Annotated in this window: 97 protein-coding genes and 8 pseudogenes (1 of these 105 running past the window's edge); 39 read left to right on the plus strand and 66 right to left on the minus strand. The window is 59.6% G+C overall.

The features are described from left to right. Window positions 1–671: 671 nt before the first annotated feature. Window positions 672–1,922, minus strand: a complete 1,251-nt coding sequence (locus NKI18_RS17780; protein WP_352619648.1) for a caspase family protein — start codon at window positions 1,920–1,922, stop codon at window positions 672–674. 11 nt (window positions 1,923–1,933) lie between these two features. Further along, window positions 1,934–3,043 carry an OmpA family protein gene (locus NKI18_RS17785; protein ID WP_352619649.1) on the minus strand — a complete coding sequence of 370 codons (1,110 nt, stop codon included), beginning with the start codon at window positions 3,041–3,043 and terminating at the stop codon, window positions 1,934–1,936. Window positions 3,044–3,176: 133 nt separating this feature from the next. Here NKI18_RS17785 and NKI18_RS33415 point away from each other — a divergent pair, with 133 nt between their 5' ends. From NKI18_RS33415 to NKI18_RS17805, 4 genes are all read left to right on the plus strand, one after another. After that, window positions 3,177–3,692 (plus strand): hypothetical protein, encoded by a 516-nt coding sequence (locus tag NKI18_RS33415; protein ID WP_502900715.1) that lies wholly within the window; start codon window positions 3,177–3,179, stop codon window positions 3,690–3,692. A 33-nt stretch (window positions 3,693–3,725) separates the two neighbouring features. Continuing rightward, the gene (locus tag NKI18_RS17795; RefSeq protein WP_352619651.1) at window positions 3,726–4,043 is read left to right on the plus strand and encodes a hypothetical protein; all 318 of its coding nucleotides are present in this window, start codon (window positions 3,726–3,728) and stop codon (window positions 4,041–4,043) included. A 418-nt stretch (window positions 4,044–4,461) separates the two neighbouring features. Next, window positions 4,462–5,163, plus strand: a complete 702-nt coding sequence (locus NKI18_RS17800) for a sensor histidine kinase (RefSeq protein WP_352619652.1) — start codon at window positions 4,462–4,464, stop codon at window positions 5,161–5,163. A gap of 402 nt (window positions 5,164–5,565) precedes the next feature. Next, the gene (locus NKI18_RS17805; protein WP_352619653.1) at window positions 5,566–5,763 is read left to right on the plus strand and encodes a hypothetical protein; all 198 of its coding nucleotides are present in this window, start codon (window positions 5,566–5,568) and stop codon (window positions 5,761–5,763) included. Window positions 5,764–6,214: 451 nt separating this feature from the next. On the opposite strand, the gene NKI18_RS17810 is transcribed toward NKI18_RS17805, so the two are convergent. Both NKI18_RS17810 and tnpC read right to left on the minus strand, forming a co-directional pair. After that, complete coding sequence (locus NKI18_RS17810; RefSeq protein ID WP_352619654.1) at window positions 6,215–6,448, minus strand: hypothetical protein; 234 nt, start codon at window positions 6,446–6,448, stop codon at window positions 6,215–6,217. Window positions 6,449–6,450: 2 nt separating this feature from the next. Then, window positions 6,451–8,021, minus strand: a protein-coding gene (tnpC, locus tag NKI18_RS17815) for an IS66 family transposase (RefSeq protein ID WP_352619682.1) whose coding sequence is annotated in 2 segments (ribosomal slippage) — window positions 6,451–7,925 and window positions 7,925–8,021 — 1,572 coding nt in all. Because the reading frame shifts where the segments join, the coding sequence is not laid out codon by codon here. On the opposite strand from tnpC, the gene NKI18_RS17820 reads away from it, so the two are divergent. Next, window positions 7,956–8,138, plus strand: coding sequence for a hypothetical protein (locus tag NKI18_RS17820; protein WP_352619684.1), 183 nt, complete (start codon window positions 7,956–7,958; stop codon window positions 8,136–8,138). The genes tnpC and NKI18_RS17820 overlap by 66 nt on opposite strands. A 54-nt stretch (window positions 8,139–8,192) precedes the next feature. Here NKI18_RS17820 and tnpB read toward each other — a convergent pair whose 3' ends face one another. Together tnpB and tnpA are read right to left on the minus strand one after the other, a co-directional pair. After that, window positions 8,193–8,519: an IS66 family insertion sequence element accessory protein TnpB gene (gene tnpB / locus NKI18_RS17825; RefSeq protein ID WP_352619655.1), complete on the minus strand. Its 327-nt coding sequence runs from the start codon at window positions 8,517–8,519 to the stop codon at window positions 8,193–8,195. 17 nt (window positions 8,520–8,536) lie between these two features. Continuing rightward, complete coding sequence (gene tnpA, locus NKI18_RS17830; RefSeq protein ID WP_352619656.1) at window positions 8,537–8,890, minus strand: IS66-like element accessory protein TnpA; 354 nt, start codon at window positions 8,888–8,890, stop codon at window positions 8,537–8,539. A 55-nt stretch (window positions 8,891–8,945) separates the two neighbouring features. On the opposite strand from tnpA, the gene NKI18_RS17835 reads away from it, so the two are divergent. Next, window positions 8,946–9,215 (plus strand): DUF982 domain-containing protein, encoded by a 270-nt coding sequence (locus tag NKI18_RS17835; RefSeq protein WP_352619657.1) that lies wholly within the window; start codon window positions 8,946–8,948, stop codon window positions 9,213–9,215. Between the two features lie 463 nt (window positions 9,216–9,678). On the opposite strand, the gene NKI18_RS17840 is transcribed toward NKI18_RS17835, so the two are convergent. Then, entirely contained in the window at window positions 9,679–10,044 is a 366-nt protein-coding gene (locus NKI18_RS17840) for a low affinity iron permease family protein (protein ID WP_352619658.1), read from the minus strand. Between the two features lie 766 nt (window positions 10,045–10,810). Between NKI18_RS17840 and NKI18_RS17845 the strand changes: the two genes are divergently transcribed. From NKI18_RS17845 to NKI18_RS17860, 4 genes are all read left to right on the plus strand, one after another. After that, the gene (locus NKI18_RS17845; RefSeq protein WP_502900716.1) at window positions 10,811–10,972 is read left to right on the plus strand and encodes a DUF2269 family protein; all 162 of its coding nucleotides are present in this window, start codon (window positions 10,811–10,813) and stop codon (window positions 10,970–10,972) included. Window positions 10,973–11,216: 244 nt separating this feature from the next. Beyond that, window positions 11,217–11,945: a hypothetical protein gene (locus NKI18_RS17850; protein ID WP_352619659.1), complete on the plus strand. Its 729-nt coding sequence runs from the start codon at window positions 11,217–11,219 to the stop codon at window positions 11,943–11,945. After that, window positions 11,942–12,337: a phage holin family protein gene (locus NKI18_RS17855; protein WP_352619660.1), complete on the plus strand. Its 396-nt coding sequence runs from the start codon at window positions 11,942–11,944 to the stop codon at window positions 12,335–12,337. Before NKI18_RS17850 ends, NKI18_RS17855 begins: the two co-directional genes overlap by 4 nt. Then, window positions 12,334–13,248: a hypothetical protein gene (locus NKI18_RS17860; RefSeq protein ID WP_352619661.1), complete on the plus strand. Its 915-nt coding sequence runs from the start codon at window positions 12,334–12,336 to the stop codon at window positions 13,246–13,248. The genes NKI18_RS17855 and NKI18_RS17860 overlap by 4 nt, the downstream gene beginning before the upstream one ends. A gap of 147 nt (window positions 13,249–13,395) precedes the next feature. On the opposite strand, the gene NKI18_RS17865 is transcribed toward NKI18_RS17860, so the two are convergent. Beyond that, on the minus strand, window positions 13,396–15,033 hold the full coding sequence (locus NKI18_RS17865; protein ID WP_352619662.1) for a M20/M25/M40 family metallo-hydrolase: 1,638 nt from the start codon (window positions 15,031–15,033) through the stop codon (window positions 13,396–13,398). A 283-nt stretch (window positions 15,034–15,316) separates the two neighbouring features. Here NKI18_RS17865 and NKI18_RS17870 point away from each other — a divergent pair, with 283 nt between their 5' ends. From NKI18_RS17870 to NKI18_RS17885, 4 genes and pseudogenes are all read left to right on the plus strand, one after another. Beyond that, on the plus strand, window positions 15,317–15,709 hold the full coding sequence (locus NKI18_RS17870; protein ID WP_352619663.1) for a GFA family protein: 393 nt from the start codon (window positions 15,317–15,319) through the stop codon (window positions 15,707–15,709). Window positions 15,710–16,279: 570 nt separating this feature from the next. After that, window positions 16,280–16,504 carry an alpha/beta fold hydrolase gene (locus NKI18_RS17875; RefSeq protein ID WP_352619664.1) on the plus strand — a complete coding sequence of 75 codons (225 nt, stop codon included), beginning with the start codon at window positions 16,280–16,282 and terminating at the stop codon, window positions 16,502–16,504. A 232-nt stretch (window positions 16,505–16,736) separates the two neighbouring features. Beyond that, a complete protein-coding gene (locus NKI18_RS17880; RefSeq protein ID WP_352619665.1) occupies window positions 16,737–17,447 on the plus strand; it encodes an MBL fold metallo-hydrolase in 711 nt (236 codons plus the stop codon). Window positions 17,448–17,804: 357 nt separating this feature from the next. Next, window positions 17,805–18,875, plus strand: a pseudogene (locus NKI18_RS17885) (IS630 family transposase). A gap of 336 nt (window positions 18,876–19,211) precedes the next feature. Here NKI18_RS17885 and NKI18_RS17895 read toward each other — a convergent pair. The 7 genes and pseudogenes from NKI18_RS17895 to NKI18_RS17925 form a co-directional block, all read right to left on the minus strand. Next, window positions 19,212–20,285 carry an aminopeptidase gene (locus tag NKI18_RS17895; RefSeq protein WP_352619666.1) on the minus strand — a complete coding sequence of 358 codons (1,074 nt, stop codon included), beginning with the start codon at window positions 20,283–20,285 and terminating at the stop codon, window positions 19,212–19,214. 601 nt (window positions 20,286–20,886) lie between these two features. Beyond that, window positions 20,887–21,969 carry a sensor histidine kinase gene (locus NKI18_RS17900; protein ID WP_352619667.1) on the minus strand — a complete coding sequence of 361 codons (1,083 nt, stop codon included), beginning with the start codon at window positions 21,967–21,969 and terminating at the stop codon, window positions 20,887–20,889. Between the two features lie 404 nt (window positions 21,970–22,373). Beyond that, window positions 22,374–22,881: pseudogene (gene nadE / locus NKI18_RS17905) on the minus strand (NAD(+) synthase). 34 nt (window positions 22,882–22,915) lie between these two features. Then, window positions 22,916–23,287 (minus strand): cysteine hydrolase family protein, encoded by a 372-nt coding sequence (locus NKI18_RS17910; RefSeq protein ID WP_502900717.1) that lies wholly within the window; start codon window positions 23,285–23,287, stop codon window positions 22,916–22,918. Between the two features lie 249 nt (window positions 23,288–23,536). Further along, entirely contained in the window at window positions 23,537–23,824 is a 288-nt protein-coding gene (locus tag NKI18_RS17915) for a hypothetical protein (protein WP_352619668.1), read from the minus strand. Between the two features lie 15 nt (window positions 23,825–23,839). Continuing rightward, complete coding sequence (gene xth / locus NKI18_RS17920; RefSeq protein ID WP_352619669.1) at window positions 23,840–24,616, minus strand: exodeoxyribonuclease III; 777 nt, start codon at window positions 24,614–24,616, stop codon at window positions 23,840–23,842. Window positions 24,617–24,737: 121 nt separating this feature from the next. After that, on the minus strand, window positions 24,738–24,920 hold the full coding sequence (locus tag NKI18_RS17925) for a DUF3606 domain-containing protein (RefSeq protein WP_352619670.1): 183 nt from the start codon (window positions 24,918–24,920) through the stop codon (window positions 24,738–24,740). Between the two features lie 451 nt (window positions 24,921–25,371). On the opposite strand from NKI18_RS17925, the gene NKI18_RS17930 reads away from it, so the two are divergent. Continuing rightward, window positions 25,372–25,575 (plus strand): CsbD family protein, encoded by a 204-nt coding sequence (locus NKI18_RS17930; RefSeq protein ID WP_352478587.1) that lies wholly within the window; start codon window positions 25,372–25,374, stop codon window positions 25,573–25,575. Between the two features lie 590 nt (window positions 25,576–26,165). Here NKI18_RS17930 and NKI18_RS17935 read toward each other — a convergent pair. The 6 genes and pseudogenes from NKI18_RS17935 to NKI18_RS17965 all read right to left on the minus strand — a co-directional run. Further along, window positions 26,166–26,423 (minus strand): annotated as a pseudogene (locus NKI18_RS17935) (transposase); the annotation flags it as partial. A 9-nt stretch (window positions 26,424–26,432) separates the two neighbouring features. Continuing rightward, window positions 26,433–26,752: pseudogene (locus NKI18_RS17940) on the minus strand (hypothetical protein); the annotation flags it as partial. A gap of 724 nt (window positions 26,753–27,476) precedes the next feature. Then, entirely contained in the window at window positions 27,477–28,724 is a 1,248-nt protein-coding gene (locus NKI18_RS17950; protein ID WP_352619672.1) for a coiled-coil domain-containing protein, read from the minus strand. A gap of 474 nt (window positions 28,725–29,198) precedes the next feature. Further along, the gene (locus tag NKI18_RS17955; protein ID WP_352619673.1) at window positions 29,199–29,501 is read right to left on the minus strand and encodes a hypothetical protein; all 303 of its coding nucleotides are present in this window, start codon (window positions 29,499–29,501) and stop codon (window positions 29,199–29,201) included. 14 nt (window positions 29,502–29,515) lie between these two features. After that, window positions 29,516–32,065, minus strand: a complete 2,550-nt coding sequence (locus NKI18_RS17960) for a caspase family protein (protein WP_353020130.1) — start codon at window positions 32,063–32,065, stop codon at window positions 29,516–29,518. 712 nt (window positions 32,066–32,777) lie between these two features. Continuing rightward, window positions 32,778–34,226 carry a caspase family protein gene (locus NKI18_RS17965; RefSeq protein WP_352619675.1) on the minus strand — a complete coding sequence of 483 codons (1,449 nt, stop codon included), beginning with the start codon at window positions 34,224–34,226 and terminating at the stop codon, window positions 32,778–32,780. Between the two features lie 422 nt (window positions 34,227–34,648). On the opposite strand from NKI18_RS17965, the gene NKI18_RS17970 reads away from it, so the two are divergent. The 5 genes and pseudogenes from NKI18_RS17970 to NKI18_RS17990 all read left to right on the plus strand — a co-directional run bounded on the left by NKI18_RS17970 (window position 34,649) and on the right by NKI18_RS17990 (window position 39,192). Then, window positions 34,649–35,743: an autotransporter outer membrane beta-barrel domain-containing protein gene (locus tag NKI18_RS17970; protein ID WP_352619676.1), complete on the plus strand. Its 1,095-nt coding sequence runs from the start codon at window positions 34,649–34,651 to the stop codon at window positions 35,741–35,743. 288 nt (window positions 35,744–36,031) lie between these two features. Beyond that, window positions 36,032–36,283: a helix-turn-helix domain-containing protein gene (locus NKI18_RS17975; RefSeq protein WP_352619683.1), complete on the plus strand. Its 252-nt coding sequence runs from the start codon at window positions 36,032–36,034 to the stop codon at window positions 36,281–36,283. Window positions 36,284–36,342: 59 nt separating this feature from the next. Continuing rightward, window positions 36,343–36,645 (plus strand): annotated as a pseudogene (locus tag NKI18_RS17980) (transposase); the annotation flags it as partial. A gap of 149 nt (window positions 36,646–36,794) precedes the next feature. Next, window positions 36,795–37,499 carry a Crp/Fnr family transcriptional regulator gene (locus tag NKI18_RS17985; protein ID WP_352619745.1) on the plus strand — a complete coding sequence of 235 codons (705 nt, stop codon included), beginning with the start codon at window positions 36,795–36,797 and terminating at the stop codon, window positions 37,497–37,499. Between the two features lie 925 nt (window positions 37,500–38,424). Next, window positions 38,425–39,192: a response regulator transcription factor gene (locus NKI18_RS17990; RefSeq protein WP_352619746.1), complete on the plus strand. Its 768-nt coding sequence runs from the start codon at window positions 38,425–38,427 to the stop codon at window positions 39,190–39,192. A 645-nt stretch (window positions 39,193–39,837) separates the two neighbouring features. On the opposite strand, the gene NKI18_RS17995 is transcribed toward NKI18_RS17990, so the two are convergent. The 3 genes from NKI18_RS17995 to NKI18_RS18005 form a co-directional block, all read right to left on the minus strand. Continuing rightward, complete coding sequence (locus NKI18_RS17995; protein ID WP_352619747.1) at window positions 39,838–40,272, minus strand: hypothetical protein; 435 nt, start codon at window positions 40,270–40,272, stop codon at window positions 39,838–39,840. Between the two features lie 837 nt (window positions 40,273–41,109). Beyond that, window positions 41,110–41,943: a LuxR C-terminal-related transcriptional regulator gene (locus tag NKI18_RS18000; protein ID WP_352619748.1), complete on the minus strand. Its 834-nt coding sequence runs from the start codon at window positions 41,941–41,943 to the stop codon at window positions 41,110–41,112. Window positions 41,944–42,814: 871 nt separating this feature from the next. Continuing rightward, window positions 42,815–42,985 carry a hypothetical protein gene (locus NKI18_RS18005; protein WP_352619749.1) on the minus strand — a complete coding sequence of 57 codons (171 nt, stop codon included), beginning with the start codon at window positions 42,983–42,985 and terminating at the stop codon, window positions 42,815–42,817. A gap of 201 nt (window positions 42,986–43,186) precedes the next feature. Between NKI18_RS18005 and NKI18_RS18010 the strand changes: the two genes are divergently transcribed. Together NKI18_RS18010 and NKI18_RS18015 are read left to right on the plus strand one after the other, a co-directional pair. After that, window positions 43,187–45,184 carry a polysaccharide biosynthesis/export family protein gene (locus NKI18_RS18010; protein ID WP_352619750.1) on the plus strand — a complete coding sequence of 666 codons (1,998 nt, stop codon included), beginning with the start codon at window positions 43,187–43,189 and terminating at the stop codon, window positions 45,182–45,184. A gap of 329 nt (window positions 45,185–45,513) precedes the next feature. Then, complete coding sequence (locus NKI18_RS18015) at window positions 45,514–46,197, plus strand: methyltransferase domain-containing protein (protein ID WP_352619751.1); 684 nt, start codon at window positions 45,514–45,516, stop codon at window positions 46,195–46,197. A 15-nt stretch (window positions 46,198–46,212) separates the two neighbouring features. Here NKI18_RS18015 and NKI18_RS18020 read toward each other — a convergent pair whose 3' ends face one another. The 10 genes from NKI18_RS18020 to NKI18_RS18065 form a co-directional block, all read right to left on the minus strand. Beyond that, the gene (locus NKI18_RS18020) at window positions 46,213–47,319 is read right to left on the minus strand and encodes an acyltransferase family protein (RefSeq protein WP_352619752.1); all 1,107 of its coding nucleotides are present in this window, start codon (window positions 47,317–47,319) and stop codon (window positions 46,213–46,215) included. A 13-nt stretch (window positions 47,320–47,332) separates the two neighbouring features. After that, a complete protein-coding gene (locus NKI18_RS18025) occupies window positions 47,333–48,667 on the minus strand; it encodes a lipopolysaccharide biosynthesis protein (protein WP_352619753.1) in 1,335 nt (444 codons plus the stop codon). Further along, complete coding sequence (locus NKI18_RS18030) at window positions 48,658–49,935, minus strand: glycosyltransferase family 4 protein (protein WP_352619754.1); 1,278 nt, start codon at window positions 49,933–49,935, stop codon at window positions 48,658–48,660. Before NKI18_RS18030 ends, NKI18_RS18025 begins: the two co-directional genes overlap by 10 nt. A 14-nt stretch (window positions 49,936–49,949) precedes the next feature. Next, a complete protein-coding gene (locus NKI18_RS18035) occupies window positions 49,950–50,591 on the minus strand; it encodes a hypothetical protein (protein ID WP_352619755.1) in 642 nt (213 codons plus the stop codon). A gap of 100 nt (window positions 50,592–50,691) precedes the next feature. Beyond that, window positions 50,692–52,662 (minus strand): putative glycosyltransferase family protein, encoded by a 1,971-nt coding sequence (locus NKI18_RS18040; protein ID WP_353020134.1) that lies wholly within the window; start codon window positions 52,660–52,662, stop codon window positions 50,692–50,694. A gap of 5 nt (window positions 52,663–52,667) precedes the next feature. After that, window positions 52,668–53,813, minus strand: a complete 1,146-nt coding sequence (locus NKI18_RS18045; RefSeq protein ID WP_352619757.1) for a glycosyltransferase family 4 protein — start codon at window positions 53,811–53,813, stop codon at window positions 52,668–52,670. 5 nt (window positions 53,814–53,818) lie between these two features. Beyond that, window positions 53,819–54,097: a hypothetical protein gene (locus tag NKI18_RS18050; RefSeq protein WP_352619758.1), complete on the minus strand. Its 279-nt coding sequence runs from the start codon at window positions 54,095–54,097 to the stop codon at window positions 53,819–53,821. Next, window positions 54,094–55,350, minus strand: a complete 1,257-nt coding sequence (locus NKI18_RS18055; protein WP_352619759.1) for an NAD(P)-binding domain-containing protein — start codon at window positions 55,348–55,350, stop codon at window positions 54,094–54,096. Before NKI18_RS18055 ends, NKI18_RS18050 begins: the two co-directional genes overlap by 4 nt. Before the next feature lie 1,344 nt (window positions 55,351–56,694). Next, entirely contained in the window at window positions 56,695–57,240 is a 546-nt protein-coding gene (locus NKI18_RS18060; protein WP_352619760.1) for a hypothetical protein, read from the minus strand. Window positions 57,241–57,599: 359 nt separating this feature from the next. Then, window positions 57,600–58,610 (minus strand): glycosyltransferase family 2 protein, encoded by a 1,011-nt coding sequence (locus NKI18_RS18065; protein ID WP_352619761.1) that lies wholly within the window; start codon window positions 58,608–58,610, stop codon window positions 57,600–57,602. Window positions 58,611–59,555: 945 nt separating this feature from the next. On the opposite strand from NKI18_RS18065, the gene NKI18_RS18070 reads away from it, so the two are divergent. Both NKI18_RS18070 and NKI18_RS18075 read left to right on the plus strand, forming a co-directional pair. Further along, complete coding sequence (locus tag NKI18_RS18070; protein WP_502900718.1) at window positions 59,556–60,797, plus strand: glycosyltransferase family 2 protein; 1,242 nt, start codon at window positions 59,556–59,558, stop codon at window positions 60,795–60,797. 75 nt (window positions 60,798–60,872) lie between these two features. Next, complete coding sequence (locus NKI18_RS18075) at window positions 60,873–62,210, plus strand: DUF4832 domain-containing protein (RefSeq protein WP_352619814.1); 1,338 nt, start codon at window positions 60,873–60,875, stop codon at window positions 62,208–62,210. 534 nt (window positions 62,211–62,744) lie between these two features. Here NKI18_RS18075 and NKI18_RS18080 read toward each other — a convergent pair. Both NKI18_RS18080 and NKI18_RS18085 read right to left on the minus strand, forming a co-directional pair. Beyond that, window positions 62,745–64,367 (minus strand): glucosamine inositolphosphorylceramide transferase family protein, encoded by a 1,623-nt coding sequence (locus tag NKI18_RS18080; protein ID WP_352619762.1) that lies wholly within the window; start codon window positions 64,365–64,367, stop codon window positions 62,745–62,747. 19 nt (window positions 64,368–64,386) lie between these two features. After that, on the minus strand, window positions 64,387–65,640 hold the full coding sequence (locus NKI18_RS18085; protein WP_353020137.1) for a carboxylate--amine ligase: 1,254 nt from the start codon (window positions 65,638–65,640) through the stop codon (window positions 64,387–64,389). A 221-nt stretch (window positions 65,641–65,861) separates the two neighbouring features. On the opposite strand from NKI18_RS18085, the gene NKI18_RS18090 reads away from it, so the two are divergent. The 12 genes and pseudogenes from NKI18_RS18090 to NKI18_RS18145 all read left to right on the plus strand — a co-directional run bounded on the left by NKI18_RS18090 (window position 65,862) and on the right by NKI18_RS18145 (window position 78,528). Next, window positions 65,862–66,137, plus strand: coding sequence for a hypothetical protein (locus tag NKI18_RS18090; protein WP_352619764.1), 276 nt, complete (start codon window positions 65,862–65,864; stop codon window positions 66,135–66,137). A gap of 41 nt (window positions 66,138–66,178) precedes the next feature. Continuing rightward, window positions 66,179–66,484: a glycoside hydrolase 5 family protein gene (locus NKI18_RS18095; RefSeq protein ID WP_352619765.1), complete on the plus strand. Its 306-nt coding sequence runs from the start codon at window positions 66,179–66,181 to the stop codon at window positions 66,482–66,484. 40 nt (window positions 66,485–66,524) lie between these two features. Beyond that, window positions 66,525–67,115 carry a glycoside hydrolase 5 family protein gene (locus NKI18_RS18100; RefSeq protein WP_352619766.1) on the plus strand — a complete coding sequence of 197 codons (591 nt, stop codon included), beginning with the start codon at window positions 66,525–66,527 and terminating at the stop codon, window positions 67,113–67,115. Continuing rightward, on the plus strand, window positions 67,012–67,644 hold the full coding sequence (locus NKI18_RS18105) for a glycosyltransferase family 2 protein (protein WP_352619767.1): 633 nt from the start codon (window positions 67,012–67,014) through the stop codon (window positions 67,642–67,644). The genes NKI18_RS18100 and NKI18_RS18105 overlap by 104 nt, the downstream gene beginning before the upstream one ends. 1,408 nt (window positions 67,645–69,052) lie before the next feature. After that, the gene (locus NKI18_RS18110) at window positions 69,053–70,609 is read left to right on the plus strand and encodes a family 16 glycosylhydrolase (RefSeq protein ID WP_352619768.1); all 1,557 of its coding nucleotides are present in this window, start codon (window positions 69,053–69,055) and stop codon (window positions 70,607–70,609) included. 1,029 nt (window positions 70,610–71,638) lie between these two features. Further along, complete coding sequence (locus NKI18_RS18115) at window positions 71,639–72,550, plus strand: metallophosphoesterase (RefSeq protein ID WP_352619815.1); 912 nt, start codon at window positions 71,639–71,641, stop codon at window positions 72,548–72,550. A 469-nt stretch (window positions 72,551–73,019) separates the two neighbouring features. Further along, complete coding sequence (locus NKI18_RS18120) at window positions 73,020–73,205, plus strand: hypothetical protein (protein WP_352619769.1); 186 nt, start codon at window positions 73,020–73,022, stop codon at window positions 73,203–73,205. 42 nt (window positions 73,206–73,247) lie between these two features. Next, window positions 73,248–73,779, plus strand: a pseudogene (locus tag NKI18_RS18125) (phosphomannomutase/phosphoglucomutase); the annotation flags it as partial. Between the two features lie 12 nt (window positions 73,780–73,791). Then, a pseudogene (locus NKI18_RS18130) lies at window positions 73,792–76,096 on the plus strand (AGE family epimerase/isomerase). A 74-nt stretch (window positions 76,097–76,170) separates the two neighbouring features. Next, the gene (locus tag NKI18_RS18135) at window positions 76,171–76,485 is read left to right on the plus strand and encodes a GYD domain-containing protein (RefSeq protein WP_352619770.1); all 315 of its coding nucleotides are present in this window, start codon (window positions 76,171–76,173) and stop codon (window positions 76,483–76,485) included. 425 nt (window positions 76,486–76,910) lie between these two features. Then, window positions 76,911–77,855, plus strand: a complete 945-nt coding sequence (locus tag NKI18_RS18140; protein WP_353020140.1) for a PA3715 family protein — start codon at window positions 76,911–76,913, stop codon at window positions 77,853–77,855. 124 nt (window positions 77,856–77,979) lie between these two features. Next, window positions 77,980–78,528 (plus strand): class I SAM-dependent methyltransferase, encoded by a 549-nt coding sequence (locus NKI18_RS18145; protein WP_353020142.1) that lies wholly within the window; start codon window positions 77,980–77,982, stop codon window positions 78,526–78,528. 304 nt (window positions 78,529–78,832) lie between these two features. On the opposite strand, the gene NKI18_RS18150 is transcribed toward NKI18_RS18145, so the two are convergent. Together NKI18_RS18150 and NKI18_RS18155 are read right to left on the minus strand one after the other, a co-directional pair. Further along, complete coding sequence (locus tag NKI18_RS18150) at window positions 78,833–79,066, minus strand: DUF6429 family protein (RefSeq protein WP_353020144.1); 234 nt, start codon at window positions 79,064–79,066, stop codon at window positions 78,833–78,835. A 166-nt stretch (window positions 79,067–79,232) separates the two neighbouring features. Continuing rightward, window positions 79,233–79,427, minus strand: a pseudogene (locus tag NKI18_RS18155) (3'(2'),5'-bisphosphate nucleotidase CysQ); the annotation flags it as partial. Window positions 79,428–79,743: 316 nt separating this feature from the next. Here NKI18_RS18155 and NKI18_RS18160 point away from each other — a divergent pair. After that, entirely contained in the window at window positions 79,744–81,330 is a 1,587-nt protein-coding gene (locus tag NKI18_RS18160) for an adenylate/guanylate cyclase domain-containing protein (protein WP_353020145.1), read from the plus strand. Window positions 81,331–81,428: 98 nt separating this feature from the next. Here the strand turns inward: NKI18_RS18160 and NKI18_RS18165 are convergent, their stop codons facing one another. From NKI18_RS18165 to NKI18_RS18230, 14 genes are all read right to left on the minus strand, one after another. Continuing rightward, window positions 81,429–81,722 (minus strand): type II toxin-antitoxin system VapB family antitoxin, encoded by a 294-nt coding sequence (locus tag NKI18_RS18165; protein ID WP_353020210.1) that lies wholly within the window; start codon window positions 81,720–81,722, stop codon window positions 81,429–81,431. 232 nt (window positions 81,723–81,954) lie between these two features. Further along, window positions 81,955–82,743 carry a 3'(2'),5'-bisphosphate nucleotidase CysQ gene (gene cysQ, locus NKI18_RS18170; RefSeq protein WP_353020212.1) on the minus strand — a complete coding sequence of 263 codons (789 nt, stop codon included), beginning with the start codon at window positions 82,741–82,743 and terminating at the stop codon, window positions 81,955–81,957. A gap of 10 nt (window positions 82,744–82,753) precedes the next feature. Then, window positions 82,754–84,691 carry a sulfate adenylyltransferase subunit CysN gene (gene cysN / locus NKI18_RS18175; RefSeq protein WP_353020147.1) on the minus strand — a complete coding sequence of 646 codons (1,938 nt, stop codon included), beginning with the start codon at window positions 84,689–84,691 and terminating at the stop codon, window positions 82,754–82,756. A gap of 2 nt (window positions 84,692–84,693) precedes the next feature. Next, entirely contained in the window at window positions 84,694–85,599 is a 906-nt protein-coding gene (cysD, locus tag NKI18_RS18180; RefSeq protein ID WP_352464033.1) for a sulfate adenylyltransferase subunit CysD, read from the minus strand. A 383-nt stretch (window positions 85,600–85,982) separates the two neighbouring features. After that, window positions 85,983–87,299 (minus strand): O-antigen ligase family protein, encoded by a 1,317-nt coding sequence (locus NKI18_RS18185; RefSeq protein ID WP_353020149.1) that lies wholly within the window; start codon window positions 87,297–87,299, stop codon window positions 85,983–85,985. Next, a complete protein-coding gene (locus NKI18_RS18190; RefSeq protein ID WP_353020151.1) occupies window positions 87,296–88,555 on the minus strand; it encodes a tetratricopeptide repeat protein in 1,260 nt (419 codons plus the stop codon). Before NKI18_RS18190 ends, NKI18_RS18185 begins: the two co-directional genes overlap by 4 nt. Next, entirely contained in the window at window positions 88,443–90,827 is a 2,385-nt protein-coding gene (locus NKI18_RS18195) for a GumC family protein (RefSeq protein ID WP_353020153.1), read from the minus strand. Before NKI18_RS18195 ends, NKI18_RS18190 begins: the two co-directional genes overlap by 113 nt. A gap of 55 nt (window positions 90,828–90,882) precedes the next feature. Next, window positions 90,883–91,671 (minus strand): polysaccharide biosynthesis/export family protein, encoded by a 789-nt coding sequence (locus NKI18_RS18200; protein WP_352451746.1) that lies wholly within the window; start codon window positions 91,669–91,671, stop codon window positions 90,883–90,885. After that, window positions 91,671–92,480 (minus strand): tyrosine-protein phosphatase, encoded by an 810-nt coding sequence (locus NKI18_RS18205; protein ID WP_352451745.1) that lies wholly within the window; start codon window positions 92,478–92,480, stop codon window positions 91,671–91,673. The genes NKI18_RS18200 and NKI18_RS18205 overlap by 1 nt, the downstream gene beginning before the upstream one ends. A 527-nt stretch (window positions 92,481–93,007) precedes the next feature. Beyond that, window positions 93,008–93,496, minus strand: coding sequence for a hypothetical protein (locus tag NKI18_RS18210; RefSeq protein WP_353001166.1), 489 nt, complete (start codon window positions 93,494–93,496; stop codon window positions 93,008–93,010). Between the two features lie 327 nt (window positions 93,497–93,823). Next, window positions 93,824–94,297, minus strand: coding sequence for a hypothetical protein (locus NKI18_RS18215; RefSeq protein ID WP_352637054.1), 474 nt, complete (start codon window positions 94,295–94,297; stop codon window positions 93,824–93,826). Window positions 94,298–94,320: 23 nt separating this feature from the next. Then, window positions 94,321–95,496: a glycosyltransferase gene (locus NKI18_RS18220; RefSeq protein WP_353020156.1), complete on the minus strand. Its 1,176-nt coding sequence runs from the start codon at window positions 95,494–95,496 to the stop codon at window positions 94,321–94,323. Further along, window positions 95,493–96,467 (minus strand): NAD-dependent epimerase/dehydratase family protein, encoded by a 975-nt coding sequence (locus NKI18_RS18225; RefSeq protein WP_353020157.1) that lies wholly within the window; start codon window positions 96,465–96,467, stop codon window positions 95,493–95,495. The genes NKI18_RS18220 and NKI18_RS18225 overlap by 4 nt, the downstream gene beginning before the upstream one ends. Before the next feature lie 4 nt (window positions 96,468–96,471). Further along, the gene (locus NKI18_RS18230) at window positions 96,472–97,311 is read right to left on the minus strand and encodes a class I SAM-dependent methyltransferase (RefSeq protein ID WP_353020159.1); all 840 of its coding nucleotides are present in this window, start codon (window positions 97,309–97,311) and stop codon (window positions 96,472–96,474) included. A gap of 349 nt (window positions 97,312–97,660) precedes the next feature. Here NKI18_RS18230 and NKI18_RS18235 point away from each other — a divergent pair, with 349 nt between their 5' ends. Continuing rightward, on the plus strand, window positions 97,661–98,521 hold the full coding sequence (locus NKI18_RS18235; protein WP_353020161.1) for a hypothetical protein: 861 nt from the start codon (window positions 97,661–97,663) through the stop codon (window positions 98,519–98,521). Window positions 98,522–98,592: 71 nt separating this feature from the next. Here the strand turns inward: NKI18_RS18235 and NKI18_RS18240 are convergent, their stop codons facing one another. The 14 genes from NKI18_RS18240 to NKI18_RS18305 all read right to left on the minus strand — a co-directional run bounded on the left by NKI18_RS18240 (window position 98,593) and on the right by NKI18_RS18305 (window position 115,105). Beyond that, the gene (locus NKI18_RS18240) at window positions 98,593–99,669 is read right to left on the minus strand and encodes a glycosyltransferase family protein (protein WP_353020163.1); all 1,077 of its coding nucleotides are present in this window, start codon (window positions 99,667–99,669) and stop codon (window positions 98,593–98,595) included. A gap of 210 nt (window positions 99,670–99,879) precedes the next feature. Beyond that, entirely contained in the window at window positions 99,880–101,172 is a 1,293-nt protein-coding gene (locus tag NKI18_RS18245; RefSeq protein ID WP_353020165.1) for an O-antigen ligase family protein, read from the minus strand. A 285-nt stretch (window positions 101,173–101,457) separates the two neighbouring features. Beyond that, a complete protein-coding gene (locus NKI18_RS18250; protein WP_353020167.1) occupies window positions 101,458–102,630 on the minus strand; it encodes a glycosyltransferase in 1,173 nt (390 codons plus the stop codon). Continuing rightward, window positions 102,627–103,970, minus strand: coding sequence for a polysaccharide pyruvyl transferase family protein (locus tag NKI18_RS18255; protein WP_353020168.1), 1,344 nt, complete (start codon window positions 103,968–103,970; stop codon window positions 102,627–102,629). Before NKI18_RS18255 ends, NKI18_RS18250 begins: the two co-directional genes overlap by 4 nt. A gap of 4 nt (window positions 103,971–103,974) precedes the next feature. Then, a complete protein-coding gene (locus NKI18_RS18260; RefSeq protein ID WP_353020170.1) occupies window positions 103,975–105,519 on the minus strand; it encodes a lipopolysaccharide biosynthesis protein in 1,545 nt (514 codons plus the stop codon). Window positions 105,520–105,697: 178 nt separating this feature from the next. Beyond that, a complete protein-coding gene (locus tag NKI18_RS18265) occupies window positions 105,698–106,294 on the minus strand; it encodes an acyltransferase (protein WP_353020172.1) in 597 nt (198 codons plus the stop codon). Further along, on the minus strand, window positions 106,294–107,466 hold the full coding sequence (locus tag NKI18_RS18270) for a glycosyltransferase family 4 protein (RefSeq protein ID WP_353020173.1): 1,173 nt from the start codon (window positions 107,464–107,466) through the stop codon (window positions 106,294–106,296). The genes NKI18_RS18265 and NKI18_RS18270 overlap by 1 nt, the downstream gene beginning before the upstream one ends. 55 nt (window positions 107,467–107,521) lie before the next feature. After that, entirely contained in the window at window positions 107,522–108,631 is a 1,110-nt protein-coding gene (locus NKI18_RS18275; RefSeq protein WP_353020174.1) for a hypothetical protein, read from the minus strand. A gap of 63 nt (window positions 108,632–108,694) precedes the next feature. Further along, a complete protein-coding gene (locus tag NKI18_RS18280) occupies window positions 108,695–109,462 on the minus strand; it encodes a glycosyltransferase family 2 protein (RefSeq protein ID WP_353020176.1) in 768 nt (255 codons plus the stop codon). A 20-nt stretch (window positions 109,463–109,482) separates the two neighbouring features. Next, a complete protein-coding gene (gmd, locus tag NKI18_RS18285) occupies window positions 109,483–110,577 on the minus strand; it encodes a GDP-mannose 4,6-dehydratase (RefSeq protein ID WP_353020178.1) in 1,095 nt (364 codons plus the stop codon). A 98-nt stretch (window positions 110,578–110,675) separates the two neighbouring features. Further along, complete coding sequence (locus NKI18_RS18290) at window positions 110,676–111,881, minus strand: sugar transferase (protein WP_352451729.1); 1,206 nt, start codon at window positions 111,879–111,881, stop codon at window positions 110,676–110,678. 200 nt (window positions 111,882–112,081) lie between these two features. Further along, a complete protein-coding gene (locus tag NKI18_RS18295; protein WP_353020180.1) occupies window positions 112,082–113,401 on the minus strand; it encodes a UDP-glucose dehydrogenase family protein in 1,320 nt (439 codons plus the stop codon). A gap of 147 nt (window positions 113,402–113,548) precedes the next feature. Next, window positions 113,549–114,139, minus strand: coding sequence for a transcription termination/antitermination protein NusG (nusG, locus tag NKI18_RS18300; protein WP_352456046.1), 591 nt, complete (start codon window positions 114,137–114,139; stop codon window positions 113,549–113,551). A 375-nt stretch (window positions 114,140–114,514) separates the two neighbouring features. Continuing rightward, window positions 114,515–115,105 (minus strand): biotin transporter BioY, encoded by a 591-nt coding sequence (locus tag NKI18_RS18305; protein WP_352692391.1) that lies wholly within the window; start codon window positions 115,103–115,105, stop codon window positions 114,515–114,517. A 114-nt stretch (window positions 115,106–115,219) separates the two neighbouring features. Between NKI18_RS18305 and NKI18_RS18310 the strand changes: the two genes are divergently transcribed. Next, window positions 115,220–115,343, plus strand: the beginning of a protein-coding gene (locus NKI18_RS18310) for an MBL fold metallo-hydrolase (protein WP_353020182.1). Its footprint extends 785 nt past the window's final position; the window shows 124 of its 909 coding nt (coding positions 1–124); its start codon is at window positions 115,220–115,222; its stop codon lies off the right edge, out of view.

Consider the following 115,343-nt stretch of genomic DNA (forward strand, 5'->3'; position numbering starts at 1 on the left):
TCGCGTCATCCGATGCTGGCCTCCACTCCAGCCAGCATCTTGAATCACAAAACCGACTGATCCGGAATCCCCTTCGATTCCGTCAAATCAGGAACCGCTCTAGAACGTGCGTAGTCGGGATACGTTGCGTTGGGGGAGCCCTTGGGTTCGCAGCTATTCTCATCCGGCTCGCTCAGAAGTCTTGCAACGGAATGGCAATTCTTGTCGGCGGAACGCCGTAACCGGCATCGTTAAGGGCGTTCACGTTGAAGATGCGATGGTGGTCATTCCTCACCTCAAGCCGATCCGTCGATTTGCAACCCCGCCGCTGCGCCCCAGGCGCCCCAGCCTCAAACCACCGCGGGTAGCTCTCCCGCGCATAGCTCGAGCACCAGCCCTCGGCGGGCCAACAATGGCGACATGATTAGATCGTTCCAGTTCCGCAAGCGGGTATGGCGCGGGCACTTTCGGTGCAGACCGTCGAGCGTAGCGCGCCCTTCAACATCCGCCACATATAAGCCTCCTTAGAAGGCTTCGTGCAGAAAGGAATGTTGTTCATCTCGATCATGAGGGTGCGCGCCAACACGCTGTTGTGGAGCTCATCCGTGGCTCTTCGCACACGACGAATGTCTAGGCGGGGATTGGCCCCATCGCCTGTTTGACCAGGAATTTTCGAATCGAAGGTCCAGATCCTACTTGCAGCCGCCTTGCGCCCACTTAGCCAGCGCCACCTTGAAGCGCGTCCCGAGCGGATGTTGCAGGCGCAGCACGGAGACATCGTTGGCCGCGAAACTCTTCGCCTGTTCGCACAGCCGAACCTCATCCCACTCATGGCAGCCATTGCAGTGCTTGCCCTGCCACACCGCTTTGTCGAGCCCTTCCACGGGAGCAAAGAGCGGCTTGCCCGTGATCAGCTCGGCGATACTCTTGCCGTCGATCTTTGGATCCCCAAAATCGACAGGTCGGTCGAAAAAGATCGGATCGTCCGAAGCCAGTTTCGGGATTTTCTGACGCAGCACATTGAGCGCAAGCTGGGCATCGTCAGCGCCAGACGGATTTGCGGCGGCGTTGCGCCCGCCCGAGCCGCCTTGCGGTTGTTGCGGAGCGGTCGCCTCACCGACGATCAGTGGCGCGTTCAGATCCACCTTGTGCAGCACGACCTCGGTGGTGAGCGAGACATTGATCCACGGGCGCTGTTTGCCGGCCGTTGCTTTGAACACGTCGGCGGTAACCCTGTTCATTGCGTCAGTGATGGAGACGTTCGAGGCCCCGATATGGGCTAGCAGCGCCGACGTGAACGGCGAATGTTCGCTCGATCCGTCATAGGCAACCTGATTGGGACTGGTGGAAAAGGCGACCAGTGTACCCGCACCGCCATTCTCGATCGGGATTTCGGCAAGCCCGCTTCTCGCTCCCTTGACGCCTGCGGTCTTTGCCAACACCTCGGCCAAGGGATTGTCGCGACAGGCGTCGAGGAAAATCAGCCTTATGCTGGTCTCGCGCGACATTTGCCGCAAAACGAAATCCACCGGCACCGCTTCGAAGTCGAGCGAGGTCTCGTCTTCCAGTGCGGCATCGACCGGAAGCAGGTAGTTGCTGCCTGAAACTTGCAAGCCGTGGCCGGCGTAAAAGAAAAGGGCAATGTCGGCGCCGCGAACCTGCTTTGCGAACTTCGCAATGGTCGTCTGGGTCTGCAATTTGGTCAGATCGAAACCCGAGACGACTTCAAAGTCCAACTTCGCAAGGCGGTCGGCAACAGCCTGCGCGTCCCGGACCGGGTTGGTCAGCGCCGGCCCATGCTGGTACTGGGAGTTGCCGAGGACCAGAGCAACACGGCGTTCCGCATTGGCCGCCGTCAATGTCAATAACAGTGAGAGCGTCGCCAGCATCGCGCGCGGGGCACTGCCAAAACAGGCAATCAGATGGAAGCCCCACCGGAACAAGAGGTCCTTCCTCAGTTGACGAGCTTGGTGGCGGAAAACTCGATCCGCCGGTTGAGCGCCTTGTTCTTCGGCGTATCGTTAGCCGCAACAGGCCGCTCCTCGCCATACCCGGTTGCCGTGATCTGCGTTCGTGCAATACCCGCGGCGACGATGGCATTGGCAACGGCCTGGGCTCTGCGCTCCGACAGCAGCTTATTGGCGGCAGGCGAACCATCGGAATCGGTATGGCCGGAAACCTCTACCTTCAGGCCTGGGCACTTGCCGACCACGCCAACCACCTCCGCCAGCAGCGGGCGGCTTTGGTTGTCGAGCCGCGCGCTCGCCGACCGAAAGTAGACCGCCCCAGTGCGGGAGAGCACCGCGAACCGGTTGAGGCACTCCTCGTCGCTGAAGTTCGCTTTCGCGGCATCGGTGGCGACGGGTCCGACGTCGGCAGTACTTGCCGCGACTGTCTGGACGGCCGCGGGCTTGCTGCCGCCGGCGTTGAACACGAAATCGAACGATACCGAAGCGGTCGGAACAATGTTGGTCACATTGGCGGCCTGCTGCAGTTTGTCGACATTCGGCAGCAGTCCGAAGTCCTCGACATGCACCGCCACAGGCGCCTCCGAAGCGACGGAGACCATGCTGTCGCTGATCATCGTCACTACGACATTGGCCTCGAGATCCTTGTCGACCCCGTGCAGGTTGAGGCGAAATGGCAGCACTGCCTTCACCCTTCGCTTGGTCGCCAGGTCTGCAAATGCGGCAGGGTCCACTTTTGCGGTCAGTTCGGCGGACGGATACTTGAACGTCTCAAAGAAAAGGAACCGCATGCGGACATTGCGAAGGTCGACACCCGTGTCGACGGAGTTAAGGTCAACGGTGATCTTGGCCTCACCCGTCGAAGAAAGAGTGCCGGCTATGTTCCTGATCTTGTTGGTTTCGACGATCGTGTTCTTCTTGACCGACTGGTAGGTGAGCACGGAGGCCGTCGGGTCGAGTGTCCAGTTCGTCTGTGCATTGGCGCTTTCCAGCCCAGGTAACAACAGCACCGATAGAGCGACGATTAAGCCAAGGATGTTTAGGGCGAAGCAGCTTCTCGAGCCCGTTTTCCACCAGTCTCCGACGAATTCGAACATGGACCCCCCACAGGACAACAGCCTTCCGTGTCGCAATCACGACCATGCCGTGCCAACGAGAGCATAGAACAATTGTTGAGGCTTGGCGAGCACCGGCGAATCGATCGCAAACATCGGACCGACCGAACACGCAATGAAAAAGGCGTTGTTCATGCGCACTTTCACTCAGGATCTCACCGTGCTGATTACCGATCCATCCGAGCTGTCCCCGGACAAGCGTAGCAAACTCAAAAGGGCCGGGATCAAGATCAGCGTATGCAGACCCAATGCCGTTTGCGCCACGGGCCGGGAGACCGCAGTGGAACTCATCGACGGCGGAACGCTCTCGTTTGATACCATCTACCCTGCGATGGACTCGACCATCCGCTCGAAGCTTGCGGTCGACCTTGGTTTGCATGCTGTGATAAAGCGGGCAATCTCGTCGTGGATTCGCGCCAGCGCACCGCGGTCCCCGGACTTTATGCAGCCGGAGATGTGGTCAACGAGATCAATCAGCTTGCCGTCGCATTCGGCCACGCAGCGGTCGCTGCAACCGACATGCACAACTATCTTGCAAATGGCGACGGCGAACATTGGTCCCAAGCCGAACACGGCCCACGGTGACACCAAGCGCACGGCGCCCGGCGCCGACCCCGAAAACAAAGCATGAGGAACGAAGAGGCACGGCGACCGTTCGTGATCATTGAGTTTCATCATGTATCTTTTTCAAATCCTGCTACCTCGCGCGGACAATTCCGGCAGACCGTTCCCCAAACAGGAATTCGACCGGCTCAAAGAAGAACTGGCCCAGCAGTTCGCCGGCGTCACGGCCTTTTTGCAGGCACCTGCCGAAGGGCTGTGGCGGCAAGGCGGCGAGTGCGGCAATGATGAAATCGTCATCTTCGAGGTGATGACGGAGGAGATTGATCTGCGAGCCTGGCGAACACGCCGTGCTGACCTTGAGCGACGCTTTCGTCAGGACGAGGTGATCATCCGTTACTCATCGATCGGCGTCGTGTAAGATGCGGAGAGGTTCGGTTCCAGCGGCGGGCAGGTTCGACACAGGTTGACCAGAGCGGCCAAGGTCCGGCGCTGAAGTCCGTCACACGATGCAAATCAGCTCGCGGCGATCAGCAACTCTTTTTAATTTCGGGTTTGTGACGGAATCTCTGTAGTAAGGCCCGCGTCTTCGGAGGGACGAAAGACGCGGGCCTCGACCGGCTTCACCGATCCTGCAGCCGTAAGGAGTGAACTTGCCGCCAGCACCGAACCTTCGGGGTGGCTCGGTTGTTCCCGCTAGTGGAATAAAAAGCCCGCCGCACATGAAGCACGGCGGGACTGATCGAAGGCTGTTTCACCAAGCTGGGGCTTAGGGGTCGGGCTTGCGAGGTGCGCACGGACCATTGCCTATACTTAGGCGAAACGAGCATCGCATCCGCATGCTGATGCGTGAGGTCAACCATCGCGTCAAGAACCAGTATTCGGTCATCCTTTCGATGATCCGCGAGACTAACAAGCGGGCCCAAACCCCCGCCGACTTCGAACGAGAGGTTCGCGAGCGGATCATGGCCCTGTCGCGCTCGCACGATCTGCTCGTGATGGGCGACTGGAAAGGTGTCACTGTTTTCGAACTCCTATTGTCGCAGGCGAAATCCTTCGGCAATGAGGAGCGAATTTCGATGTCCGGACCGTCCATCATCCTTAGCCCAAATGCAGTCCAATATCTCGGCATTGCCTTTCACGAACTCGCGACCAATTCGGCCAAATACGGCGTGCTTTCAGGGGACGAGGGCCAGATTTCGGTCACGTGGAACACCAGGGGTTCCGGTGCCTCGAGAGTCTTCCACCTCACCTGGGCCGAAACCGATGGCCCTCATGTCCAGACCGTCGGACAGGGCGGCTTTGGAACCGTGGTGCTGAAGCGAGTTGCTCCCGAGGCAGTCGGAGGGAGAGGAAATCTCCAATACGGCCCGCATGGATCACCTGGAGCTTGGAATCCCGTTGGCCGCCGTCGAGACATCGCTGGTGAGCGAACTGTAAAGGACTATCAGTTTCGAGCGGTTAGTGGGAACGCGGGGGAGCATCTTGCCACTGACATGCGGAAACATGATTGGCCCGGCCGGCTCATGCTCACCCGCTAAATATGGCTGGCCAATCGTACGCCCCCGTTGACTCAAATTTCGCAGGGAACATTTTTGACTTTCAGCCGCGCTAAGGGCTGGCGCTGATGCGGGGGTCAGGGACGTTGCGCCGTTCAAACCAGCCTTGACCCCGCCGACCTAGGTTTGTGCCAACGCGTACTTCAACGGCTCTGCACCGACGAAACGTCGACCCCTCGCCCTTGGATGGCGACGTCTCGCATCTCGCATTTTGAGGGGCAAAAGCACGAGGGCGAGCTCCTCGAACTTCTTAGATCGAAATGATAAATACTGTTCTTCCCGGCGCCGAATGCAACGAAAGCTGTTACCGAGCGTTGCGATGCAAGTAACTCGAGAAACGAGCATACGGCGGCCGACACACGCAAGCGTGGCGGGGAGTTCACTGTGGACGACGACAAGAGCGATCATGACCGCCTCAAAAGTCTCGTAGCGAAGTCTGTTGCGAAGGAAACGGGCATAACGGAGGCCCAGGCGCTGGATTTGATAAACATGATCGGCACGGACCGCCCGTCATTGCTACGCGAAGCGCGCATGCTGAAGGCCCGCCAGCGGCCGGCCGAGGAGTCGCAGTCGCCGCGCTAGGCACCGAAACGGACAGCCCGGAAGCACCACGGTGGAACGTTTCAGAGCCGCCGTAATTCCGATTTACGGCCTGCCCACGGCGATCATCGTGCCCATGGTTCGTAAACCGCGCCATGGAGCTTGTCGGCGAATTTGTTCGCTTCAGAATTCCGGCGACCCGCCAACGGGCGTTATTTGAGTTTAGGATTGCCCCGAGAAGAGCCTGTTTAGTCTCAATTGCATGGTGTAGCGGGGCTTAGAATCGCGAAGATGCGCGTTCATGCAACCTCCGCCCTCTCTTCGCGTTTAGCCCCGTTCAATCCTGGCGAGCGAGAAGATGCCGGCGTTCATTCCGATTACAATCTACCTGAATTGCAAGCCGATGGTGGTTGCATCAATAGTATCCATCCGGTGAAGACCGCAGGACGTGCGTATCCTGTGGCCATGAGCACCTGAGCACCGCGGTGCCGGGTCAAGCTTTCGATGGGGAGACGCGATGATATTCTACGAGGAGGAGTTTGACCTCCTCGATGCCTTCATCGGTGAAGGCCAAGATCCCGTCGTCATCGTTGGCGCCGTACACCCAGATGACGCCGTCCTCGGGCTCGAGACCGAGGGTCAGGTCCTGGATGAGCGCTTCGCTGACGCCGAGGTCCCTGGCGACACGTTCGACGGTGTAGACGTGATGCACCTTATTGCGCTGCATGATCAGGCCGCCGCTGGTTGGGTCCGCAGTTTTGCGGATCTCCCATTCCACGGCAGCAAATCATCGATCCGATGGGCTGGGTGGGCTGCGATGCGCGCCAGGATATCGGCGAGCCAGGCCTGAGGGTCGACGTCATTCAACTTGGCGCTGACGATCAGGCTGTAGAGAACGGCAGCGCGCTGTCCGCCGCGATCGGAACCGCAGAACAGCCAGGACTTTCTGCCGAGAGCGATGCCGCGCAGGGCTCGCTCGGCTGCATTGTTCGATAGGCAGATCCGCCCGTCGTCGAGGAACCGGGTGAAAGATGACCGGCGGCGCAGCATGTAGTTGAAGGCCTTGGTCAGATCGTGTCCGCGCGAGAGCTTGTCGCGCGTCTCGATCATCCAGCGCTCGAGCTCGGTGACCAGCGGCGCGCTCCGCTCCTGGCGCACGGCGTGGCGTTGGGCCGGCGACAGGCCGTTGATCTCGCGCTCGATATCGAACAGGGCATCGATGCGCTTCACGGCTTCAACCGCTAGCGGATAGACCAGGTTGGGCTTCTCGCCGTGCGCCTTCTTGCGCGCCGCCGCTTCGACATCGGCCAGCTCGAACACTTTGCGTCGGCTGTGGGCCCAGCAGCTGGCTTCCAGAACAGGCGCCGGCTGACGGCCCGTCGCATAGAGATCGCCATAACCGCCATAGGCATCGGCCTGCAGAATGCCGCTCCAGCCGGCGAGATGCGCCGCGGGATGTTCGCCTCGGCGATCGCGGGAATAGTAGAACACCGCCGCCGGCGGATCGGCGCCGCCGAACGGTCGGTCATCGCGCACATAGGTCCATAATCGGCCGGTATCGGTCTTGCCCTTGGCCAGGACCTGCACCGTCGTGTCGTCGCCGTGCAGACGTGACGCGGCCAGCACATGGGCTTCGAGTCGCTTGAACAGCGGCATCAGCGCCGCGGCGCCGGCGCCGACCTGGTCGGCGAGCGTCGACAGGCTGAGCGGCACGCCTTCGCGGGCATAGCGTTCAGCCTGGCGGTTGAGTGGCTGATGCTGTCCGAACTTCTCGAACAGGATCATCGCCAGCAGGCCGGGACCGGCCCAGCCGCGCGGGGTGGCGTGGAACGGCGCCGGAGCCTGGCTGATCGCCTCGCAGTCGCGGCAGGTGAACTTCTCCCGCACGTGTTGGATCACCTTCCATTGCCGCGGCACCACCTCCAGGGTCTCGGTGATATCCTCACCCAGCCTGCGCAGCCGATGACCGCCGCAGCAGTGGCAAGCGGTCGGCGCCGGCTCGACCACGCGTTCGCGCGGCAGATGCTCGGGAAATGGCTGGCGCGCCGGTCGTTTGCGCACATAAGGCGCCACCTCGGTGGTCCGGGCCGCGGCCTGTTCGGCGGCGATCTCGTCTTCCGTTGCCGTGCTCTCGAGTTCCTCGAAGGTGAGCTCCATCTGATCGTGCAGGCGGGCTGAGCGTTCAGAACTCTGACCATGCAGCGCCGCTGCAGCTTCCGGATCGTCAGATCCTGATGGGCGATCAGCGCCGCATCATCCGATGCCTTGGCCCTGGCGACCGCCAGTTCGGCCTCGACCAGCGCAGCGCGCGCGGCCTCGTCTTCGGCTCTGGCCAGCGCCGCGCTCAGCGCTGCTCTCAGCGCGCCGATATCGTCCGGAACAGCATCCAGGGTGGTGGCAACCATGCCCTGAAGTGAATCATAAAACGCGTCCGCTGACTCGCGGAAAATGGCGCAAACTCAAAGAAAAACTCAGCCCGCGCGCTGCGGGCGGAACGTGTGACGCGGGTTGCGCCAATCGATCCCGTCGAGCATGTAGGCGAGCTGCGCCGGTGATATGGAAACCGTGCCGTCCGCCGGCGACGGCCAGAGAAACCGGCCCTTCTCGAGCCGTTTTGCATACAGCGACATGCCGAGCCCATCATGCCAGATAATCTTGATCAGATTGCCGCTGCGGCCGCGGAAGACATAAAGATCGCCGGCATGCGGATCCCGGCCCAACGTCTCCTGAACCTGCAGAGCGAGCCCTTGCATCCCGCGACGCATATCGGTCCGGCCGACCGCCAGCCAGATCCGCACCTGGCTCGGAACCGGGATCATGAAACGCCCAGCGCCTTCACCATCGCCGCCGCCAGTGTCGGCGGCGTGGTCAGCGGAATCCGCAGCCGCACCTTGCCGGCGATCTCCAGCTCGATCACCGCTGGGGGCGTCGCCGGCACCGAAACGGCGACAGACTCATCGGGAACCACGACAACTTCGGCAAAGCCCGTCTCGCGGGCTCTCAGCGTGCGGCGCCACTTATAGATCAGGCTGGTCGCGACATCGTACTGACGCGCCACCGCCGCCACTGTGGCCCCGGGCGCGAATGCCGCGGCCAGTATCCGGCACTGATCCTCTTCACGCCAACGACGACGACGCTCAGGCCCGGTCAATAACGTCACATGGCTCATGCTGTGCTGCTAACTACGCTCGTAAGGACGACCTTAAGAGTGCAGCCTCGCTTCCGTGCCATGCTCGCGCAAGGCGGCCCTCGCCGGAGGCGTACCATCAATATCCGACGCTGCGAAAGCGCTTGAACAACCATGGCCATACGTGGCCAAGCCGCGGCGGCTCGAAGCCGTCCGAATGATCAGGGAATGCTTGGCCGGTCATTGCAACCAACAAGCTGCGATCGATGCCTTCAAGGCAGCCGCAATCGAACAGGGACTTCTTACGCAAAGGCCTTCGAGCGTAGGCCTCACGAAATTAGATGCGGTTGTTAGAGACGTGGTGTGAGCTCATACCGCTCTCGCCATCTGGACCGGAGGGAGGCTTCGGCAGCGGATGCCTTCCGCGGCGTCGACGTTCCCTGGAGAAAGCGGCAGCGCTCGACGGCGGTGTGCTTCCACATAACGCGGTCAAAGCCGGGAGACCTGCCCATAGCTTGGAAGTGCTTCCACCAGCTCTGCGAAAAGATGCACTCCCACGGAATACGATAGGCCGCAATGATTCCGACCGAGGCACAAACAGTCCTCGAGCTCCCCCCTAGCTGCAAGTCCGGCGAGCCCGCTCGCGTCCATCCCGGTTTGCAACGGCCAGTCTTCTTGCCGACTACCACAGTGCGCATACGTTAGATTAGCCATTCTCCGCTTATAAGCTTACCGCTGCCGCGTCTCGTCGCGCTTGGCCGCCGCTGGCGGGACCTTGAGCGACCGCCTCGTGCCGGACTCAGCTTGCCATGATGGCTTTTGAGTAGCGCTCACGCGTCAGAGACTCCCCCGTGCTTGGTTTCTCGATCAGCCGCCGCCGCTTCCATTTCGAGCCGCGCCAAATGGGCCTTAATTTCCTCAGGCTCGGCGTGCTCCAGCCCGACGACATTGTTGCTCGTTTCCTTCAATGCAACAATAATTTCATCGAGCTTGGCATGGATGGCAGCAGTGTCGCGATAACCCTGGATCAGAACAACGCCGGTAATCACAATCGCAGCTACTGAAAGCGCGTAGGTGATTACGCTTGTCAGGCCGAAAGGGACCATCGCAGTGCAGGCTATCATGGCCACGATGATTAGATAAAAGCCGGGCGGCCGGGACAGAAAATCAGCAATTACAAAGAGAAATCGGTTCATGTGAATCCCCAACCAAATGATGTAATCCGATTGGGGCTCGTTTTTTGGGTGCTCGTCAATGCGGTCCGAAATGCGGACGGCTCTCGCCTATGAGCCAGCGGAATAAGGATCCTGGACTGTGCATGAAAGGTTGCTGTGCAGTCGTCCTTACTTTTTCCGCTGATGCGGGAATGTGGCGTCCCATCATCCTCTCCGGATAGGACGCGAGGGTTGGCGCTAGAGACGCCGTCGTTCGGTCCCCCTTTTTGGTTCTTCTCGGACTGGCCCCTGGCGTCCGCCTCTGGTTGCGGCTTGCCGGCCAGCTCTCTTTCAAAACAGGTGTTTTTCGACATGACTCTCTCTCCATTGAGAAACGCCAACTCGATATGAGGAGCAAAGCTCCGCGGCCGGAACCAACCTCGTGCAGGTTACTTAGTCACCTGCTTCCGCTGTACTTCGTGCCTAGAGGCGGTGATTACCGGCAGTTGCCGGGATCGGCTGGAACTCAGCGGGAAACACACCCCTTCAGGACGGCCTCGACTTCGCAAGGCCGCGTCGGAGCGCGCGCTGGATAGCGTCAGAATGAGGAAGCTGTCGACCTCATCGCTGCTGGCATGCCGGAAATTCGACGGCGGAATCATGAAACCCCTATTCCATGTTCTCATTCTGTTTACGACCGGGTCGATCCCGGACCTTGGTTCCTTCGTGAAGAGGAGCTTTAGGTCAGGACAATCGGGATGTGGCCATTCTTCACAGGAAAAGGGCTGGTCGCCAGCGGTGCCATAAGATGCGCAAGCTGGCATCGCAAGCCGCCGCTGCAGGCGCGCCGTTGCATCGGCTCTTCTGGCTGTGGTTCGCCTTCGGCTTCCCAACCTTCGCTGCCGTACTCGGGATTCTGTGGCTGATGATCGCGCGGCCTCAGATCGAGTGGCAGGTCGCAGGCAGATAATGCCCAGTCAAAGCACTGCGGAAAAATTCCGGCCCATGCAGCGCGAATATCTGCCGGAGCGGACCTGCGCCTCGACCTGTAAGTCGTACCGGAGCCCGGTCTCGTATCATTTCCAACCGCGCGCTCACCGCCATCGGCACAGGACAATCCCGTCTTGAGGCTGGTTAGGCTTCGCTTACCAAAAAAGATGACGCCTGAGGGGAACACGGGAAGCACAGGCAAGTTCGGTGCGCAGTGGAGGAGATTGCGCCATGAACAGTGTTATTTATCTCATCGGCCTTGTCGTCGTCGTGCTTGCAATCCTCTCCTTCCTCGGATTCCACTAGGAGACACCATGCAGGACCAGGACGATCAGGGCCGTCAGACGGCCGATTTCGAGACCGCCAGAAGCGAGCTTTCGGAAAGACTACAACGGGAAAAGCAGACCGCGACGGAAGCGCTCCACGATGCGCGTGACGAGATCACCAGGAAAGCCGGAGATTACGCATCGGAAGCAAAGCAAGCGTTGTTCAACAAGGCTGAGGGAACGCAGCGCGACGTGAGCGCCAATCTCAAGGCCTTCGGCGGCGCATTGCGCGCGGCAAGCGAGCATCTTGCCAATAATGATCAACGGACTGCTTCGAAATTCGCCCTTGACGCCGCAGGCGGGCTCGAGCGGCTTTCCTCGTCCCTGAAGGATAAACCGTTCGACGAGGTGCTTGGCGAAATTCAGTCGTTCGGCCGTGAAAACTCGGGGGCGCTGATCGCCGGTTCGGTATTGGCAGGCCTGGCGTTGGGGCGGTTCATCAAGAGCTCGCCACCCTCTGCCCAAACCGGAGCACCGGGCCAGTCGGGAACAGGCCGGGCGCCCGAGACGGGTCCTAGCTCGAATGAGTCGGGATGGCGATCGGCAGAGGCAGTTGAGCCGGCCCCGCTAGGATCCGATCAGTCCGGCGATGACTGGGCCAATGCAAGCCTGGAGCGAAACCCATGACTGACAATCAGGACACTCGCAGCCTGACAACCCTTGTCAGCGATCTGGCACAGCAGGTCACAACACTGCTTCAAACCGAAAGCAGGCTGTTGCGGGCTGAAATGTCGGAAAAGGTAAGCAAGGCCGGCGCCGGCGCCGTGGAGGTAATGGGAGGCGCCATTTGCCTGCTCGCCGGCCTGATGGTGCTTTTGCAGGCGCTGGTGATTGCCTTGGCGAGCGCCGGGCTGGGAGCCGGATGGTCCTCGCTGCTCGTCGGCGTCGTGGTGGCAGTACTGGGCGTCATACTCTTGCGCTCCGGCAAGGCAAGCATGGCTCCCTCAGAGTTGACCCCCGACCGGACACAAGACCAACTTAAACGCGACGCACGCGTGATCAAGGAACAGATAAGATGACCGACAAATCCGCAGCCGAGTTGGAACGCGATGCTGATATTGCGCGCGCCAGAGTGGCAGATACCGCAGACTCGATCCGCAGCAAGATGACACCGGGCCAACTGATCGACGAATTCACCGGGATGTTCAGCGGCGAGGAATCCGCCATGCTCAGCAATCTTAAGACTCAGGTCAGGGACAATCCGTTGCCGCTTACATTGGTCGGCGCGGGCCTGGCCTGGCTGATGCTTGGCAAGGGCACGTCGGTAGACAGTTCAGCACCTGGTGCGTATTCGACCGGCAGGGAACCTGACGGCAGCCGAAACGTCTCTGACGAGCGGAGCTTGGGCGGGGCCTGGCAGGACTCACGCGGCGATGAGTACGGTGCCGAGAGCGAAGATTCCGCCGGCTCCATGCTCTCCGATGCCGCTCGTTCGGTTGCTTCCGTGGCAGGCGGTGCGACTGAGGCTGTCGCAGACGTTGCGAGCGGCGCCAAAGAAAGATTGAGAAGCACGGCCGGGCAGTTCGGCTCGAGCGCCAACGATATGGCGGGGCGGGTGCGGCAGTCGACGCAGGACCTGTTCCAGCGCGAACCTCTGGCCATGGCCGCGGTGGGCCTTGCCGTGGGCACCGCCATCGGCGTGATGCTGCCTCACACAGCCGCGGAAGACGCGCAACTCGGCCCATACCGCGACAAGCTTCGTGACAGTGCCGAGGAAGTCTTTGAGGAAGGCGTGGAGCAAGCCAAGCAGGTCGCCGCCGAAGCATATGAGACTGTAAAGGAAGAGGCTGACCGACAGGGTTCCAGCGGCGACGCCGAGACGTTGGTCGACCGCGTCGAGAAAGTCGTGAAAAAGACGGCAAGCAAAACCGAGGAAGCTATTCGCGATCGTTTGCCGGACTCGGACGAGCCTCCCAAAACTTCGTCATAGCGCTACCGCCGGTTTTCGTGGTGCGCTGGCGAAGCTGTTCTTGAGAATCTCTTCACGGCGGACGGAATGCCTCGGGATTGATCTGGCATGCAACCTCGGCTTTGCAGATTTGCTCCTGGCGAGGTATCGAGTTGCTGCTTCCGTGCGCTACGCCTGCTTTGCAAGAAGCGCCGCACAAACATCGCTCGCGACTTGCGGCAAGACATCGAAAGCATAGCCGATGTGAAGCCGCTCGAGCGGGGTATGGTAGTCTCGTCCCCACGGGCCGATATTGATGGTGGGAATGTTGGCCAGCCCGCCTGACTTCGGCCAGCGAATGCCGTCGCGCCACATCGGCGTGTTGCGGGCGACGACGTTGAGACCGGATTCGGTAGCCTCGCCAAAGAAGCTCATATCCGAGATGCCGGCGAAATAATCCGCACAGCCGATCGCCGAGCCATAGCGGGCGGTTGCGCCGGCTGCGATGTCCAAGGCAATCGCGCGCAACCTCGCCGCTGCCGGCCTGTCCGAAAGGTTCGTCGGCAGATAGGGTATCGAGCCGAAGCCGGTGACGATTGCCGGTCCCGGCAAGCGGCTCAATCGCCATGCCTCTTCAGTAACCAGCCGGCATTGCTCGGGCAGCGGGAGATCGCCGGCGGCAAGAGACGCGCCGAGGGTGCCAAGCCTTGATCTTGCTTCCGCATCGAGACGGTCCAGCAGTGCCTCGTAGCGATGCAGGGGAATTGTTTCGACGAGATCGATCGCGGCGCTGCCGTGCTGGCAATGCCGCCGCTGCTTCAGCTCCGCCAGGCAGGCAAAAGCAGCATCGGCGCAAAGCCGGTCAAAGCGATCAAGCACCTCGTCCGGGCTCCGTCGATAGCTCAGCACGTTAAAGCTGGCGAAGGCCGTAGCCGGCGTTGTTACGTCATAGCGGGACTTGCCGTCGCGAATATTGAGCAAGCTCGGCGGTGTGCCCGGAACGGACTGGGCATTGTCGGTAAGCTCAGAGGCCCATTCCACCCGGGCGGCTATGGCAGCGGCAACAGTCGCGGCATTCAGCCCATTCAGGGGAAAACCGCTATGCGCGGGAACGCCGACGACATGGGCCGTCGGAAGCAGCTTGCCGACCGTTCCAAGCGCGATGACGCGACCCTTGCTGCCGTCACCGTCGTCGGCGATCGCATCGAGATTGATCGCCGCCAGAATATCGAGCCCGCGCTCGCCAGCAATCGCCGGCAGCGCCTGTGCCGCCTTGCGCGCTCCGGCAGAATTGTTCTCTTCGTCGGGGACGGCGATGAACAGAAGATTTCCCGCCGCGTTAGTGCTTTCGGCGAATGCGGCGCAGACCGCCAGCCCGGCGGCGAGACCGGCCTTCATGTCGAGCAGGCCGCGCCCTGCGAGAAAATCTCCCGACGCGAAATCGTCCCGCGCCCGCCTCGCGGCAGGCGCATCTGCCAAGGCCAAGGTTTTGCCCAGCGCCTGCGTGAGTTGTTGCGGCCGAGTTGCCATGTCCTCCAGCTCGCCATAGTCGCTCGTCATAACAGTGTCGTAGTGGCCGGTCAGCACGACGGTTGCGTGGCCAGTACCGCGGACCAGCATCGCCACGCAGTGGCGCCCATCCCCCGGCTCGACTTCTATGGTCCAGATTTCCGCGCGGCGAAATGCCGTCTCGTGGCGCAACGCGTCGGCTAGCCATGGGCCGAACGAGGCTTCGCCATCCGTCCCGGTGACGCTTTTCCGTTCCGTTAGCGCGATGGCCCAGCGTCTGGTCCGGCCGGCCAGGCCGCTCTTTGCCCCACTGTTCATCATTCTCCTCGACGCACGTGAAAGAGCCTGAGCTTAGTGCCTCCGGCAACCTTCTCAAGGGCGGCCCGGGGTGGGCGGAGTTGACGGCTGGAACCAACCCTCCTTGCCACTCGTTGCCGGGCAAAGGAGATTACGCCATGTGCCTTCCCATGGGACCCCAACCGGAAGAGCCGCCATTAGACGCGCCAATGTGGACGCCGGATCCCGATGTGCTGCCGTATGAGTCTTCTGTTCCGAATCCAGACGAGAGCTGCGATCTCTTTATGCGAGCGGTGTCGATATGATGGACGAGCAAGTTCGCACAGGTGGCTGCCTTTGCGGAGCTGCTAGCATCCGGCTCAAAGGGCAGCCGACGAGGGTTGGTATATGCCACTGCCATGACTGCAGGCGAACGAGCGGGAGCGCCTTCGTCTGCTTCGCGGTTTGGCCCAGATCGAGCTACGAAGGCACTGGCAATCTCCACACCTTTGCCGGGCGAAGCTTCTGCCCAACCTGTGGTTCGCGCCTCGTAAGCCTTCGGGACGACGAGGCAGAGGTGATGATCGGCAGTCTGGATCAAGCTCCGAGCAATCTTATACCAGATTATGAGCTGTGGATCGGGCGACGGGAGTCATGGCTGTTGAACCTGGAATGGGCCGAGCAGTTCGAGCACGATTGGGAGCCGAGGAAAAATTGAGACCCAATGGAGACGGCGTTGTCTGAGCCGGTTCAGCACCCCGATCCACCGGTCTGACATGCTTAACGGTCGCTGCGGTGCGCGCCGGTCATCTCGGGACCCTTTCAAAGCAGCGGCGTCAAGCGCTCTAACCTGCGTTCCCATTGCAAAGTTCCGGCGAGCGGAAACCAGCAGAGCCTTCTTCCAGGAGCAACCGACGATCAGGCGGGTTGGGGCAACCAAACAGGGAGAGCAAAGATGGACTCTGTAAGCCACGCGCCGACACGCGCGGCAGTTCGGCAGCAGCATCAAGGCATTTCAAGAGCGGTCACGCCTGTCCACTTTGCGTGCGGCGGCCGCTAGTGGCCCGCCGGACGAACAAGACAACAGCAGCCGCCGTCCCGCTTGGCGCCGGGTTGACCAGCCTGGCGCTGTACAACAGCGCTCGTGCCAGACGCGCGCTTTTCCCGCACGGGTCGGGGCGCTTTATCGGGATGGCGGGGGTGCGCCTGCACCTCCTTGAGCAGGGCAGCGGGACGCCGTTGATCCTGCTCCAAGGAAACGGGGGCCGAGGATTTCAAGACCAGCGGCATGCTCGATAAAGCCGCCGGCAAATACCGGGTGGTCGCCTTTGACCGGCCCGGCTTCGGCAGGAGCACGCGGCCGCGAGGCAAATGGTGGACGGCGGCCGCGCAAGCCGATCTCATTCATGCCGCCGTCGCGCAGCTTGGGATCGATAGATATCTCGTTCTGGGTCATTCCTGGGGCGCGTCGGTGGCTCTCCAACTCTCGCGCAGGCACGTTACTAGTGGTTAAGATCTAACGATTGGTACCCGATCGCAAGCGCGGCCACATCGCGAGCGCCTCCGTCTTCCTATCGGAAGAAATGTCTGACGCCATCTTGCCGCAAATGTTATCTTTGTACCCGATCGCAAGCGCGGCCACATCGCGAGCGCCTCCGTCTTCCTATCGGAAGAAATGTCTGACGCCATCTTGCCGCAAATGTTATCTTTAGCGATCCGTCCTCGATCGAAGAAGGATCGCATCAATGGACGATTGGAGAATCGGGAATATCTGGGTAACCAGAATTCTGGAGATGTGCGACCCTCTGGGGACGCCGTCGGAATGGTTCCCCGACTGCACCGACGAAGCACTCGAACCGCATCTTCATTGGCTCACGCCCCGATTGATATCGCCGGCAACCGGCCGGCTTATTCTTCCCATCCAGAGTTTTCTGGTTCGTACCGGCCACCACACCATTCTGGTCGACAGTTGCGTCGGCAACGACAAGACGTGCGCATACTTCCCGCATTGGCATCGCCGCAATGACGGCACCTTTTTGGCGCGCCTGGCGAATGCAGGTGTTGCTCCCGAGCAGATCGACTATGTGCTCTGCACCCATCTTCATATCGACCATTGCGGCTGGAACACACGATTGGTGGACGGGCGTTGGATACCGACATTCCCGAACGCCCGCTACATCATGGCGCGGCGCGAGTTCGAGGCCGCACAGGCCGCCTCCGGCGATGCCGACGAACGGACCTATCAGGACAATGTGCTGCCAATCGTCGAGGCTGGTCGGGCTGTGCTTGTCGGATGGCGAAGTGTGGCTGGAGCCGACGCCGGGCCACACCCCGGGGCACGTAGCCATCGGCCTGAGATCTCGAGGCGTAGGGGCAGTGTTTTCCGGCGATCTCATGCATTGGCCGATGCAATGCATATACCCCGACTGGAGCTTTCGGTACGACACGGACCCTGACCAGGCACGTCGGACGCGGTGGGCATTCCTGGAGGCTTGCTCGGACAATGGACGTATCGTCATGACATCGCATTTTCCCTTGCCGTCGGTGGGAACTATCTCGCGACGCCAGTCATCATTCTGGTTCGAGGATCATCAGCCGCCGTAATCGCCGAGGACGCCGACCACGCGAACCCGAACGGCGGGGGCGATCGCGCTCGGCATGTCCGGCGCGCGGATCGCCGGGAGGGCCGCGCTGGAGGCTTAGCAACTGCAAGGCTGGCTCGCGCTCGCCACGATGTGCATCGGCGTCGGACAGGGCGTGACATAAGAGTGGGGTGGGATTCCTTTTCACGAGTGCGCATGTGAGTCTGTTGCATGCGCGCAGGAATATCGTTCACCGTTTCGCCAACCGATCGCCAGCGACTGACGGCGCTTATCCGGGATCGCAACACGCCGCAGAAGCATGTCTGGCGCGCCGAGATCATCCTGCTGAGCGTCAACGGCACCGGCACCGTCGAGATCATGCGGCAAACCGGCAAATCGAAGACCTGCGTGTGGCGCTGGCAGGAGCGCTTCGCCACTGAAGGCTTCGAGGGGCTGTTGCGCGACAAGACGCGGCCCTCGCGCATTCCGCCTCTCGGACCCGAGGTGGCCGAGCGCGTGGTGGCGCTGACGCTTGCCAAGCTGCCGGGCGAGACGACGCACTGGACCGCCGACATGATGGCGCAAGCGGCTGGCATCAGCGCAAGCGCTGTGCGTCGCATCTGGAAGGCGCACGGGCTGCAGCCCAACCGCTGGCGCCAGTTCAAGCTCTCCAACGATCCCCAGTTCGTCAACAAGCTGCGCGACGTCGTCGGCCTCTATGTCGATCCGCCGGCTCACGCCATCGTGCTGTCGGTCGACGAGAAGAGCCAGATCCAGGCGCTCGACCGCACCCAGCCCGGCCTGCCCATGAAGAAGGGAAGGCTCGGCACCATGATCCACGACTACAAGCGGCATGGCACGACCACCCTGTTTGCCGCCCTCAACGTGCTCGACGGCACCGTTATCGGCAAGAACATGCAGCGGCATCGCCATCAGGAGTTCATCCGCTTCCTCAACGCCATCAAGGCGCAAATGCCGGCCAGCAAGGCCGTCCACGTCGTCCTCGACAACTACGCCGCCCACAAGCACCCCAAGGTGCGCGCTTAGCTCGACCGCCATCAGCGCTTCACCTTCCATTTCACGCCGAGGTCGTGCTCGTGGCTCAACGCGGTCGAGGGTTTCTTCGCCAAGTTGTCGAAGCGTCACGGCGTCTTCCATTCCGTTGTCGACCTCCAAGCGGCAATCAACCGCTTCCTCGCAGAGCACAACCAGCAACCCAAACCCTTCTCTTGGATCGCCGACCCCGACAAGATCATTGCCGCCGTCAAACGCGGGCACCAAGCGTTAGATTCCATCCACTAGATCGGTATTCTCATCGTTCTCGAAAGGCCTTTCCTGGCCTCAAGCCTGGCCAATTCGGTGAGGTCGGCGTTGCGTGCGCGTGCACGCCAGCTCGAGGTCAAGTCCCACCTTGAACAGAAACAGGAGGTCGCAGACCGTCAGGAGCTCTTGATCCGCGAGCTTCATGACCGGGTCAATTAGGTAGATATTTGCTGCGCAGAATAATTCGCCAGTCCCGCCGAGCGACCGGGCCGGGTGAACAGAACACTGCCCTGGCGACTTGGTGTCCACGATCGCTGTGCATCCGCTCGAAACCTCCGAGTCAGTTCACGCCCAATAATGTCACCGGTTCGGCCGTCAGGTTTGAATGGCTCCATAACATTTGTCTGCCCCCGCAAGCGCTTCGGCGCGGCGAGCCTTATCTAACGCGCCGAGCCTTTGAACCGATGCATAGAACCGTGAATAGTCGCCCGAACACAAGTCGAACACACGGAGAAAGGCCGGCACCCTATCGCTGTAGACAGAAGTCGCGGCGAGCTTTGCGTTATTGATCGGAGCATCGAACCAGGCGTCATATCCGCCGTATCCACCCCAGCGCCTGTCGCGCATCTGACGGTAGCGCGTCCTCAGCCGTTCGATCGCGGCCGTCTTTGCGGCCCGCTTCTGCTCAGAAGTACCATCGTCGTGATAGACATGCCTTAGCTCGTCCCGGGTCTGCGACACCAGCGCGAGAAATTCAGCTTTGCGCCTCCGGTCGGTTTCGTAACGGCGCAATCCGACAGTATCGCCGGTCGCGCGCAGCCATTTTCTCACACCCGTTGTTTCGACAGCGACAGCGAACGCCTCGTTGAACGCGGAATCGTTATGCACGTAGACGCGCTGGTGGGCCAGTTCATGGAATACCAGCCCTGCGAGGTACGTTCCATCTTGGGTGAGGATCGTGCTTAGCAGCGGGTCACTCGACCAGCCAAGCGTGGAATATGCAGTGACGCCCGTTACATAGACGTCGAGGCCCTGTCTTTGAAGTTCGGCGGCGGTTTCAGTCGCAGACTTTTCGGAGAAATATCCCCGGTAGGGAACACAGCCGAAAACCGGAAAGCACCATGTTCGTGGTGTCAGCGAGAATTCCGGCGCGGCGAAGACGGCCCATGTCACGGAGTCGCGACCAACATCGACATAGCTGCGGTAGCTGTTATTGTCGGGCAGCGCCAGTTCATCGATAGCAAACTGTCGTATGGCGTTCGCCGATGCCATTCGGGCGCGCAATATCTCAGGGGTCGAAGGATCGTCGATCAGTTTTCCGACGTCTTGGCGCGCCGCCATGATCTGCATATGGCCCTGCAAAGATTGCGCGTAGTAGGAAATACTGGTGCAACTGGCCACGCCTGGCGTCAGGATAATCGCAGCAACCAATCGAACGAATGCACGCATCACGGTTTGCCTACAGCACTGCTTTCATGTCCCGATAGCGCAATTTCGCGGTTACCTCCGACCACGAACAGTCGGACCAATTTGATGTGTAGGTTAGACCTTCGTCCTCGGCAAGATTGGCCAATGCAATGACTCGCTGCTGAATTGCCAGCCCGCGCGTGATGAGCGCAAAGGCGTCAGGTGCCCCCGCCATCATGGCGGAGCGATGAAGCTCGCGGTAAACGCGCAGAGCGTTTCAGCTTCCAGCGGACACCACCGGCGCCTCCAGTGAGATCGGGCAGGCCGCTGCAGGCGCATTCGCGGCAAAGGGTTATGACATGTTCTCGTGACGCGTGAGCCGGCGCGTGCCGAGTGCGCGGCGTCCGACTGCTGGTAACTCGGAGCGCGCGTGTTTTATGGGGCACCGATCCTACAAATCGCTCTGAAGTCGAGCGCATGGGCGATACCATCGTCGCGGAGTTCGGGCGGATCGACGTTTGGGTGAGTTGCGCCGCAATACTCCTTCTCGACCGCCGAAGGGCGTCCGGGGCGTGTTTGCAGTCACCTGCTCAAAGCGGCGACGTGAGCCAGCCTCCGGCCTGCTATGTTCGACGGCAATCGTTCAGCTTGTTGCCGCCGACCGCTTGAAAACGATGGTCACCTTCGTCCCTTTGTTGGTGCTGGACTCGACGGCTAGCTGCGCCTTGGCGTTCTCGGTCAGCGATCGCGCGATCAGCGCTCCGAGCTTGCCTGGCTTGGGCCACATCTCGCCTTCCGGCAGGCCGATTCCGTTGTCCGCCACAATAACCCGGCAGCCGTCGCCATCGACGATGCTGTGCAGCGTTATCGTGCCGCCATCGCGGCCCCGGAACGCATGCTTAAGCGAATTGGTCAGCAATTCGTTTACGACCAGTCCCGCCGGCATGGCGACGTTTATTGACACCGGATATGTATCCACCTTCATATCCAGCCGGATTCCCTCGACCGCATGCGAGCTCATGACCGCGGACGCGATCTGGCTGAGATATACACCAAGGTCGACCTCCTCCTTCGGCTCGTCGGCCGTTAGCGTCTGGTAGAGGATCGCCAATGCGTCGACGCGACCGGCGAGCCGCTCAAACCGTCTCCGGTCGGCCTCGGTAGCGTTGCGGCTTTCCAGCCGGATCAGTGCGGTGATCATCTGCAGGTTGTTCTTCACCCTGTGCTGCAGTTCGCGAAGCCGTGTGTCTTTCTCGTTGACACGCTCCTCGGCCGAGCGCTGATCTCCCGCCTCGCCGTGAGCCGATACGTCGACCAGGGCCACCAGTCGGAAACAGACCTTGCCGTTGTCGTCCTCTATCTCGTTGGAATAAACGTCGACGATCGCGGGTATATCCTCGCTGCGCTCCAGCCTGAAGGTGCCGACCAAATCGGATTCCTCGACCACAGCCTCGGCTAGCGGCCTGTCCTTTTGCTGATGGAGGCCTGTGCCTAAAAGGGCCGCCCAGTTTTTTCGGGTAAGCCTGGCGGCTGTCAGGCCTGACAGTTTCTCGAATTCCGGATTGGCGTAGACCACGCGCTCTTCACCGGTAAGGTCCGAAACGGCTATGGCGATCGGCACCTGGTCGAGGAATTTCTTGAACTGTTCGCTTTCGAGTGCTGTTGCAAGGTCAGGTGTATCAAGCAACTGCTCGACCGCCTCAGCCTTCTCTGAATCCGATGTCATTTGCGCGCCTGTTCTGTGCGGATGATATCAACAATGCGGCGCGCCTGCCATCGCCAAAACTGAGCTGCATCTCACGTTTTGCATCACGCATCTGACAACCAGCCCTGCATCGCTAACGGCAGTACGTCTAACATTGCGACCGGCCGAAGGAGAGCGGCAAGGACCGGCTGCAATCCAGGTGCCTGGAATGTTGAGGCGGCCGGTCAAGTGGGTACGCTGCGGAAGATCAAGAGAGCGGGCCTTCAGTGAGGAATGAAGTTCGTGTGCCGGCCTCGGCCATACGCGCCGACACTGTCGACCGCATGGCCGCGTGCGCCCTGAGAGGGCAATGCATCGCTCCAGCGGTAGTTCCGGCCGTTAGCTGCCTATCTGCGGCAAGCCCATCAATCGTGTATGTTGAGACACTATTGCCGATGCCTAGATGTCGAACCCGTCATGGCAATCGTTGTGACGGGAAGCGCTCGCTTATGGGCTGTGCTGGAATGCGCATGAAGTACGCGCCTGCGCGCCGCTTCGTTGATCTCTCGACCTTCGAGGAAGTCGTCAATCTGATCGTATGTGAGACCATATGCATCTTCGTCAGGCCGAAGCGGGACGAGGTTCTCCAGGTCGGCGGTCGGGATCTTGTCAACAAGATCGGACGGAGCGCCCAGATGTGCTGCCAAGGCGCGAACCCTGCGCTTGTTCAGCCCGGAAAGAGGAAGAATGTCTGCCGCACCCCTTTCATTCGCAGTTCCTCGACGGCGCGTTGAGCCAGAAGGGCGGCGGCAAGCGAATCCACTCCCCCACTGATTCCCAGCACATAAGTGTTTAGGCCGGATGCACGCAGATAGGTGCTGAGAAGTCCATGCGCCGGCGGGCTTCCAGCGCGACTTCGAAGCTCGCCGTGACGCCCAACGCGTCGATAATCATTCCTGTTCTGCCCTGCGCAAGGGTGCTCCCGATGTCACAACATTCCGTCCAGTCGAGCGGCCAGGAGGTCGGCGGTGGTCACTGTCTCGACCTGCATGCCGTAGCGGCTTTCATAGATCGCCAGCATGGCATCGTGGGTCGAGTCAGCTCCGGAACATACCGCGTCGGCGACGATGATCACCCGGTAGCCGAAATCGATGGCTCCCATCACACAGGCGAGCACACAGACCTCCGTCTCCGCGCCCGACACGATCAGTGAATTAATTCCCGCAGACCGCAGGCGAGCATGCAGTGACCCGTGCCAAGCCGACATGACAAGTTTGTCCTCCAACAAAGCGGGCGGCACGAACCGCGCCAGTTCCGGAACAAGATCAATCAGCTGCGGATCAAGCCTATCACGGGTCATCGTCTCCCACTTTTGATAGTAGCGTCTCCAGGCGCCGCCTGCGTCGTTAGGAGATTGAGGGGGGAATAAACCGGGTGAAGATCGTCCGCGCGGGGTCAAGTTCGACGAGGGCGACGACATTGGGCAATACACGCTCCATCCACGGCGTGTGCCACTCCGTCGTTTCGGCAAACATCCGTTGCATGTCGACGCAAAGGTGGACCCAGCGCTCACGAAGCGGTCCAAACCGCAGGCCTTGGTCCAATTTCGTCAATGCCGGACCGCTTTCCTGGCAGTGCTCTGCGCCTTGGACTGGTCCAGACCAGCCACGATCTTTGCTTCCTTGCCATCCGTGCCTTGGCCGCGGGGGAATAACTCCCCGATGTTCCAAAGCTTGTTCAGTGGCATGTCGGCGAACGCATATAGTGGATGATCCTGGTGCAGCAGGAGCGGAGCTGCCCCAAGGTCATCGTGTTTGGCGGTTCCCCCGCTCGACTCCTCCCGCCGGCCACACACAAAGAGATTTTGTTGATCGACGTGGTCATCCAATTCGACCATCTGCATTCCTTCCAGTCAATTGAGCTCGATCCAGGCCGGCACATGGTCGCTTGGCTTCTCCCACCCGCGAAGCTCGACTTCCACGCCGGCATCGCGCAGCCGGTCGGACGCGGAGGGGCTCACCAAGAGATGGTCCATTCGCAGACCGGAACTCCGATCGTAGCCACCACGGTAGGAGAAATTCCAATAGGTGTAGATGCCCTTCTCCGGATGGATGCGCCGCACGGCATCTATCCAGCCAGCTTGGAGCATTTTGGCATAGGCTTGCCTGCTCTGCGGGAAATAGACCGCATCGCCCAGCCATCGGCTCGGCACCACGGCGTCGATCGGGGTTGGAACGACGTTAAAGTCGCCGCACAGAACGCTTGGCGTCCGGTTTTGGAGCAAATGCTGGCCGTAGCTGATGAGACGATCGAACCAGCGCAGCTTGTAGTCGAACTTTGGGCCGGGCGCAGGATTGCCATTGGGCAGGTAGAGACAGCCCACGACGATGCCACCCACGTCGGCCTCAATATAGCGGCTGTGGGTATCGTCAGGATCCCCGGGCAGGCCGCGTCGACGTTCCACCGGCTCGATCCCGCGGGCGAGGATTGCGACACCGTTGTAGGATTTCTGACCGTGCCAGATCGCGCCGTAGCCCGCCTCCCTGATCGCGTCGGCAGGAAACTTGTCGTCCGACGTCTTCAATTCCTGCAGGCACACGATGTCGCAGTCGCTTTCGCCCAACCACTTCAGGAGCACCGGCAGTCGGCCGTTTACACCGTTCACATTGAAGGTAGCGATGCGGGTCATGTGCACGGCCCTCGCATGAGGACCTCCCGGCAGTCGGTCATAGGGCAATTTGGCCTGCCTCCGCGCTGAACCTCGAGCTCTTGATATCGCCAACGTGGTCGGCGTCCTGTGCGGGCGAGGCTCACTGCCTGCCCAGCTTGGCTTCGACCTTCTTGCGACTGTTGCCGACCGACTTCACCGCCGACTTGACGTCAGCTTTGCTGGCGCCGGTCTTGCTCGCCTCATATTTCATCTCATGGTCCTGCCCACCAGCGACCCTTGCCCGGTCCTGGTTGCGTCCACGCGTTGTGCCAGTGTTCGCCATTTTTCTATCTCCAACAATCGCCATTCCAGTCACCAGACAACGCGGCCGGACTCTTCGGGTTCAATCCGGCGACGCGCGTGGCATGGAGCCGGCTCCCAGGCAGCAGTAGCCCATGTATTCGGATCCGGCATGTCGCTACCGCGGGGCGGGCCTAGCGGCCCGAAGCCAGGGAGGGCTTTTCGACATGAATGATCTTGCGCAGGACAGCCGTGCTCCTCTCGCTGACACGTCACGCTCCGCTCGTTGTTTGCGTTCGCCTACGGCACCGCATCGCCTGTCGATGTGTAGCAAGGGCCTTCGTCGGGGAGGTCGACGCGCCCCCAAAGGCCCACCATCTCCTAATTGGCGCCGTCACCTTCCCAACTGGAAACGTGAACATCAGAGGTCTTCGTCCCGGAACTCCCAGGCCGGACGACCGTTTCGCCGTATGTAAAACAATGGAGGATACGTCATGGACTGGAACCGGGTCGAAGGAAACTGGAAGCAGGTCAAGGGTAAGATCAAGGAACAGTGGGGCAAACTTACCGATGATGATCTTGATCGCATCGCTGGCAATCGCGATCAGCTCGAAGGCAAGATCCAGGAACGATATGGTATCGAAAAGGACCGTGTTCGGCAGGACATTGACGACTGGTACGATCGGCAAGTCTGGTAGGATCGCATCAGGCTGTCATTTACAAGAAGAGGCGCTGCTTACTTAACGGCGCTCATTGGGTGGGCTGGCAGTCGCAAAGCCATAGCCAGCCCGTGCGGTCTGACCCACTGTTGCACGTAAGCGCAGACGGACCGGCGTGTCAGGGTATGCACTGACCGGCTGCCGTCCGGCCTTCCGCGATAGCGCCATAGGCGCGAGCGTGGCCGCTGTTAAGTTCTCTCGGCGGCGGACCTGATGTCCGCTCGGCGGGCGCCTCCCCGCCCCCAAGCTCCCAAACGGGCGCCGGCCAACCTCGCCCAGGCGGCAGCGAAACTAGTTGCACCGATAACATGCAGCCAAATCCAGCATCGACAGCATGTAGCCCAGCAGCCTTCACCAACACCTTTTGGGAGTTCTCGCAGAAGTGGTTGACCTCTCCTCGAAGCTCAAGTTCGCCGCGATCGAATAGGAAGGAGGCTGTCCTGGGCTATTTTCGAGCTTGCTCGACCGTCAAATCACCGGACTTCCGGATCGCGGGCTTACGGCGGACGCCGGCTTGGTCCGGCATTGCAGCATGAAGATCCTGCGCCCGGCGGGCGTGACTCGCCCACGATGAAAGCGAACCTCGTATCACTTCGCTCGCGAAGTAGGCTTTTTAAGATGTCGCGCTCCGCCCTCGGCTTCGCGACTTCCTTGCGCAATCCGTCAATCTCCAGCTGTTCGGGTTTCATTTGGCGTGGCCAGGAAACGCATCGGCGGATCGCCCGCTAGATCGCGCACCGATTTGTGCAGCGCAGCCAGGCGACCGCAACACCTCGATCCTTCACGTATCTCGCCGCCTTGAGCTTGAACTCGCGGCTGAACTTCATTCTCTGCGTTTCGAGTTGAGCCCCCTTGTCTTTGGCCATGACGATCACCTGGCCCCCTTTTGCCGAGCGCGCTGCCAACGCCCGCCGCACCGCAGAACCCGTCACTTCTCGAGCGCGGCGTAGGTGGCGCACGGTACCTTTGCAATACGTCTCGGAGGCGCCGAAGGCGAGGTCGCCCGAAATTCCGCGAACCGATATGGGACAAGGGCGACCATGAAGGTCAGCGTGCCCTCACCTCCGCCATCGCCGAAGAAGGCCGCTTTGTAGATGGAAAAGCGGATCGTGCCGCTGTCGGTGTGCGCAGGCTGGCAAATCAGGCTTGGCGCTATATTATTGCAGTGACCCTGCCCGACGCATCGAGACGACAACTGACTTGCGCCTGCCGGACTTCGATGCCGCCTTTTCTTGCATAGTCTATTCGCACCTCGATCGGCGCCGTGAGTGCACCCCGACGTTGATCCAAGGCGCCTGCGCTTGCCGCGTGGACACGGACGGCCCCAAGCGGCATCGCAGCGGCCATGATCGCCGCGCGGCAGGCTCGCACGATCACAATCGGCGTACCGGGTTTCGCTGTCAGTGGTCCCAGAGATACAAAGGGATATCCCTTGGTGGAGTCACCGTCACCGACTTTGGAAGGTCTGAGGACGGGTGGCAGGACGATGGATTGCCCAGCGGTCTTGGCAGAAGCAGGGGCCGTCGCTGCAGTCGAACTGTCGGGTGCGGTTGCCGCTTCGCTTTCGGCGGACGGATCGTCGCCCACACTGGTACTTGTGCTTGTGTCACCAACGTTGCCGCTGGCACCAACGCCTGCGTCGACTGATGCACCGACCGAAGCTCCAACATTTGCTCCGCCTACGCCGTCGACGCTCGTGCCCGCCCCCACAGATACGCCTTGCGAACCGGCGCTCACCCCAGCACCGACCCCGACACCGCCCGCCCTACCGCCCACGCCTGCTTCAAGCGCTGAGGCAGGCCCAACTGTGATCCCGATCGTCAAAGCGGCCGCGACATACTTCTTCATTCTCGTCTCTCCTGCGGCATACATTTCGCTCACTAGTTTTCACTGGCGCGACTCGAGCTTTTTGATGGCCGTGTTGGAAGCAATGCTGCGGGAAGAGGTATGGTTGCCAGCAGAACGGTTTGCGGCGGCTTTTGGACCTTCACTTTCTGTTTTTCCGGCAAGCCCGGTTTACGGGCTGGTTGGGCGCCCGAACGCGATAACCTACTTGCAAGTGCACTCGCGGGGGTACGTCCTTTTGGCGCGCGCTCCACAGCCGCAGTGCGACGCTTACCCTTGGCAACATCAATTGCCTCGCGCGCGGCACTGTGGCTGCGGGCTAGACCGATAGCCCTTTCACGCTCTTGGTCGAGCGCCGCACTCAATTCTACCGAGTTCTGCTTTAAAGCATCGCGTTCCTGGCGAACAATATCGAGGTCACGTACAGCTGAATCTGCTCGTTCGCATCCCAGCTCGAGTGTTTCTCGAGCCTGCTTTAGAGCGGCCTCGGCCACCTGTCGCTCCCTTATGGCGTTGGCCTGCTCGACGGCTGCCAGATTTGCGCCTGCCTTAAGAGCATCGATAGTTTGGCGAGCCGTGGCAAGTTCTTGCTCCAAGAGCTCGACCTTGTGCCGCTCGTCATCAAGCGTTCGCTTCGCAGCAAGCTGGGAGGCGTCCTTAGAGGGGGGTGCTCCAGGCGCGGCAGCCTCCTCACTGTTCCAGAGACTGGCTTCGGCCCTGTAGCTTTCGATAACGCGCTGCGCCGTCTCCAGATCGAGCCCGAGCGCTTCCTCTGTTCGTTGCTGCTCTTTTAGGGCTTGTGCTTGCTCAGCCACCGTGTCTGCCAGCACGTGTGCTTGGGCGCTTAGATCACGTACGCCGCGCTGCATAACGTCTAGCTCCGCTCGTGCTGCGGCCAACTCGCGGCGTAAAGCCACTTCATGCTCGCCGAGCGGCGTTAGCGCGCCCTTGTTGAGTGCCTGTGTTTCGCTGAGCACCATCTCACTAGGTTTATGGGATCCGAGCGTGCTCGGTTGTGGCTTGCCGGATTCTTTGCCGACCTCGGTGTGTTCGGAGACCACGACCGACGAGCTGTCGTTAGCCGTAGCAAGCGCTGGCGCTTCGGGCACGAACTGAGCATTTGCCGGAGATGTCAACAGCAGAACGAGGCATAGCGGGATGAGGGATGGCATGGCGTTACACCCCCTGCCGCGTATCTCGTGAAGTAAAATCAAGGGCTGTCGTTTAATAAAGGTGAAGTCACAGCGGAGACATTTTGACGTGGTGCTCTGCACACGATTCATCACTGAACCTCGCCGATCGCGGCCCTCACCGCTATTGCATTCTCCACTTACTGCACGCAGCAGCGCCGGGGTGCCGCACCAAAAAGATCAATGCTAGTGAAGCACCCTCGGCAACGCCAAAGCACGGAATAACGCGCGAAGGCTATCCCCTATTTCCTAAGTTGTCATCGTTCGAACGAACGGGACTTTCGTTCATTTACTCTGGAACTTGTCTGAAACTCCGGAAGGCTGCCCTGCTCATGCGGCATGCTCCCCTGTCTGGTCACTCCAGACCCTCCAAGATAGACCTGTGAAGCCCTGCCCTGCGACCCGGCGTGGATCGTCCGAGTCGAGACCTATCGAGCTTGCTGTGCCGGAGCAGCAAAGTAGCGATATTCGAAATGCGCATGCTGACGAGCGCAGCTGAAGGCAGTCAGGTCTCATGGTTCAAAAGCAGCACGGAAGACGGGCCAGCCTCGTCCCGTTCTGACCTGATCATCCTCCCCAGCCGCCGCCCCCGCTTCCACCGCCGCTTCCGCCACCGCCCCCAGAAGGAATGACAGGCGCGGGAACAGGTTCGTCCTCAACCGGTATAATCACCTTCTTCGCGGTCTTTTGTTTGCGTGCGGGCTTGACGACTTTCGGCGGAGGCACCCGGCGGAGGATCTTCGGCTGGGGCGTTTCGACCAGCGGCGTCGGCTCAACTTTCGGAACCAGGGAAGTGCAGCCCATGAGGCCCGCCACGAAACCGGATAACGCTGTTCCAAGTATTGCTTGTTTCAATACTCTGCCCGCCATTGTCTCCTCCTTGGTCAAAACAAGTCCCGACGCGGATTGGCTTCTTCCCAGACTCGTCTGGCCGCGTTAACCAGTTGGGTGTCTTGTGAACCGGAACCGGGAAGCTTCGATTTCAGTTCCTGTCGCAATTGCTTCAACGCCGCTGTTTTTGGCTTCGGTCCGAACTTCGCAAGCGTCCTCTGGGCGTCCGGCAGTTCCTTGCGCACGTCAAGTGCGGCCGCAAGCGCAAGGAAGCGCACGGCAAGGGCCTGATCGGCCTTGTCGCCCTTTTGCATCTCGAGGGCCGCGCGATCGTAAGCTGCGAACGGATCACCCCGCGAGATCCCAATTTCGAACAATCTTTGCGCTTCTGCGAGGCTTCGTTCCACACCGACACCGTCCCGATACATGCGTGCGAGGCTCCCAGGCGCATAGGGCTGGCCGAGATCGATTGCCTGCTGAAATAACGCTAGCGCCGTTTTGGGATCCTCCTCAACGCCCTGCCCGGACAAGTAATTTCGCCCGAGCAGGTTCATGGAATACATGTCCTGCCGCTGGACACCGGCTTGCAGGAAGGCAACAGCGCGGGCCGGGTCAGCGGTTACGCCGTTGCGGCCCTCGGTGAAGATCGCGGCGAGATCGTTCATTGCATAGGTGTGCCCCATAGCGGCCGCCTTGAGCAGCAGGTCCAATCCCTTGCTGGTGTCGGGCTTGACGCCATAGCCATTGAACAAGGCGCGACCCCACGACGTCATCCCGTAGGGATCGCCTTTGTCGGCGGCCGCCGCGTAGAGGGCATTGGCCTGGGTGCGGTCCAGGGCCACCCCGGTTCCGGTCGCATACATGTAGCCGAGTTCGAACACCGCGCGTACATGTCCCTTCCTGGCCGCCTCCTCGATGGCTGTCTTGGCTTCTTCGACCTTGCCTGCCGCAAGCAGCGCCCGCCCCAGTTCATAGCGGAAGCGCGGGACTTCCGGATAAGTCTTTACCGCGGCCTCGCAAAGCTCCACCGCGCTAGCGCCAATTTCGTTCGGCAGCAGGCCGGGGGTGACGCCTTGCAGATCGAGAGGTTCGCCGGCAGCCGTGTCGCACGGATCGATCGTCGGCGACAATTTCATCGTGGCCGGCTTTGATGAGCTGCTGTCCGCCCGGATTTCGAAGCCAACCTCGACCGTGGCTTCGGCGCCGATCTGGGGTTCGTAGCGCAGCCGGTCGATCTCCCCGGCCATCAGGCTCGACTGCGGCGACAGGGTTCGATCGGGCAGCGAGAGCGTTCCCGTTGCCGGATAACTCGATACTTTCAGGCTGACGGCGGGATCATCGGTCGGGAAATCCAGATTCAGCGCAACTGGACCCACGCCCACGGGAACATCGATGTCGCGGTTTTCGATCGCCTCGGCCGCACCGGTGATATGAATGCCACGCTCCAGCACCTGCTGCTTCTGCTCGGCCTCGAGCGAAGCCATGATCTGTTCGCCTTGCGCGCCTTCGCCGCTCTTGACCCGGAACACGACGATGCCTTGGGTCTGACCGCCCCAGTTGTCATGCGTCGCATAGGCCAGCATGTCGACCTCTTCCTGCGGGGCGACTCCCTTGGGAACATCCATCTGCAGACGCGGCAAATCCTTGCCCTGGATCGGCACGCCCAACTCGACAGGCTTGCCGTCCAGCATCAAACGCCCCAGGGCGGGCGGTCTTTCGATGCTCAGGGTAATCGTACCGCCATCGACATCGACCGGTTCAGGCAGCCCCAAGTCGACGGGTCCGACTCCTGACAGCACGACCTTCTCCAGTACGGGCGGCAGCGATGGTCGATTGCTGCGGCGCATCAAGACGACTTCGTCGATCAGCGATGAGTTCTCCCAGGGAACCTGGAGGCCGTTTGTGGCCTCGACAACATCGCGGCGCACCGCTGCCATCACGGTGCGGATCTCCTGGTTCGGGGCCAGCGCGCGACGGGAAAACGCCGCCGAAAACGGGCTGAGTTCGCCGGCGCCGTCATAAGCCGCCGCCCCGGGTTCGGTGGCAAAGGCGATCAAGGTATTGAGCGAGCTTCTCACCTGTGCGAGCCCGGTATTGCCGGCAGTGATGAGCTGGTCTCTCAGCCAGTAATTCTTGCGTGGAAACGGATTGTTGCGGCAGGCATCGAGTATGATCACCTGGATCTTTGATTTCGAGCGTAACTGTTCCAGCACATCGTTGAGCTTGATGGCCTGGACTTCGATATCCGGCGCCTGCTTCAAGGAGGCATCGACCGGGATCAGAAAATTTTCGCCGCCGATCTGGAAACCGTGGCCGGAGTAGTAGACGACGGCCAGTTCCGCGCCGTCTGCGGCGGCAAGATAGTTGCGGAACTGCTCCTCGAATTGCAGCTTCGTCAGATCGCTTGCGACAAAGACCTCGAACCCTGCCAGTCGGAACGTTTTGGACACGTCCTCGGCATCCTTGGCCGGGTTTTTGAGTGCCGGGAATTGTCGGTACTCCGAGTTGCCGATGACAAAGGCGACCCTTCGGTCGGCGCAAGCGTCAAAGGTCGTGAAGCTCGCGAGGAGGAAGGCTGCGACGATTCCGCAAAGTCGGAGCATGGCAATTCCCTTGAACGCTATTGCCTCGCCCACAAGAACACGGCATGTGCTAGCAAGGTCCGTCAGAGAGCATGCAATCTGCCGAGACAGAAAGAGAGAAAAGCCGTCGCGACAGCGGATATTCCTCACTTGATCGAATGCTAAATTACATCAGGGACGGAGTGTCTGCAACGTCTGTCACACCTCCAGGCGTGCTCGTCCGATCCCTGGCGCTCTGCTCGGTCGGCCACGCGCAACTTACGAGCCTGCCAGTTCAACGACAGCGACGATCAAATCCGGGTCACGAAACAGTTCACGGCGACACAGAGCTGGACCCGCGCCCGCGCCAAACCATATCTCGGCTAGTACAGTCGACCGGACTGAGCACTGCGGCGGCCGTCGTAAGCAAACTCGTTTCCGTTGCCCAGCGAAGCTGCATTTGACGATTCTCCAGGCAGTTTGAATTGAAAAGCCCGGCGGTTCTGCGCGGTTCGTGCACCATCGAGCCGCAGCAAGATTGTTGGGTCCGAGTGTATGGCGGCGGGGGGAGGAACTCGTATCCAACCTTCTCCGCTCCGGAAGACCTCACCAGACAATCGCGTTCATATACGCGGAACGGATCGCCGGAACAGCGATCGGTACGAGCCAGGTTGTTTAGCTGCGGCAGGCGGGCCCAAATCACGCCATGCTGTGGTCGCGTGCCAAGAAGGGTACGCGTGGAACAATGGCTTCTCTAGAAAACGCCGCCAATCCCAATTCCGCCATTGATATCGGGAGGAGCAGCTGCGGGAGGCGAGGATTGCGGCTGCGAGTTTCTGGCATTTTTTCGGCTGGGAGCACCCTTTTTCCGCACGGGCGCGACATCTGAGGCGACACTTGCTCGCCTGGGCCTCTGCGATACGGTCACAGGGTCTTTGCAGACGCGGCCGGAGTGCAAAAAGAGCTCCCCCAGAAGTTCAACGGTTGGCTCGGTGGCCGACGGTATTCGCTTGGTGTTCATGTAATACGTGCTGAGAGCATGGTGCGAGCCCTTGCCCCAATCTCCGTCGACGGTCATGCGATAACAACCTAGGCGGCGCAATTCTGTCTGGACACTGCGTACGAGCTCGGCTTGTTTTTCAGGCTTCGTTGCACCAGCCTGCGTGCCAACGATCAATGTTTCAAGACCGGAGATCACACTTTTCCGGGCCCCTTCGAGGCTCGCAATCTCCGTACCGACCGCATCGGCTGAAGCGCCGGATGGCGCCGAAGCGTCCACCGATCGTAAAGTCTGTCCCACGATAATCACCGCAGTCTGCAAGTCGTTGGAAGCAAGTTCTACCTGCAGTCTTTGCTTCGCGACAGGATCCGACAGGATACGCGACAAGCTGGCGCTCAACTGAGCCGGGTCGAGCACTTGCTGCTCGGTGAAGTAAAACTGCTCGCGAAGGTTGGACTGATCCCACGGGACCTGACGACCGACAGTGAGTGCTTCAGTCTCGTTGCGCACGCGGATCATCATGTCCGAAATGCTGAGCCCTGGGATCTCGACATTCTTCAACAGGGCTGTAGTGAACGGGCTGTTGTCTCCCGAGCCGTCCGCCGTGATGTTGCCTGGCTGGGTTGCAAAGGCAACAAACGTGTTTTCGCCCACTTCGACCTGCGCAAGCCCATCCATTACGCTTGGGCCTTTGCCCATCGGGTTGTTTCGGCACGCGTCGAGGAAAATGAAGGTCTGCCGTTCCCGACTTGAGAATCGTGCGATCAGGTCGTTGAGCTTGATTGCTTTCGCAGTCAGTTCCCCGATGGTTTCAGGATCGGGCGTATCGACCGGCAGCAGGTAATTCTCGCCCTGAAGCTGCACGCCATGGCCGGCGTAGAAAATCAGCACCGCGCTGGCGCCCACAAGCTTGCCATCGGCCTGGCGAAAAAGCTTGCCGAAGCCGGCAAGGGAGAGATCCACTCCCGTCAGCACATCAAAATTCAGCCTCCTCAGGCTTTCGGAAAGCCTTGTGGCGTCGTTTACCGCATTGGGCAAGTGTGGGAGACGAGCACTGTGGTAATCGGAGTTGCCGATGACAATGGCGAGCCGCTTGCTTGACTGTGGCATTGGTTCATCTTCGACCGCCGCTTCAGCACGTACCGATCCAACCAGTGCCACCAGCAGAACCATTATGATGCGCAGGAAGGGACTGTAGGTCATGTAACGGGCTCGTTTCAGCATGCGACAATCTCGGAGTCGTCGAAGCGTCGAACCGGCTCACGCTACTCTTGCGCGTGAAACTTATGTCTCGGAGTGCAACGGCATTTTTACACCAGAAATCCCCTCAAAGAAAGCGCAAGGGTGGTGCCAGCCCGCTTTCTTGACGCAGTGCTCATCCGAAAGAGTACCGCTGGTGCGTGCAATCGACAGATCCGGTCGGCGAGCTCCGCCGCAGTTCCTAGCAAGCAGAAATCGAGCACTTTACGAAACCCATATCCTGAACGGCGAGAACCTGCTACACTCTTGCGAGCGCCGGTGCAATATGTTGCACCCCCGCTGCCACAGCCAGATATTGCATTGAGAATCTTCTGCGTATCGCATCCCTTATTACATTAGCTTTGTAGTTAAGAGGGGAAAGGACAATGAAGGAAAGCTTCGCTCGGCGCTTGTGCGCAGCGGGCATGTTCTCGTTTGCCGCTGCATTGATTTTACTGCCTTCTAAGGCAAACGCCTGCATTGTCGACAGTGAGGGCACCTTTCTGGACACGAACTGCTATCTTGGAGGTGCGACCAACAGCGTGATTGTCGACACATCTCTGGGGGCACTTGGTGATGTTGTTCATAACGTAGTCGAGGCGGACGTCGGCCTCGCGAACGGAGTTCCGCTCGCTCAGTCGACGCCGTTCGGTGTTTTCGCTTCCGGTCAGTTGGCCCGCACGGAACATGACGGCTTCTCGATTTCGAATAGCTTGGGCGTCCTTGATGGACCGAGCTTCAGCGTAGATGAATTCTCCGCTGCCATCAGCGTCGACTTCAATGCCGCAAAGCATTTTGGATTCGGCAGCGAGCATGGACTGAACCTCGGCGTGTTCGCCGGGTATGCCTCGGCCAAAGTCGATTCCGATGCATTCGGGTTCATTGGCGAGGGTGAAGCAACCAACAGAAGTGGGATGTTCGGCGGCTACGGGCTCATTCGACGCGGCACGAGTTATGCGCTCGTGGCAGCATCTGCGTTTCTTGGGAACACCGACATCGAAAGGGCTGGGCACACTTTCGGCAGCTACGACACACAGGGATATGCACTGACAGGCTCAATTGGTCGCATCTTCAACCTGACCGATCGGGTGCGATTCGACATCCGCGGCGGATTGTTGGGCGTCATCTTTACCGGCGACGAATACACAGACAGCTTTGACACTGTCTATGGAAAGAGCCGGTTGTCGTTTGGCGCAGCCAAATTCGAACCTGGAGTTTACGCTGATTTTCTGCTCGGCAATGGCATGGTGATCAGCCCCTATGCGCGATTGGATATCCAGGAGCGCTTCGGCTATTCCAACACGGCAAGCGCCGACGGTAGAGAGAGTGACTTTGACGACGCAGACTTTTCGGCTGCACTGTCGTCCGGCTTCAACCTGAAAATGTCTCAATCGACAATGCTCAGCAGCGAAATTCGCGGTAAGTGGTCTCAAGACAGTTCAACCGTCAGCGGCAAGCTGGGTGTGAAGATCGCCTTTTGAATTCTAGGGGATCCTCGTAATTGGGCTGGCCGGCAAAAGAGCTGATCATTGCCACTGCGTATCGGCTATTCAGCGGCAGGATGCTTCGTATGCGGCTGGGTCATTAGCGCGGGCGATGACCCGGGGAGCGGTCCAGCAGGGTGTCTAAGCGCGGATGGTGGCCTGCTGGTGATGAAATGCAGCTTGGCGAATCTTCGTCATCGCTTCAGTCGCTCTGCTCGGTCGGCCACGCGAAACCTACGAGCCAACCAGTCTGAACCACTCACAATTTAAGTGATCAGCGAGGCGGTGCGCGCATCCCCTCGACAAGTCGAACGCTTGGCGAAGTCATACTTTCATATGCCTCCCACTCGCTACTACTTGAAAATAAGACTAGAGAAAGCTCAAGCTTTACTGGGAAAAACGAACATGAAAGTGCTCGATGTTGCATTAGCAACGGGGTTTAAGTCTCACTCTTACTTATCGCATTGCTATGGAAACGAATTCGACGCGATTCCATCGGACGCACGCAGAGCCGCTTGTCTAGCGCGCCTAGTCTAGTACTACAGTTGCGGATCATTTGATTTTCTGATTCACTTCGGCAGGTTATGGAGGGTACCATGTCTGTCGCTTCGTGGTCAGGGTCGTTGTTGGCTTGGGAGCAGGAGCTCACAGCGCTGAAGGCGCGGGTTGGGCGGGTGCTTCCTCGTCGTGAGTTGCGGGAGACGGGCGCAGATTTCCTTGACGGCCTTCTTTCCGGCATTGAGCGCAAGACAGGCTGGCTGATGGCTGAGCAGTCCGGAGCGGAGCGGCCCTATCGGATGCAGTCGCTGTTGGGGCGCAGCCACTGGGACGCTGATCGGCTCCGAGACGAGGTTCGCGATTATGTGGTGGAGGCGTTGGGCGATGAGGATGGTGACTTGACCGCCTGAACGCTTGCAACCCCTTGATTCAAACGCAGTCTACCTCATTCAAACAGACGAGGACAGTAGGCCATCCTGCCTCTACCGTAGGTGGTCCTTCTGTCGAACTCGTGCGGGAGCAATGTAGGTTGTGCGGAAATTGAAGCAACATGCAAACACTGTTGCAGTTCATACACTCGCATCCCGTAGGGGGGACATTCTCGAAGGACGATTGGGGTAACAACGATTTTCTCGGTGTGACCGCAAGAATTTACAAACCCCATTCGGTGATATGCCGCCAGGATGACAACAACGATGGGATATTCATCGTAAAATCGGGTTGGGCCCTCCTTTACCGCGGACTACTGGACGGAGAACGGCAGATCATCGACACTCCTCTGCGGGGGGACATTGTCGGGTTCCGTTCCGTGGACGGACCCCGTTTAGCGTCCCTGGCGTCCATAACCGAACTAGCTGTTTATGAAATTTCCAGCAAGAAACTGTTAGAGGCCATCTTGTCGGAAGGCCACCTCGGCAAGACTATCGCCTGCTCCCTGGCCCGCCTGAACGCCATCCTTGCCGAACATCTCATGAATGCCGGGCGGCGGAACGCGATGAGCCGCACCGCCCATTTCCTGCTCGAGTTGGAGGAGAGGCTCTCGATCGTTGGCCTGTCGGCCCATGGAAGATATGAGTGTCCCCTTACCCAGCATGAATTGGCTGACATCCTCGGAATGACCACCGTTCACCTCAACCGGACATTGAGGGAACTCCGCAAGGCCGATGTCGTCGCTTTCAAGGCAGGCCATGTAGAGGTGATCAACCGCAAGAAGCTGGTCAAAACAGCCGGATTCGACAGCGAGTACCTCAGGTAGAGCTTATTCCCTCTAGCTCGGGTTCAACCGTCTCTAGCGGGTCGTTCGCGAAGCCCCCTGCGGCGCGGTGCTGGGCGCCAGCGCATAGGCCATCAGCAAAATTTCTCGACAGTGCGCCGTCGCTGGAGCAGTTCCAGACGATGTTTTCCGGGCTGGTAGTGCGCGGCTTACTTGGCGGGGCCGCAGTCTATCTTGACGAGGGCAGCCGCAAAGGCCCGATTATCATGTCCGACGGCAACCATGGCCTATCACATGAGGAGAACGTGCTGCCGAAACACGTGCAAGCTGCCCATACACTACGGCAGATACAGCCGGATGTTCTCGGACCTAAAACGCTGGGCCAAGGATGCCACGAACTGCGCCCTGGTCATGCCAATATCCACCTTCAGGAATTCTCGTCTACAATCGCGAGGAACTACCGATCCTCCCTCGAATGGCTGCTCGGGTTGGGGTTGGCTAAGCGGTCCCATTCCTGAGAATGGCATCATAGCCAACCCGGCTGATCAACCTCGCAGAGCTATCCCACTCCTTGGCATTCCTTGAGCGGTCGGGAATCGTTTCAACGGTTGGCACATGGCCAAAGAGATTGAATCTGACCGGACCCGCGCGTCACGATCGAACTCGCGGGAGCTTCAAGGCTGGGTGACGCGGTCTCAACACATGCCCTCAGGCGACCGTCGACGCGAAATTTTCGAAAAATTAACTTATGTTAGAGAACGCTTATAAATAGACGATACGCTGCACAAGCTGTTCTCGGCTAGGGGCGAAGAACTGCTGGGTGAGCCTCACGCTTTCACAAGGGCTGGGTGTTCGATCACAAGCGCATTCAAACACAGGGCAGCGTATTCAAGCTTTCAGATTGCGAAGAATGAGGGGTGTTTTGGCAGCCGCAACGCGGCTTGTGCGAAAAGATGTGGGGATTGACATGGGTTCCACAGCAGGACGGCATAAACACACGGCCAATCGGTCAGGAGTGCTGTCCAGCGGAACGGAAAGTCTCCACGGCCAAGGAGGCAGGGGATGCCTCCTCATCCTCGACGGAAGGGCTCTAGGCCGCGAGTGTCTCGCATCGGCTCTCGCCGACCACGAACTCGGCATGGAGATCGCCGCCATGGGTTCGATCGATGAATGGCGCGTGAAGAAGGGCTCGGCACCTCCCCTTGCAGCCATACTCTTCAACCTTGGCGGCCGGAAGGTCACCGATCATGGTATTGCAGACGAGATTAGACATATTTCGTCCGAATTCAAATCAGTCCCTGTGGTTATCCTGGCCGACACCGAAGATCTTGCACATATACTGACCGCTCTCGAATGCGGCGCACGCGGCTACATTCCAACCTCGGTCGAAATCGACGTCTGTGTCGAGGCTATCAACCTTGCGGCAGCGGGAGGCATCTTCGTCCCTGCGAGCAGTGTCCTTTGCATGCGCCACCTGATAGGTTCGGACAGCCCCGACACGCAGCCTTTGAAAGGCATGTTCACGCTCAGGCAGGCCGAGGTCGCCCAAGCGCTCCGGCGCGGAAAGGCGAACAAGATCATCGCCTACGAACTGAACCTGCGCGAAAGCACCGTGAAGGTCCACATCCGAAATATCATGAAGAAGCTGAAGGCGACCAACCGCACGGAAGTCGCCTACAAAGTCAACGATCTCTTCGCGGAAGGAACTTTTGCCGAAGCGTATCCCAAGCAATAAGACGGCCAGCCTCGGGTGAATCCCGGCGGGCCGTCTTAGTGAAAGTCGGGGATCTCCGTTGCAGTGAATGGCATCCGGGAGCGGCCCGAGATACAGCGGCCCCCCGCCCCGGTGGGTCCGTTGCCCGAGCTTTCTGATAATATGCTGTAGGGGATTTTGGCGGGGTGCTCCGAAGCGCCCGGCTTCGTCGCGATGATCTTGTTCTGCAGTCCTCTGGAAAGCTGTTCGAGGGGGCGGTGTCAGAGGCAGTGGTCCGCATGCGGCCGCAGAAGCTCTCGGCGCTCGACCCGACGGCAAGCCGGCGTAGACATACCGTCCCGTGTTCCTGCCGGACATTCAGGCGTGGGTGCTCATCCCGCTCTCGTCGTCAGCTACACCGCGACGAGGCGGCTGTCATGAAGATGATAGCGGCCGCCGACGGTGACTGGCGGTGATGAGCACGACCTCACTTCGGTTGCGGACCAATAAGGTGACGGCCGTCTGACAAACGGGTCTAGGTGTCGCCGAAGGGCTTCGCTGGGACCCGCTCAGGGCGGCACGCAAAGCCAAGAAGATTCCAGCCGACAGGAAACTGGCCTGGAGGACGACCGCTTGAAAAGGGAAATGCGCGACTTCCGCCAGCTCGGAAGCTGACCGCGATTCGGGTTAACTTCCTGCCGCTGAATCCGCCGATGCATCTGAAGTGTCAGGGAAAGTGTGTCTGGCCACCCATCTTATGGCTTCTTCGATCGTATCGAAATTCTTGTGCTGCCCGCTCAGCAGCCCGAAGCCTGTCTCGAGGAACCATTTGCCCTTCGTGGAGTAGGCTTCCTCGTCGATCTGAGTAAGGACCGCGACCAGTTGGTCCCATTTCCACACGAGAACCCCGGATTCTCCGCCCTCGACCGTTCCGATCCGGGCTTTCTTGAACGAAAATCCAGGAGCAATTTTTGTCTTGCCCACTTTGATAAATCCCTCAACTTCAAAATGGATAGTAAAAACGGTCGGCTTGAAGGCTAGTTCTGTACTGTCTTTCCTTGTAGATGTCTTTTTGCCGGACCGCCGTAGACGAATAGTTAGCAGATCGCCCGATGAGTTCAAGGCCCACTCCATTTTTCGATGGCGCCCCGTAAGTTTTTTGCGAGAGAATGTGTGCAAACTGCTAAAGAATTTTGGCCTTCCGGAGCGTGAAAGCCCCGGCGAAATGCTGGGGTGCCCGGCATTCCATTGCGCGCAATCTCGCAAGCGCAGCGAGTGTCTGGCGGTCGAACCAGTCCTTGGAGCGCTGCGTTCCGAAGTGCTTGTCGAGGGGCTCATCTTGCGTTCCAGCACGTCGGCCGTGAGCGGCACGATAGGCATTGGGCTGGCAAAGGTCGCCGTCCCATTTCGGGGCGGCATTCGAGCACCAGATGATCGCGGAAGACGTTCCAGGTCAGTTGGTTGACCTCCCGCTGGTCCTGATGGACGTCGAACCTGGCCTGGGTTAACACCACGTCGGGATGAACCCGTGATCTTACATCCGTCAGCCACTGATTTATCGATCGGCTGTGGGCGGGGAAGTAGCTGTCCTCGAAATCCGCGACGGCAACCACAAAAGGCCGGGTCGTGGTCCCATTGGCGGGGTCCACCTCAGCGCCCATTGCGATCCCGTCTCTACTGCACCCTCCTTACGCTACCATCGCCGGCGGTGATTTGAACCTACGCGTTCTTGATCGCGGAACCTCGTATCAGGACGTAGCTTTGGAAAGTGCATCGTAGAAAGGTGTGGTTGCGGGGACCTGAGCTCAAAATTGCAGTTTTCAGCATCGGCATCTACTGTGCTGGGTAGGTGGTCGCATCGTTCGACCGGGGTCTTCTTCGTGCGGCAGCATAATGCGCAGCATAATGCAGCGTATAGGTCACCAGCCCGAAGGACGATATGTCAAGACGCGGAGACGGTCACATCGGATGAGTGTTCTTGAGAAGGTGGTACTCCTTTTGTGCTTCAAGTAGCTCTTGCGGATGGTGAGAAGGCTGAGTAGCCGTCTTTTCGGTCCCTGACGGGCCAGTGCCAGGAGCGGACGTGAGCATACCATGGTTCATCGCCCAAACTGCAGCCTGGGTGCGGTTGCCGACCCGAATCTTTCGAAGGATGGCCTTCACGTGCACCTTCACCGTAGCTTCGGCGATGTTAATCTTGCGCGCGATTGTTTTGTTAGATTCCCCTCCGATCAAGCAACGTATAATACAATCTTCCCGAGTTGACAACACTGATGGTTCTCGACCAGTGTTCTCCATTGTAACAGCCACATTTGTAAAATCATGTACCGCATCATGTTTCAGACCATGTCTTATGTCTTGAATAAACGTCGAAGTTTCTGCAGGTAGCACCGTCTGACCTAGCATAACCAATTCGAGAGCTTTGATGAAGGTGTCGTGAGCGGCAATTTTTGTCAAATACGCGTCAGCTCCCGCACGAAGGGCTGAAACTATATCGTTCGGTCGACAGTGATCGGCTAGCGCAACGACATGGCTGGTCGGATAAATCCCTTTAAATTCTGAAATTTGTGCGAATCCAGCATCCGCATCAGTACCGTCGAGATCCATGATGAGCAAGATGGACCGGTGCTTGGGTAGCGGCTTCTGCAGAAGGTCGTGAACACAAGCCGCAGAGAAAAGAATGCGAAACTTTGCTGCATCGAGAATTAGAACAAGGCCCTCTCGGAGTAACTCGCTTTGGCTGACAAGCACTGTCATAAAAGACTTTGTGGTCACCAAGGATTTCGTTGTCATCGTAGCCTCCCCTGACGCGATTGAGGTACGCGCGTCTCGCAAGGCGCTCCTCGCATAGTTTCTTTTTTGACGTTTCTTTTTTGACCGTGTTACCTTACGCTAGGAAAACCCTAGACAAGAACACCCTCTTTAGGCGTAGGGTAGCTTCGTCGAGGGGTACCCCGGATTCTCAAGCCTGAGGTCTTGGTGAGGAGTGCGGGCCCTGGGTTTCAGCCGCTCCGGGCGGCAGCCGGCACCATCGTGGCGCCCCGTACGCGGGCCGCGAGAGTTGCCGGGCTTGGTCTCCCTGGGGCGTGGGTGGTTCCGCCGGTCTGGCGCGGGGCGGCGCGGCGTCTCAGGCGGGAGAACCGCGGGCCAAGGGGCCGCGCCGCGACCAGCCGCCATTTTGGGATGACGGCGCAGGCCGGGAAGAAGGCGATCTTGACGCGGCGCGCGCTGATCCTGACCAGCGCCCGAGCTTCACCAGCTTGAGGAGCAACGTGCCACAGCTGGCGTGGCGACTGGGTGTGGGCCAGGGCGATGAGCCGCAGCCCGCACAGCAGCACGGATACCTTCCGGGCATCGAAATGGGCGATGGTCTGCCGAGCCGCTCCTTGCGTTGCACCTGCGGTGAGCAATAGAGGAGTTGCCTGGCGCGGCCCCTGGGGGGGTCCATATCGGGGCAGCGCTGTGCCGGGGAAGTCCCGTGGCTGAGGCCGAAATTCGAGCCTGGTGAGATCCGGCGAGAGAAATGATGAGGCGGGCCAGTTCTGCTATTGCTACCTCGATAGGGTTGCCAAGATTGCGGCTTCATCGAGGTCGCCTCTTCATTCATCAGGCGAGTCAAGCCGTCGATCAGGTGATTGACATAGCAGAATGATCGGGTTTGCGACTAGGAGCCGGAGATCGTGATCGGCTCGTTCTTCAGGGCCTGGACGACGAAGTTGGAGACGGCCCAGCCATTCTGCGAACGCATGTTGGGCCGCAGGGGTTCGAGACGCTGCGTCGGACCACTATTTCCGGCTCTTCGTTGCGTTCGATCGCCTTTGTCCGGTTTTGCCATCAAAGAGGTTCTCCTTCAGCGGCAGCAATCTGCTCATTGGACGAGTTCGCCGGAGGGGGTGTTTATCCGGAAGGAGTGCCTACAAAGGGATAGTTGTGCCGCTGGCGGTGAAGGGTCACGATAAGGCAGAGCCTTCCTCGTCGACCGATGCTCGCCAGTTCGGGACGGGCTGGCTACCATTGAAAGTGAAAGCCACGCGCCATGGCCATGGATGCAAAATACAATTCCGAGCCCGTCACTCCCTCGTCACAGGCGGCCCGCCGCAGGGGAATGAAGGCCGTCCTGCTTGTCTTGGGGGTCTCCGGGGTCGCCGTCCTGGGAGCGGGAGCGGTCAGAAACTGGGAGCCCATCGAGGTTGTTTCCAGAGCCGTGGCGCAGAAGGTCGAGGCTGCCTCCGGAGCCGTGATGCAGAAGGTCGAGGATGTCTCCGGAGCCGTGGTGCAGAAGGTCGAGGATGTCTCCGGAGCCGTAATGGAGAAGGTCGAAGATGCCTCCGCACCCGTGGGGCAGAAGGTCAAGGACGCCTCTGCAGCCGTGGCGCAGAAGGTCGAGCATGTCTCCGGAACCGTGGTGCAGAAGGTCGAGGATTTCTCCGGAACCGTGGCGCAGGAGGTCCAGGATGTCTCCGGAGCCGTGGTGCAGAGGGTGTCTGCTGCTATCGATAGCTGGCAAGAACAACCGGTCGACGCCACGGCCGAACCCTCCCGCGCGATCGTGTCGGGACCGGATACGTCGGCTATAGCCTCGGTCGAACGGAGCGCCGTCCCTGGAGTCCCCACTAGTGCCGAGCCCCCCCAAACCCTCACCACGGGACCGGATGCATCGGCCGCGGCGTCGGTCGAGCGGAGCGTCGTCCCTGCCGTCCCCACCAGTGCCGAGCGCCCCAAAACCCTCAGCAAGGCGCCAGGCATGTCAACCGGAGCCCTGTTTGGCGTCGGCGACCGCCTCAAGGTCGCATTCTACGAGCGCGTCGACATCGAGGAAGACAAGTGGGGGGGCGCGTCCTCGGCCTCGGCCCTGCGCGGCATCCTGCAGCGTCCGGAACTGAGCGGCGAATATATTGTCCAAGAGGACGGCACGATTTCCGTGCCCTTGCTCGGCTCCATTCCGGTCGCCAACCGGTCGACGCAACAGGTACAGGCCGACCTGGTGGAAACCTTCGATCAATTGCTGGGCCGCAAGGGGCTGGTCAACATCCTGTCGCTGGAGCGCTCGCCGATTTACGTACTGGGGCCGGTCAAGAATCCAGGCTCGTTCAAGTACGCGCCCGGCATGACGATCCTGCACGCCATCGCGCTGGCCGGCGGACTCGACCGGGGCGCAAGCGAGCCGTGGCAGAAGATCGAAGCCGTGCGTGAAACCCAGAAGCGGAGCGGGGCGATCGATGCCATGTTGAAGTTGCTCGCGCGCGCGGCGGTGCTGAAGGCCGAGCGCGACGGTACGGCGCCCGAGATCCCGCCCCAGTTGCTGGAGCTGGCGGGCGCGACCGAAGCCGCTAACCTCGTCAACGAGCAGAGCGACCGGCGCAAGGCCGTCGCCATGGCCCGCAAATATCGCGAGCGCGCGACCCTGAATGCGCTGGAGGGGGCCAAGCAGGATGTTGTCGCGTATGGGCGCATGGAGTCGCTCGACGAACTTGTCAAGCTGCGCGAGGAGCGCGTCAAAAGCATGCGCACGCTCGTGGACCGCAAAGTTCTCAGCATGACGGTGATGAATCAGGTCCAGAGCGAGTTGTCCGACGCAGAACAGCGTCGGAGGGACGCCCTGAACCAGTACGCGACGGCCAAGCAGCGCCTCGCTTCGCTGGAGTCTGAGGCGTTGCAGACCCGGGCCGATCTCAGGAACGATCTGGAGGTCGAGATTGAGACCATGGAGAACCAGATCGCGGCCAATGTGCGCGAGTTGAACGCCAGCGAAGGCGTCCTGTACACGTTGCCGGTGACTCGCGCCCAGTTTGGGAAGGACGCAAACAGGCTAACCTATCGAATCGTGCGGCAATCGGCAGCCGGGCCGGTCAGCATCGAGTCCGGCGGGATGACCCTGTTGCAGCCAGGCGACCTCGTCAACATCATCGTGGACGAGAGCGAGCCAAGAGAGCCGGCCGGTTCACCGGTCCCGACTTCGTCGCCGACCGGCGAGAGCTTGCCGGCCGCGTCCAACTCCAACGATGTCGAACCCTCCCGCGTGGTGAGGGAGTAGAGGATCGGTCTGAATTGATGCCCACAGCAAGGGTGATTGTTCTGCACGGGAGGGCCCTTGCGCTGGGCCGCTCAGCTGCCGGGTCGACCTCGCCAGCCGGTCGCCAGGATCTCATCGGACTCGGCCCCAAGAAGCGGCCAAATCGAATGGGGGCACGTGTTGACAAAGTTGAAGCCTGACTATGTTGCGATCCAGCGGCGCTGGAAGGATACACGGCAGCCTGAGCGCCTGATCGCGCACTACGAACTGGAACGCCGGCTCGCGGATCGGCTGCGGGCCGCCTCCCGCGACGAGCGCGCTTTCGACTCTATGCCGCGGTGTATTCGGAATTGTTCAACAGCCTGCCGGACCATCCGCAAAAAGCCGCCGTCACCTCGCGCCCGAACCGGGTCGCGAAACAGATCAGGGCCCTCAAGCCTCTAATGGGGCGCGGCGACGTGTACCTTGAGATCGGCTGCGGTGACTCCTCCCTGCCCTTCGCGCTATCCGGGACCACTCGTGAGGTGCTGGGCCTCGATGTCACGGACGCCTTGGTGGATTTCGCGGCCGCTCCGACCAATTTCCGCTTCCTGAAGACCGACGGGGTCGATATCCCACTCGCGGACAGCTCCGTCGATCTGGCGCATTCGGACCAGCTCATGGAGCATCTGCACGTGGAGGACGCCGAGGCCCAGCTCCGGGAGATTCACCGGGTGCTAAGGCCCGGCGGGCACTATGTGTGCACGACCCCGAGCAGCGTCACGGGGCCGCACGATGTGTCGGTGTTTTTCGACGAGGTGGCGACGGGCATGCACATGCGGGAATACGACTACCGTTCACTGCGCACCCTGATGCTCCAGGCGGGCTTTTGCCGGATCAAGTTCCCGCTGGTGGTCGCCGGATATTGGCTCGCCACGCCGCCCTACCGGCTCCTGCACGGCATCGAACGGGCTCTGCAATGGCTTCCAGCTCGGTTGCGGCGCAATCAATGGGCCGGCGTCCTGATGGGAATCACGGCAGTCGCCACCAAATAACAGCGCCGGACTTTTTCAGGGTGCGGGCGCGGCCGGGACCTTTAGGGCCTTGTCCTTCGACCTCACTCGCACCAGGGCGGGACCCCCGTCCAACAGGCGTTCCTTGAGCTTGAGTAGCGGTGACTCCATCAGGTACCACGAGGTCGCTGGAACCGCGACGCTCAGGACCAGGACGCAGATGCCCTGAGCCCAGACCGGGACGGATCCCATGCGCTCGATCACGGCGCTCGACTCGAAGATCCTCGGGAAGAACGCGTGTGTGAGATAGATGCCGTAGCTGATCTTGCCAATGAAGCGGACGAACGCGAACCCGCTGAACCACGCTAGCAGGCCAGGCAGGCCGGCATCGGCCACCACCACCAACCATGCGAAAAAGATCCCGACCGTCAGATTGAAAGTGAGGTGCCGCAGGATGCCGTCGCCCGCGAGGTACCACGCGACGCACTGGAACGCGAGGCATGCTAGGCCGACCCACCACCAGCCCAGACCGGCTCGGAGACGACGCCCTCCCCTCGACGCGGCATAGGATAACGCACCGATGAGGACACCAAACCCCAGGATCTCGAATTTGCCGAAGATCGAGAGCTCGAAGGCAAACCGGTCGATCGGGGTGGCCAGAACCAACGTGCGCAACAGGAAGCCGGTGCCGATCAGGAATACCCCCACTCGCACGGCATGGCGCCCGGACAGCAGAACCAGCATGGGCAGCAACAGGTAGAATTGCTCCTCTACGGCGAGGGACCAAAAGACCAGGAGTGGGCCTCCGGTCGCCGCGAGGTAATTGCTTGTGTAGGTGAGATGCCAGACAATGAAGTCGTGAACCTCGGGCACGCCCAGCACGAACAGGACCAGCAGGGTCAAATAGTAGGCCGGCATCAGCCGAACCGCGCGGCCGATGTAGAACCTGCGGATGACTTCGCCAGCAGGGGCTTGCTCCAGTCTGAACAGCAAGTTGCGCGTGATCAGGAAGCCGCTCAGGACGAAGAACAGTTGGACCCCCAGCGCTCCCGCCCCGATGGGGAAGTGCGTTCTGACCCACGGCCCGCCGAAGTGCTCCACGCCGACGAGTCCGATCGCGATGGCCCGCAGGCCATCCAATTGCGGTCGATAACCCTGCGCCATGATTGGTGTCTCCTCAAGTCTGGAGCGGCGATGCGGTCGGTCGGTCGTGCGCCGGGCCGGCGGCAGACCCCAGTTTCATCGCGAAGGCCAAAATCAGGGCCGCACACGCACCCTCGATGCTGATGGCGAGCGTCCAGCCTAGGACCAGGCCTTGAAGTCCATGAAGCTTCGCCCCCGCGACCGCGAAGCACAGTTCCATTAATCCGCCAAGGGTGAACCAGCGAGATGCCTTGCGCATCTTACCGCTCAGCCGCGCCAGCGTGCAGGCATGAAATTTGAGCGTTGATCCTAGCAAGCTAAAGCCTAGGAAGCGCAGGCTCGAACTGGCGATCTTCGGATAGGCCGGATTGAAGAGCGCAAGGATCTCCTGCGAATAGGTGAAGACGAAGGCGGCGCAGACCAGCGAGAAGAGCAATGACGTCGTGAGCGAGACAATGATGTTGTGCCTGAATTGTTTCGGGCTTGCTCTGATCACTGGGAACAGGACCGTGGTCATGGTTGCGGGCATCAACGAGGCCACGGAGACCAGCATCCACAACGACACGAAGGCGGCATTGATGGAGGGAGACAGCAGAACCAGCACAAGGTAGGGCATGATGACGCTCGGGGCCTGCACAGTCACATCGAGCGCGTAGTGGTCGAAGACCTTGCGTCGTAGCGCATGAAGCAGCTGGAAATCGGGGGCGGCAACGAGGCGACGCGCACCGCCACGGGTCAAGAGATCGACGCCGATCCAGGACGCCAGCAGGCCGGCCACCCAGGTCATAAGAATCGTGGCATTGGAGGCGTAGCCGGCGGCGGCCGCGCCGCCGATCAGCATCAGCTTGAACGTTGAGAACAGGACTTGCCGGATCATCCTGCCGGTGCTGCGCAGGCTGCCTAGGAACGCCTGATCGCCCACGAAGCTGAGTACGGTCAGGGCGCAGCCGAGGACGAACGCAGCGCCCTCGAACCACCCGTGGATCGGCCTTGTCGAGCTGTTGCGGGACGCCTCGCCCAAGACAAACAGCAAGGCCAAGCCGACCGCCAGCGCTACCCCGACGCACGCTGCTGCGGCCACGAGGCCGCGCTCCCTGCCGGGATGCCGGACGAGTTCGCCTATCAGCAGGGTCCCGAGCCCGGCCTCCCCCAGCAGACCGACGAACCCCATCACGGACAGGAGGGCGGCGGCGTTGCCGATCACCTCCGGCGGAAACAGCCGGGCGGCGAGCCACCAATAGACAAACCCAAGACCGGCCATTGCTATCGTTCCGATCGCCAGAGCGCCGGAATTCGTGACGAGCGTGGCGCTGTCCTGAAGCGCCCGCCGCACGATGACGATCGCCGTCCCGGCGAGGTCTACCGGCATGGTGGCTCTCCTGAATCCTGATGCGCCGGCATCGCGGACCTGCGGGCAGCTGGGCGCAGGACATCCCGGTAGACCTGCTCGATCCGGATCACAACCGCTCCGGCCTTGAGGCGCCCCACCCTGGCGAGGCTTGTCGCCTCCAGGCGGGCCAGCAGAGCGCGGTCGTCCAGAAGTGTTTGCATCGCGTGGGCCAGGGCATGCGCGTCACCGGGCGGCACGAGAAGGCCTGTTTCGCCATGATCGACGAGATCCGGCATGCCGCCGACGTCGGTTGCGACGACTGCCTTGCCGGACGCCATCGCTTCCATGATGACCGTCGCGCAGGCCTCGGGTCCGACCGACGGCAGCACGCCGAACAGTGAGTGCCGCCATGCATGCATGATGGCGGAATGCGGCCACGTATTGAACACGCGGACGTTCGGCGGAAACTCGGTTGGCGTATCGGCGAGCCGGCGCCCGATCAGGACCAACTGCGGCGCCCGCTTCAAGCCGGCATAGGCGTGCAGAAGGACGTCAATGCCCTTGAGGCGCATCATGTCGCCGACGAACAGGATGAATCCATCCCCGGGTAGCTCCCGCAGGCAGGGATCTTCCGGGCCAAGCACCCCGACATCGTCGGGCACGAAGTTGGGGATGACCTCATAGGGGGCGCGGCCTTGGGCGAGTCCGGTGTGACGCGCCACCGCGTGGCTCACCGCGATGAAGCGGTCCACCACGCGCCGAGCGGCGAAGCTCGACGCCCAGTTGCCCAACGTGGTCGCTGCTGCCTTCACGGCCCCGTAATGCCCTGTGGCGCAGGATAGGCACTTGGCCGGCGCGGGGCCATAGCAAAGATGGGTGCCCAAGTGCATGAAGTTTTTCTTGGCGCAGACAAGGCCGTAGTCGTGGAGCGTTACCACGAGGCGTGCCCCATTCAGAACTTTGAGCGGCAGGAAGGACGCGTAGATCCAGTTATGGGCATGGACGATGTCCGGCCTCTCCTGGGCGACCAGCCGCTTCAGGGCTAGCACCAGTTCGGGATCTGGGAAGGGCGGTGCATGGTGGCGCTCGGGATCGGTGTGGAGGCCTGACAGACGCTGGAGCGTGCCGCGCAGGCGATGCACGCGGACCGCGCCGTCCAGCTCGGTTTCCGGCGATCCGGGATGCATCAAGGTACCAACGCTCACATGATGGCCCCGCTGCGCCAACGCCGCGCCGAGATTGCGGACGTGCCGCTCCTCTCCCCCCAATACCGGAGGATAAAACTGCGACAGCAGCAGGATGCGCATGGTCGAGTCTCGTTTCAAATGGGTGGCACCAGTGTCGAAACGCTGCGATAGAGTAGGTCATTGTCCGGCCGATAGAGCCGCGCCTCGGCCGTCTGGCGAGTTGCCAAGACGGGCACCGGCATTTCCCGCACCCAGGTGTCGCCCGGCGCGACGGTGAGTGATCGGAAGATGGCGAACGTTTGCCCGTCGAGGGTGATTTCCAGATCGAATCGCTCAGCTTGGGTCTCGGCGTTTCTGATGCCGACGGTAAGTTTGCCGGGCTCGCCATTGGGCGATGGCAATATCCAGAACTCGGTGTATTTGAATTGCCGGTAGGTCGCTTCGTCCCGGACGGCCAGCGCATAAGCTCCGGTCGCCACCAGCACCGCTAGGGTCAGTGCGGCCCCCTGCCAGAGCCGGAGCCGCGGCGGAGCCGGCCAGGGTGGCCGATCGGGGGCGTCGCGGCGGACGGCCACCAGCGCCGCGGCGGCCGTCACGGCCCAGAACCACACCGCCCAGCCGAGCGGCGTGAGCAAGCCTGCGGCGTTCAGGGCAAAGCCCCCGGCGATACCGGCAGCCAGGCTTGCTCCGACCGCGTAGACGAGGTGTTCCGACACGGAGGTGGTCCTCATGCCAAGGGCCCGCAGCACCGCGTGGCCCGAGACGAGGAACACCATGGGCGCGCCCAGGAGGGTACGGAGGAGCAAGCTGTCGCTGACCGCAACGGCCGCCACCGTGGCCCCTGCCCACAGGCAGGCGGCCGGAAGGTCCCGGTTGCTAGGAATTCCCATGTAATCCCCTCACGTCGTAGATGATGATCCAGCCGTTGTCGTAGATGCGGGTGACACCCTGGATGTCATCGAACTTGAGCAGCTCTGCGCCCGAGATCGGCGTTCCCGCCTGCGGTTGCCACGGCTCAAAATAGAAGCCGAGCACCGGGGGGGCAGTGGACAGGCGCAGATCCACCAACAGGAAATCGATGTCACTCCTCGCCAGGGCGTAAAGCTCGTCGGGCCCGAGTTCCTCGCCCTCGAATATGCGCGCGCTATAGATGCCTTCGGCGATCTTGATCCTGGCGTCCTGCCGCCCGTAGGAAGCGAGCAGCAGGCGATTGATACGGTCGGCGGTGAAGCGGTTGCCGGCACCGAGCCATTCCTTGGTCCAGCGTGCGGTTTCGATCCCCATGGGTTCGATTGATTCCTGATCGGCCGCCACCCTATAGCGCCCATGGATCGGATTAAGCGAAGAGGTTGTGACGCCGCCTAGAACGATGACCGTCAGAGCAACGGCCGGTGCGATGCGGCGCCACCCGCGCGGCGTGCGGCCCTGCCAGAAGTGGACAATTCCCACTGCTACGACCAGCCCGACAGCGATGAACACGAACGTTCCCATGCGGTTGCCGATTTCCCATCCGGCGTTGGTCAGCCGGAAGGCCACCGAGACCGGGAATCCGAAGGCCAGCAAGGTAAGAAGTACGATCCGGCTGTCGCGCCAGTTCCGTCTGAGGATGTCCTGGATTGGACGCCGACCTGCCCGCGCGCCACTCGGCGCTGCCATGGCCAGCGACCGAAAGAAACCCGTCGCCAGTCCGAGTGACAATAGCAGGATCGCGAGCAAGGTGGTCAGCCGCATGCCGACGGGCTGGGTCAGCGCTCCAAGGTGCTCCGACCGTGGGGTGGGCGCGCCCAGGATCTTTCCGATCAATGTCTTGAAGCCCGTTTCGACCACCGGGCCGAGATAGCCTGTGAGAGTGTTGCCATGAGCCCGTACCCATAGGAGTGGCAGCGCTATGGCCAGGAGCGCCGTGAGGCCCACCACGGTCCTCGCATGAGTCCTCAGGGGGCCGTGCCGGCGCAGAGCCTCGAGTGCCGCCAGCGCTCCGAAATAGATGGCGGCGAAGCCGGCCGAGAGATGATGCGTGACCGCGAGGCTCGCCAACAATAAGGCAATCAGCCCGAGCGCCTTCAGCCTGGGTCGCCGGACGAGATCCTTGGACGCTGCTTCAACCGCGAAAGCCAGCACGCACAGCACGATGCCGAGGCTCTCGTACGAGAACATCGACTCGAAGATGACGAAGGTCGAGCAGCCCATATAGGTAAGACAGGCGATGGCCGCGATGCGCGGCGATCCGGTGATGCTTTCGAAGAACAGAAACAGGGCGCCGATGAATGTGCCCTTGAGGATGGCTAACAAAAGCGTCCCCGCCACAAACAATGGCAATCCTGTCAGATTGACGATCGCCATCGCCAGGACTTCCAGGCCGGGATAGGTAGGCCCGATCGGGAGAAGGGGGTTGGACAGGAATAGCCGGCGGGCCGTGATCAGGTCATCGGCTGCGATCCCGTGCAAGAACTCGTCGAAAGCAATGAAGCCTGTCGGGGAATAGACCACCTTGCAGTAGAACAGGGCTTCGGCAAGCAGGAAAAGGAGGAAGAGGCGCTCACCCCGCGCTAGCATCGGCTGAGCGACGCGAAGGGTGATCGGGACGACCAGGAGGATGACACCGGACCAGAAGAACAGCGGCGCCACCTCATAGTCCCGGCGCCCGGCCGCGTGCCCGGCCACCACCAGGAGCAGAGCCGTGGCGACTGTCAGACACAGAACCGCAATCCATCCGGAGTTCGCCTGTTGCGGCGGGGCATCGGCGCTGCCGCCGCTTAGGTCGGGACCAATAACGGCCCAGGCGAATCGTATTGCGGTCTGGAGCGGGTTGATTTTAGTTCGCGCAATGAAATGAGCCGTCATCATCAGCCTCATGCCTCCGTGGCAGGAGGCCACGACATCACGGCGTCGGGCGATAAATTGATCGTGGATCGGCTGCCCAGGACATCACGGTAAACATCGCTCAGCGCTTGCGCGCAGGCATCCCAGTCCGGTAGCGCTAAATCTGGGATCTCCCGATGGGCCTCCAGTTCCTCGGCCATGGCAGCGGCCAGCTCTTCCGGCCCGGCATTGCGCGCAATCGCCCGGCACAGGCCATTGGCGGCCAGCTCCCCCAGACCGGACGTGTCGCTGACGAGGACCGGACGGCGCAGCGACAGGGCTTCCATCACGGCGATCGGATGGGCTTCGTATTCGCTGAACAGCACGAATAGCGCGGCGCTCGCCAGGAGGTCAGCCATTTTCTGCCGCTCGGATCCGGGAATGCTGGCGATAGTGACCCGCTGCTCGAGGCCGAGTGTCGCGACGAGGCGCCGCAATTCTCCCTCGTACGGGCCTGTTCCGACGATGTGCAGTCGCGCGTCTGGCACCCGGCGGATCAGTTCGGGCAAGGCCGCGATCGCCCGGTGATGGCCCTTGTAGCGCTCCAGCCTGCCGCCCGAGACGATCAGGTGCGGATCGACCTTAACGCTGGGGCTCGCGGCGGGCATTGCGGCGCCGTTCGGGATGACGACAAACCGTTCGCGCGGCACGCGCATCCTGGCGCTGAAGAAGTTGGCCTCGAATTCGGAAACGCCGATCAGCCGCGCGGCCCGGGCCACCAGCGGTCGAAGCAGCGCGTGCTGGGTGCCGCGCACGGCCTTGCGCAGCCGGGAGGAATGCCCGCCGCTGTGAAAGGTCAGGATGAACGGCAGGTCCTCGCGGACGGCTGCGAGCAGCCCGATCGGCGCCACGAACGTGTTGTAACCTTGGAAATGGATCAGATCCCAAGCCCCGCGACGGATCGCGGTAAAGATGCTGGGCGCTATATAGAAATCCAACTCCTTCGGCCAGGCCGGCACGCGCTGCACGCGCATGCCACGGACTTCCTCCTCAACCGGCAACTCGCCTGAGGGATCGGTGGTGAGCACGTCGACGGCGTGGCCACGCGCCACCAAGCGGGGACCGACCTCCTGGATGTGAGTTTCGATGCCGCCCATGAAGGGGTAGCAGCGAGCGGCAACCATCAGGATTCGCATCGGGTCTATCCAGCACCATAAGCTTTCGCATTCTGCCTGTGCCGTTCGCCCAGCCTCTCGCGCAGGATGGTCTTGAGAAGGCGCAAGCCGTCCGGGATAGCGCGCAGATGGCTCACACCGATGATGCGCGGCAGAAGCCAAGGGAGGTTGTCGGCTTCATTGAGCGTCGGGATGATGAAGCTGACTCGGGGTAGAGTCAGCGATCGCCGCAGCCCGACATTGATTGGGTCAGGCGGCAATACGGCGCCGACCCGGGCGAGAATGCTGGAGACAGGCGCATTCATGGCAGCGCCTCAAGGTCGAGCGATGGCACCCGGGGAGCGGGCTGGAAGCGCGCCAGGGCTGCCGATAGGTGTCGGGCGAGATGACGGGCCGGGTGATAGGTCCCGTATACGAACCGACACACCGGGCCGAAGCTGTTCGCGGCGGCGGGACCGATGAAATGCAAGCCAGGCACCGACGTCTCGTAATGGGCCGACAGCTGCGGCGCGCCCTCAACCAAGCGGATCTGGCGCAACAGCGTTGAGTTCAGGAAACCTAGCCGGCCCACATCAATCTTGTACCCGGTTGCGAAGATGACGTGGTCGGCCCGCATCGAATGCCCCGCGCCGCTGGCGTCCATCAAAGCGAGTAGCACCTTGCCGTCGCGTGTTTCGATGCTCTGAAGGGTGCGACCGAGCCACACAGGCACTCTCCCGATAACCCGGTCCTTCATGAAAGCGCCGCCAAGGGGCCCCAGCGCCCTGATGTTGGCGAGTTGGACTCGCAGATCCTTCGACAGAAGCCGGATCAATTGCGGAAATTTGGCGCAGGTCGCCAAGGTCCAGCCGTGGCCGATGCCGTTCATCGGAGCGGTAATGCGCTCGAACTGGGTTCGGGGGTGAGGGTAGCCGGCAAAATCCAGCTGCGGTCGGCGCACAACGAGCGAAACCGAGACCCCGCGTTCGTAGAGCAGCGCCGCCAGATCGGACGCCGATGATCCGGATCCAACCACGATGATTTCCTTGCCGTCCAGCGGCTGCAGAGAGCCATACTCACCGCTGTGCGAGCATAGATCGGCGGGCAGATGCACGGCCTGGTGCGGCAAGCGTTTGAACGGATGTAGGCCGACGGCTACGACCACGCGGCGCGCATGGACTATCTCGCCGTCATCGAAAGTGGCATGAAAGCAGCCGGCACCGGGCTCCAGCGCCACCAAAGTCTTGCGCTCAACCACAGGGATGTAACGCCTCTGAAAGGCTTCGCCGTACTCGATAAACCGGCTGAGCGAGAGCGGAAGCAGCTCGTCATGATAGGCCAGGGCGCGTTCGGCGCAGAACGTCTTCAGGGCGAATTCAGACCGCGGATCCGACAGGCTCGACGCCCAGGGATAGGATTTGAGCAGCATACCGGGCGGCATGTTGTGCCTCCATGACCCCATGAGCTCCCCGAAAATCCGGTGCTCCACGCCGCGCGCCCGCAAATGCGCGGCCAGCGACAGGCCGTAGGGGCCAGCTCCAATGACCGCCACGTCCACGGATGTGCTTGATCTAACCATACGCTGACTCCGGGGCACGCCGAATGAACATCAGGTGAGTATATTTAGATATTGAAACCATGGGTTCCTCGCAACCTGAATTACGCAAGCATTACCGATACGGCCGTACAATGGAATGGCGATAGATGATTAAGAATTACGATAGATGATTAGCTCTTTGTGGGTATCTCTTCGGGTTAGTTCTGGTCCAACGTACGGCAGGGGAACCGCTCGCCTGCTTTGGCAGCGCCGCCGAATCGTTGCTTAAAAGCACAGGACCGTCCGGCCTGTGGCATTAACCTAATGCGGGTAGCAGAACCGCCTTCGCACAGTCAGCGCACCGCCTGATCAATGAGGCACCGGGTCGCGTGGTCTGCTCCGAGGGAGCCTCGTCCGTCCGCGACGGCACAGAGGCTGAAGCTCAATTCACGCTGGGTCAAGTCATTGGACGGAGTGCCAGCCGGTTCCCTCACCAGCCTGCGATCGTCCTCGCTACGTTTGCGCCTCTGATGTGCCACGACCTTCAGCGCACTTGGACGACATCCGCCAGCGGCTGCGTTTGGCTGGGTTCGATTGCAACGCCCGGATCGGGGTGCTGATGCCGAACGGTCCGGAGGCGGTTCACCATCATGGCAGTAACCTGCTGCAGCATCGCGGTTCCTCTTGATCCACGGCTATCCTCGGCGGAGATCGATCAGCGTCTCGACATGCTTCGCCTGAATGCTCCTCTCGTAGCGCAAGGCAGTGCCCTCTCAAATTCGCTAGGCCGCTGAGAAGGCTTGCCATCATTGAAGCCGCTCCGGTCGGGAAACGGTCAACTTGGACTCAATATCGCCGTGCAGGTCTCCGACTCCGCTGCGATCGGCGCTGAGCCTGATCTGGACTCGCCCGCCTTTGTCCTCCAGAGGTCGGGCACGACCGCGCAACCAAAGCTCATTCCATTCAGTCACAGCAATATGCTGGTGGCGGCCGCACGGCTTCAGGCGTGGCTCGGCCTCACGCCCGGGAACCGTTGCCTGAGCGGTTCATCCCGTTTAGCCCCATGCAGAACTGCAAGACGTTCTGCCCCTACCTCGTAGGCAGTTCCCGCGTTGCTGAAGAACTGGGGCGCCATATTTCCTTGGGGTTCCAGACCTTTATCCTGGATATTCCCCAAGCCGCGAGGAACTCGCCCATGACCGAGGCCTTCCGTCGGGGCACAGATCTCCGAAATCGCAGCGATCAGGCCCAAACTATTCGAACGCCCGGCACGGTTTGAGTGGGCGGAGCGCCACTGTCAAGTGAACTGAACCGGGCAGCAGAATAGCGCCGTTACCGCGGTTCGACCATGCCGCAGCGCTTTGCCAAGAGGCTATCGCCTCCGGATCAACCCCGGCCTTGCACTGTGGTGAAGAAGGTGGCGACGGCGGTGTTGAAGACGCCATCATGGGCTGTTTCGGTGAGCCACACCACCACGGCGACTAAGATCAGCTGTGAAGCAACACCCAAAGGGAATGGCTTGCTGATCCGCTTATCAGCGTGGATCCAGCCATGAAAGCGTTGTAGCATCCGTAGTGGCCCGTGCGGGAAGCGGGTGTGCACGACCTGCAACGGGTCGGGAAGCATGGCCCCGGAGGCGCCGAGCAGGATCGCCCACTGGTTTTCTGGCGATCCGAAAAAGAGGACGACCGCGAGGATGCCGAGAAGCGCATCAGCACCGAGGATCATAACATCCAGCAGCAGCGCTCTATCAAGCTGAACAGGTGCGTCGATCCTGAGGCTCAACGACGAGGAACGGATCGGATAATCCCAATGGGGGATCGCATCGAGGACGAAATGGCTCCCAAACCCCAAGGCTAGAGCTGCAGCCGGATTCGCGGGCAGGAAGCTACCGAGCGCCGCCCCGACCATCGCATGCGTGCTGAGAATCATTGTCGGCCCTTTGTGGTGCACTGCACCCACCTGTGCTTGGCGCTCTCCTTAGCCTAGCGGTCGAGCGATTTGATACCTTCGACTCTCGGAGGAAGCAAGATCGTTCGACCGTTACAGTCGGCCGGTCCGGTTCCGTGGTTCAGCACTGAATATTACCGAAATCGCGACGTTGCTGAGCGGTACCCGCCCGAGCCGTCTCATCGCCGCCGCTCTCGGCCGCCATTCCGAGATGATCCGGCCATTCTGTTCCGATTTCAGCGGCATTTTTCGCGGGTCAGCAACCACGGGGTTCCCGACCTCACCAATAAAGAGGACAAGGGATGCCGGCCAGGAAAGAATGCGCCAACTGTCGCGAGGCGTCAGCGAAAGCGCGTCAGAGCTCTTATTCTAGGCCTAAACTCAGATTTTTGGCGCCGTGGCAGGTTGATCAGGTTCGCGACAATTTCCAGCTTGCCAATGATGAAGCCGCCGATTGAACAGGCGAGGCCTGCCGTGATCGCGAAGGCGCGTCCCAACCCTTCTGCATCGGCTCGCAAAATGGCGTCACCGAAACCGCGAACGACGCCGCGTGAAAGCACGCGCAAGACGTAGGTCCGTTCAGCGGACAGGGCCTGCCGTGAGTGCAGGAGAGCGGATATATAGGCTTTCGAAAGGCCCTCGGCATAGCAGCGCAGCCAAAAATACCTCCGGGTCAGCCGCTTTGTTGGAATTCTGTGCCGGACAACCGCGCGTGGCTCGAAGATGAACTCGCCAGATGGGATTGCCTTTCGGGCGCGGATGCAGAGTTCAGTCTCCTCGCCGCTCATAGGCAGGCTCTTTTGGGTTCTGCCCAATGCAGCATTGAAGTCCCCCACTTTTTCAAAGACCTCCCGCCGTAGGCACATGCCGCAGCCGAGCAGGCTTCGCACGGGACCAACCTTATCCACATGGCCCCGATACGTGCAGCCCACGACCCAAAGGAATTCGTCCGGGAACCAGCGCGGCCGAGGCCCCAGCCAAAGCGGCTCGATGCGGCCCATTGCACCAAGCACTCCAGGCCGATCGCAATGGCTCCTCATATACCCAAGCCATTGCGGTTCCGCGATGGCATCGTCGTCGAGAAACGCGATCAACGAACCGCGTGACGCCGCAATCCCCGAGTTGCGCGCCCCCGAAAGCCCCCTGCGGTTTCTGTTTTCGATGACGAGGAGGTCAACGAACTGAGCTTCGGCGCGCGCTTTCAGCTCCGCATTGTGATCGACGACGACGACTATCTCATCGGGCGGGGGTTCCAGTCGACGCACAGATGCCACCGACTCCAAGAGATCCTGCCACCGCTCCAGGGTATGCGCGCAAATGATCAGCGAGGTGTTAGCCGAACTGACGTTCATGATTTCGATCTCTTCGTTGGATCCGCATGGGCGGGCAAAGGCTTCTTCGGCTCCGGAAGTGGTTCAACCGCAGCAGCACCGTGCCGGCTGGAAGATCAGATTGAGCGCCTGTGCGCCTATTCGGTCAACCGCGGAAATCCTGCGATGAAGTGGTACTCATAATGGATAAGTTGCTTGAAGCTAACGGCCATCTTCTAGTTGGAATGGGCGTATCTAATCTAAAACAGTATGAGAAATCCCCCGGTTTTTCCGGGGTAATAATAGCATTTTGACGTTTCCCGGGAGTCCATCGCGACTTCGCCTTCGTGAGCCTCCACGCACGCGAGCGGTCAATCACGTGGACGAGTTTGAGAGTTCAAGTCACACGAGGCGCCATCCATTTGGCTCGGGTTTATGGAGAGCGGTGTCGGAATTTCGAGGGCAGTACTTTTGGGCCAGGGCCGAGCGCTTGGCGTTGCACGCCGCCATTGGAGGTCGCTCAAGCTTGGACGATCGAGGCTCCCTCCACTTGAACGTCAAGTAGTACCTCCAGAGAGCCACCGCCAAGCCTATTGAGCGCTTCGCCGAGCGAGCTGTGCCATGACAGTATGCACGGAAGGAAGGCTGCGCTAACAGCGAGCAATGCGATATGGGAACGTCTATTCATGTCATCTCAGCGAACGGGTGCAGGATCGACCTCGGTCGTCTCAGTTTTCTCCGTTCGCTACTCTTGGCGAGAATCCGTTGCGAAAGTAACATGCCGATCTTTCAGCGGATGATGAAGCGTCCATACTGGGGTCTGTATTTCATCGGGCCGGCGTCTGCGAACGTCTGTGGCCGTGTCGCCCGGTTCATCTTCGGGGCGAAACTTCCGACCCGCTATTTGGCGCGCCATCTGGCGCGAACGCTTGGCAGCAAAATGGCGACTGGATCCAAGGTCCCTCCCCTCGCATCTGGAGTATCGCCATGAGCGCTCTTGATCCCCTGACACCAGCCGTAAATATCCGGTCAAGCGCCGATGGATCGTTGCCAGCGGCCTCAGCGGCACGGCCGCAATCCTTAGGAACTCGCGCCTCCCGAGTCCACTTTCTCGTGCCCGACAGCAGTACCTATCAAGCGCAATCCGGCGAACCGAGTTTATTCGCCCAATACCGCATCGCCGTCCTCGTACCCTGCTACAACGAGGCAGCGACGGTTGCCTCTGTCGTCGCCCAGTTCCAAGCGGCACTACCAGGGGCAAGTGTCTATGTCTACGACAACAACTCGACTGACCGCACTGCTGAATTAGCCAGATCCGCGGGCGCCGAAGTCCGTCGTGAGTCGCGCCAGGGCAAGGGCGTCGTCGTGAGGCGTATGTTTTCGGACATTGATGCCGATATTTATGTCCTGGTTGATGGCGATGCGACCTATGACGCGCTGAGCGCCCGCGACATGATCGCGCGCCTCGTCCAAGATCGTCTGGACATGGTGGTGGCGGCGCGGGTCGAAGTGGAGGCAACTGCCTATCGGGCTGGTCATCGCCTCGGCAACCTCCTGCTGACGAGCTTGGTTGCTTCGGTATTTGGCCGCACCTTTACCGATATGTTGTCGGGATATCGGGTGTTTACACGGCGCTTCGTCAAGTCGATTCCGCTGCTCGCGCGAGGGTTTGAGATCGAAACCGAACTGACCGTCCACGCCCTTGAACTCGGTCTGCCGGTGGCCGAGATTGCAACACCATACTACGCACGGCCTAAGGGTTCTGCCTCGAAACTCAATAAATGGCGCGACGGCCTGCGAATTCTATGGACTATCGCGGGTCTGCAGCGGTCGGAACGCCCATTGCTGTTCTTTACTAGCGTTGGCGGCTTATTGCTGGTGCCTGCCATCCTGCTTGCCATGTCGATCTTCACTGCCTACGAGAAAGAGGGGGTATTTCCGGGACTGCCGGCCGCAACTCTGACGATCGCTTTGACCTTTCTAGCTGTTCTGTCGGTTACTTGTGGGCTCGTGCTTACTACCGTCACGCGTGGGCGCCGCGAGGCCAAACTACTTGCCTATCTCCAGCAAACGGCGCCGGGTGTGAGAGAAGAGTTGAGAGTGCGCTCTCTCAATGTAACTGGGCAGGGCGGTGAGCGTGACCTTGCGTTGGTCCCAGAGATCAGGGGGCGAGTTCGCAGGAGGCGTGAGGTGCGCGCTCCGGCAGTTCGCGCAACGTCCGGATCCTAGGCAAGAGCGAATATGATCGCTTCTAGGAGGGGAGTCAGGGGAATACCTATGCGTAGGCGGGTTCCGTATTTGGCGGTGTTGGTTGCCATCGCCATGGCTGCTGGAGTGGCCGGTCCTATTTCCTCCATCGCCAAGCATACCAAACTGACCAAGTCGGCCCGGCCATCTCCGACTCAGACGATATCGACATACTATCCAACGGAACGCACGGACGTCATTAAGAACCCGGGCATCGGATATGAGACCTTCTATCAATCGGCAGCGCGAGACAGCCAGCTTCCGTCCTCGACTATGTATTTCCGGATCAACTGGAGCGCTATTGAAGCACGACCAGGCACGTTCGATTTCGCTACGCTCGACAGCGTCCTTTCGCAAGCGCAAGCATCGGGACAAAGGCTTGCGTTTCGCATTATGGCGTATGAGGAAGGTAACCCCGGGCCGGTGGGGCTGAGAGATGCCGGCTTCCCTGGCTTTGCATTTGCGTTCGAGGGGTCCCAGGTATGGTTTCCCAATCTGGATGAAAGCGTGGTTAGACAGGATATAGGCAAGCTTATTGCCGCTCTTGGACAACGTTATGGCCACAGCCTAGCGATCGACTCGATTGACATCGGAATTATTGGCGATTGGGGTGAGCAACACTTTTGGAATACCGAACCTTCCCCTCCTTATCCAAGGACAGATACTTTGAAATGGCTGTTCGACCAGTTCAGAACGCATATCAAGGGCCCACTGGTAGTCAATGACGGAGTTTGGTGGAACGATAAAGAGGCATTTCATTACGCGATTAGCAAAGGCCTCGGCTGGAGGGCCGATTGCTGGGGAGGGCAGCGTGAGATGCAACTCAAATACCCGTTTATCGTAGCGGATGTACCAAATGCTTGGAAGTCCGGGCCTGTTGTTATGGAACCGTGCGGAGTTATGTCGGACTGGGTTTCGCGGAACTCTCAATGGCAACGAAGCCTCCAGTGGGCGGTCGATAACCATGTCTCGAAGATCAGCAACAAGAGTGCTCCGATCCCCGCCGAGATGCTTCCAGCCGTACGGGACATGCTGACAAAGCTCGGTTATCGCGTTGTTCTGAGGCGAGCGGCCTTCCCAACGTCAATACATTCAGGGAGCAACTTTGCTGTGCAACTAAATTGGGCAAATACGGGAAATGCTCCGATGTACTTTGATCGCCACGTGCTGGTAAGAATCGGAACTCTGGTCAAGGACTCCCGGGTTTCAATGCGGGGATTCCTCCCGGGCGACCGTGCAGACACTGTCACAATCGGAACGGCGGGGCTCGCTGCTGGAACCTATCCAGTGCAAATAGGCTTGGGGCCGCCGGGCAGCGAGACACCGGACATCACGCTCGCCATACGCGGGGAGGGGCCATGGTACACGCTTGGAAAATTGGTCGTTCGGCACTGACTCGGCGGACCGGATGCTGAAGAGACGTGCGTGGACCATTACAACAGGCAAGCCCGATGCCCGTCGTGAGCTCAAGGGCAACATCACCCGCAAGGAACCTCGCAGCGGGCAAGCCTTCACTTCTACCTGCCGCTGAAATCGCCGCAAGGTGCCAGGCTTGTCGTGACATTGCACGACCTGAGGCCTCGTCTGCGCGCAGAAGAATATGATTGCGATATGGCGCACCCTGTTTCGGCCCAAGGCTTGCTAAATGCTTGCGCCGTGCAAGTGGCCAATACGGGCTACTCAAGGGTGGGGTCACGACGGTCGCTAACTGATTGTCCCGCGGGTTGGAGCGGCAGGTCGATAAGGTGCTAGGCCGACGAAAGTTTCGAACCGCGCCTAGCCGACGTCCAGCCGCGCAATTGACCCCGATCTCGGCGAACGAGCGGAGAGCTCGAGCTCGGACAGGTCCGGCGATCAAAAAGCCATCTCATGGGCTTTTTTGCTGCGGCCCTGGAGCGTGCGCGCCATGTCTTGGAAGTGCAGTCGGTCCTACTCGTCAATTCGAGCGCGCTGTCGGCCAGCACGATTATCACGGCGGCAATGGGCTTTTTGTACTGGTGGCTTGCGCCGCATGTCTCGCCTCATTCCGTCGGCTCCACTTCGGCGGCTATCTGGCGCTTCGGGGGCAATCAGCCCATAAGAGGTCGTGACCTCTCGCAACCCCCGGACATGACCGAACAGGTCGATCACCTCAAGGCCGGACTGGCGGTTGTAGGTGTGGCACCCGAACGGTCCGGACCGAATGCGACCAACTGGGGTCTGGGCAAAATCGCACTCGCCGAGCGCATCGATCTGGCAGAACGTCACTGCACCGCCATAGCCGAGCGCGCACTCCTGGACCGGGCGTAGCGTGCGTCCGCCGTATCGGAGGACGGCGCCTGCGGGGCGGCTGAGCGTGGCATCGATCAGGACGGGGTTTGCGGCATGGGGCGTCCAAAACTCGGTCAGGCTCTCGGAGCGGTAGAGGCTGAGGACATCCCAGGACGTGGACCTCCACAGTCTGGGGCTGACGAAAAACCAGAAGCCGCCTTCGTGGCGCAGCAGCGTGGTGTCGTAGGCCTCGATGCCGTCGATGAGGCAGGCCTCCCGCATCCACCGATACGGGAATTCCACGGCCCTGTAGAGGCTGACATTCCTGGCAGCCCCCGATTCGGGGATCATCCAAATCTGCCCGTTATGCTCGAACACGAACGGGTACGAGAGATGATGCGGCTCCTCCAAGACGATCTGCGGTGCGCCGGCGGTCCCGTTCCGGCCCACTGGCACGACCGCAATGCACCCCCGGTTCTTCGAGTAAAGGTACTTTTCGACAAAGATGAAATCCTGCCCTCGGTGCCGGAACGGGAACGGGTCGGCAAGGTAGCTGTCGGTACCTGCGGTGAGCACCCGAAAGACTGCTTCGCCCTTGTCGAGCAGACTCGCTGATTCATCGAAGCGCCAGCCAATACCCCATGCCCTGCCGCCTCTGGCCAGGTTATCCAAGAACCTGACTGCCTTCGATGCCACCGCGCCGGTCGCCCATGTAAGGGCCGGCAGCGCGCCAAGCGAAGGCACGATGGTCCGTGGACCGTGAACACTGGACGCTGAGCCAGCGTCTTCGCGCAAGACTTTGAGGATCACCATCACAGCGCAGGATAGCGCGCTGTCTAGACTCGCCGCGAACACTTCACGGTCTGTACTGGCCGGACGCGCCATCCACGGCTGCGACGGGCGCGCTGTATCGTGCACGTCGACCTGAAGGTCCTGATCATTCGTCAAGGCCGCCATCACTCCGATCTCGCCGCGTGCTCCGTTGAAGAGCGGCGTCAGCACGCGCCGGCCCGCCGGGAGTGGGTCCTCTCCGCTCAAATCGATCACGACGTCGACTTGGTCGGCCGGACACGGCGGCAGGGATCGCAGCGCCGCCTCGACGGGGTCGGTGGCACCGTTCCCGCGAAAGCCATAGACTAGTCGTTCGAGTTCGAGCAGCAGGCGGAAGATCAACGGCAGCGGGCGGCAGCCGGCCGCGAAAGCGCAGGAGACATCGTTGCCGGGCACTTCAGCAAGCGCCTCTGCCAGCCACAGATGCCAGCGCAGCGGCCGCGACGGATCGAGACTCAAACAAATGCGCATTGTTGTTCTCACGGCAGATTCAAGGAGACGACAGCTTTGACGAGAACCACCTCGAGCGAGGCGCCTTGCCAGCTGTCCGCCGCGAGCCCGCGAGCCAGGGAGGCAGATAAAAAGCCACAGCGCGCGCCACGTCGCAAGGATAATGCACCAGGGCCGGCAGCGGATCGTCCCGGCGCCAGTAGCCATCCACTACGACGGAGTGAGGCGGGATCGGCTTCGCGCCAAAGCGGATCCGCTCGATCCATGAACCCTGCCAGACCACGCGACCGTCACCCGGGCCGGCCGGCAATGGCTGCAGGTCGAGTTCGTGCCGATAGGCTATCAGCGGGATATTGACGCCGACGAGCGTCGCCAACTCCTCCTGCCAGTCCGTGCGCCCGACCGTCGGCTCTATTATCAGAAAGCGTCCGCTCCTGGTATCCTGCTTGTACTCGATGCCGCCAAATCCGAAGTAGTTAACCTGATCGAGGAGGTCTTTCGTGGTGCGTTCCAACTCCTCGTTTACTGCGGCCGTACAGAACGCCGTGCTCCCGGTGCCCGGCGGGGTGCTGGCGAGTTTTTGCCCGGTGAACATGCCGAGCGTCTCGCCGTTGCGTCCCCGGTAGAACAGACAGAAATAGATCCTGTCGTCCGGTCCCTCGACGGTCTCCTGCACCAGGACTTCGCCGGTCTGAGCCAGCAGCCTCTCCGCGGCCGAGAGGGCGTCAGCGTAGCTCTCCGCGGTGACCAGGCGGGGAGCATGCCCCTCGTGGAAGTGGCGCTTGTCGGCGGGTTTCAGGATCATCGGCAGGCGGAGCGACGTGATCTTGCGAACGCCCGCGAGATCCCGCACGACCACGCCGTTCGGCACTGGCCACCCATGCTCCCCGGCGCTCTCGTGGAACCTGGCTTTGTCGTGCAGCATAATAACCGTATCGTGAGTTGGGAGGCGGAAGTGGTAAAGCCCCTCCAGCTCTTTGCGGTATTCCGAGATCGTAAGAAGTGCCAGCTCATCCGTGATGACCAGGAAGGGCCGCTCGCCGATCCGCTTCCGAAGATCGCGGAGGAAGACCACGAAGCTAGAGCCATGCAGGGAGTCTGCCAGGACCGGGTGGGCGTAGCGCGACCACAGCGCCGGGTTCGAGCGCTTGCGGTCGACCACCCAAACGGGCATCCCGCCCAGGGCAAGGCTGCGGCACACGCCGAGCCCGTTCAGCTCCCCGCCTATTACTACCGCGGGGACTCGCCAATGCGAAGAGCCGAACTCTTGGTTGGGAGCGGTGTCTGACAGCATGGGTTCCATACTCGAGCGACCGTAATCGGCCGCGCACCACTATGCCGACTGACGCCGGGCTGTGCGAGGCCGCCAGAGGGGGTAATCCTTAGGGCCCATTGCACTCGGCGCCCGGCGAGAGCGACATGCCGCGATGATAATCGGCTGGCAACGGGCGAAATACGGGCTGCGCAACGCCGGATGGCGTGTGCTGGTGTTCGCGTTGCTCTATTCCGGCGGCCGTGAGCGCCGCGGACAACTTGTCGCCAGCGTCCTTCATCAGGACGTCCGGCACGGCGTTTACGGTCGACGGCAGGCCATTCTTTGTGACCGGCGTGAACAACCACTATGTCACTTTCGGGTCGCAGGACGAAGTCATCCGCGTTCTCGATGACGCGGTGGCCATGGGGGCCAACGTGATTCGTATCTTCCTCCAGCCAGTGATCGGGTCGCTCGACGGAAGCACTGCTATGATCTGGAACTGCGGCTGGAGGCCGATGCCAGCGATCTCGCTGTGAGAGGAATGTACCTGCTCTCTTGGGACCCTGGCGAGAACGGGATGGCGATCAATGACGGCGCGAACGGCATGCAGAAGATTGATTTCCTCGTCGCCGAAGCCGGCAAGCGACGCCTCAGGCTCATCATCGCCTTCCTGGATTTCTGGGCCTACACGGGTGGCGCCCAGCAGATGCGGGCTTGGTATGGGAGCCAAGACCAGTCCACGTTTTTCTTCGATGACCCGCGGACGAAACGGGATTACAGGACCTGGGTCCGCCACGTCGTACAGCGCGTCAACCTGCTAACCGGACTTGCCTACCGGGATGATCCAACGATCATGGCCTGGGAGCTGATGAAACGAAGGTAATGCACGCCCAGAGGCTTTGCGGCTGGCCTGGACTGCCGAAATGTCGGCCTACGTGAACTCCCTCGATTCCAATCACCGTGTCAGCTCAGGGCACGCCAACGTTTCCGAGAAGCTGTCCGATTTGACGATCCCAACTCTCGATTTCGGGACCTGGCACGGCTACCCGCTCTACTACAACCTCACAGTCCAGCAATTTGACGACCAGATTCCCGAGTTTTGCCAACTGGCGGCCCGAGCCAATAAGCCGGTCCTTCTGGAGGAATTCGGCTATGCCCGCTCTAATCGGAACTCCGCCGATGCTTACGCCATATGGCTCGATACGCTCGCTCGCGATCCCAGGTGCGCTGGCTGGATCGTGTGGCGGCTGGCGTCGCGGCAGGACAGCGGACGCTATCCCGCCGACGAACACGACCAGTTCGATATCCGCAATGACGGAAGCGTGATTTGGAACATCCTCAAAGCCGCAACGGCCCGGGCGGCGCAGAGCCGCGAGACCCGCCGGGCCTCAGAAGCCGTCCGGGAAGCCCATGACCGAAGCTTCCGTCGTGATCTGCGCGCACACTCTCGACCGCTGGGAAGAGTTGAAGCGGGCGGTCGGGTCCGTCCGAACCCAAACGCCTGCCCCGCGTGAAATCGTCGTGGTCGTGGACAACAACGAGGCCTTGCTAGAGCGCGCCGCGCGCGAGATTGCCTGCGTGACCGTCCTCGCCAATGCCAGGCAACCAGGCTTGTCGGGCGGGCGCATGACAGGGGCGGAATACAGCACGGCCCGGGTGATCGCCTTCCTCGATGATGACGCCGTCGCCGACCCGCACTGGCTGGAGGAGCTGTTGGAGGCTTATCGGGATCCAGCCGTGTTGGGCGCCGGCGGCCCGGTTGAGCCGCTGTGGCAAGTGCCGCCACCCTCCTGGTTTCCCGCCGAGTTCCACTGGGTGGTGGGCTGCACCTACGCCGGCATGCACGTGCGGGACGGGCGCATCCGCAACCCGATCGGGGCCAACATGTCGGTGCGCGCCGACGTGCTGCGGCGCGCCGGTGGCTTCGCGCCGGATCTCGGGCGCCGCAAGCTCGGGTTCCCCGTCAGCGGCCGAGCAAGGATCGGCGGTAAGGCTGAGAGCTGCGAGGAGACGGAATTCTGCATCCGGGCCGCCCGCCTATAGCCTGGAGGCTATTGGGGCGTATCGGCCAGCGGCGCGTGTGTTGCACGCTGTTCCGGTCCAGCGCACCACGTGGAAATACTTCGTCCACCGCTGCCTCGTCGAGGGCACCGCCAAGGCAGTATTGAGGGGCAGGGTCCAAAGACGGCCTCGGAGCCGAAGAGCGCTACGTCCGGGAGGTGCTGCCGCGCGCCGTGGCGAGCGACCTGACGGCCATGCGGGGCAAGGTCGGCGCCGCCCGCCGGGCCGGGGCGATCATGGCGGGCTTTGCCCTTACTGCGTTCGCCTATGCCACGACGCGCCTCGGCGAGGCCGCCGAGGCTTTGTCACAGCATCTGCTATCACGGGTCCGAGGCTGGAGAGCCTAGCCGGCGCCGATGCAGGCATTGCAGGCAAACGGTTTGGCCGACAGGAAAATCTCGCAGATGCCTTGTTGACCGCCGGCGCTGGCGATATCGAGAGCGTCAATCCGCCACTCCAAAGCGCATCGTCCGGCGATTTTCGTGCACCCTCACCCGGCGCGCGGCCCATCGCATGTGACCCATAGGGAACCAAATTTCGGCGTTCCACAGCGAGGCTGACCGTTAGAATGTCGTCGCCGGTCGGGACAAGCGATGCCGCATTATCGTGTCTACGTTCTGGACGAACACGGCCAGCTTGTGGGCGGGGTCGACCATGCTTGCGCAGACCACGACGCGGTGAAAGAGCACGCCAGGCGGTTAGCAGACGGCCACAAGCTGGAGCTTTGGCGACCGGTTGCGCAGTTCAAATTTGACAATCCGCGGGGCCGCCCCGCCGCGCCGAAGCGCCTCACGCCCTAGCGCCACGTTCCGCCATTTCGACAAGCCGCACCTCCTGTATGAGAAGTGTTGATAAGTTTTTGCCCAGCCTCATTCTCGCCGCAAAAGGCGGTAAGGTCGCTGGGGTTCCGTACATTGTCCTCGAATGATCAATTCACGAAGGGACGGTGTGTGAACAACTCAGGACAGCGGAAATGCCTGCGTTTTACTTAGGGGCGCGGGTGGAATGAAGAACAAAAAAACGCGATTAACTAAGGATCTACAGTGCTCATGCTAAACAGCAAGCTTGGCGGTGCATCCGCCGGAAGAGCTGCGCTCGACTTCATTCTGGCCGCGGCTCGAACCGTTGGACACCTTGCGTGCGTCGGCAGCGACACCGTTCATGGTTTCACGGGGGAGCGCCTGATGAGCATTCCCGTCGACACAACTCACCTTCGATGGCGAGTTCAACGTTAAGCTCGCTCGACAAGAATGTCTGTGGCGACGACTTCCAAATCTCCGCTGGTTTGAAATCCGTTCGCAGTGCCCAACTGCGAGCATGCGATATGTCGCGCGCCTGGCGATGCGCGGCAGTGGAATTCCCTGTTTTCAACGCCAAAAAGGATCACTGAATGGCTCTTTCCGCACCCGCAGGCTTCGCCTCTAGCGACCTCGTCTTCGAGGAAAACTTCTCCGGTACGGCGCTCGACAGCGACTGGCATACCTACCTCACCAGCAATGCCGCCAACGGCTGGCCATGGAACAGCAATGGATCGGGCGGAAGTGGGATGGGCAACCAGTTTAATGCCGAATACGATATGCCGAGCCAAGTTACGGTGAGCAACGGGCTGTTGAATCTCACGGCAATCAAAGTGCCCGTCAACGGCGTGGCTCAGGGGTCGGCACAGACATTCCCTGTCACGTCCGGCGCCGTCAGCAGCTATGGCAACTTCGAATTCGATGGCGGCTATCTTCAGATTAGCATGAAGGCGCCGAGCGGCGACGGCGCATGGCCAGCCCTCTGGCTGATGCCCGGCCAAGGCGCCGGCAGCAGCGGCGACAATTTTGAGATCGATATGCAGGAGGGTGGATTCACCGGTTCGGGCCCGGCAAACCAAACGTTCTCCTACCACCTCCACGGGCCGTCAGGGGTGGCCGGTGGCGTCGTCGACAGCGGCGTCGACCTCACGGCCGGCTTTCACACGTACGGCATCAACTGGGATCCCGGTCAATCGATCACCTGGTATCTCGACGGGAAACAGATGGGGCAAGTGACCAGCGCGCAGGCGCCGATTCCGAATGAACCGATGGAACTGATCATGAACACCGGGGTCGCGAATTCCAACGCGGCCGGATGGCACACGGCTCTCGATAGCTCGACCCCTTCGTCGATGCAGATGCAGGTCGATGGGATTCAGCTGTATCAAAAGGCGGACAGCGGCGACACCGTCACGGGTGCGAACGTCACTATCCCAACCACTGGCTCGACCGGGACCGAGACTGGGTCTGGGACCGGGACTGTCCCTCCTTCCGACGGCACCAGCGATGGCACCTTATACGGAACCAGCGGCGCCGATGTATTCCACGGAACCAGCGGCCACACGATGATCGGCTATGGCGGCAACGACACCTACTATGTCGATAATGCCAACGAGAAGGTGGTTGAAGCGGTGGGCGGCGGCAACGACAGTGTGCTCGCCTCGGTGAGCTATGCGCTTTCGGCCGGCTCGGAGATCGAGCTTCTCGCCACCAACAACCCGTCAAGCACGAAGGCAATGACCCTCACCGGCAACGAGTTCGCCCAGACCATCCAGGGCAATGCCGGCAACAATGTCATCAACGGCGGGCTCGGCGCCGACGTCTTGACCGGTTACGGAGGCCACGATGCCTTCTCGTTCAATACTGCTCTTGGAGCCGGCAATGTCGATAAGATCACCGACTTCAAGCGCTCCCAGGACACGTTCCATCTCAGCGATACCGTTTTTGCCGGGCTTCAGGCGGGAGGGCTTCCATCCAAAGCTTTCTTTGTTGGTGCAGCCGCGCATGACAGTTCCGATCATATCATCTACAACAGTGAAACCGGGGCGCTCTTTTTCGACAGTGACGGGGCCGGCGGCGCATCGCAAATACAGTTCGCCACCCTTTCCCCACATCTCTCGCTCGGCGCAGCCTCATTCTATGTGACCTGAAGGAACGCGGGGCTGCCGTGGCCAAATAAGGACTGGATAAACAGCACCTCAAAGCCATGATCCCGAACCGAAGTCAGCGTAGCAAAAGGCGGGAGCCCGGTTTTCGGAGAAGATCTGCTCGAGCAAAAGAGATAGAGTTCCATCCCGATGCCATCGGGATGGAACAGGCTCTAGTTGTGAGCTTTCTGTAGGTGGTCCATTCGGACCGAACCGAGGAGACTGGAGATACCAAGCTTCGGGTCCGAATGAACATCCCAGACTGGCACGCGCAGCATCATCAGCTACTTTCTCTCGCCAATGATGCAATACAAGCAGGAAACACTGCGAGAGCGGTAAGAAGCCGGTTTGCAGCCGACGAAAGTTCGCCCTCCGGTTTCAACTCGAGAGCGCCGCAATCTTGTCGAGGCGCAGCCGAAGCATGCGATACGTCAGCAGCCGAAGCATGCGATACGTCAAAGGCGGGAAGCGGTCGGCTCGAAGCTGGATGACCAAAGCCGGGTTGTGGAAGGTCGAACTGCAACAACTCGCTCGCAAGACAGGCCTCGCGCTCCACATTGCATCACCATCGGACGGGCACATCGACGTGGAGCAACATCGAACACCCCTGTTCTGCCGCATCACGCAAACCTGGCGCGGACGGCGCCCTCCTCGATCGCGTGGCCCTGGTCGAGCTGATCGCAGTCACGACAACCAAACGGGCCTGAAGTTGGGCGCGCGGTCGATTCCGCGAGCGACGAAAAACGGGATCAAGTGAACGGTGCCGAGATGGAGGCGCTCGCCATCTAAGGCGACGCATTCATCCGGAAGGGAACGACACCATCCGCCCGAGATCAGTGGCAAATCGGAGCAGTTGACGGGTCCTAGCCCGAGCTCCCTCCCCTGCGCAATAAAGACCAATGCTTGCAGGTGACGCCGATTTGGGAAACTATTGACCCCGCGAGGCCTCACGCGTTGATTTGGTTCAGGCTGCCGCAGCTGAATTCGTGGCGATCTCTAAAACCGACCTCATTCTGCTGGGAAGTACAAGTGCTGACGTCGCGGCGGTCATTCCTGAAGCTCTTTGGCGCCATGTCGCTCGCGGCATTCGGGCTGGTGAGTTATGCCGTCGCGATTGAACCTCGGTTTCGACTGCGTGTCACTCGCTACAACCTCCTACCGCCGCGCTGGCCGACGACTGCCAAGCCGCTGCGCATCATCGTGATCGCTGACATCCATGCCTGCGAGCCCTGGATGTCGGTTTCCAGGATCGACGAGATCGTCGGTGTTGCGAATAGCCTGCAGCCCGATATCATCCTTCTCCTTGGCGACTATGTGATGGGCTTGCTGCCGCGCTATGCCACTGGGATCGTGCCCGACACTGTTTGGGGCAATTCACTTTCGAAGCTTTCCGCGCCACTCGGCTGCCACGCCATTCTCGGCAACCACGACTGGTGGCACGGTGTCGATAGCGTCCGCGCAGCCCTCGTCGACAATGGCATTCCGGTCCTCGAGAACACCGCCACGCTTATCCGTCAGCAGGATGGCCCAGCATTCTGGCTCGCGGGTCTTGGCGACCAGTGGGCCATGCCGTTTTCTCGCGGCGTGTACAAGGGCGTCGATGATCTGCCTGGAACAATGGCCGGAATACCCGACGACGGCAATCCGATATTGCTCCTTGCGCATGAACCGGACATCTTCATTACTGTCCCTGACCGTGTCAGCCTGACGTTATGCGGCCATACACATGGCGGACAGGTGCGCTTGCCATTCATCGGCCCCCCCATCATCAATTCAGCCTACGGACAGCGCTTCGCCTACGGGCATATCGTCGAGGGTGGGCGGCACATGATCGTATCCGGGGGTTTGGGCGTATCGTGGCTGCCGGTGCGCTTCGGCGTGTCGCCGGAGATCATGGTCGTCGATATCGGCCCGAAAATGAGCTCTCGTCCTGTCGACGAATAACATCTGCTGTCCCAGACAGACCTGCCGTCCGCGGACCGTTCCGCGGTATTGATGGTCGTGTACATGCGGTCGGGGTTTCGCCGTGCCCATCGCCTCCAAGACGAACGCGGCACAGTCCATCATCCTTTCTCCGGACGGGCGGAGTTCGGCGGATAGCTCTCGATTTCCACTAGAATGTCTTTAAGGAGCCGAGCCATGCGTTCGAAACACCTTTCTTCGACATTGTCGGGGAAGGGAAACCTGAATGCGGTCAGCGGCATCTTGCACCCATCCTTGTTGTTGGCGCCCGAGCAGAACGCATCTTGGAGAATGCAAATGGCCATGCTTGCACGAGACCTCCTTTCGGCCATCGGCGGGCATACTCCTATTGAGGCGGCGCGAACCAGCGTTTTAGGACTACTCCAATTCCTGAAGGGGCCCGCGCCCGGCAGCGTGCTAGGACTGTTGCGCGCAATAGCGGATCAAAACCGTGACCCTGGACATAGTCGGCCAAGCCAGGCCGAACACATTCGTCTTTGAAAGCAGTGCTCTCATCAAAGCCACTGGCTTTCGGGAATACGACGCGCGCTGGTGGTTCGGCCATCCAGACCGGGAGAAAAAGCCCGAACTCAACCTGGTGGCGTGCAGGCGATCGGCATGGCGCTTCGCACCTTGATCGGCCGAATAGGTGTAGTTCCCGACACCATCACTGGTCACTACTTCCGTAGCTGCCATCAAGAGGCGCGTTGCCAAACTCGTCAATGCCATAGCTGGCTTCGACAAGTCGGGGCATTTCTTCTTCAATCCGCCGATCGGCCGCGGCTATGACGATGGCCTGGTCACGGCCATCGCCATATGCCAGATGCTGGATCGCAGCCCGCAAAGCAGCATGGCCGACCTCTACCGCGATCTGCCGCTGACCTTCGGCACGCCGACGATGTCGCCCCACTGCCCCGACGAGCTCAAATACGGCGTCGTCGCGAAAGTTGTCGGGGAATTCACGAAAATGAAGGCGGACGGGATCGAGTTCGCTGGCCAGCCGGTGGCCAATCTCCTCACCGTGAGTGGGGGTGCGTGTCGTTGCCCAAGACGGCACCTGGGGTCTGGTCAGGGCCTCGTCGAACAAGCAGGAAATTGTTGTCGTCGTGGGAGGCCCAGTCTCGCCGGAAGGACGTCGCGAGATGTTCGAGGCTGTCGATGCCGTGCTGCGCCGCAATCCAGAGCTCGGAGCTTACAACCAGACATTTTGAGAGGACTGGGCCATGCCGGAGCGGATCGTAAGTTTTGTCATGAGCGGGGGCGTCGGGTCACGGCTGTGGCCGCTCTCGCGCGAAGACAACCCCAAGCAATTTCACGACCTTTCGGGCGACGGCTCCATGCTCGCGAAGACTGTCCGACGCCTCAAGGCGCGGTCGGACGGCGAGACGCCGATCTATCTGATAGCCTCCGAACGGCATGCCGACCGCGTTATCTCGAATCGGTCCGCTCGGCCTGAACGGCGGCAGCCCGATTTTCGAACCCGTCGGCCGCAATACCGCCGCTGCGGTGGCCATAGCCACCTTGCACACGATCTCCGAATATGGCGGGGACGCGCTTGTGCTCGTGGTCCCCTCCGACCATCAGATATCGACCGAAACGCAATTCTGGGAAACCGTCGAGGTGGGCATGCCTGCCGCCGATTCAGGCAGCATTGTCGTATTCGGCATCAAGCCGACGCATCCCGAAACCGGGTACGGCTACATCGAGGTCACGGCAAATGGTGACGGCCAGGCCGCCGTTTCCGTTTCGCACTTTGTCGAAAAACCCAATGCCGAGACGGCCCGCAAATATGTGTCTTCGGGAAGATTCTACTGGAACGCCGGCATCTTCCTGTTTCGTGCCGACACGATGCGGAAGGCATTTCTCGAGTTCCGGCCAGACATCTGGGACACCGCGGAACGGGCCCATAAGGCTGCACGGACCGACGTCTTGGGCATCTACCTGCCCCAGGGCTTCTATTCGGCTGTCCCGTCGACGTCGATCGACTACGCAGTCATGGAGCATGCACGCGGTATTGCGATGGTTACGGCTTCCTTCCGCTGGAACGACCTTGGATCGTGGCAATCGCTGCTCGAAGCCAGCCCGACGGACCGCGACGGCAATGTCGTAATGGGCGACGTTGTCGCCATGGATTGCGGCAACTCCTATCTCAGAAGCCAGGGCAGACTGCTGACAGTCGTTGGAATGAAGCATGTGGCGGTGGTGACGACACCGGACGCGGTATTCGTCGCTCCTGTCAGCCACAGCCAGAACGTGAAGAAAGTCGTCGAAGAACTCGAGAAGAGCGGACGCCTTGAAACGAAGTTCACGGGGTCGGACGACCGGGTCATCATCAGCGGGTCATGGCGCAAGCGGGTCGAGCACTGGCTCTTCAACGAAACCCTGCCGCTGTGGTCCACTGCAGGTGTCGACGAGGCGTATGGCGGCTTCCACGAGGCGCTCGGTTTCGATGCAAGGCCGTTGGGCAAACCCAAGCGCACGCGTACGATGGCTCGCCAGATTTACGCTTTCGCGGTGGCCAAAGAACGCGGCTGGGCTGGACCGGCCGACAAACTCATCGACCACGGCATCGAGTTCATCGCCAAACACGGCCGCACCGATCGCGGTGGCTGGGTGCGCACTCTTAATTCCGACGGCAGCGTGGCTGACCCGGCGGAGGACGCCTACGACCATTCCTGCGTGCTCCTGGCGCTTGCCCATGCTCACCGATGCGGCCATCAGGATGCCCTGCAGCTGGCACAAGAGACGTTCCATTTCATCGACACCCATCTCGAGGACGTCAGCCTGAACGGCTTCCTCGAGACCCCCGGCTGGAAGGGGGTGCGGTACTCGAACCCGCACATGCACATGCTGGAATCCTTCCTTGCCTGGCATGACGTCACCGGCGAGCGTGCATATCTCCGTCGGGCGGCACGCGTCGTCGATCTATTCGCAGCCATTTCTTCGACCCGGGAAGCTGGACGCTTGGGGAACATTTCGACGTCAATTGGCTACCGTTGCCGGGAGACGAGGGACAGTGGACCGAACCGGGGCACCATTTCGAATGGGCTTCGCTCCTCGTCGAGTTCGCGCGGGCAAGCGGGCAGAAAGACTTGGCAGCCTACGCCAGGAAGCTCTATTCGTCGGCGATCGCCAGCGGATTGAACCGGGCCACGGGCCTGGCTTATGCAGCTGTGTCGCGGCAGGGAATTCCCTTCGACCGGCTCTCCCGCAGCTGGCCGCAATGCGAAGCCGTCAAGGCGGCCGTCGCCCTGGACGGCATCGGCGGGGCCTGATCTGAAACCCGAGATCGAAGCTCGTGTCGCCCGCCTCTTCAAATGGCATATCGATCCCGCACCGCTTGGCTTGTGGATCGACAGGATTGACGAGCGCGGAAGGTCACTGGCAACGGAGGTCCCCGCGAGCATTTTCTACCACCTCGTGACGGCCTTGATGCAGTATCTGGACAAGACCGCAGGGCAGGTCGAACCTTTCCCGCTGCCAGCTTTGGATACGAGCAAGAGCGTTGCGATGCAGGGTTACGGCTGACCCAACTGTCCTCGTAGCTCCGTGTTGGTCAAATGACCAATAACGAAACTAGTACAAGATCGGGAGGAATACCCATGAAAGTGACAATCCTGGGAAACTGTCCGCCCCATGCCTACAAGGAATTGATACAAGGCTCAGACCGAGAAGCTGCAATCAAGGCGGTTTTGGAAAGCGTTGGTGGCAAGGTATCCGGTATGATGTTTACTCGCGGCGCCTATGATATTGTCATCAATGCTGAGGTTCCGGACCAGGCCGATGGGATGGACCTAGCACTGGCGGTCCGGGCAAGCGGCTGGATAAACGACCTGGTTGTCCTCGAAGAACTCGACATGAATGCGGCGCTCGCAGCTGCCAAAAAGGCTGCCGGCGTTTACAAGCTCGCCGGATGATTGGACTGGCTGTACATTGAAGGCAGCACGGTTCCGATTGAACGCGCCGTGCTGCCAAGTCTCAAGGAAAGACACGCTGGGGTTTCGGAAAGCCGAAGCAGGCGCGGCATTGGTTCTGCTTCGATACGGCGCCGACAGCGAACGCGCCCGGCTCAGGGGGTCAGAAACGGAGGTCATGCCGAGTTAACTTTGGAATGTACACCCTAGAAGGTGCGCTTGACGGATCGGCGAGGTCCGGTTTTGTAGAGGTTTCTTGTCGGAGCGCTTCTTTATCTAATCGGAGCGCGACAAGGCAATCGAGATCACATTGTCAGTATCTGTTTCAGGTAGCTCGAACAGCATTGGCAAAAATTGGCCGCTCGGGCGGCGTTCTCATGATCACCGTCCCTAAGCGAGCTCGGACTTTACGACTTTCCAGGATACCTATGGTCCTGACGCAGCGGGTGGAGCTAGCCGTCACTTCCCTACACCCTGTGCGCCGCCACCAATCTCGCGTAGAAGGGCCCTGGCCGAACCCGGCCCTGCGACGCGAGAACTCCATGCGAATAGTGTTGCCTGTCCTGTTGCTCGGCGCCGCCCTCGCCAGCCTGTCGCCCGCCCGGGCAGCGGCCGGCGATTGCGGGGATGCCGCCGCCCTGGTGCAGCAGGCCTATCCCAAGGCCCGAAAGAGCGCCGACGGCACCTCGTTCACGCTTGTACCCCATACGAGCATCGCCTCAACGCTCCCGGAGAGCGATGCGCCATTCGGCCTGGCCTGCAAGATCTGGCCCGCCCATGTCGACCTACTTTTGGTCGCGGTACCGCTGATCGACAGTGCTAACAGCGACTACCTGCATGTCGGCGACATCGAGCTACTGGTCGTCGATAGAAAGAGCCTGCGGGTGCGCCAGCGCCTGCTCCAGCCTGGACTGATGACCGATGATGCCATCGCGATCCGTAAGGTGGAATTCGACACCGGCCGCTATGCACTGGCCCCTGAGGTCACCGCCTTCGGCCTGCGCATCGAAATGGCAAACCATTCGCAGGCTACTCCCTTCACTGAAACCGACCTGCGGCTCTATGCCGTCGCCAGCGATGCGCTGCGCTTGGTGCTCGACGGTCTCGTGGTGGCCGGCACTGGCGGCGAAGGCGATGCCAGTTGCGCCGGATCCTTCCATTCCAGCCAGGTCAGCCTGGCGATGAGCCCGGCGCGCCACCACGGCTATCATGACATCATTGCGGTCGAGCGGACGGATACCGACAATCCCTCCCCCGACAAAGATGGCGAATGCCAGTCCCATCCCGCCAAGTCTGTGAAGCGGACCTACCGGCTGCGCTATGACGGCAACCGCTATCCGGTTCCGGAGGCACTCAGGGTGATGGGGTTGTGACGCCGCCGCACACGTCCCTGCCTTGGTTCGTCAATGTGATCAATTCCAGTTGAATGGGTATCGACCATTAATTCTCTCGTGGTAGGAGGCGCTCAAGGGGGCTCTTCCCAAAGGAGCTGATGATTTGTGGTGGTCAAGATTCAAAAGGGGTTTTGCAGGAACGTGGGACGACAGACTTGACGGGCTATTCTCCGCAAAGGTCGACTACGCCGGAAAATCCATTCTCGATGTTGGCTGCAATATGGGTGTTGTCGCCTATGAGATATCCAAGCTGAAACCCAGCTCGATCCACGGGATCGACATCGCCAAGCCGCACATCGAGACTGCAAAAATGTTATTGAGCGGCTCCCCGGTGCATGCGCGGTTCGATCGCCTGAATCTCGGCAGCCGACGCCTCGGCAATATCCTTCTACCGAAATACGATATCGTCCTGCTGCTGGCTGTCTACCAGCACATGCAGCGCAACATCGGCCCGGGCAAGGCGCGAAGGGTGCTTTCCAATATTGTGAGGCGCACCTCGAACGTTGTTGCCCGCGTTCCGCCCGGAACGGATGGCGAATTCATCGAAACGCTTGCCGACGAGGGGTTCCAGGTCAAGAGCACTCACACATCGCCTCTTGGTAGTCATGTGCTGGTGCTTGAGAAACCCACCCTAGGAAATCCGCAGCCATAGAGATTTCGCATCGCCAGTGGCAATCTGCCCCACTAACATCCCATGTGTCAGCAGCGGCGCCGACCCGCTGCTGGCTGCAACTCGGCCCGGGAGCGCCCATTCGCCGGGAGAAGCATGTCGCGGCTGCGGTCTTCCCTGCCACTGCCTTAACAGACTGGATGCGCCCGTTGGGCGTAGGTGACGAAGACGAGTTTGGCCGCCACGGCGAGAGCACTGCCCGTCCCGCCTGCGGTCAGCGCGCTGCCGGTGTCGAAATTCAGCCATGTGCGCTATCAGCTCGCAGGCGCCCGTCCAGCGCTCTGGCTCAGGGCGCCGGGCGAGTGAACAGGGTTCGGAATAGCTCCTCAGCACGCCTCAGTCCTTCATCTGTCAGAACCACTGACTTCGCCTTGTTTGCCGGATTCGCGATCAGCCCCTTCTCGTGCACGCGATCCAGAGCATTCCAATCCAACCCCTTCCAGGCGCGCCTCTCTTCATGCAGCGTCAGCCAAAGCAGGCCCATAACGGCTTCGTCGATCTTGTCGGTGTCGATCTCCATGCAAGCAGTCTAACACGCGAAAGCGCCTCTGCCACGATCCACACCGGATGGTTACTCCCTGCCACGAGCGTTCGCCTGAAAACAAGTGCCTCACTCAGGCGTCGCATCCGCGACGGCGTCATTGGGGGGCGACGAGCCGGGACGGGATTGGAGTTCATCATGATGCCTAAGCGGCCGTGGCAGCGTTGCCGCTGGCAATGAAATGCGGATTGGCGAACTCCTCGTCGTCGCTCTGGTTGCGCTTACCGCAGGCGAGCGGCGCACCATTCAGGTGCGCGTCATGCTGCCGGCAGCGCGCAGTACGGCGTCACCCCGCCGCGGTGTCCCATTCCATAGTGCGACCGACGCGCGGATACGTTTCGCGGGACACTTTCTTTTCCGACGCGCTCTCCGACCGCAGAAGTCTCAACCTTGCCAGAGGTGAATTTTTTGACCCTGAGCGGTTATCGCGGAGCGCATTCCGGCCACAACCGGCTTTGCGACATCCCTTCACTGATTCACTGTCCGTCTAGCGCCAGAATGCGAAATCCGCTGTGAGGGTCGGGGCTTCGCAACAACCGCTCAAGGTCGGTCCGACGTTGCAGGGCTGACGTGTTTTCATCGAGCCAAGACTGACTCTGGTACCGTGCCGGGAATGAGCTATAGTTCAGATACTAAGACGGCCGGGCGCTTGCACAATGGCTGGACTGGGTGAACAGATTGCGCGTCAGCAGCGCACCATGGGACCGCTCCTGGTGGCGGCAGTGGTCATCGGCCTTATCGGTCTGCCCGTCGCAGCCTGGCTCGACCTCCGAGACCTGTCGGAACGGATGCTGCGCAGGCAAGCCAGCGAAATCAGCCGCATCATCGACGAAATGCGCGGATTTTACGGCAGCGACGTCGTGGGACGCGTGCTGCAAGCTAACGGCGCCGTGACTGCGACGCACAACTATCGGGACGTGCCAGGTGCGATCCCTATTCCAGCAACCCTCTCTATCGAACTCGGCAAGCGCATCAGCGCTCATGACGGGTCGGTCAAATATCGGTTCGTCTCGGATCTGCCTTTCAAAGGTCGCGCGCGCCACCAGCTCGATGTTTTCGAGCGGAATGCAATCTTGGCTTTGCGCGCCAACCCGAAGGAGCCGATCATCGAAGTCTCGGGCTCACTGTTTGACCGGCAGGTCCGCGCCGCGGCCCCTGTCATAATGGGACAAGTGTGCGTGACCTGCCATAACTCACACCCGGACAGCCCCAAGACGGACTGGAAGGTAGGGGATGTCCGAGGGATCCAGGAGATATCAGTCAATCAGCCTATCGCTGCGAACGTGCTGACCTTCAAGTATCTGCTCCTATATTTCGGTTTCGCGGCGGCGGCGGGCCTGACGTTCATTCTCCTGCAGCGTCGGCAGTCCGCGTTGATTCAGGGCATCAACAAGGAGCTTTCGGAGGCAAACGACTTCCTGGCCGCGATTTCATTGAAGATCGCCAAATACCTTTCGCCTCAAATCTACAAAAGCATCTTCAGCGGCCAGAAGGACGTCACCATCGCGACCGAGCGCAAGAAGCTCACGATCTTTTTCTCCGACGTCAAGGATTTCACCGCGATCGTGGAACGGCTCCAGCCCGAGGACCTGACGCTTCTCCTCAATGAGTACTTCACCGAGATGTCGACGATCGCGCTCAAACACGGCGGCACCGTCGACAAGTTCATCGGCGACGCGCTTCTTGTGTTCTTCGGAGACCCCGAGACACAAGGCGTCGAGGAAGACGCGAGAGCCTGCTTGCGCATGGCTGTCGACATGCAGCGTCGGCTGGAGCAGTTGAACAGGGTGTGGCATGACCGCGGAGTTGAACGGCCCTTCCGAGCTCGCATGGGCATCAACACGGGCTATTGCAATGTTGGGAACTTCGGTTCCGATGATCGGATGGACTACACGATCATTGGAGCCGAAGCGAACTTGGCGGCCCGGCTGCAGTCGATTGCCGAGCCCGGCGGCATCTGCCTCAGCTATGAGACTTACGCGCTCGTGCGCGACCTTGTCCGGGCGCGTCCATTAGCACCGATTGCCATGAAGGGGATCAGCCGGGAGGTTGTCCCCTACGAAGTCGAGGGCCTCCTGGGTGAACTCGCCCAGCGCCCTCAGGTCATCAGCGAGCATGCGACTGGTCTCGACTTGTTCCTCGATGTTGAGGCAATCGACGAGAACGGGGTGGAGCGGGCGAAGAAACGACTTTCGGAGGCGCTCCTGGCCTTAACCATCCGAAGCAAGCCCGCCGCATTTTAGGTTCTTGAACGTGATCCAATCTGGACCGTGGCCAGCCAAGTAAAGTCCGGTTCAACACCGCTCAGCCGCGCCGGGTCCCGGCCAGGCGTTCGCGCGCATCATCCTCGTTGGTCATCAGCGCCGTCAGGGCCGAGGCGTCGATGAACATCAGTCATTCTCGTACAGGCTGTCGCGAAACGCCTTGTCGGCGGGCCTGCCGTGATCAGGCTTGCCCCGGGCTCGCAGATCACGGCAGAACCTGACGCCATCTCTACCAGGGACGGTCTAGCCTGTTCGCGCTCAAGCTCATGCTTGAGCGCGGCATGGACGGCCTCTGTCCGACCAGTCCTCTTAAGTGCGGCGATCCGGCGGGCCAGCGCGTCGGTCTCGGGATTTTTGATGTGGAACGCCATCACTCGCTCGTATAGCCGTTCAAGTGTATCGGTATACAGCAATTTGGATACACCGTGTGAAGGCCCCGCAGCATCGACCGGACGAAGCGAATCGGCCACGCCGACCCAACTGTCGGCTGGATGGGGATCGTACCGCTGTGTTTACAGATCTCGAGCAGTATCTGAGGTCGCTTGCATAAGTCACTTGCAACACCCGCACTTTCGTACGGGTCTGGAACTGCGCAATCACCGTCTAGCCAAATCCAGCAGCCTTGCCGCTTGCGATAAAATGCGGGTTGGCGAAATCCGCGTCATCGCTCTGGTTGCGCTTGCCGTAGGCGAGCGGCGCACCATCCAGCGTGCGCGTCATGCCGCCGGCAGCGCGTAGCACTGCGTCACCCGCGGCAGTGTCCCATTCCATGGTGCGGCCGAAGCGTGGATACACGTCCGCCTCGGCGCCGGCGACGAGGCAGAATTTCAGCGACGAGCCGACCGAGACGATCTCGGCGGCGCCAAGCGCGCGGATATAGGCGTCGGTTTCCGGCGTGTTGTGGGAGCGGCTGGCAACGACGGTCAGCGGCACCATACCGGCCCTTGCCGAAATCGGCTGGCGATCCACGATCTCGTAGTCGTCATTGATCTCGATCGTTTCCGCTTTGCCCGGCCGGCCGGAAAAGAAGCGGCCGGTGCAAGGCGCGAAGACAACGCCGATCTCCGGCACGCCATGGCGAACCAGCGCGATATTGACGGTAAAATCGGTGCGCCGGTTGACGAACTCCTTGGTGCCGTCGAGCGGATCGATCAGGAAGAAGGCGTCGCCGAGATCCGGCGCCATAATCCCGGCCGAGGCTTCTTCCTCGGCCACGCATGGAATCTCGGCAAATGCGGCACGCAGCCCGGCAAGAATGATCTTCTCGCTCTCACGATCTGCCTCCGTCACCGGCGAACTGTCCGACTTTTGGTCGACCGCACAGCCGGTCTGAAAGACGCGCATCACCTCGCGCCCCGCCGCCAAGGCAAGGCGCTCGAAGACGGCGAGCATCGCTTCGTCGTCAGATACCGCCGCCGCTATCATATTGGTCTTCGGCAATGTCACGCTCGATCAGCCAGTGTTCCAGGGCCTCTACCATTTCCTCGGCCGATCTGCCGAGTGTCTCGAGATGGATTTCGGGTTTTTCCGGCACCTCATACGGTGAATCGACGCCAGTGAAATTCTTGATTTCGCCATTCAACGCCCGCGCATAAAGGCCCTTCGGATCGCGCCTGGCGCATTCCTCGAAGGGTGTGTCGACAAACACCTCGACGAATTCGCCGTCGGCCATCAATTCGCGCGCCATGCGCCGCTCGGCGCTGAACGGCGAGATGAACGACACGATGACGATCAGCCCGGCGTCGGCCATCAGGCGTGCCACTTCCGCGACGCGGCGAATGTTTTCGACACGATCGGCGTCGGTGAAACCGAGATCGCGGTTGAGGCCGTGACGGACGTTGTCGCCATCCAGAATGTACGTATGGCGCCCGGTGGCGAACAGCTTCTTTTCGAACAGATTGGCGATGGTCGACTTGCCCGAGCCCGAAAGCCCGGTGAACCAGAACACGGCCGGCCGCTGGTTCTTCATATCGGCGCGGGCGCGCTTGCCGACATCGAGCGACTGCCAGTGGATGTTTTCGGCGCGGCGCAGCGAATGCAGGATCATGCCGGCCCCGACCGTGGCGTTGGTGATGCGGTCGATCAGGATGAAGGCGCCGGTGGTGCGGTTTTCGGCAAACGGATCGAAGGCGATCGGCGACCGCGTCGAGATGTTGCAGATGCCGACTTCGTTCATTTCAAGCGACTTGGCCGCCTCATGGGCAAAGTCGTTGACGTTGACGCGGTATTTCAGGTCGGTGACGGTGGCGCTAGTCTGGTCGGTCTCGGTGCGCAGGATGTAGGAGCGGCCAGGCAGCAACGCATGTTCGTCGAACCAGACGATGTTGGCGGCGAACTGGTCGGCGACCTGCGGCCGCGCTGCCGGCGTTACCAGCATATTGCCGCGCGAGACCTCGACCTCGTCGTCGAGGACAAGGGTGATGGCCTGGCCGGCAATAGCCTGCTGAAGATCGCCGCCATGCGAAACGATGCGCCTGACGTGCGAGGATTTGCCGGATTTGGCGACGACTACCTCGTCGCCCGGCGCAACCGAGCCGGAGGCAATGGTGCCGGCGAAACCGCGAAAATCGAGGTTGGGACGGTTCACATATTGGACGGGAAACCGGAACGGCAATTCGACCGCGGCCTCGTCGACCGAGACGGTTTCGAGATGTTCGATCAGTGTCGGGCCGGAATACCAGTCCGTCCTGTCGGAACGGCCGGTAACGTTGTCGCCATAGCGGGCCGACATAGGGATGGGCATGATCGTCTGGAAGCCGAGTTCACGTGAGAACTGTGCGTAATCCGCGACGATCCGTTCAAAAACCGCCTCGTCGAAGCCGACAAGATCGATCTTGTTGACGGCGAGCACAATGTGGCGGATGCCAAGCAGCGAGGCAATGATCGAATGCCGCCTGGTCTGGCGCAACACGCCCTGGCGGGCATCGATCAGCACGATGGCGAGATCCGCAGTCGATGCACCCGTCGCCATGTTACGCGTGTATTGTTCGTGGCCGGGCGTGTCGGCGACGATGAACTTGCGCTTTGGCGTGGCGAAGAAGCGATAGGCGACGTCGATGGTAATGCCTTGCTCGCGCTCGGCCTCGAGGCCGTCGACCAGCAGCGCGAAGTCGACGTCGTCGCCGGTGGTGCCGTGCTTGCGCGAATCGCGCTCGAGCGTGGCCAGCTGGTCCTCGAAAATCTGCTTGGTGTCGGAAAGCAGGCGCCCGATCAACGTCGACTTGCCGTCGTCGACCGAGCCGCAGGTCAGGAAGCGCAGCAGCGACTTTCGTTCCTGCGCCGCCAGATAGTCGCGGACACCGTCGGTTGGGGCGAGGCTCTTGGCCATGATATGGCGCATGTTCAGAAATACCCCTCGCGCTTCTTCTTTTCCATCGAGCCGGCTTCGTCGCGGTCGATCAGGCGACCTTGCCGCTCGGAAGTGCGCGCCGTGAGCATTTCGCCGACTATCGCCTCCAGAGTGTCGGCCTCCGAGTCGATCGCGCCGGTCAGCGGATAGCAGCCGAGCGTGCGGAACCGCACCATCCGGTTCTCCACTGTTTCGCCGGGCCGCAGCTGCATGCGCTCGTCATCCCTCAGGATGAGCATGCCGTCGCGCTCGACGACCGGCCGCTCCTTGGCCAAATACAGCGGCACGATCGGGATGTCTTCCTGGAGAATGTATTGCCAGATGTCGAGCTCGGTCCAGTTCGACAGTGGAAACACCCTGATCGATTCGCCGGCAGCGATGCGGGTGTTGAAAATCTTCCACATCTCCGGCCGCTGGTTCTTCGGATCCCAGACGTGCTGGGCATTGCGGAACGAAAAGATCCGCTCCTTGGCGCGCGACTTCTCCTCGTCGCGTCGGGCGCCGCCGAAGGCAGCGTCAAACCCGTATTTGTCGAGCGCCTGCCGCAGGGCAACCGTCTTCATTACATGGGTGTGGGTGTTGGAGCCGTGGTCGAACGGATTGATGTTGTCACGCACGCCGTCTTCATTGACATGGACCAGGAGGTCGAAGCCGAGCTTTTGCTGCATCTGGTCGCGAAAGGCGATCATTTCGCGGAATTTCCAGGTCGTGTCGACATGGAGAAAGGGAAAGGGCGGCTTGGCCGGATAGAATGCCTTCATGGCCAGGTGCATGAGCACGGACGAATCCTTGCCGACCGAATAGAGCATCACCGGCTTGGCGAAAGCCGCGGCCACCTCGCGAAAAATATGGATGGATTCAGCCTCAAGCCGCTGGAGGTGTGTAAGCGCGATGTTCATGGACTGTAATCGTTCTTTCGTGCCATCCACAGAAGGGCCTGTATCATCAACGGGCGCACTCCTCAGCCGCCCGGTTCAAGCTGCACTTCTGGACTATCTATTCTCGTGCGGGCGTTCTAGCAGATCGTTCCTGCCCAGAACAACGCAAGACAGGCCTGCGGCCGAATAGTTCGGGAATGAATTTTCCATGCAGCCGGCAAAATCGGGAAATTCCTGCTCAGCGAGCCGGGGCGCGCGGAAGGGGCGGGAAAATATGCCCTGGGCTTGGGAATGGAGAGCCCGAGCTGGCGGTCAGAGTGCTTTCAGAGAACGCCATGCGTCCAAGCGGCAACTGAGAGTCGTCCCGCCTCATTCTGGCGGTGCCAGTCGTGGCGACGAGGTGGCTAGGACGAAGTTCCGATGGGGACAAGTAGCTTGTCGCCGTTGTGATCGATCTCGATCATCTCAGTCTTGCGGGTCAAGCGTTCCGCAAACCCTTTATGGAAGATGATGGCGTTCATATAGGCAAAGGTTATCGCCAATGCCGCGGTTCGCAGCGGATAATCGACCAGCGAATGAATAAGAAGAAAAGAAACGGAGAGGAACGCTGCTTTCTGGAGCGGGTCTCGGCGAATTCTAACCAATGCCGCGAAAAGCAACACGAAATAACCTACCATCAGCAGGATAGCCGGAACGCCACCTTCGAAGGCTATTTCAAGGTATTCATTGTGGGCATGATTCACGTATTGCTTGAAAATCATGCCCTCCCTTTCATAAATTTGATAGGCGTTTTGAAAATTCCCAAATCCGACACCTGTCGCCCAATTGTCCTTGATCCCCTCGATTGTGGTTCGGGCGAATTCTCCTCGCCCGAAAGCCGGATCGAGCGCCTGTGCATCCAGCTTGGTCCAGGCGCTCATCGTGTAGACCGAAAGCCCGATAAAAATCAGGAGAACGCTGAATCCACTCACCCTCGAACGGGCTGAGAGAAAGATCACGGATAATACGGTGATCGCCAACCCAATCAGAACACCGGCGCGGGAACCGGCGGCCAAAAGAAGCAGCAAAAGCGCGATCAGGCCGAAGGATCCGGACAAGAGATGTCCGCGGAACAGACCGTAATAGACGACGAAGGGAATAGACACAAAAAGCAAAGCCGAAAAATGATTCACATTGGCAAAAAGCCCGGCATTGATCGTAAAAGGAAACAGCCCCACAATAGCGATATCGTCAGAGAGCGAATATTGAATCGCTCCCGCCAAACCATTGCAGATAACACCCATGAAGAAAAACGGAAGAAGCGCGCTGACCTGCTCGGCACGCAGACGCAATACGGCCAAAAAAAATGCGGCTGCGGCCAAAAGATAAAGCAAACATTCGACCGTGCGGCCGACCCCAACGCTGATGAAGCGAAATCGGCTTTCTCCAACCCAGGAATCTCCGAGCAGCAGTTCCGGCCGCAACCCGTTGAACATGGCCGCCGGCAGTGGGACGATTTGCAAAACCGCCAACGCCACGGCAAAGATCAGCAGCCACAGAGCCGAACGGGGGCTTCTTTGGCCAGAGGTTTGGGTGAAGACGGTCGCCGCCGAGACAATTGCCGCGACCTCGATCAGAGTGTCCGTGTAAAGGCCGCTCGCAGTACCACCACCGATCAGCAGCGATACAAACAGGACCGAGCCGAGAAGATATTTATCCCATTCCGACGGTCGGTCGTTCAAGATGGAAGTCTCTCAATGCTCAATTTGTGCATCACCAAGGTGCCGACATATCGAAATCGCCAGCTCTCGGCAATGGCGGCGGTCTGCAGCGTCAACAGTTGCATGGGGCAGTCAGCCGGTCCAACCGAGAAATCCTGGCTCAGATTTTGACGGTTATATGTGCCCTCGGGAACGTTGAACCGTGCAATTTCGCCGGCTGGCCCCGCACATCTGATCGACCAGAACAATTCCTTTGGAAGCTTCAGGTTTCGTGCAGAGGCAACCAGGGAAATCTTGTAGGAGCCTGCAGGCAGCGAAATGAACTGCTGAAGAGCTGTGTTCTTGACCGGGGTGTTCAAGAACCGGATCGTCGCCCCACCCTCGCCCTCTACCGCATCCTGGGATGTTGCAAACGCAATTTCCAAGCCCGATTGATCGCGGACCTGCCAATCGAAAGGTTTGCCGCCCGAGCCCGGCTCGAACGTGCCGTTGAAAATATATCCGCCCAGCTTCCGCTCTTCATTGGACAGGCTGAAAAGAAACAGCCGATAGGCCGGTCCATATTCCTTCTGACGCAAATAGCCGCTGATCACGGCAGTCAGTTCGCCCGAATTCGGTGGTGCGCTTGATCCGGTCAAATCGAGCAGCAGACGATTTGCAAAATCGATCCCCTCGGGAGTTTTGCTAAGAGCGTAGATCAGACTGACTCTCCAGGGCGCCTGCGCCCTGATGGCCGTCAGCACGGCTTGGTACCCATCAGGATTCGAGAGAATTGTCGGCAGGCCGTCGGCGACTGCCGGAAATTGGTCTGGCCATCGCCGCAGCAATGCGTCGATCTCGCCGACCGCCTTCGGCAAATCACCTGTTTCGATCTTGCGGCCTATGGATCTCTGTAGCGCATGGATCTCTGTTTTGGACAATTTTCGGGCTTGATCGAAGAGCTGGTAGGCTTCGTCCTTTTCGCCCTGCCGGTATTTGATCTCGCCGATCAGGCTATAGAGACGCGCATCCGCCAGATCGAAGGCGAGCGCGCCCCTGGCCCTGGCAAGCAATGCATCAAGATCAGGAGCATTGTTCGTGTCGTTCAGGTCGCCGGTGATTTCAGCTATCAATGCGTCGACATTGAACGGATCCAATGCAAGAGAAGCAGCCGGTGTTTCTGTTTCAAGAAATCGACTTAGCCCGATCGAGGAAGCCACCAACACTAGAACGGACGCGACGAACCAGACGACTGAATGCCGGAGACTTTGCATAAGCGGGCTGGCTTGCTCCATCATCGACTTTGCCCTCAATCTTCGGAGTACTCGTGTCCGTGCCGTAGTTGTAATACTGATAATTCATATATTTGTAGGCGTAGTTGTAATCGAACTTGTTCACCGCAAACTTTGACATCGCGGCTCCGACTACGTTCGCGCCAGCCGCTCGCAGGCGCTTCAACGCGGTCTTGGCCGACTTACGCGTCACCTGATTTGTAGAGATGACCATCAATGTGCCCTCAGCGAGCCGGCTGAGAATAGGAGCATCCGAAAGACCGACGATCGGCGGAGCGTCGATGATGACAACATCGAAGCGCTTGCCGAGATTGGTGACAATCAGAGCCATCTTCGGCGACGAGAGCAGATCCGCGGGATTCGGTGGGATCGTCCCAGAGGTTAGAACGGTCACGTTGGGGTATTTCGTCGCCCTGAAAATGCTAGCGAGATCCTCCTTGCGAACGGTGTTTGTCAGCAGATTGCTGAGCCCGATCGTGTTGTCGAGACCAAACAGCCGATGAAGGTTCGGCTTCCGAAGATCGCCGTCGACAATGAGAACTCTCGCACCGAGTGCCGCAAAGTCCTGCCCGAGCTTGAACGATGTCGTCGACTTGCCTTCCGAGGGCTCCGAACTGGTGACAACCAGCGATCGTGGCGCGCCTTCCGCACCGGAGAATTGCAATGACGTCCGAAGCGAGCGGTAGGCCTCCGACAGGCCGGACTTCTGATCGGCGATACTGGCCATGAGTTCCCGGTCCTCGACGAGCGGCAAGATGCCGAGCATCGCCAGTCCCAATTCTTTTTCGACCTGTTCAGGGTTGGTGAAGGTGTTGTTCAACAGTTCGATAACATAAATGACAGAGGCGCTCAGAGCCAGGAAAAGAGCCAGAGCGATCGCGAGATTGATGCTAAGGCGCGGCGAATATGGGCTTCTCGGCTGCGTGGCAAAATCTACGATTGCGGCGCTTTGCGTCTTGAGTTCGGAGCTGACACCAACCTCGTTCAGCTTGGCGATAAGGCTGTCGTATTGCGACCGGTTCGAATCCACTTCCCGCTTGAGGATAGTATATTTGATGTTCTTGTCGTTGAAGACGACCTGCTGCTTTTCCATCTCAGCAAGTTTGGCCTTGAGATCGGCCTCCTTGTTCTGCGCCTCCTGATATTTCAGCCGCAGTGAATCCGTTATAGCAAGCACGCCGTTGTTATAGAGACGTTGCAGCTCCTTGATCTGGGACTGAAGCTGCTGCATTTCGGGAAAACCAGGCTTCAGAATCCCCAATTTCTGCTGGTATTGACTGGTTAGATCCGCCAGTTTATCGCTGAGCGCTTGCAGACCTTTGCTTTCCAGGACGGGGCTGAGGCTTGATCCGCGGCCTTTGTCTATCTGGTCCACCACTCGTCCGGCATCGAGTCGATCTTGAATCGCTGTTGCAAGGGCAGTGTTCAGGGCTTCGATATTTGACCCTATCAGCGATTTGTCGTCGCCGGTTATCGTGATGCCTGCATCCTTGGCATAAGCGACCAGTTCCTCTTCGGATTCCTGGAGCTTTTGCTTCACCTGCAGAACCTGTTCCTGGATGAACTGGCGTGCCAGGTCGGATGTTTCGCTGGTCTGGTCGAGACGTTGGTCAATAAAGCTTTGGGCGACCTGATTGGCCACGTCGCTCGCATATTTCGGCTTCTGATCGACAAACGTGATCGATAGCAGGCTCGTGTTGGGAACGAGGTTGACGGTGAGATCACTTAGAATACGCCCGATCGCAATTGCTTCGCGTTGCTCTGGAGTTTTCTCTTCAATGGAAGGCGATTTTGAAATTCCGAACGCACGATAAAAGATGTTGCCGAGGGAAAAGGCCGGCGTGGGAAACAGGAAATCCGGTTTTTCACTAAGACCCAATTGGAACACAACGCGCTGAGCCAATGCGCGGCTTTTGAGCTTTTCACGGGCGGTGAGGAAGGCCCGGACGTCGGCATTTTCAGAAACCACCTCGATGTCCTGGAAGACCTTGGCCGAAGGAACGAGCACTTCCAACTGCGTTGTTGCCTGATATTTTGGTGTCTGCATCATCGTAACGATAATGCCGGCGACAAGCCCGGCTGCCGCCACCATGACGATCAGCCACCGGTACTGAACAACGTAAAAGAGCAGCTTTAGCGGATTGAAGCCCTCGTCCTGCTCGGAATGGTCGCGGCCATACGGGCTATAATTTTGCGCACCGTCATAATACAGGTCGGCGGACAAAGCCTGGCCGTGTCCTGGGCCTGCAATTTGATGCTGTCTGTTACGATCGAGCATAGTGCGAGGTAATCCTAGGTTTCTCTGTATTCCGACAATTCCGACCGGCCGCTATCTATAGTCCCGGGATCACCGCAATTCGAGCTGCACTTGAGGCGACACCGAGGGCGTCCTTGAGGTTGGCCATCGCAATTTTCGATTTCGATGCGAAGACCACAATTTTGTCGCCACCATAGATGCGTGGATTCCGGCTCTTGCCACCACGAATCTGCTCCACATTGTAATTAGCTACCAATGTGTTTGGACCGATATTGCGATAGACAAAGACTTTTTTTGCATCCCCAATGTTATTGAACCCTCCTGCAAGGGCGATCGCATCAATAAGAGAAGAATTGCTGGACACCGGATAAATGCCAGCCTTGTTGACTTCGCCATCGACGGTTATGCGCTGTCCAATCGATTCCTTGACGAAAATCGTCACGTCAGGCGACTGCAGGTATTTGGCGCCGTAGGCGGTTTCGACTTCCTGCTCCAACTGACGCACGGTTTTTCCCGCTGCGGTAATCGTTCCGATAAGCGGAAGCGAAATCTGCCCGCTGGCATCGACTTGAACTGTTCTGTTCAAATTGTCGACCTGGAACACATTCACCTCGAGCACATCGTTCGGAGACAATGGCTGCTCGCTACCGTTCTGGGTGTTTGCCGGCGCGGGCAGGTCTTTTACCACTTGCAGAGCGCCGCCGCCCGAAAGCGGCGTCGACGATGACGTCAATTGCAGCGCATCGACCGAACTCGATGAAGAAGGTGTCGTCGACGAGGTGCTCGTGCATGCCGACATTGCGAGTGAAGCGAGCAAGACGAATAGCCTGCTCCTGTGGATTTTTGCGAACCGAAAAATGTCCATCACGCTACCCCGCCTTTGAACAAGCGGCCAAACCCTCCAAAACGGCCGGCGTTGCCGGCGTTTGGTTTTTGCGGGCGTGCTTTTCCGACCGGCTCAAGAGGCCGGTTCGCCAATATTTCGCCTGGACGTTTCAACACCATGTTGCGGGCCTCGTCTTCGCCACATCGCTTGGCAGCAGCAGCGACCGCCTGCGAAAGCCCAGGACGCCGGCGCGTAGCGCTATGAGTGTCCGATGCAATAATATCCACCCTGCCCTCGTCAATCAGCCTTTCCGAATAATAAAGCGCCGTGCGCCCAAAAGCACCAACAATCGAGTCGGCAGTAAGCTGGATCAGGCAGCCCACTGCATTCAGCCTCTCGATAACGTCGTAATTCGTTTTGATCCAGGTCAAACGCTCAGGATGAGTAAGAATCGGGATGAAACCGGCGTTTATGAGGCGTAGAACAAGATCCTCCATTCGTGGAGGTAGAACATGATGCGGCGGTTCGAACAGAAAATAGCGGGACCTGTTTAAAGTCGGCACACTGCCGGCCGCCAATTGGTCCGGAAGATCGGGCGCTATGTGAACATCGGCGCCGACGTAGAGAGCAAGTGGTATGGCGGCGCGGCGCAGCGCCTGGTGCAGCTCTTGAACCGCCCGGACGATGTTCGATGTTCCGTTTTCGTATACGCCGGGCGTCACGTGCGGCGTGCACGCCATGTGGGTCGTTCCGTCGGCCACCGCCAGCCGGGCCATTTCAAGCGATTCAGCGAGACTGGGCGAGCCATCGTCGAGGCCGGGCAAGATATGGGAATGCAAATCGATCATGGGCGTTTGTGACTGCAACGAAGCAACGTAGGGAGGTCATCCCCAAAAAATATAAATACGTCACCCGCAGGACAGCGAATGACGCATTTGTCAAGTTCATGCGATACGATGGATGCCAGGTCCCGGCTATTGGCGGACAGAGTTGTCGTCATCATGCAGGCCGATGATCAGCGCCGCATTGGCGGCAATAGCTGCGCCTGATGTATCGAGCGCTACACACATGCCGCCCTCCACAGGATTGACTTTGATCGTCGCGCTTGCCGGACGTCGTATCCGAGACTTGCACCAACACGCAGCAGCGAAGCGAATGATTGCGATTCGGCCATAATGCCTGGATAGACCGGCACTTCGCCCTTCATCCCGGCATATTCGCTAGCCTCAGACATCCGCATGTCACCTTGGCTTAAGCGATCCGACTGATACCCGGTACGACACCAGCATACCGCCAAGGCCGTTCTGTCGCCAACAATAGACACGCAGCAGAAGCGCCATGCGCCTCTGCTGCCATTGCCCTATTTACGATCAACTTAGTCGCTAACGGCGTGGCCGTGATCTTTGTCCGCCGTCGCGGCCAGAATACCGGCCCCAAGAGCCAGGCCGCCAAAGATGAAGAGCGGCGTATTGTTATTGGAAGCACCCGTCGAATTGCCCGTTTGGGCGGTATGCTCAGAACCGAGAACATTGAGGCAAATCTTGTTCTCGACGCGGGAGATATCAAGGGTCGAATTGGCCGGCACACTCAAATTGCAGCTGCCAACATTAACGGAAGCCGACCCCTTGCCGCCAACTACGACGCGGCTGCCGAAATCCAGCGCGCCCCCCGCTTGTGCCGGGCCATAGCCAGCCACCTGCGAGATCATCACATCGCCATTGACGTTCCCGATCGATCCGATCGGATTTACGCCCGTATAGGCAGTTGCACAGGTGCACGACCCATCCTGCGCGAAAGACGATACCGGGGCGAAGCCGGCCAACACAACAAATCCGGCCAACGCACTTTTCACAACTAGGTTCATCCGCATCAATCCTTCCGTCCCACGTTACCTGAGGCCCACCCCACCATTAAGGTACTGAAAGGCGCGTAACAGCTTTTTGCGCCAATTCCAACCCGTTTCGCAGATGCGAGATAATTTTTGGTTTCGGTGTGGTTGATTGAACACACCATTAGAGTGTCGAAATGTATCATCTTTACAGCCGGCCGCAATAAAGCGCGTTGCCAGGGGCAGATCTGCCGTTCATTGTGGCCCGCTGACATCGCCATCGTTCCAACGCTTTGCGCAGGGTCTTGCAGTCGACCATGGCCTGATATTATCCAGCCGGCCTTTTTGCGTTCGAGGCAGGAGCTACGAGCCTGGCACGCAAGACTTGTAGGTCGAGCCCGCCTGCGCGGGCTGCCCGCACAGGATGCCGGCCTCGACGAGCTTTGCAGCCAGATCCGTGCCGCCAGAGGTGAGGCATTGCACAACGACGGCGTCACCGAATTTTGGCGCGACGTTGCCGTCGCACGGGGTCCCCGTGCCGACGGGCTTGCACGTCAAGGCGAGCCCTTGATAGTCCCGGCGCGCGGCTTCGGTGACCATGGCGCGCATGGATTGGGGCCTGGTAAATGCGACGCCGCACAGCACGATCTTGCGGCCGGCGACGCGCAGATCGTCAATCGATTGGACAGTAAGCTTGCCATCGAAGGGTGTGAGAACTGCCACCGGCTTCGGCGCCGGCGCGTACCTACTCGTTCCCTTGTTGACGATGATGAAAAGAAAGCCGCCCACAAACGCCAGCGCTATGAACGCAAGTACTGTTACCTTCCCGATCGACAAAAGCCCTACTCCCCATTCAATAATCAATGCGCGGCAGTGTTGGTCTTCTCAAACAAGGCAAGGAGTGCTGCCGCATAGTCCCGTCGGCGGACCTGTTGCCGGCCTTGCAACACGGCGATGCTGTCGCGGACAAAGCGTGGGCGCTGCCCGATTTCGAGCAGACGCAGCGCCAGGGCTTCCGCGTCGTCAGGTGGGAAGAAGAGCGCGTCCGGAGCCTGCTCGCGATGCAGCCGGATGTCGGACAGCAACATGGGCGCGCCCAGCGATTTCGCCTCTTCAACGGTGGTCGACCACCCCTCGAAATGGGACGGGTTTATCAGACAATCCGTTGCACCTATCAGGGCAACGACATCGTCATAGGGAATCAATCCGAGGTGTCGAAAATGGCTCTCAACCCGATACGTTTGCGCAAGGCCTATCAGACGCTCGAACAATGTCGGGTCGCGCGGGTCGGTCGTGCGCCCCGTGAGGATTATCGGCGGCAATGAGCCCAACGCCCCAAGCCGGTCTATATGCCTCAACGCCTCGACGACCAGTCCGTGATTCTTGTGGATCCAAAACTGGTTGGGCAGGAAAAAGAAGCGCTCGGGCAGATCGTGCGCCAGGCGTGCTGCTTCGGTGCGCGCCATGACGGCGCCTGGATCGAGATCGATGGCGAAGCGCACGACGGCGGTCTTGCAGCGCGAGGCCGGATAGAATGTTTCACAGTCGGCGAGCGCATCCTTGCTCGAGAGCATTATGGTGCGATTGCCGGACGTCTGCAGGCGGAAACCAAGATCTCTGCGCCACCAGGCGCTGCGCGGAAAGAGGTGCGGCAGGCGACGGTGCTGGAAGTCCGGAATCCAGGAAATCACCGGCAGCGGAAATCGGTTGCCGAACCACTGAGCGACTTCAAACACAAGATCGACAGCGTGCTTGGCGACCAGATCGGCAAAAGCGCGGTCACTTCCACCAGCGAGCGCGGTCAGCCCTCGCTTGCCGAGCCCGGCGCCCGTGACCCGGTTGTCGACAATAGGCGGCGCGGCCAACAGGTGATCAAAGGATGCGCCAACGCCCGCATGCTGCTCGGGCGTCAGAAACAGCTTCGCCTGAACCTTGCCGCCCAACTCGGAGGCGATGACGCCTAACATGTTGCGCAGATAGGACTCGCCACCGGACCAGGTTCCGCGGCCAATGAGCGTGAAGCCGATGGTGATCAAAGCGCGAAGCGTCGCAAATCGCCGACCCGCTCGCCGAGAATCTCGGCGCGGTACCAATCGACATATCCCGCAATGCCCTTGCTGGGCAGCACCTGCAACCGAAAGCCTTCCGGGACGCCGGATGGATCGGAGATCAGGTTGACAGGATCGCCTCGCCGGGACTCTCCTGAAAACGAGAGGCGATGCTTGCCTCCCCAGGCTTCCAAAACCATACCGGCAATTGTCCTGACGGACGCAGCGGCGCCGGCGCCGACATTATAGACCGCGAAGCGCGCTGCATCGGCAGGCAAGACGCGATGGATCAATCGCACGACATCCGAGACATGGTGCCAGTCCCGCATTTCCGCGCCAGTACCACCAAGCACAATGTCGGTTTCGCCTGCCGCGAGCCTGCCGCAGAGGTCCCAGAGCAGCTGCTTGCGCAGTCCCTCGCCATAGACGGAGAAAAGCCGGGCCACCGAGATCGGCTGACCGTATGCGGTACTAAATGATCGGCCCAGTTCCTCCACCATGCGCTTGTGATGGCCATAGGGTGAGTATGGATCGAGTGCGGCATCGACCCTGATCGGGCCGAAATGGCCGCCGCCATAGACGGCAGCGGAGGATGCCAGAACGACGCGGGCATCGGGTGCGTGACGACGCAGGAAATCGAGGACGCAAGCCGCGGACACGACGCTTTGTTCAAAATCCTTCAGCGGATCAGCAATCGACTGGCCGACCGTAGAGCCGCCTGCCAGATGATATACAGCCGCCGGACGGCCGTATCGGGCCGAGGCCGCATTCATCGTTTCTGCAGTCACGCCGCCCGAAAAGAATACGCCGGCACTGGCCGCCGCGAACCCAGGCGCTTCGCTTCGGCCGAAGCCGAGGACATGATGGCCTTCCTGGGCAAGAAATCGTGACAGGTGCAGGCCAATGAAGCCGCCGGCTCCAGTCACCCAAACAGGCTTTGCGTCTTTCAGCTGCACCACCAAATCAGCCCTTCCCTTGCTTATGGCAAAGGAACGACACCAGGCGCCCGGGCCGGCGGTCAAGCAGGGCTGCTACTCCGGCAACGGCACCGAAGGGCAGAGGGGACAAGGCCAGGCGGACGAGCCCCGACAGCGGGCCGAAGACTCCGGCGAGCCTCTCGCGAATTTCGGATGTTGTCATCGGATCATAATTCACAACCGATTGGAAAGAATTCATTTCGCTATTGATCGTCAGTCCTGCCTCCTGCAACGCAGCGCGGTAATCCGCCAGCGTGAAGGCATTCTCCCCGCCGTAGAGATGATGCAGCGGATGAGCACGCAGAAACGGCTCCAGTTGTTTCGGTCCGGAAATCACATGGTCGCGCAAGGACAGGAACGTCGCGCCTTCGCGGGAGAGACGAGCAACTTCGCGGCAGAACGCTGGAAGGTCATGCGCATGATGCAGCACTTGCCTTGCAACGACCAGATCATAGCCCGCGGCGCTCAATGGGATAGCCTCGCCGAACGCTTCGAGCACATCGATGTGCGTGCCCGTCTTTTCGGCAAGCGTCCGGATTGCAGCGGCACCGACAAGCGCGCTGGGATCGGGCTCGACGGCGGTTACCGACCAGCCCTCGCGCGCCAGGGCATAAGAGAGGATGCCGTTGCCAGCGCCGAGATCGAGAGCTCGGCCCGCCTTGCGCGGGATCATGCTGCGAACCGCCTGAAACTCCGCACTTTCGTGATAACGCCGCGCAGCGACGACCGGATCATCGAAATAAGCGGCGCGTGCGAGTTCTTTCATCGACGGCTCGCTCATGCACCAGCGAACGGCGTCTTCCCAGGTCATGACCGTTTCAGGCATGAGGAAAACCCGTCTGCCGGCTCTCCTGGGCGGGATTTCCAGCAACAATTGCGTAGGCTGGATTCTTGGTCAAGACGATCTCGATCTCCCCGTCAGATTTGTCGGATTCGCCCACACCAGGCGTCGCAAGGCAGCTTGACGAGCCCGACAGCGCCTTTGGTCATAGGCTTTCATGCTTCGCCGGTCCATTTTTCCAGAGGGATGACCCGACCTCCGCAAGAAGCACGGCCCCGCCTCTATCACCTTGCAGCTGCGCGTCGATCACGCTTCCGTCAGGACGTTGTCCGAAGCTCCCAGCTACGCTACCGTTTCTCGACTCGTCAAGTTCAGCTTATAAGGAATTCAAATCGTGCAAATTTCGGCCGCGCAAAAATTCGCCAATTGGCGACGCCGGATATCGAACGTCATGTTTTTCCAGACAGTATTTTGTGTGATGTGCCTTTTGGCTGGCGTAGTGCCCGCGACGTCGCAGACGCGCGCTCCGTTCAGGCTTTTCGAGGCTATACGGTTCATCGGCGGGCCTAATTTCCAGGCGTTTGGTTTCGAACACCTTACAATTGCCGACCCTCATGTTCTCGGACCGGATGTTCCTGATGCCGGCCAGGTCCGGCGAGCGCTGGCTTTGCCGAGGAGCAATGAATACCTCAATATCGACATCGAAAGCTGGCCGTTGGAAGGTCCAGATCAGGCATCGTCCCTCGCGAAATACCAGAAGGCGCTCGGCGCGTTCAAAAAAGCGGACCCGAACGTCAAGATTGGGCTCTATAGTGTTTTGCCGATCCGGGATCATTGGAGAGCGATCGGCCACAATGGGCCTGCGGCGCTGGACGACTGGCAACAGCAAAACACCGTTGTTGCGTCCTCTCTCGTCCCTTATGTCGATGCGCTCTTCCCCTCCCTCTATACATTTTACGGCGACAAGGACGCGTGGGGGGCCTATGCCCAATCCAACATCGAGGAAGCACGAAGAATCTCACAGGGAAAGCCGGTGTACTGCTTCCTTTGGCCGCAGTTTCACAAGACGCTCGCCTTTCTGCCGGGCGATTTCTGGTATCTCCAGCTAACCACTTGCAGGAGATTGGCGGACGGCATCGTGGTCTGGGGCTCGATGCGTGGCGGTCCACGCGATGGACCTGCGAAATGGGACGAAAAAGCGGAATGGTGGCAGGCCACCCTGAAATTCCTTCGAGAAGAAGGTAAGATACCTTAAATCAGACTTGTATGGCTACAAAGCTCGGGTGAGCGCATTCAATCGGACAGAAAGCTCGATCTGATAGTCTGTTACACCAATTCGAGAAACCGCTCAAATTGGCGTTTCTTGCTATATTCCTCACGAATGGCGTGATTGCCGGCCCAACCGATGCTGTCCCAGCTTCCGTCGTCCAGCCGACGTTCGATAGTTTTCAATGCGTCCTGCGGGTGCTCGTAGACCACCATGGTTTTCCCGTCGCGCATCGGTGCGGGATAGTTGCCGGCGTCCGACACCAGCAACGCGCCAGCGCCCATCGTCTCGAAACAGCGCATGTTACCTCGGTCCGGACCCGCCATATCGATTGAGGCGTTGACTACGATCTTGGCTCTTCCGAGTTCGGCATACATGGCGCGACCGAATACCGGAGGCGCGCTGACACTGCGGATTGTGCGCGGGCGGCGCACCGCACGCAGGGGACCGAACCAGCCAAGCGGCGTTTCAGCGAGGGGCGTATAGCGCGACAGATCGAGATGGAAGACGACGCGGCGGCGGCTCGATAGACTTGCGACCGCTTCCAAAATCTGCCTGCGGCGCTGGTGATGACGACTGTAACCGCCGAAGAAAAGGACATCGATATCCCTGTTCCGATTTGCGGCCACGGTATCGAGCTCCGGATCGTGAGCGGGAAAAAAGTGAGCGGTCCTGGCGCCCTGTTCTTCCCAAAGCTTTCGCATCGACGGGAAATTGCAAACGACGAGATCATACCCCGAAAAATCAATCCTGCCGGGTGCAGCGCGCCAGGCAATCTTTCGCTTCACATGCCCCGGCAGCCGGCGCACGAAAGAGGCGTCGTAACGAAATGGATCAAGATTATAGAAGACATCGGTCTTGTGATGCTCGATCTGGGCAAGAAGGATATCGGCCAACGATGCGTCCTCGCGCAACCCGTTTTCGAGCGCCCATCCACGCTGCAGGGATTGGTCGTCTCCGTTCGTGAAAAAGGCTTCCGGGCTGGCGGCGAGTGCCGGCAACAGGATATGCGACGCCCCGTAGCGGTCTTTCAAAAACACTTCTCTCTGCGGCTCGAATCCCCGAACTCCCGCCACAAGTCCAGTGAGTCTGGCCCGATAGCTTGGCGAGATCCCGGAATTTTGAAAAATACGCATGGCTGGTTCCTGTTGGAGTTTGGTCTCGGAGTTGTGGAGCGCTGATAACGATCCGCCACCAGCGACCATGTGGCGCGCCTGCGGGCGCCGAACGCGATTGCCAATCGGGGCGGAGCTCGATCATCTGGAGCACCAGTCTAACGCTAGTGCCCATGGTATATTGGGCTTTAAAATCCACTGCCAGTAGACCAGTATCGGGGAATACTCGACCTAGTAAGCCCGAATCTCCGCATTGCGGGTTTTGGCGAGAAATCCTTGATATCCATACCAAAACGATATCGTCAGAGCGGAGGTGACCCAGAAGACTGAATTTCCCCATAGGCTGCCGCTTGCAAGGCCGGCGATCGCTTCCCTGATGAATATGACGGCAGCCAGCACTGCAGCAAGGGGGAATTTGCCGGACCGAATAATTCCGACCGTCGATCTGAGTGCCAAAATTATGTGAGCTGCGAACGGCAATGATCCAAACGCCCCCACCGACATAAGGGATTCAAGATAAATGTTGTGGGGATAGAAATTGAACTGCATCTCGACGGCATAACGCCCAAACAAAGGGTCTTCTTGAAACTGCCTCCACGCACCAGCGTATAGTTGACTGCGTATCATAGTGGATTGATCGGCATCCACATTGATCGTCTGAAGCCTCGCAATGACAACATCAATCAGTTCCACGCCGCTGCTCGCCAAAATTACCATGGCCACCACCAGTGCTCCCAATATCGCGAACACTCTTTTTGAGCCTTTAAGCAACAGTATGTAGACCAATAGAGACCCTCCACCAGCAATGTATGCACCGCGAGACCTGGAAAATACGACGACCAACAATAGCAAAGGACCGAGTATTATCGACTGGATTGTCAGTTTTTTCGTTTTTCCCACGACAAGGAAGAAATATATCAAAAAAGCAAAAGCTGTATGTCCCATCGCGATCGGGTTTATTTTATCGAGAGCCATCCTTTCGCCCTGGCTTACGAACAGCATGTCCCTGTTCAGGTAAAGTCCGACTAAAAATATAACGCAAAGAATATTCATCACGAAAATAAGGTCGGTATTTCTTATCGCCCTGTCCATCGATGCGATAAGAAGTGTAGCGCCGACACTGGTTACCAGGAAAACGCTAAATATCATTCCAGGACCAGGCGAGATAGCTATCGAAGAGACATAAACATTCTCGATAAGTCTACATAAGTAGAATACGAAAAAGATCTTCATTGGAAGAAGAGCGGCCGTTGAGGACCTCAATTTCGCCGGCAGAAGTGTAAATGACGCTACGGTGATCAGAACAATGGCCAATCTTACCAAGATCGACCCGGTACTGCCTTCTGGGTCAAACTTGTTTATCAAACCGGCAAAAGCATATATACCACAAATCGCAAGAGCGAAGGCCGTCGCAGGCGAGAACAAAATGCGCCGGTCAACATAGTTTCTTAAATGCGCAAATCGGCGGCCAAGTCGATCGAAATCGGCGGATGCGTCGTAGCGAATGTTGCCTCTCTGGGTCATGAGACTAGTCCATCTAGCGGCAACCAATTAAATTGGCGCCTCGGCAACTCGATTTCTGAATGCCGATCAAGGATGAAACGGAGCGTTTGCATCTCTCTTCTGCGCTGACAGCTGTCGACGACACAGGTTAGAGGCGCATTATTCGGCGGTCGTGCATTTTCAGCCTCCCCCCGGGGACTTGAAGACAAGCCATCGGCATGCGCGCCGATACCTCGTTGCGGCTCGAGTGCCAAACACCTTTCCTGGTCCGTTCGAATTTGGTGGGCTCCCACTGGTCGGCATTCTTCATTGAACCTGGCCCTCAGCGAAGTCGAGAGGTTCCGCCATGGCCGGCAGCACCATGGCATGTCGAAGACGATCGCGCGTGTGCCGTTGCGTGAAATGATCCAGCACACGCTGCCGCCCGACATCCCCCATCTTGGCAGCACGGTGAGGCTCTGCCAGGAGACCGGCAATCGCCTCTGCCATGCTTTCGATATCGTGTTCTTCCACAAGTATGCCGGTTTCACCATCGACAACGGCCTCTGGAATGCCGCTGTGACGTGTCGCTACAACGGGAAGTGCGCTCGCCATTGCCTCCAGGATCGATACCGGCAGGCCTTCCATATCTCCATTGCGGGCAGTCACCGAATGCTGCACGAAGATTGCAGCGTTCTGCATCATGCCCTGAACAAACTCTGAGCTTCGATAGCCGTGAAAAATGACACGGTCCGACAGGTTCTGCTGTCTCACCAATGCCTTACATTGCGCCATGAGGGGCCCATCCCCAACCAAATCTAGCCGTGCCCCGGGAAACCTTGAAGCGATCCGGGCGAACGCCTCGATGGCGAGGTGCGGTGATTTCTTTTCAACAAACCGCCCGACCACAAGGAGCCGACCGCTTTCACGCTTCGATGCTGTGAAGCGCTCGGGCAAAATTCCGCATGGACTGACGTGCAGTTTCTCATGGGGACAGCCGATTTGCATCAGACGATCGGCGATGAAACGTGATGGCGTGATGATGCCGTCAGCGCTGGCGAAGAGATGCCGGTAGCGACGTCGCCACAAATGCTTCCTAGGCATCACGGTAGAATCCGCCCCATGAGCGTGGGCGTACAATCGCACGCCGGCGCGGCGACAAGCGCGAGCAAACAGTGCACCTATCGTAAGATACTCGACAAGGGCGGCATCCACGTTGTGGGCCTTGAAAAATTCGACAACTCTGTCTTCGTCGCTCCTGCAGATTCCCTCGCGGACATACGCAAGCCAGGCTAGGTGCGCCCGACTGGCAATGCGGCTGGGTAACCGGCCAAACGGTGATGGCCCCGGAATCCCGGAAAGAATCGGATAACCGAACTGATCGGCACCACCAGGGTTCTGGCAGATGAGCACAGTCTTGCCAGGCGAAAGGTAGCGAACATGATCTCGAATGAACGTCTCAGAAGGCGTGTTGAAGAATTGCGAAACGACCGCAATCATGAGGACACCGCCCCCGATTGCGACTCCGCCTGTGCAAATCTGTTTTTGAGAATACCGACCGTGGACAGGGCACTGTCGCGCAATGCAAGCGTCCCCCGCCACGATCTTTCCGTTATCGATTCCTGGTTTTGCCACCAGCGCTCAACGAGATTGCGAAAACTATCCGGCTCAATCTTATCGATAAAAGTAACGTATTCTTCCAAATCAAGCGATCGGAAAAGATCAGCCGTTTTTCTCTCGTAGCAAATCGGCAAGACCGGAACGCCTCGACACAGAGACAAAATGCACATGTGCATGCGCGTGCAAATGGCGCCATCGAATTCGTCTATCTTGCGAAGTAAGGTTTCGGTATCCCTGAACTGTGAATCGATGACTACGCTGTTTCGAACGTGGTCTGGCAGATACATCCAGACATCACGCGCCGTATTCGAGTCGTTGAAATGATACTCGGGAATCCCCTGGCAGGTCGAAATAAATGTCACTTCGGCCCCGACCTCCTCCACCAACCAAGCTGCCGCTCGAGCTACCGATTGATGGTATTTCGCGCGGCCGACCTCCGAGTCTCGCACCCCGAAATCCGTCCACCGTCGCACCGAAACGGCAATCCTCGGTCGCCGTTCCGGCCTTGCGACTCGCGACGCCGCGCGCCGTCTCTCGATCTTGTCCTGATCTGTCAAAACGAAAACGCTGTCCGCCACTTCCTCAATATTACCTGTGTCTCCACTACCTGTTTCTCCGATAAGCCCTTTTGCAAAAGCCATGGATTGTCCGTCTCTGACCAGTATGAGAGGGCTTTTTCTCAGAACGCCCGCAAGCCGGCGGAAGACGCGATCATCGCCGAACGGCCCCATCGATTGCGTGAAAAAAATGGGCGGCTTTCCAAGATAGATGTCTCTCTCATATTCTGGCAGACGAACGGCAACCGACCCCGGATGTTTCTTTGAAAGGTACGTGCCGCCTGTCGAAACAATAAGATCTGCCGCGATATACTCTCGTAAAGCCCGGGCCACCGCCCCTCCGCGCCCAGGATATTTCAACCATTTCAAATACCGCTCCAGAAAAATCGTGGTAATTAAAACCGAATAAATCAAAGCGAACTCTAGCCGCCCCTTGGTCAATCTATTCACCAACCGAACGGATCTGCTCTTACGAATCTGTGCGGAAGGAAAGCAAATAAAGGTGTTTTCCGGATAATGCCATTCGGCGACTTGCGCGTCCATGTCCGCAAAAACGACCTCAGTATCGTCTCCGAACGCAGCTGTAAGAATATTTTTTGTCGCGACCTGGATCGCAGCGTCTCCGCCGTTCAAAAAAACCGTGGTTTCGACGATGATTTTCAATGCTTTAGGTTCCCTGAGGTACGTCTTTGTCAAGAAAGAGCCGCATGTCGCCTAACATGAAGCCCGCGAAACGATACGGAGCAACAACAAAAACTCCATAGATTACTATCGTGATGATGGACTTTAAGGCGAGGTCGCCCGCAGTCGGCAGAGACAGGACCTTAAATGTGGGCCAGATCGAATCCCCAATATGAAACAAGGCGACAACCACAATATAAGCAAGGAAGAAGGGCGCCGCCGCCTTCACAAGATCCGTGAATCTAAGCTCTGTATCTCTTGTTGCATAAAGCCAAAGCATTGGGGTGAATACCCAAGACGTGACAGACCATGCCAGAGCAACTCCAGAGGCTCCCCATTGAATTGCGAATAAGAAGGCCCCAAAGCGAATGAGCGATGAGAAGATAGAAAATACGAATAGCTCGCGGGCTCGACCGAGAGAGATCAGTGCCCAGCCACCAAATTGACCGGAAATACTCGTAATTAGGGAAAGCGACAGTATCATCAAAATGACCCCAGACTTTGACCAGCTTTCTCCATAAACAAGCGTTACGACTTCTTGTGCATTGATCGTGATCAGAATACACAATATTGTGTTCACCATGAGTGTAAGCCGCATCGCGCTGAGATAGGTTCTAGCCCATCTGTCGGGTTGGGTTTGAAGGCGGCTCAGCATCGGAATGATAACCGAGCCGATTGGCCCACTGACGAGCGTTATCGGTAACATGAACAGTGAGTAGGCACGGGTGTAGAATCCGAGTTCGCCGGGACCGGATTTCCAGCCGATCAGCACGTTGTCGGATTGGCGGTTGATGTAGTTTGTGAACTGGGATCCACTGTAATTGATCCCAAAACTAATGGCCGAACTTGCATTCTTCCAATCGGGGACCTTGGTCGGACGCCAGGGTGACAGCATCCACAGGCCAATCGTGCCAACCAGAGCCGTTGTGAGGGTCGCCGCGGCAAGCGACCAGTATTGGAAGCCCCAGCCCCATGCCATTGCGACACCGACAGCAAATCCACACAAGAGGCTGCCAAGATTCACACCATGCAGCGACATCCAACGCATGTTGCGAATCAATAGCGCCTTGTGCTGCGCACCGGCCGCAGTAATCGGGATGGCGATCGCCAGAACCAGGACAAGGTGAAAAACGCGAGGATCATTGAAAAGCCAGGTTGCGACCGGCGCCATCATCCACGTCAGCGGCATGAGAGCGAAGCCGACGCCAAGATTGACGAAAAATAACGCGCTGACGGTGTCTTGATCAACCTCCTTGCGCTGGATGGTCACCATGGACAGACCCAAGTCGGCGAAGACTCCAACAAACGCCGTGACGGAGGCTGCCATGGCCACCAGCCCGAAGTCATCGGGTTGGAGCAAACGCGCCATCAGCGCCATGTAGCCGACTTGCGTGAGAAGAATTAAAGCCTGGGCGCAGAGGGCTATGATGCCTCCGGATGCCGTGCGTCTCCCGAGATCGCGCGTCAGATGCTCACTGCTCAGCACCGAGCCTTTTGATGCATCAGAACCACCAGCAACGCCCTTCGTCACAATAGTATCCCACTGCGCCCTTGTCGGCCGGTCGCAGGGCCATCCGCGTAGCTATACGGCATCTGCCGCAATCTGCGGCGCCCGCCCTTTTTAGCGGCATAATATGCTATGATCATGCAGGATCTCATCCCCAAACCGGTGTCGGCCATCATCCACGCGCTGTTGATGAAATAGCTCTTCATTCAATCGACCCGGCATGCGCCAAGGGCCGTATGACCCTGCAGGGCACGCCGCCGGCCAGGCAATCCGGCGGGATGTCGGAAGTGACGACGCTCCCCGCCGCGATGACGGAGCGCGCCCCAATCCTCACCCCTTTCAGGACGGTCACGTTGGCACAGAGCCAGACATCGTCCTCAATCACGATTGGCGCGGAAAGAGTGCCACGCCCTTGCCGCCGATCCAGATAATCGACGGCATGAAAGTCGGTGTCGAAAATATTGCAGTTCACTCCGACCAGAACATTATTCCCAATCGCAATGCTCTCGACACAAAAGATCGACGCTCCTGAAATCCCGACATTGTCCCCTATGGAGATTTTTCCGGATGACCCGACGACCAGTTGAGTGGGATGATTTATACCGGCTCGATTGAACCTGGATTTATTGACGATGGTTACGTGATCTCCGATCTCGAGGATGCCTGCCCCACCCAGCCCAACTGGCCCGAGGACGGACAAGCGACGAGGCCGCTTTCTGCGCCTCACCGCAAACTGAAGCGTTGCGAGCGCGTTCCAGAAAAGGCGCTCGCTTCGATCAAGCAACTTGAAGGGGAACATCAACGCCTTGATTCTGACAAATCGCGATAAAGCTTTTGAATTGCCGCGACATTTTGATCGATGTGGAACCTGGTCATTGCGAACTGGCGTGCGCTCAGTCCCATATCGAGCCGGGTGTCGCGCCGGCAGAGTTTTTCGATCGCTTCGAGAAGACTGCCGGAAGAGGACATTTCGAAGCTCAACCCGGTTTTGCCTTCTTCAATCACCTCAAGCAAATTCGGCAGGCGGGTGACCAAGCCCGGGCGTCCTGCCGACGCTCCTTCAAAAATGCACCGAGCACTATGACTTGTCAGAAAGGGCGCTACGACGACGTCACTGGCTGCGAGAACGGGAGTGATGTCGTCTATGAATGGCATGGCGCTGCACCGGCGGCTTGCGTTGATCGCCTCCAATGCTGCTTTTCCATAGGCTGCTTCGTTTTTTCCAAAGCCTGCAAATACAAATCGAGCGCAGTCGGGAAGGAGCGCCTCAAGTGAGTTGACCGCATTTACGAAAGGCAGAATGCCGTTCGACTCCGCAATTCGTGACAATGACAGAAATACGACGTCGCCGTCCATCCATCCAAATTGCTGCCTCAATTCAGCAACGCCTCGATCGGGCGCACGGAAAAGACTGCTGTCGACGCTGTTGTAGACAACCGATCCCGGAACCGCGGTGGTGCCAATGCTATCCAGACCGGCTTTGTCGATAGCAACGAAATAATCAACATGCTTCTTATTTAAATTGCGAAGAATGTTACCCCACCAGTTGTGCAGGATCGGTTCACGGACATGGGCAATAACGGGGATTGAGGGACCGGCGTCATGAGCGCCCTTGGCGGCCGCCACCATGCAGGTGGAGTTCAGGTGAACGATGTCCGGCCGTATATCACGGACAAGCTTCCTGGCGCATCTGACGAGTAGCGGAAAGGACAGAATCGCGTGTACCTTCGATTTCACGCCCCTGCAGGGCGCCACTGTCGATCCATGGAAAGGCCGTATGTCCCTTTCCTCGATTACCTCGGCGCCGGCACATTCGAATAACTGGCGAACCCCGGAATTCCCGGGGCGAAGCGGCATCGCCACTATTGGCGAGAATTCTTTGCGATCCAGCGACTTTATCAACAATGCTAAACTCTTCGGCGCACCTCCCAGCGCGGTCGCATGATGAAAATACAATACTTTCTTCACCATGTATGAGCAGCCATAATGTCCGGGTCCGGGTTGTGAGATCGGGTATCAGGCGTGTTCACGCCGCCCCCTCGCAGAGTTCGGCGTCGGTATGTGTTGATCCTTCCAATGCGCGCATTGTGGATGAGATGAAATCATTGCGCCACGACCGGATCCTAATCTCACGTTCTTCTGTTGTCGCCGTTCCCCGGTCTGCCTTGGCGATCTTATTTAGCTCAGTTGCAGCTCCGTTACAGTCGCCAAAATCGATCGCATGGACCGGAGCGCCGAACTTCGTCGCTGCAGTATGGATCAAGGAGCTACGACGCACGATCGCGGGAACACCAAATTGAAGCGCCCGGCCAAAGACTCCCGACGCCTGGTCGTATCTCGGATCGTAGCAGGCCCACACCGCGTCCGCGACACCATACAGGCTTTCCCACTCGGCATCGGTGAGCCGCCGGTCAATATGAATTCCTCCCATCGACTTAAACCGGGAAACCAATGCCTGCTCCGAATTCGCTGTCCCAGCGGTTACGAAACATAGCCGTTTGGCGATAGCCGGGTTGGCCTCGATAATTGCAACCATGAAGGCAAAACCTTTGTGCACCGACGCAGCACCAAGCCAGCAGACAATCGGCCGACCACCAGCCAAGTGGCGGACTTCAGTCGCCACCGGCGTATCGCCGGGTTGCCTCAGGATGTAACCATCGTGCATGTCCCACCACTGCGGATCATGAAGCCCGACATCGACAACGGTGCCGTATTCCGGAGCCAGACTGAGAGGTATGATACTCGCGACCGTGACCTTTGGCACACGCCTCAGAAAAACAAAAATGCTTTTCTTGAGAAGCCGCTTGAGGTTGAAGGGTCCGAAGCAGGACTGCGGTCCTAAAAACAATGCAACAGTCGCCCTTCCGAGAGCCGCCCGACGGAGAGCTATCGAGACAAAAGAAACCAAGTCATCGTCAAGGGTAGCAAAAAAGAGACGATCAGCCGCTAGCAGTCTTTTTTTGAGCGCCCGTGACATTGGCCCCATTGCAGGAGACAGGCCCAAAGCCGGCCCCAACAGATCAGCATACGACTGCCTGTGTCCCGAACCCGATTTCACATATATGGTTCCCATATCTCGGCGACGAGGCTCTGCTGCACTTTCGGGGTCTGCATCGAACGGCTTGCTGTAGTTCACGGCGCAGCGTCCCGCTTCACAGGGTCCGATGCAACGCCACAGTTATCGACCAGCGCCAGCTCTCTATCCCTTCGACTTGCGGGTTTGTTTCAGCAGAAACTGTCCCAACTTCCGCGCCGGCTTTGCAACAAGCGCGTAATCGACCGGACCTGATCCGAGCCATCGGCGTCGGGAGCGCAGCGCTTCCAGATTATGCCCGATATGGGAACGGAAGCTCTTGGTGCTGGCCCCTCCCGTCATCATGTCAACGAGGACCTGATCGATTGTAGTGATCCTGAATCCATGGAGTTCGACGGCCCTCAGCATCCAGTCGTAGTCGGAGGAAACTTTGAGCGTCAGATCGAACGGCCCGATCTTTTCCGCAACGGCGCGGCGGACGTAGAAGGTCGGGTGGGCAGGCATCCAGCCGGAGCGGAACCCATCTTGAGGCTTTGGCTCTGCCCGCCAGCGGCGGACCACCCGCTTGCTTTCGTGATTGTCGACGAAGTCGAGGTGACCGTGGACAATGTCGTTTTCGGCAAGCGCCTCCCTGATCTTGCCGAGCACTGAAGCGTCATGAAACGCATCGTCAGCGTTTAGAGCCCCGATTGCCTCTCCCGTACAAAGTGCAAGCCCCTTGTTCAATGCGTCATACATGCCGCGGTCGGGCTCGCTGATGATCTGCAATCCTTGCGCGGCGTAGGAGCGGACAATCGTGAGCGTCTCGTCGGTCGAGGCTCCGTCGATGACGATCAGTTCCTTGTCCTGGTGTTCCTGGGCAAAGAAACTGTCGAGCGTATGACGGATTGTTGCCGCCGAGTTCCAGCAGACGGTTAGGACGGAAATCTTCATGTTCGCGGGACTTTTCGCAGCTACTGAGCCGCCTTGCGGTTGTGCTCTTCGTCAAGCCGGCGATGCTCGTATTCGCGCGCCACCACCTTGAGGTCGGACTGAACCATCTCGCACACCATCTCATCAAGCGGCGTCGTCGCCTTCCAGCCGAGGACCCGCTCCGCCTTCGAAGGATCACCGAGCAGAAGGTCGACCTCGGTCGGCCTGAAGTAGCGTGGATCGACCTCGACCAATATCTTGCCGGACCTAGTATCGACGCCCTTTTCGGCGACGCCCGAACCGTTCCACTGAATGCGGACCCCAACCTCGGCGAAGGCGAGTTCGACAAACTTTCGAACGGAACTCTTGACCCCTGTGGCCAGCACATAGTCGTCCGGGGTTTCCTGCTGGAGGATCCTCCACATGCCTTCGACATAGTCGCGCGCATGCCCCCAATCGCGCTCGGCTGAAAGGTTGCCGAGATAGAGCTTGTCCTGAAGGCCGAGGCTGATGGCAGCGGCAGCCCGCGTGATCTTGCGGGTCACGAATGTCTCGCCCCGCATTGGGCTTTCATGGTTGAACAGAATTCCGTTGGAAGCGTGAATGCCATAGGCTTCGCGGTAGTTCACCGTGATCCAGTAGCCATAGATCTTTGCGGCCGCATAGGGCGAGCGAGGATAAAAGGGCGTCGTCTCCTTCTGTGGAACCTCCTGCACCTTGCCATAGAGCTCGGAAGTCGATGCCTGATAGAAACGCGTCTTTTTCGTCAAGCCAAGCAGCCGGATGGCTTCCAGAAGGCGCAATGTACCGATCGCGTCGGCATTCGCGGTATATTCCGCGGTCTCGAAGCTCACCTGGACATGCGATTGTGCCGCGAGGTTATAGATCTCGTCCGGCTGCACTTCCTGGATTATGCGGATCAGGTTCGTCGCATCGGTCATGTCGCCATAGTGAAGTGAAAAATTGACGCCGGATTCATGCGGATCTTGATAGAGGTGATCGATACGACCGGTATTGAACGACGACGAACGCCGCTTGATGCCGTGGACTGCGTATCCTTTGGCAAGCAGGAGGTCGGCAAGATATGCACCATCCTGGCCGGTGATGCCTGTAATTAGCGCGGTTTTTCGGCTCATTTGATATCCTTCGGCAGCTTCAGAACACACTCACCAGCACTATCCTGGCGTTGCATTCGACAGATGATTTCTGATGAACGTGAAATTCAATCCGGTCTCTATCGAGATCCGAATCCACTTAGCAGAGTCTTTAGCGTTCTCAACACGATAACGAAATCAAGCCATGGAGAGAAGTTCTTGATGTAATAGAAATCATAGTGCAGCTTCTCGATTTCATCGTCATCATCCGACACATATCCTTGATTTACCTGAGCCCATCCGGAAATTCCAGGACGAACGATATTTCGGTAGCGATAGAACGGCAACGCCACCGAATAATGGGAAGACAACACTGTCGCCTCAGGGCGAGGCCCGATCCAGCTCATTTCCGAACGAACGATATTTATCAGCTGCGGCAGTTCGTCGATTCTGCTTCTCCGCAGGAAGCGGCCGATCCGGGTAACCCTGCTATCACCCGGCCTTGTGACGGCGAGGCTGCGAAGGTTTTCCGCCTCAGGTGAGCTAACGGTCATTGTCCGAAACTTGTAGACCGTGAATGATTTTCCGCCAAAGCCCAAGCGCTCCTGGCGAAATATGGCAGGTCCAGGAGATTCCAGCCTGATCATCAGCGCAATCAATAACAAGAGCGGTGTCAGCATGATCAGCGCCAACAGCGCGCACACCCAGTCGATCACCTGCTTGATCTTGATATAGGCCTGATTGGGATTGAGCGAGCCCAACGTGTTTTCGGACAAATGTTCGATCTCGACGCGACCGGTCAGCGACTCGCCGATCTGCTTGACATGGTAGACCGGAACTCCCGCAAGCGCCCGGTCGGCGATGTAGCGCTCCCAATCGTCGGACAAATCGGCACGCAGGTCGGCAACAACGCCGTTGGCGCGCTCAATGATCATGTCGGGAGAGACAAGCCAATGCCAGTTGACCCCCTTTATCGCCGCGAGACGACCCACGGCGCCGCCTGGAACCACGGCAAGACTGTAAGGATCAAGGCGTCGGCTTACGATGGTCAAGACAAAGTACCAGAGAATTGACAAGGTCAAGCTGCTGGCCGCTTGGAACCCGCTATACTCGATCCGAAGCAGGAAAATCGCCAAATAAACAAACCCGTAAGACAATGCAAATGTCGGAAATATGTAACCCGAAGCCGCGATACCCGGAAAATTACCTATCCGCCGAAAGGCGAAATAACCTATAGCATGCGCCACAATACCCGCAAAAATTGTAATCTGCAGATTTGCATAATATAGAATTGACGGATCAAATGAAATTCTGACCAGCACAGGAAGCAGGATTGCAAAGGCCAAGCCGCCCAGGAGTTGAAACCTGACCCTGTGCACGAGGTGCCGCTGTCTTGGCCGATTCATCATAACTATATTCAAGTCAAGCGCTCTCTTGCGGGACTACTGAGTCCAAGTCTCTTCTAATTGCGTTGTGGCTGCTTCCATTGTTCTCTGCAGGACGTTTAACCCTGGCGATTCGAACTCCGGGAGGCCCTCGCCGACGTTCAATGGACAGGATGCCGCTCTCGGCCAATGCTCGAATAGGCTATGCCTTCCTTCACGACGTCCTCGCTGCGGTAGACGTTTCGCAGGTCGACCATAACCGGCGTCGCCATGAGTGCACGGAGCCGCTTCAGATCCAATGACCGAAACGCATTCCACTCGGTGACGATGACGATCGCATGCGAGCCGTCAGCTACCGCGTAGGCGCTTTCCCCGAATGCAATGCCCTCGATCATCTTGCGTGCCTGCTCCATGCCGACCGGATCATAGGCCTTGATCGAAGCGCCCGCGTCCTTGAGTGCCTGAATGATGGCCAATGAGGGGGCATCGCGCATGTCGTCAGTGTTCGGCTTGAACGTAAGGCCGAGGATACCGATGGTCTTGCCGCGCACCGAGCCGCCGCAGGCTTCGACCACCTTGCGCGCCATCGCCCGTTTGCGCTGGTCGTTTATCGAGACCGTCGTTTCAATAAGCCGCACGGGGCTTGCCGCGTCCTGCGCGGTCTTGACCAGTGCCAGCGTATCTTTCGGGAAACAGGAACCGCCATAGCCCGGCCCGGCATGAAGAAACTTTGCGCCGATGCGGTTGTCCATGCCGATGCCGCGCGCGACGTCCTGCACATCGGCCCCCAACCGCTCGCAGAGATCGGCAATTTCGTTGATGAAGGTGATCTTCATGGCCAGAAACGCGTTGCCGGCATATTTGGTAAGCTCAGCCGTACGCCGGCTCGTATAGAATATCGGCGCGACATTCAACGAGAGTGGACGGTAGATCTCGCCCATGACGGCTTTGGCCCGTTCTGCATCGGTCCCGACAATGATGCGGTCGGGCCGCTTGAAATCCTCGATGGCCGATCCTTCGCGAAGAAATTCCGGATTGGAGACCACCGCAAAATCGGCGGCGGAATTTTGCTCGCGGATGATCCGTTCCACCTCATCGCCGGTACCGACAGGGACGGTCGATTTCGTCACCACGACCGTAAATCCTTTGAGCGCGCGGCCAACTTCGGCGGCCGCATCGTAAACGAAGGACAGATCGGCGTGCCCATCGCCACGCCGTGACGGCGTGCCGACGGCTATGAAGACGACATCCGATTGAGAAACGGCATCGGCCAGATTGTCGTCGAAACGCAAGCGACCTTGCGCGGTATTCGTGGTGACGAGGTCGTCGAGCCCTGGCTCATAGATCGGTATCTTGCCAAGTTTGAGCATGGCAAGCTTTTCCGCATCCCGGTCGACGCAGCAGACCTGATGGCCAAAGTCGGCGAAGCAGGCGCCCGAGACGAGCCCTACATAGCCGGCACCAATCATTGTTATTCGCATAGCGCGTACTCTCATTGGCGCCGACGAGACGATCTCGTCAGACAGCGCCTAGTCCCACCGAAGAACGGCTACCGCACTCCCGGGTGAAAACCCGAGAGCCGATCCTACAACAATTTGCATCGCCTCGCCGCACCTCGATGCTTACGACTATGCGATGGCGACGAGATCCCTGGTATCAAGGTCGACAGGTATCTCGCCATTCATGATCGCAACCAGAACCCGAGCCCTTCCGGCTGGATCGAGCCGGTCAAGGCGACCGATCATTTCCGCGAACGGGCCGGAAAGGATCCGAACCGAAGCACCGGCTGCGAGGCCGCCACTGAAGTCGAGCAGGCCGTGCCTGCCGGTCAACGCAATGAAGCGCTCTACCAGACCGGAGGGGACAGGCAAAGGCCGGTCCCCTTGCATGACGAGGGAGCGCACACCGAACGTTCCGTTGATCGAGCGCCAACGTTGCAGCGCGACGTCAAGGGCGATGAACATATAACCCGGGAAATACGCTGCGGACCGTGTTTCGAGCCGCCGGGCATGACGCACGGTTTTCTCGCAGCGAGGCACAAAGGGCTCGAATCCCTGGATCCGGAGATGCCGCTCTGCGACATGCTCCTTCCCGGGAAAGACGCTGGCCGCATACCAGCGCGTTGCCGGCGCGGCGGTCGGCTCAGGCGACAGGGCTGTTGCCTTGCTCGTTGTTTTTTCCGCGCTACTCACGTGTCTTCCTTCGGCGGTCGGCGGCATGATCTCAGGTCAACGGTTACGACAGTGTGTGGATACCAGCAAGCAACCAAGCCACTAGAGTCAAGGCGGTTGGGTTAAGAATTTCCTACACATTGTCCAGAAATTTAGCTCTGCCTAAATAAGCATCGAGCCGCTTTCTTTTTCAGCTGGCTGAGATGCTATGTCGAGCAATTTATTTCCATGCGTAGGTGCTCGGTTACGCTGGTCGTGACGAATCGCCCGTTGGTTCTGGTACTTAGTCCGTCGACTTGAAGCTAATGTGACGGATGGCGTCGCGCACAAGCCTGCCGCCCGCGACAAAGATCCTGCACGGCCACACCAACTGCGGCGAAAAATCACTGTCGCGCAGAACAGGTTATCACCGCTCGACCGGCTTCACGAACGCTTCAACAGCGACCAGACAGCCGGCACCAGGCTCGCGGCCAGCGCAACCTTGATCAGATCACCAACGATAAAGGGCAACACCCCGAACTGCCAGGATTTTTCCGGGCCGATCAACAGCGCCAGCCAGGCAAAGCCCATTGCCATCATGACGATCTCGGCCACCAGCATGGCATTGAAGAGCTTGATAGGATGGCGATCCCAGCCACGGTCGGCAGCCCAGCCGACGATCGCCGCCATGACGACGAAGCCGGCTAGATAACCGCCGGTCGAACCGAGCATGTAAGCGATACCGATGCCCTTTTCGGGCGTGCTCTGGAAGACCGGAAGGCCCAACGCGCCCTCGGCCATGTAGAGAAGCAGCGTGGCGACGCCAAGGCGCATGCCGAAGGAGGCAGCGATCAGGAAGACGGCGAGCGTCTGCATCGAGATGTCTACCGGTCCGAGCATGACCTTGGTCTTGGCAGACAAGATCAGCAGCAGCGTTCCGGCGATGGCCAGCAAAAGCTGTCCTGCCAGCCGGGCCGCGCCCTTTTCAGGCAAAGCGAGAGAAATGAGCGGACGCATCGTCGTTGCAATTGCCATGGTCTTCCCCGTTCCGGATTGCCGCCGAACGCGGCCTTGCGTTTTCCTATATTGGCTTCCGTGCTATGCGGCAATCGGTTTTGCCCTTCCCCCAGAACAGGTCGCGACGTTCGCATGGCGCTGAAATTCGATACACGCTTCGATCCGGCCTATGGCCAGGGCGTAGCCGTTGCGCCTGGTATTCAACGCGTCACCGCCAGGAACCCAAGCCCGTTCACCTTTCACGGAACCAACAGCT

The sequence above is a fragment of the Mesorhizobium sp. M0800 genome, assembly GCF_040320095.1.
Lineage (GTDB): Bacteria > Pseudomonadota > Alphaproteobacteria > Rhizobiales > Rhizobiaceae > Mesorhizobium.

Excerpts from the sequence above, each read along its gene's own strand:
- NKI18_RS17785 (WP_352619649.1), bottom strand. The coding sequence starts at position 3,043 with ATGTTCGAATTCGTCGGAGACTGGTGGAAAACGGGCTCGAGAAGCTGC.
- NKI18_RS33415 (WP_502900715.1), top strand. The coding sequence starts at position 3,177 with ATGAAAAAGGCGTTGTTCATGCGCACTTTCACTCAGGATCTCACCGTG.
- NKI18_RS17800 (WP_352619652.1), top strand. The coding sequence starts at position 4,462 with ATGCTGATGCGTGAGGTCAACCATCGCGTCAAGAACCAGTATTCGGTC.
- NKI18_RS17810 (WP_352619654.1), bottom strand. The coding sequence starts at position 6,448 with ATGCAGCGCAATAAGGTGCATCACGTCTACACCGTCGAACGTGTCGCC.
- NKI18_RS17820 (WP_352619684.1), top strand. The coding sequence starts at position 7,956 with ATGGGCGATCAGCGCCGCATCATCCGATGCCTTGGCCCTGGCGACCGC.
- tnpA (WP_352619656.1), bottom strand. The coding sequence starts at position 8,890 with ATGAGCCATGTGACGTTATTGACCGGGCCTGAGCGTCGTCGTCGTTGG.
- NKI18_RS17840 (WP_352619658.1), bottom strand. The coding sequence starts at position 10,044 with ATGAACCGATTTCTCTTTGTAATTGCTGATTTTCTGTCCCGGCCGCCC.
- NKI18_RS17845 (WP_502900716.1), top strand. The coding sequence starts at position 10,811 with ATGCGCAAGCTGGCATCGCAAGCCGCCGCTGCAGGCGCGCCGTTGCAT.
- NKI18_RS17855 (WP_352619660.1), top strand. The coding sequence starts at position 11,942 with ATGACTGACAATCAGGACACTCGCAGCCTGACAACCCTTGTCAGCGAT.
- NKI18_RS17860 (WP_352619661.1), top strand. The coding sequence starts at position 12,334 with ATGACCGACAAATCCGCAGCCGAGTTGGAACGCGATGCTGATATTGCG.
- NKI18_RS17865 (WP_352619662.1), bottom strand. The coding sequence starts at position 15,033 with ATGAACAGTGGGGCAAAGAGCGGCCTGGCCGGCCGGACCAGACGCTGG.
- NKI18_RS17870 (WP_352619663.1), top strand. The coding sequence starts at position 15,317 with ATGGACGAGCAAGTTCGCACAGGTGGCTGCCTTTGCGGAGCTGCTAGC.
- NKI18_RS17875 (WP_352619664.1), top strand. The coding sequence starts at position 16,280 with ATGCTCGATAAAGCCGCCGGCAAATACCGGGTGGTCGCCTTTGACCGG.
- NKI18_RS17880 (WP_352619665.1), top strand. The coding sequence starts at position 16,737 with ATGGACGATTGGAGAATCGGGAATATCTGGGTAACCAGAATTCTGGAG.
- NKI18_RS17895 (WP_352619666.1), bottom strand. The coding sequence starts at position 20,285 with ATGCGTGCATTCGTTCGATTGGTTGCTGCGATTATCCTGACGCCAGGC.
- NKI18_RS17900 (WP_352619667.1), bottom strand. The coding sequence starts at position 21,969 with ATGACATCGGATTCAGAGAAGGCTGAGGCGGTCGAGCAGTTGCTTGAT.
- NKI18_RS17910 (WP_502900717.1), bottom strand. The coding sequence starts at position 23,287 with ATGACCCGTGATAGGCTTGATCCGCAGCTGATTGATCTTGTTCCGGAA.
- NKI18_RS17915 (WP_352619668.1), bottom strand. The coding sequence starts at position 23,824 with ATGGTCGAATTGGATGACCACGTCGATCAACAAAATCTCTTTGTGTGT.
- xth (WP_352619669.1), bottom strand. The coding sequence starts at position 24,616 with ATGACCCGCATCGCTACCTTCAATGTGAACGGTGTAAACGGCCGACTG.
- NKI18_RS17925 (WP_352619670.1), bottom strand. The coding sequence starts at position 24,920 with ATGGCGAACACTGGCACAACGCGTGGACGCAACCAGGACCGGGCAAGG.
- NKI18_RS17930 (WP_352478587.1), top strand. The coding sequence starts at position 25,372 with ATGGACTGGAACCGGGTCGAAGGAAACTGGAAGCAGGTCAAGGGTAAG.
- NKI18_RS17950 (WP_352619672.1), bottom strand. The coding sequence starts at position 28,724 with ATGAATCGTGTGCAGAGCACCACGTCAAAATGTCTCCGCTGTGACTTC.
- NKI18_RS17955 (WP_352619673.1), bottom strand. The coding sequence starts at position 29,501 with ATGGCGGGCAGAGTATTGAAACAAGCAATACTTGGAACAGCGTTATCC.
- NKI18_RS17960 (WP_353020130.1), bottom strand. The coding sequence starts at position 32,065 with ATGCTCCGACTTTGCGGAATCGTCGCAGCCTTCCTCCTCGCGAGCTTC.
- NKI18_RS17965 (WP_352619675.1), bottom strand. The coding sequence starts at position 34,226 with ATGACCTACAGTCCCTTCCTGCGCATCATAATGGTTCTGCTGGTGGCA.
- NKI18_RS17970 (WP_352619676.1), top strand. The coding sequence starts at position 34,649 with ATGAAGGAAAGCTTCGCTCGGCGCTTGTGCGCAGCGGGCATGTTCTCG.
- NKI18_RS17985 (WP_352619745.1), top strand. The coding sequence starts at position 36,795 with ATGCAAACACTGTTGCAGTTCATACACTCGCATCCCGTAGGGGGGACA.
- NKI18_RS17990 (WP_352619746.1), top strand. The coding sequence starts at position 38,425 with ATGGGTTCCACAGCAGGACGGCATAAACACACGGCCAATCGGTCAGGA.
- NKI18_RS18000 (WP_352619748.1), bottom strand. The coding sequence starts at position 41,943 with ATGACAACGAAATCCTTGGTGACCACAAAGTCTTTTATGACAGTGCTT.
- NKI18_RS18005 (WP_352619749.1), bottom strand. The coding sequence starts at position 42,985 with ATGGCAAAACCGGACAAAGGCGATCGAACGCAACGAAGAGCCGGAAAT.
- NKI18_RS18010 (WP_352619750.1), top strand. The coding sequence starts at position 43,187 with ATGGCCATGGATGCAAAATACAATTCCGAGCCCGTCACTCCCTCGTCA.
- NKI18_RS18020 (WP_352619752.1), bottom strand. The coding sequence starts at position 47,319 with ATGGCGCAGGGTTATCGACCGCAATTGGATGGCCTGCGGGCCATCGCG.
- NKI18_RS18025 (WP_352619753.1), bottom strand. The coding sequence starts at position 48,667 with ATGCCGGTAGACCTCGCCGGGACGGCGATCGTCATCGTGCGGCGGGCG.
- NKI18_RS18030 (WP_352619754.1), bottom strand. The coding sequence starts at position 49,935 with ATGCGCATCCTGCTGCTGTCGCAGTTTTATCCTCCGGTATTGGGGGGA.
- NKI18_RS18035 (WP_352619755.1), bottom strand. The coding sequence starts at position 50,591 with ATGGTGTTCCTCGTCTCGGGCCACGCGGTGCTGCGGGCCCTTGGCATG.
- NKI18_RS18040 (WP_353020134.1), bottom strand. The coding sequence starts at position 52,662 with ATGATGACGGCTCATTTCATTGCGCGAACTAAAATCAACCCGCTCCAG.
- NKI18_RS18045 (WP_352619757.1), bottom strand. The coding sequence starts at position 53,813 with ATGCGAATCCTGATGGTTGCCGCTCGCTGCTACCCCTTCATGGGCGGC.
- NKI18_RS18050 (WP_352619758.1), bottom strand. The coding sequence starts at position 54,097 with ATGAATGCGCCTGTCTCCAGCATTCTCGCCCGGGTCGGCGCCGTATTG.
- NKI18_RS18055 (WP_352619759.1), bottom strand. The coding sequence starts at position 55,350 with ATGGTTAGATCAAGCACATCCGTGGACGTGGCGGTCATTGGAGCTGGC.
- NKI18_RS18060 (WP_352619760.1), bottom strand. The coding sequence starts at position 57,240 with ATGATTCTCAGCACGCATGCGATGGTCGGGGCGGCGCTCGGTAGCTTC.
- NKI18_RS18065 (WP_352619761.1), bottom strand. The coding sequence starts at position 58,610 with ATGAACGTCAGTTCGGCTAACACCTCGCTGATCATTTGCGCGCATACC.
- NKI18_RS18070 (WP_502900718.1), top strand. The coding sequence starts at position 59,556 with ATGAGCGCTCTTGATCCCCTGACACCAGCCGTAAATATCCGGTCAAGC.
- NKI18_RS18080 (WP_352619762.1), bottom strand. The coding sequence starts at position 64,367 with ATGCGCATTTGTTTGAGTCTCGATCCGTCGCGGCCGCTGCGCTGGCAT.
- NKI18_RS18085 (WP_353020137.1), bottom strand. The coding sequence starts at position 65,640 with ATGCTGTCAGACACCGCTCCCAACCAAGAGTTCGGCTCTTCGCATTGG.
- NKI18_RS18095 (WP_352619765.1), top strand. The coding sequence starts at position 66,179 with ATGGCGATCAATGACGGCGCGAACGGCATGCAGAAGATTGATTTCCTC.
- NKI18_RS18100 (WP_352619766.1), top strand. The coding sequence starts at position 66,525 with ATGTCGGCCTACGTGAACTCCCTCGATTCCAATCACCGTGTCAGCTCA.
- NKI18_RS18105 (WP_352619767.1), top strand. The coding sequence starts at position 67,012 with ATGACCGAAGCTTCCGTCGTGATCTGCGCGCACACTCTCGACCGCTGG.
- NKI18_RS18110 (WP_352619768.1), top strand. The coding sequence starts at position 69,053 with ATGGCTCTTTCCGCACCCGCAGGCTTCGCCTCTAGCGACCTCGTCTTC.
- NKI18_RS18135 (WP_352619770.1), top strand. The coding sequence starts at position 76,171 with ATGAAAGTGACAATCCTGGGAAACTGTCCGCCCCATGCCTACAAGGAA.
- NKI18_RS18140 (WP_353020140.1), top strand. The coding sequence starts at position 76,911 with ATGGTCCTGACGCAGCGGGTGGAGCTAGCCGTCACTTCCCTACACCCT.
- NKI18_RS18150 (WP_353020144.1), bottom strand. The coding sequence starts at position 79,066 with ATGGAGATCGACACCGACAAGATCGACGAAGCCGTTATGGGCCTGCTT.
- NKI18_RS18160 (WP_353020145.1), top strand. The coding sequence starts at position 79,744 with ATGGCTGGACTGGGTGAACAGATTGCGCGTCAGCAGCGCACCATGGGA.
- NKI18_RS18165 (WP_353020210.1), bottom strand. The coding sequence starts at position 81,722 with ATGGCGTTCCACATCAAAAATCCCGAGACCGACGCGCTGGCCCGCCGG.
- cysQ (WP_353020212.1), bottom strand. The coding sequence starts at position 82,743 with ATGCTCGCCGTCTTCGAGCGCCTTGCCTTGGCGGCGGGGCGCGAGGTG.
- cysN (WP_353020147.1), bottom strand. The coding sequence starts at position 84,691 with ATGCGCCATATCATGGCCAAGAGCCTCGCCCCAACCGACGGTGTCCGC.
- cysD (WP_352464033.1), bottom strand. The coding sequence starts at position 85,599 with ATGAACATCGCGCTTACACACCTCCAGCGGCTTGAGGCTGAATCCATC.
- NKI18_RS18190 (WP_353020151.1), bottom strand. The coding sequence starts at position 88,555 with ATGATGGAGCAAGCCAGCCCGCTTATGCAAAGTCTCCGGCATTCAGTC.
- NKI18_RS18195 (WP_353020153.1), bottom strand. The coding sequence starts at position 90,827 with ATGCTCGATCGTAACAGACAGCATCAAATTGCAGGCCCAGGACACGGC.
- NKI18_RS18200 (WP_352451746.1), bottom strand. The coding sequence starts at position 91,671 with ATGGACATTTTTCGGTTCGCAAAAATCCACAGGAGCAGGCTATTCGTC.
- NKI18_RS18205 (WP_352451745.1), bottom strand. The coding sequence starts at position 92,480 with ATGATCGATTTGCATTCCCATATCTTGCCCGGCCTCGACGATGGCTCG.
- NKI18_RS18210 (WP_353001166.1), bottom strand. The coding sequence starts at position 93,496 with ATGAACCTAGTTGTGAAAAGTGCGTTGGCCGGATTTGTTGTGTTGGCC.
- NKI18_RS18230 (WP_353020159.1), bottom strand. The coding sequence starts at position 97,311 with ATGCCTGAAACGGTCATGACCTGGGAAGACGCCGTTCGCTGGTGCATG.
- NKI18_RS18240 (WP_353020163.1), bottom strand. The coding sequence starts at position 99,669 with ATGCGTATTTTTCAAAATTCCGGGATCTCGCCAAGCTATCGGGCCAGA.
- NKI18_RS18245 (WP_353020165.1), bottom strand. The coding sequence starts at position 101,172 with ATGACCCAGAGAGGCAACATTCGCTACGACGCATCCGCCGATTTCGAT.
- NKI18_RS18250 (WP_353020167.1), bottom strand. The coding sequence starts at position 102,630 with ATGATTGCGGTCGTTTCGCAATTCTTCAACACGCCTTCTGAGACGTTC.
- NKI18_RS18265 (WP_353020172.1), bottom strand. The coding sequence starts at position 106,294 with ATGTTCCCCTTCAAGTTGCTTGATCGAAGCGAGCGCCTTTTCTGGAAC.
- NKI18_RS18270 (WP_353020173.1), bottom strand. The coding sequence starts at position 107,466 with ATGGTGAAGAAAGTATTGTATTTTCATCATGCGACCGCGCTGGGAGGT.
- NKI18_RS18280 (WP_353020176.1), bottom strand. The coding sequence starts at position 109,462 with ATGAAGATTTCCGTCCTAACCGTCTGCTGGAACTCGGCGGCAACAATC.
- gmd (WP_353020178.1), bottom strand. The coding sequence starts at position 110,577 with ATGAGCCGAAAAACCGCGCTAATTACAGGCATCACCGGCCAGGATGGT.
- NKI18_RS18295 (WP_353020180.1), bottom strand. The coding sequence starts at position 113,401 with ATGCGAATAACAATGATTGGTGCCGGCTATGTAGGGCTCGTCTCGGGC.
- nusG (WP_352456046.1), bottom strand. The coding sequence starts at position 114,139 with ATGCCGCCGACCGCCGAAGGAAGACACGTGAGTAGCGCGGAAAAAACA.
- NKI18_RS18305 (WP_352692391.1), bottom strand. The coding sequence starts at position 115,105 with ATGGCAATTGCAACGACGATGCGTCCGCTCATTTCTCTCGCTTTGCCT.